This is a genomic window from Caulobacter sp. Root1455, assembly GCF_001426905.1.
Lineage (GTDB): Bacteria > Pseudomonadota > Alphaproteobacteria > Caulobacterales > Caulobacteraceae > Caulobacter.
Map to the genome: position 1 here is coordinate 1 of NZ_LMFQ01000026.1, position 112,497 is coordinate 112,497.

General features: G+C 68.6%; 102 protein-coding genes, 2 pseudogenes and 1 riboswitch (1 of these 105 only partly in view). Of the genes and pseudogenes, 49 read left to right on the forward strand and 55 right to left on the reverse strand.

The window, feature by feature from the left end; translation table 11 throughout:
• Window positions 1-1,340, reverse strand: a 1,340-nt coding sequence (locus ASD21_RS22300) for a hypothetical protein (RefSeq protein ID WP_056446847.1), incomplete at its 3' end; no start/stop codon positions are given.
• A 14-nt stretch (window positions 1,341-1,354) separates the two neighbouring features.
• On the reverse strand, window positions 1,355-2,107 hold the full coding sequence (locus ASD21_RS22305; protein WP_156398469.1) for an Ig-like domain-containing protein: 753 nt from the start codon (window positions 2,105-2,107) through the stop codon (window positions 1,355-1,357).
• Window positions 2,108-2,369: 262 nt separating this feature from the next.
• Here ASD21_RS22305 and ASD21_RS24205 point away from each other — a divergent pair, with 262 nt between their 5' ends.
• From ASD21_RS24205 to ASD21_RS22315, 4 genes are all read left to right on the forward strand, one after another.
• Window positions 2,370-2,939 carry a hypothetical protein gene (locus tag ASD21_RS24205; RefSeq protein ID WP_156398470.1) on the forward strand — a complete coding sequence of 190 codons (570 nt, stop codon included), beginning with the start codon at window positions 2,370-2,372 and terminating at the stop codon, window positions 2,937-2,939.
• A gap of 62 nt (window positions 2,940-3,001) precedes the next feature.
• Complete coding sequence (locus ASD21_RS25295) at window positions 3,002-3,319, forward strand: DUF2251 domain-containing protein (RefSeq protein ID WP_156398471.1); 318 nt, start codon at window positions 3,002-3,004, stop codon at window positions 3,317-3,319.
• Window positions 3,320-3,679: 360 nt separating this feature from the next.
• The gene (locus ASD21_RS22310; RefSeq protein ID WP_056446853.1) at window positions 3,680-4,327 is read left to right on the forward strand and encodes a DsbA family oxidoreductase; all 648 of its coding nucleotides are present in this window, start codon (window positions 3,680-3,682) and stop codon (window positions 4,325-4,327) included.
• Window positions 4,328-4,410: 83 nt separating this feature from the next.
• Window positions 4,411-5,001 carry a sigma-70 family RNA polymerase sigma factor gene (locus ASD21_RS22315; RefSeq protein WP_056446856.1) on the forward strand — a complete coding sequence of 197 codons (591 nt, stop codon included), beginning with the start codon at window positions 4,411-4,413 and terminating at the stop codon, window positions 4,999-5,001.
• 39 nt (window positions 5,002-5,040) lie between these two features.
• Here ASD21_RS22315 and ASD21_RS22320 read toward each other — a convergent pair whose 3' ends face one another.
• The 3 genes from ASD21_RS22320 to ASD21_RS22330 all read right to left on the reverse strand — a co-directional run bounded on the left by ASD21_RS22320 (window position 5,041) and on the right by ASD21_RS22330 (window position 6,480).
• The gene (locus tag ASD21_RS22320) at window positions 5,041-5,982 is read right to left on the reverse strand and encodes a DUF808 domain-containing protein (protein WP_056446858.1); all 942 of its coding nucleotides are present in this window, start codon (window positions 5,980-5,982) and stop codon (window positions 5,041-5,043) included.
• Between the two features lie 82 nt (window positions 5,983-6,064).
• Complete coding sequence (locus tag ASD21_RS22325; protein ID WP_056447265.1) at window positions 6,065-6,271, reverse strand: hypothetical protein; 207 nt, start codon at window positions 6,269-6,271, stop codon at window positions 6,065-6,067.
• A 5-nt stretch (window positions 6,272-6,276) separates the two neighbouring features.
• Window positions 6,277-6,480 carry a hypothetical protein gene (locus ASD21_RS22330; RefSeq protein ID WP_056446861.1) on the reverse strand — a complete coding sequence of 68 codons (204 nt, stop codon included), beginning with the start codon at window positions 6,478-6,480 and terminating at the stop codon, window positions 6,277-6,279.
• Window positions 6,481-6,657: 177 nt separating this feature from the next.
• On the opposite strand from ASD21_RS22330, the gene ASD21_RS22335 reads away from it, so the two are divergent.
• Together ASD21_RS22335 and ASD21_RS22340 are read left to right on the forward strand one after the other, a co-directional pair.
• Window positions 6,658-7,734: an alkene reductase gene (locus ASD21_RS22335; RefSeq protein WP_056447268.1), complete on the forward strand. Its 1,077-nt coding sequence runs from the start codon at window positions 6,658-6,660 to the stop codon at window positions 7,732-7,734.
• 106 nt (window positions 7,735-7,840) lie between these two features.
• Window positions 7,841-8,275 (forward strand): hypothetical protein, encoded by a 435-nt coding sequence (locus ASD21_RS22340; protein ID WP_056446864.1) that lies wholly within the window; start codon window positions 7,841-7,843, stop codon window positions 8,273-8,275.
• Between the two features lie 9 nt (window positions 8,276-8,284).
• Here the strand turns inward: ASD21_RS22340 and ASD21_RS22345 are convergent, their stop codons facing one another.
• The 4 genes from ASD21_RS22345 to ASD21_RS22360 all read right to left on the reverse strand — a co-directional run bounded on the left by ASD21_RS22345 (window position 8,285) and on the right by ASD21_RS22360 (window position 11,752).
• Window positions 8,285-8,722, reverse strand: coding sequence for a VOC family protein (locus ASD21_RS22345; protein ID WP_056446868.1), 438 nt, complete (start codon window positions 8,720-8,722; stop codon window positions 8,285-8,287).
• A gap of 95 nt (window positions 8,723-8,817) precedes the next feature.
• Window positions 8,818-9,000 (reverse strand): hypothetical protein, encoded by a 183-nt coding sequence (locus ASD21_RS22350; RefSeq protein ID WP_056446871.1) that lies wholly within the window; start codon window positions 8,998-9,000, stop codon window positions 8,818-8,820.
• 56 nt (window positions 9,001-9,056) lie between these two features.
• Entirely contained in the window at window positions 9,057-10,988 is a 1,932-nt protein-coding gene (locus tag ASD21_RS22355) for an ABCB family ABC transporter ATP-binding protein/permease (RefSeq protein WP_442856995.1), read from the reverse strand.
• Window positions 10,919-11,752, reverse strand: coding sequence for a hypothetical protein (locus ASD21_RS22360; protein ID WP_056446877.1), 834 nt, complete (start codon window positions 11,750-11,752; stop codon window positions 10,919-10,921). Before ASD21_RS22360 ends, ASD21_RS22355 begins: the two co-directional genes overlap by 70 nt.
• A gap of 116 nt (window positions 11,753-11,868) precedes the next feature.
• Between ASD21_RS22360 and ASD21_RS22365 the strand changes: the two genes are divergently transcribed.
• The 3 genes from ASD21_RS22365 to ASD21_RS22375 all read left to right on the forward strand — a co-directional run bounded on the left by ASD21_RS22365 (window position 11,869) and on the right by ASD21_RS22375 (window position 14,140).
• Window positions 11,869-12,498, forward strand: coding sequence for a TIGR00730 family Rossman fold protein (locus ASD21_RS22365; protein WP_056447271.1), 630 nt, complete (start codon window positions 11,869-11,871; stop codon window positions 12,496-12,498).
• Window positions 12,499-12,570: 72 nt separating this feature from the next.
• Window positions 12,571-12,885, forward strand: coding sequence for a CC_3452 family protein (locus tag ASD21_RS22370; RefSeq protein WP_056446880.1), 315 nt, complete (start codon window positions 12,571-12,573; stop codon window positions 12,883-12,885).
• Window positions 12,886-13,147: 262 nt separating this feature from the next.
• Window positions 13,148-14,140: a beta-1,6-N-acetylglucosaminyltransferase gene (locus ASD21_RS22375; RefSeq protein WP_442856996.1), complete on the forward strand. Its 993-nt coding sequence runs from the start codon at window positions 13,148-13,150 to the stop codon at window positions 14,138-14,140.
• A 40-nt stretch (window positions 14,141-14,180) separates the two neighbouring features.
• Here the strand turns inward: ASD21_RS22375 and ASD21_RS24950 are convergent.
• The 5 genes and pseudogenes from ASD21_RS24950 to ASD21_RS22395 all read right to left on the reverse strand — a co-directional run bounded on the left by ASD21_RS24950 (window position 14,181) and on the right by ASD21_RS22395 (window position 18,490).
• Window positions 14,181-14,319: pseudogene (locus tag ASD21_RS24950) on the reverse strand (hypothetical protein).
• A 282-nt stretch (window positions 14,320-14,601) separates the two neighbouring features.
• Complete coding sequence (locus ASD21_RS22380) at window positions 14,602-15,747, reverse strand: acyl-CoA dehydrogenase family protein (RefSeq protein WP_056446883.1); 1,146 nt, start codon at window positions 15,745-15,747, stop codon at window positions 14,602-14,604.
• A gap of 107 nt (window positions 15,748-15,854) precedes the next feature.
• Window positions 15,855-17,069 carry an acyl-CoA dehydrogenase family protein gene (locus tag ASD21_RS22385; protein WP_056446886.1) on the reverse strand — a complete coding sequence of 405 codons (1,215 nt, stop codon included), beginning with the start codon at window positions 17,067-17,069 and terminating at the stop codon, window positions 15,855-15,857.
• A gap of 134 nt (window positions 17,070-17,203) precedes the next feature.
• The gene (locus tag ASD21_RS22390) at window positions 17,204-18,097 is read right to left on the reverse strand and encodes a nicotinate-nucleotide--dimethylbenzimidazole phosphoribosyltransferase (RefSeq protein WP_056446889.1); all 894 of its coding nucleotides are present in this window, start codon (window positions 18,095-18,097) and stop codon (window positions 17,204-17,206) included.
• Window positions 18,098-18,148: 51 nt separating this feature from the next.
• On the reverse strand, window positions 18,149-18,490 hold the full coding sequence (locus tag ASD21_RS22395) for a hypothetical protein (RefSeq protein WP_056446892.1): 342 nt from the start codon (window positions 18,488-18,490) through the stop codon (window positions 18,149-18,151).
• Window positions 18,491-18,626: 136 nt separating this feature from the next.
• On the opposite strand from ASD21_RS22395, the gene ASD21_RS22400 reads away from it, so the two are divergent.
• A complete protein-coding gene (locus tag ASD21_RS22400; RefSeq protein WP_056446894.1) occupies window positions 18,627-18,842 on the forward strand; it encodes a DUF1289 domain-containing protein in 216 nt (71 codons plus the stop codon).
• Between the two features lie 3 nt (window positions 18,843-18,845).
• On the opposite strand, the gene ASD21_RS22405 is transcribed toward ASD21_RS22400, so the two are convergent.
• Complete coding sequence (locus ASD21_RS22405; protein WP_056446897.1) at window positions 18,846-19,169, reverse strand: hypothetical protein; 324 nt, start codon at window positions 19,167-19,169, stop codon at window positions 18,846-18,848.
• 279 nt (window positions 19,170-19,448) lie between these two features.
• On the opposite strand from ASD21_RS22405, the gene ASD21_RS22410 reads away from it, so the two are divergent.
• Complete coding sequence (locus tag ASD21_RS22410) at window positions 19,449-19,949, forward strand: TIGR02281 family clan AA aspartic protease (protein WP_056446900.1); 501 nt, start codon at window positions 19,449-19,451, stop codon at window positions 19,947-19,949.
• 3 nt (window positions 19,950-19,952) lie between these two features.
• Here the strand turns inward: ASD21_RS22410 and dusA are convergent, their stop codons facing one another.
• The 5 genes from dusA to ASD21_RS22435 form a co-directional block, all read right to left on the reverse strand.
• The gene (gene dusA, locus ASD21_RS22415) at window positions 19,953-20,972 is read right to left on the reverse strand and encodes a tRNA dihydrouridine(20/20a) synthase DusA (protein WP_056446903.1); all 1,020 of its coding nucleotides are present in this window, start codon (window positions 20,970-20,972) and stop codon (window positions 19,953-19,955) included.
• A 298-nt stretch (window positions 20,973-21,270) separates the two neighbouring features.
• The gene (locus ASD21_RS22420) at window positions 21,271-22,527 is read right to left on the reverse strand and encodes a TolC family outer membrane protein (RefSeq protein ID WP_156398473.1); all 1,257 of its coding nucleotides are present in this window, start codon (window positions 22,525-22,527) and stop codon (window positions 21,271-21,273) included.
• A 5-nt stretch (window positions 22,528-22,532) separates the two neighbouring features.
• Window positions 22,533-22,736 (reverse strand): YgaP family membrane protein, encoded by a 204-nt coding sequence (locus ASD21_RS22425; protein WP_056446908.1) that lies wholly within the window; start codon window positions 22,734-22,736, stop codon window positions 22,533-22,535.
• 20 nt (window positions 22,737-22,756) lie between these two features.
• On the reverse strand, window positions 22,757-23,200 hold the full coding sequence (locus ASD21_RS22430; RefSeq protein ID WP_056446910.1) for a thioredoxin domain-containing protein: 444 nt from the start codon (window positions 23,198-23,200) through the stop codon (window positions 22,757-22,759).
• Between the two features lie 17 nt (window positions 23,201-23,217).
• Entirely contained in the window at window positions 23,218-24,498 is a 1,281-nt protein-coding gene (locus ASD21_RS22435; RefSeq protein ID WP_056446912.1) for an NAD(P)/FAD-dependent oxidoreductase, read from the reverse strand.
• Window positions 24,499-24,652: 154 nt separating this feature from the next.
• Here ASD21_RS22435 and ASD21_RS22440 point away from each other — a divergent pair, with 154 nt between their 5' ends.
• The 5 genes from ASD21_RS22440 to ASD21_RS22460 all read left to right on the forward strand — a co-directional run bounded on the left by ASD21_RS22440 (window position 24,653) and on the right by ASD21_RS22460 (window position 30,117).
• Window positions 24,653-24,994, forward strand: coding sequence for an ArsR/SmtB family transcription factor (locus ASD21_RS22440; RefSeq protein ID WP_056446915.1), 342 nt, complete (start codon window positions 24,653-24,655; stop codon window positions 24,992-24,994).
• A 2-nt stretch (window positions 24,995-24,996) separates the two neighbouring features.
• Window positions 24,997-25,323, forward strand: coding sequence for a rhodanese-like domain-containing protein (locus ASD21_RS22445; RefSeq protein ID WP_056446918.1), 327 nt, complete (start codon window positions 24,997-24,999; stop codon window positions 25,321-25,323).
• Window positions 25,324-25,356: 33 nt separating this feature from the next.
• Window positions 25,357-26,391: an efflux RND transporter periplasmic adaptor subunit gene (locus ASD21_RS22450; RefSeq protein ID WP_056446922.1), complete on the forward strand. Its 1,035-nt coding sequence runs from the start codon at window positions 25,357-25,359 to the stop codon at window positions 26,389-26,391.
• Window positions 26,388-29,600 carry an efflux RND transporter permease subunit gene (locus ASD21_RS22455; protein ID WP_056446925.1) on the forward strand — a complete coding sequence of 1,071 codons (3,213 nt, stop codon included), beginning with the start codon at window positions 26,388-26,390 and terminating at the stop codon, window positions 29,598-29,600. The genes ASD21_RS22450 and ASD21_RS22455 overlap by 4 nt, the downstream gene beginning before the upstream one ends.
• A gap of 157 nt (window positions 29,601-29,757) precedes the next feature.
• Window positions 29,758-30,117: an ArsR/SmtB family transcription factor gene (locus ASD21_RS22460; RefSeq protein WP_082554908.1), complete on the forward strand. Its 360-nt coding sequence runs from the start codon at window positions 29,758-29,760 to the stop codon at window positions 30,115-30,117.
• A 15-nt stretch (window positions 30,118-30,132) separates the two neighbouring features.
• On the opposite strand, the gene ASD21_RS22465 is transcribed toward ASD21_RS22460, so the two are convergent.
• A complete protein-coding gene (locus ASD21_RS22465; protein WP_082554909.1) occupies window positions 30,133-30,906 on the reverse strand; it encodes a sulfite exporter TauE/SafE family protein in 774 nt (257 codons plus the stop codon).
• A 78-nt stretch (window positions 30,907-30,984) separates the two neighbouring features.
• Here ASD21_RS22465 and ASD21_RS22470 point away from each other — a divergent pair, with 78 nt between their 5' ends.
• Together ASD21_RS22470 and ASD21_RS22475 are read left to right on the forward strand one after the other, a co-directional pair.
• Complete coding sequence (locus tag ASD21_RS22470; protein WP_442856993.1) at window positions 30,985-31,932, forward strand: MBL fold metallo-hydrolase; 948 nt, start codon at window positions 30,985-30,987, stop codon at window positions 31,930-31,932.
• An 8-nt stretch (window positions 31,933-31,940) separates the two neighbouring features.
• Window positions 31,941-32,696 (forward strand): hypothetical protein, encoded by a 756-nt coding sequence (locus ASD21_RS22475; RefSeq protein ID WP_156390832.1) that lies wholly within the window; start codon window positions 31,941-31,943, stop codon window positions 32,694-32,696.
• A 12-nt stretch (window positions 32,697-32,708) separates the two neighbouring features.
• Here ASD21_RS22475 and pstB read toward each other — a convergent pair whose 3' ends face one another.
• The 6 genes from pstB to ASD21_RS22505 form a co-directional block, all read right to left on the reverse strand.
• Window positions 32,709-33,515, reverse strand: a complete 807-nt coding sequence (pstB, locus tag ASD21_RS22480) for a phosphate ABC transporter ATP-binding protein PstB (protein ID WP_056446935.1) — start codon at window positions 33,513-33,515, stop codon at window positions 32,709-32,711.
• Complete coding sequence (pstA, locus tag ASD21_RS22485; RefSeq protein ID WP_056446938.1) at window positions 33,512-34,360, reverse strand: phosphate ABC transporter permease PstA; 849 nt, start codon at window positions 34,358-34,360, stop codon at window positions 33,512-33,514. The genes pstB and pstA overlap by 4 nt, the downstream gene beginning before the upstream one ends.
• 7 nt (window positions 34,361-34,367) lie before the next feature.
• Window positions 34,368-35,330, reverse strand: a complete 963-nt coding sequence (gene pstC / locus ASD21_RS22490; RefSeq protein ID WP_056446942.1) for a phosphate ABC transporter permease subunit PstC — start codon at window positions 35,328-35,330, stop codon at window positions 34,368-34,370.
• A gap of 69 nt (window positions 35,331-35,399) precedes the next feature.
• Complete coding sequence (gene pstS / locus ASD21_RS22495; RefSeq protein WP_056446946.1) at window positions 35,400-36,440, reverse strand: phosphate ABC transporter substrate-binding protein PstS; 1,041 nt, start codon at window positions 36,438-36,440, stop codon at window positions 35,400-35,402.
• A gap of 100 nt (window positions 36,441-36,540) precedes the next feature.
• The gene (locus ASD21_RS22500) at window positions 36,541-37,428 is read right to left on the reverse strand and encodes a LysR family transcriptional regulator (protein ID WP_162250268.1); all 888 of its coding nucleotides are present in this window, start codon (window positions 37,426-37,428) and stop codon (window positions 36,541-36,543) included.
• A gap of 58 nt (window positions 37,429-37,486) precedes the next feature.
• On the reverse strand, window positions 37,487-38,473 hold the full coding sequence (locus ASD21_RS22505; RefSeq protein WP_156390833.1) for a DUF4118 domain-containing protein: 987 nt from the start codon (window positions 38,471-38,473) through the stop codon (window positions 37,487-37,489).
• A 154-nt stretch (window positions 38,474-38,627) separates the two neighbouring features.
• Here ASD21_RS22505 and ASD21_RS22510 point away from each other — a divergent pair, with 154 nt between their 5' ends.
• Window positions 38,628-39,221, forward strand: a complete 594-nt coding sequence (locus tag ASD21_RS22510) for a hypothetical protein (RefSeq protein WP_162250269.1) — start codon at window positions 38,628-38,630, stop codon at window positions 39,219-39,221.
• Window positions 39,222-39,311: 90 nt separating this feature from the next.
• Complete coding sequence (locus ASD21_RS22515) at window positions 39,312-40,655, forward strand: hypothetical protein (RefSeq protein ID WP_056446958.1); 1,344 nt, start codon at window positions 39,312-39,314, stop codon at window positions 40,653-40,655.
• A gap of 126 nt (window positions 40,656-40,781) precedes the next feature.
• Here ASD21_RS22515 and tpiA (ASD21_RS22520) read toward each other — a convergent pair whose 3' ends face one another.
• The 5 genes from tpiA (ASD21_RS22520) to ASD21_RS22540 form a co-directional block, all read right to left on the reverse strand.
• Complete coding sequence (tpiA, locus tag ASD21_RS22520) at window positions 40,782-41,546, reverse strand: triose-phosphate isomerase (protein ID WP_056446961.1); 765 nt, start codon at window positions 41,544-41,546, stop codon at window positions 40,782-40,784.
• A 78-nt stretch (window positions 41,547-41,624) separates the two neighbouring features.
• Complete coding sequence (locus ASD21_RS22525) at window positions 41,625-44,156, reverse strand: TonB-dependent receptor (protein ID WP_235524946.1); 2,532 nt, start codon at window positions 44,154-44,156, stop codon at window positions 41,625-41,627.
• Between the two features lie 166 nt (window positions 44,157-44,322).
• A complete protein-coding gene (locus ASD21_RS22530) occupies window positions 44,323-45,684 on the reverse strand; it encodes a sensor histidine kinase (protein ID WP_056446967.1) in 1,362 nt (453 codons plus the stop codon).
• A gap of 10 nt (window positions 45,685-45,694) precedes the next feature.
• Window positions 45,695-46,363, reverse strand: coding sequence for a response regulator transcription factor (locus tag ASD21_RS22535; protein WP_162250271.1), 669 nt, complete (start codon window positions 46,361-46,363; stop codon window positions 45,695-45,697).
• Window positions 46,360-46,680 carry a PepSY domain-containing protein gene (locus ASD21_RS22540; RefSeq protein ID WP_082554913.1) on the reverse strand — a complete coding sequence of 107 codons (321 nt, stop codon included), beginning with the start codon at window positions 46,678-46,680 and terminating at the stop codon, window positions 46,360-46,362. Before ASD21_RS22540 ends, ASD21_RS22535 begins: the two co-directional genes overlap by 4 nt.
• 121 nt (window positions 46,681-46,801) lie before the next feature.
• Between ASD21_RS22540 and ASD21_RS22545 the strand changes: the two genes are divergently transcribed.
• On the forward strand, window positions 46,802-48,823 hold the full coding sequence (locus ASD21_RS22545; protein ID WP_056446973.1) for a TonB-dependent receptor plug domain-containing protein: 2,022 nt from the start codon (window positions 46,802-46,804) through the stop codon (window positions 48,821-48,823).
• Here the strand turns inward: ASD21_RS22545 and ASD21_RS22550 are convergent.
• From ASD21_RS22550 to ASD21_RS22590, 9 genes are all read right to left on the reverse strand, one after another.
• A complete protein-coding gene (locus ASD21_RS22550; RefSeq protein ID WP_056446977.1) occupies window positions 48,820-49,041 on the reverse strand; it encodes a hypothetical protein in 222 nt (73 codons plus the stop codon). The genes ASD21_RS22545 and ASD21_RS22550 overlap by 4 nt on opposite strands.
• 85 nt (window positions 49,042-49,126) lie before the next feature.
• Window positions 49,127-49,930 carry an inositol monophosphatase family protein gene (locus tag ASD21_RS22555; RefSeq protein ID WP_082554914.1) on the reverse strand — a complete coding sequence of 268 codons (804 nt, stop codon included), beginning with the start codon at window positions 49,928-49,930 and terminating at the stop codon, window positions 49,127-49,129.
• 2 nt (window positions 49,931-49,932) lie between these two features.
• Entirely contained in the window at window positions 49,933-51,279 is a 1,347-nt protein-coding gene (locus tag ASD21_RS22560) for an MFS transporter (RefSeq protein WP_056446980.1), read from the reverse strand.
• Between the two features lie 215 nt (window positions 51,280-51,494).
• Window positions 51,495-52,991: a CoA-acylating methylmalonate-semialdehyde dehydrogenase gene (locus tag ASD21_RS22565; protein ID WP_056446983.1), complete on the reverse strand. Its 1,497-nt coding sequence runs from the start codon at window positions 52,989-52,991 to the stop codon at window positions 51,495-51,497.
• A 28-nt stretch (window positions 52,992-53,019) separates the two neighbouring features.
• Window positions 53,020-53,826, reverse strand: coding sequence for a 5-deoxy-glucuronate isomerase (gene iolB / locus ASD21_RS22570; protein ID WP_056446987.1), 807 nt, complete (start codon window positions 53,824-53,826; stop codon window positions 53,020-53,022).
• A gap of 4 nt (window positions 53,827-53,830) precedes the next feature.
• Window positions 53,831-54,730: a myo-inosose-2 dehydratase gene (gene iolE / locus ASD21_RS22575; protein WP_056446991.1), complete on the reverse strand. Its 900-nt coding sequence runs from the start codon at window positions 54,728-54,730 to the stop codon at window positions 53,831-53,833.
• Between the two features lie 4 nt (window positions 54,731-54,734).
• Window positions 54,735-56,582: a 3D-(3,5/4)-trihydroxycyclohexane-1,2-dione acylhydrolase (decyclizing) gene (iolD, locus tag ASD21_RS22580; RefSeq protein WP_056446994.1), complete on the reverse strand. Its 1,848-nt coding sequence runs from the start codon at window positions 56,580-56,582 to the stop codon at window positions 54,735-54,737.
• Complete coding sequence (locus tag ASD21_RS22585; protein ID WP_056446996.1) at window positions 56,582-58,507, reverse strand: bifunctional 5-dehydro-2-deoxygluconokinase/5-dehydro-2-deoxyphosphogluconate aldolase; 1,926 nt, start codon at window positions 58,505-58,507, stop codon at window positions 56,582-56,584. Before ASD21_RS22585 ends, iolD begins: the two co-directional genes overlap by 1 nt.
• Before the next feature lie 114 nt (window positions 58,508-58,621).
• On the reverse strand, window positions 58,622-59,509 hold the full coding sequence (locus tag ASD21_RS22590; protein ID WP_056446997.1) for a MurR/RpiR family transcriptional regulator: 888 nt from the start codon (window positions 59,507-59,509) through the stop codon (window positions 58,622-58,624).
• Between the two features lie 170 nt (window positions 59,510-59,679).
• Here ASD21_RS22590 and iolG (ASD21_RS22595) point away from each other — a divergent pair, with 170 nt between their 5' ends.
• Window positions 59,680-60,666 (forward strand): inositol 2-dehydrogenase, encoded by a 987-nt coding sequence (iolG, locus tag ASD21_RS22595; RefSeq protein ID WP_056446998.1) that lies wholly within the window; start codon window positions 59,680-59,682, stop codon window positions 60,664-60,666.
• A 17-nt stretch (window positions 60,667-60,683) separates the two neighbouring features.
• Window positions 60,684-61,670: an inositol 2-dehydrogenase gene (gene iolG, locus ASD21_RS22600; protein WP_056446999.1), complete on the forward strand. Its 987-nt coding sequence runs from the start codon at window positions 60,684-60,686 to the stop codon at window positions 61,668-61,670.
• Between the two features lie 178 nt (window positions 61,671-61,848).
• On the opposite strand, the gene ASD21_RS22605 is transcribed toward iolG (ASD21_RS22600), so the two are convergent.
• On the reverse strand, window positions 61,849-63,090 hold the full coding sequence (locus ASD21_RS22605; RefSeq protein WP_235524947.1) for a histidine-type phosphatase: 1,242 nt from the start codon (window positions 63,088-63,090) through the stop codon (window positions 61,849-61,851).
• A gap of 213 nt (window positions 63,091-63,303) precedes the next feature.
• Here ASD21_RS22605 and ASD21_RS22610 point away from each other — a divergent pair, with 213 nt between their 5' ends.
• The 5 genes from ASD21_RS22610 to ASD21_RS22630 all read left to right on the forward strand — a co-directional run bounded on the left by ASD21_RS22610 (window position 63,304) and on the right by ASD21_RS22630 (window position 68,315).
• On the forward strand, window positions 63,304-65,337 hold the full coding sequence (locus ASD21_RS22610) for a phytase (protein ID WP_056447003.1): 2,034 nt from the start codon (window positions 63,304-63,306) through the stop codon (window positions 65,335-65,337).
• A 119-nt stretch (window positions 65,338-65,456) separates the two neighbouring features.
• Window positions 65,457-66,155 (forward strand): NifU family protein, encoded by a 699-nt coding sequence (locus tag ASD21_RS22615; protein ID WP_082554915.1) that lies wholly within the window; start codon window positions 65,457-65,459, stop codon window positions 66,153-66,155.
• 146 nt (window positions 66,156-66,301) lie between these two features.
• The gene (locus ASD21_RS22620; protein WP_056447006.1) at window positions 66,302-66,559 is read left to right on the forward strand and encodes a MoaD/ThiS family protein; all 258 of its coding nucleotides are present in this window, start codon (window positions 66,302-66,304) and stop codon (window positions 66,557-66,559) included.
• 2 nt (window positions 66,560-66,561) lie between these two features.
• Window positions 66,562-67,131 carry a molybdenum cofactor biosynthesis protein B gene (gene moaB / locus ASD21_RS22625; RefSeq protein WP_056447010.1) on the forward strand — a complete coding sequence of 190 codons (570 nt, stop codon included), beginning with the start codon at window positions 66,562-66,564 and terminating at the stop codon, window positions 67,129-67,131.
• Window positions 67,128-68,315 (forward strand): molybdopterin molybdotransferase MoeA, encoded by a 1,188-nt coding sequence (locus ASD21_RS22630; RefSeq protein WP_056447013.1) that lies wholly within the window; start codon window positions 67,128-67,130, stop codon window positions 68,313-68,315. Before moaB ends, ASD21_RS22630 begins: the two co-directional genes overlap by 4 nt.
• An 8-nt stretch (window positions 68,316-68,323) precedes the next feature.
• Here the strand turns inward: ASD21_RS22630 and ASD21_RS22635 are convergent, their stop codons facing one another.
• Complete coding sequence (locus ASD21_RS22635; protein WP_056447016.1) at window positions 68,324-68,866, reverse strand: hemerythrin domain-containing protein; 543 nt, start codon at window positions 68,864-68,866, stop codon at window positions 68,324-68,326.
• A 185-nt stretch (window positions 68,867-69,051) separates the two neighbouring features.
• On the opposite strand from ASD21_RS22635, the gene ASD21_RS22640 reads away from it, so the two are divergent.
• From ASD21_RS22640 to moaA, 3 genes are all read left to right on the forward strand, one after another.
• Window positions 69,052-71,316, forward strand: a complete 2,265-nt coding sequence (locus ASD21_RS22640; protein WP_056447019.1) for an adenosylcobalamin-dependent ribonucleoside-diphosphate reductase — start codon at window positions 69,052-69,054, stop codon at window positions 71,314-71,316.
• A 52-nt stretch (window positions 71,317-71,368) separates the two neighbouring features.
• The gene (locus tag ASD21_RS22645; RefSeq protein WP_056447023.1) at window positions 71,369-72,544 is read left to right on the forward strand and encodes an NnrS family protein; all 1,176 of its coding nucleotides are present in this window, start codon (window positions 71,369-71,371) and stop codon (window positions 72,542-72,544) included.
• 57 nt (window positions 72,545-72,601) lie between these two features.
• A riboswitch (molybdenum cofactor riboswitch) is annotated at window positions 72,602-72,739 on the forward strand.
• A complete protein-coding gene (gene moaA / locus ASD21_RS22650) occupies window positions 72,729-73,706 on the forward strand; it encodes a GTP 3',8-cyclase MoaA (protein ID WP_056447028.1) in 978 nt (325 codons plus the stop codon). (Overlaps the previous riboswitch by 11 nt.)
• Window positions 73,707-73,715: 9 nt before the next feature.
• On the opposite strand, the gene ftrB is transcribed toward moaA, so the two are convergent.
• Window positions 73,716-74,486 (reverse strand): transcriptional activator FtrB, encoded by a 771-nt coding sequence (ftrB, locus tag ASD21_RS22655; RefSeq protein WP_056447284.1) that lies wholly within the window; start codon window positions 74,484-74,486, stop codon window positions 73,716-73,718.
• A gap of 270 nt (window positions 74,487-74,756) precedes the next feature.
• On the opposite strand from ftrB, the gene ASD21_RS24215 reads away from it, so the two are divergent.
• The 11 genes from ASD21_RS24215 to hemN all read left to right on the forward strand — a co-directional run bounded on the left by ASD21_RS24215 (window position 74,757) and on the right by hemN (window position 88,805).
• Window positions 74,757-76,115 (forward strand): MFS transporter, encoded by a 1,359-nt coding sequence (locus tag ASD21_RS24215; RefSeq protein ID WP_056447029.1) that lies wholly within the window; start codon window positions 74,757-74,759, stop codon window positions 76,113-76,115.
• A 17-nt stretch (window positions 76,116-76,132) separates the two neighbouring features.
• On the forward strand, window positions 76,133-77,548 hold the full coding sequence (locus ASD21_RS24220) for an MFS transporter (protein WP_056447033.1): 1,416 nt from the start codon (window positions 76,133-76,135) through the stop codon (window positions 77,546-77,548).
• The gene (locus ASD21_RS22670; protein WP_056447036.1) at window positions 77,545-81,276 is read left to right on the forward strand and encodes a nitrate reductase subunit alpha; all 3,732 of its coding nucleotides are present in this window, start codon (window positions 77,545-77,547) and stop codon (window positions 81,274-81,276) included. Before ASD21_RS24220 ends, ASD21_RS22670 begins: the two co-directional genes overlap by 4 nt.
• The gene (gene narH, locus ASD21_RS22675) at window positions 81,273-82,796 is read left to right on the forward strand and encodes a nitrate reductase subunit beta (protein WP_056447040.1); all 1,524 of its coding nucleotides are present in this window, start codon (window positions 81,273-81,275) and stop codon (window positions 82,794-82,796) included. The genes ASD21_RS22670 and narH overlap by 4 nt, the downstream gene beginning before the upstream one ends.
• Before the next feature lie 4 nt (window positions 82,797-82,800).
• Complete coding sequence (gene narJ, locus ASD21_RS22680) at window positions 82,801-83,520, forward strand: nitrate reductase molybdenum cofactor assembly chaperone (protein ID WP_056447042.1); 720 nt, start codon at window positions 82,801-82,803, stop codon at window positions 83,518-83,520.
• A gap of 2 nt (window positions 83,521-83,522) precedes the next feature.
• Window positions 83,523-84,302, forward strand: coding sequence for a respiratory nitrate reductase subunit gamma (narI, locus tag ASD21_RS22685; protein WP_056447046.1), 780 nt, complete (start codon window positions 83,523-83,525; stop codon window positions 84,300-84,302).
• 3 nt (window positions 84,303-84,305) lie between these two features.
• On the forward strand, window positions 84,306-85,412 hold the full coding sequence (locus ASD21_RS22690; protein ID WP_056447049.1) for a peptidylprolyl isomerase: 1,107 nt from the start codon (window positions 84,306-84,308) through the stop codon (window positions 85,410-85,412).
• Window positions 85,413-85,501: 89 nt separating this feature from the next.
• Window positions 85,502-86,059 carry a hemerythrin domain-containing protein gene (locus ASD21_RS22695; protein ID WP_056447051.1) on the forward strand — a complete coding sequence of 186 codons (558 nt, stop codon included), beginning with the start codon at window positions 85,502-85,504 and terminating at the stop codon, window positions 86,057-86,059.
• Window positions 86,056-86,718 (forward strand): carbonic anhydrase, encoded by a 663-nt coding sequence (locus tag ASD21_RS22700; protein WP_056447054.1) that lies wholly within the window; start codon window positions 86,056-86,058, stop codon window positions 86,716-86,718. The genes ASD21_RS22695 and ASD21_RS22700 overlap by 4 nt, the downstream gene beginning before the upstream one ends.
• 2 nt (window positions 86,719-86,720) lie before the next feature.
• Window positions 86,721-87,365 carry a molybdenum cofactor guanylyltransferase gene (locus tag ASD21_RS22705; protein ID WP_056447057.1) on the forward strand — a complete coding sequence of 215 codons (645 nt, stop codon included), beginning with the start codon at window positions 86,721-86,723 and terminating at the stop codon, window positions 87,363-87,365.
• A gap of 54 nt (window positions 87,366-87,419) precedes the next feature.
• On the forward strand, window positions 87,420-88,805 hold the full coding sequence (gene hemN / locus ASD21_RS22710; RefSeq protein WP_056447059.1) for an oxygen-independent coproporphyrinogen III oxidase: 1,386 nt from the start codon (window positions 87,420-87,422) through the stop codon (window positions 88,803-88,805).
• A gap of 184 nt (window positions 88,806-88,989) precedes the next feature.
• Here the strand turns inward: hemN and ASD21_RS22715 are convergent, their stop codons facing one another.
• The 7 genes and pseudogenes from ASD21_RS22715 to ASD21_RS22745 form a co-directional block, all read right to left on the reverse strand.
• Entirely contained in the window at window positions 88,990-90,141 is a 1,152-nt protein-coding gene (locus tag ASD21_RS22715; protein ID WP_082554917.1) for an NAD(P)/FAD-dependent oxidoreductase, read from the reverse strand.
• Window positions 90,123-91,028 carry a ubiquinone anaerobic biosynthesis protein UbiV gene (gene ubiV, locus ASD21_RS22720; protein WP_056447062.1) on the reverse strand — a complete coding sequence of 302 codons (906 nt, stop codon included), beginning with the start codon at window positions 91,026-91,028 and terminating at the stop codon, window positions 90,123-90,125. The genes ASD21_RS22715 and ubiV overlap by 19 nt, the downstream gene beginning before the upstream one ends.
• On the reverse strand, window positions 91,025-92,017 hold the full coding sequence (gene ubiU / locus ASD21_RS22725; RefSeq protein ID WP_056447064.1) for a ubiquinone anaerobic biosynthesis protein UbiU: 993 nt from the start codon (window positions 92,015-92,017) through the stop codon (window positions 91,025-91,027). The genes ubiV and ubiU overlap by 4 nt, the downstream gene beginning before the upstream one ends.
• Window positions 92,017-92,490 (reverse strand): ubiquinone anaerobic biosynthesis accessory factor UbiT, encoded by a 474-nt coding sequence (gene ubiT / locus ASD21_RS22730; protein ID WP_056447068.1) that lies wholly within the window; start codon window positions 92,488-92,490, stop codon window positions 92,017-92,019. Before ubiT ends, ubiU begins: the two co-directional genes overlap by 1 nt.
• 218 nt (window positions 92,491-92,708) lie before the next feature.
• A complete protein-coding gene (locus ASD21_RS24225) occupies window positions 92,709-94,259 on the reverse strand; it encodes an acetolactate synthase large subunit (protein WP_056447289.1) in 1,551 nt (516 codons plus the stop codon).
• Window positions 94,236-95,570, reverse strand: a pseudogene (locus tag ASD21_RS24955) (FAD-binding oxidoreductase); the annotation flags it as partial. The gene ASD21_RS24225 and the pseudogene ASD21_RS24955, both read right to left, overlap by 24 nt.
• 82 nt (window positions 95,571-95,652) lie before the next feature.
• A complete protein-coding gene (locus ASD21_RS22745) occupies window positions 95,653-96,825 on the reverse strand; it encodes an acyl-CoA dehydrogenase family protein (protein WP_235524948.1) in 1,173 nt (390 codons plus the stop codon).
• Between the two features lie 275 nt (window positions 96,826-97,100).
• Between ASD21_RS22745 and ASD21_RS22750 the strand changes: the two genes are divergently transcribed.
• The 3 genes from ASD21_RS22750 to tpiA (ASD21_RS22760) all read left to right on the forward strand — a co-directional run bounded on the left by ASD21_RS22750 (window position 97,101) and on the right by tpiA (ASD21_RS22760) (window position 100,481).
• Window positions 97,101-97,508, forward strand: coding sequence for a hypothetical protein (locus tag ASD21_RS22750; RefSeq protein WP_056447075.1), 408 nt, complete (start codon window positions 97,101-97,103; stop codon window positions 97,506-97,508).
• Between the two features lie 300 nt (window positions 97,509-97,808).
• Window positions 97,809-99,659 (forward strand): phosphoenolpyruvate carboxykinase (GTP), encoded by a 1,851-nt coding sequence (locus ASD21_RS22755; RefSeq protein WP_056447078.1) that lies wholly within the window; start codon window positions 97,809-97,811, stop codon window positions 99,657-99,659.
• 66 nt (window positions 99,660-99,725) lie between these two features.
• The gene (gene tpiA, locus ASD21_RS22760) at window positions 99,726-100,481 is read left to right on the forward strand and encodes a triose-phosphate isomerase (protein WP_200941470.1); all 756 of its coding nucleotides are present in this window, start codon (window positions 99,726-99,728) and stop codon (window positions 100,479-100,481) included.
• A gap of 9 nt (window positions 100,482-100,490) precedes the next feature.
• Here tpiA (ASD21_RS22760) and ASD21_RS22765 read toward each other — a convergent pair whose 3' ends face one another.
• The 4 genes from ASD21_RS22765 to ASD21_RS22780 form a co-directional block, all read right to left on the reverse strand.
• Entirely contained in the window at window positions 100,491-101,501 is a 1,011-nt protein-coding gene (locus ASD21_RS22765) for a cupin-like domain-containing protein (RefSeq protein WP_056447080.1), read from the reverse strand.
• Window positions 101,502-101,537: 36 nt separating this feature from the next.
• On the reverse strand, window positions 101,538-102,884 hold the full coding sequence (locus ASD21_RS22770; RefSeq protein ID WP_082554921.1) for an alpha/beta hydrolase family protein: 1,347 nt from the start codon (window positions 102,882-102,884) through the stop codon (window positions 101,538-101,540).
• On the reverse strand, window positions 102,881-104,014 hold the full coding sequence (locus ASD21_RS22775; RefSeq protein WP_442856994.1) for an endo-1,4-beta-xylanase: 1,134 nt from the start codon (window positions 104,012-104,014) through the stop codon (window positions 102,881-102,883). The genes ASD21_RS22770 and ASD21_RS22775 overlap by 4 nt, the downstream gene beginning before the upstream one ends.
• A 194-nt stretch (window positions 104,015-104,208) precedes the next feature.
• The gene (locus tag ASD21_RS22780) at window positions 104,209-107,469 is read right to left on the reverse strand and encodes a TonB-dependent receptor (RefSeq protein WP_056447087.1); all 3,261 of its coding nucleotides are present in this window, start codon (window positions 107,467-107,469) and stop codon (window positions 104,209-104,211) included.
• A 347-nt stretch (window positions 107,470-107,816) separates the two neighbouring features.
• Here ASD21_RS22780 and ASD21_RS22785 point away from each other — a divergent pair, with 347 nt between their 5' ends.
• The 4 genes in view from ASD21_RS22785 to ASD21_RS22800 are tightly spaced (each overlapping or abutting the next) and all read left to right on the forward strand, a layout consistent with a single transcriptional unit that may run on beyond the window.
• Window positions 107,817-109,349, forward strand: a complete 1,533-nt coding sequence (locus ASD21_RS22785) for a tryptophan halogenase family protein (protein ID WP_056447090.1) — start codon at window positions 107,817-107,819, stop codon at window positions 109,347-109,349.
• Complete coding sequence (locus ASD21_RS22790; protein WP_056447094.1) at window positions 109,346-110,803, forward strand: tryptophan halogenase family protein; 1,458 nt, start codon at window positions 109,346-109,348, stop codon at window positions 110,801-110,803. The genes ASD21_RS22785 and ASD21_RS22790 overlap by 4 nt, the downstream gene beginning before the upstream one ends.
• The gene (locus ASD21_RS22795) at window positions 110,800-112,359 is read left to right on the forward strand and encodes a tryptophan halogenase family protein (protein ID WP_056447099.1); all 1,560 of its coding nucleotides are present in this window, start codon (window positions 110,800-110,802) and stop codon (window positions 112,357-112,359) included. The genes ASD21_RS22790 and ASD21_RS22795 overlap by 4 nt, the downstream gene beginning before the upstream one ends.
• Window positions 112,356-112,497, forward strand: partial view of a tryptophan halogenase family protein gene (locus ASD21_RS22800; RefSeq protein ID WP_056447102.1) — the 5' portion only. 1,364 nt of this gene lie beyond the right edge of the window; the window shows 142 of its 1,506 coding nt (coding positions 1-142); the start codon lies at window positions 112,356-112,358; the stop codon falls past the right edge of the window. Before ASD21_RS22795 ends, ASD21_RS22800 begins: the two co-directional genes overlap by 4 nt.

Genomic DNA, 112,497 nt, shown 5'->3' on the forward strand with positions numbered 1-112,497 from the left:
TTGCCGCCGTCGCCATGCCCGTAGAGATGGCACCACGGATCATAGGTGAAGTCGGTCTGATTGCCGCGCTCGTCCTTGATCCAGTCGGGCCGGTTGCAGATCTGGACGCTGGTGCACAGCGTCATGTTGTAGGAGGCGCTCACCGACGTCGCCGTCAGGCCCGAACCCGGCTTGGGCTCGTTGCGCTTCTCGGTGACGTTGCTCATGTAGTCGTAGACGTAGCTGACGGCGTTGCCCTCGGGCGCGGTGATCTTCACCAGCCGGCCGATGCCAGGATGGGAACTGTCGCCGTAGTCGAAGGTCGTGGTCTGCCCGCCGGTGCCGTCGGGCCTGACGCCCACCGTATCGCTAAGGATCTTCTGGGTGCTGAACCGCGACTTGACGATCCGCTTGTTGCCGAGCGGATCGATTGCGGTCACGACCTGGATGTAGTCGGAGGGGTATAGCGTCTGATCCGGGATCGGGTCTTGGCTGTAACTATAGGTCCAAGTCGCGGCGCCGTCGTTGACCGAGGTCACGATATTCGGCGTCGAGGAGCTCCCGGTAAAGGTATAGGTCCTGGACGCTCCGCCGGCCGGATTGGTGATGATGATCGTCGTGTTCGGCGGGGCGAACTGCGTCTTGGTCAGCGATCGCCCGAGGGCCTGCTGATTGAGAAAGGTTGGGCACGCCGTGGCGCAGGCCGGGTCGGTCAGGTTAGTCGCCACCGCGCCCCATTCCTGCCCGGAATTGTCGCCCGACATGGCGTAGCCGAGGCTGCTCTCGACGGTCATCGGCCCGCCGTAGGCGCTACCGGCGACCGTCAGGATCTCGCCGAACGGATAGCGGACGCTTTGCAGCGCGCCGCGAACCGGCAATGGACGGTCGTAGTTGATCTGGACCTTCTGGAAGCGGGCCACCGTGCCGTCGGCCAGCGTATAGACGATGTTGCTGGCGTCCTGGCTGAGCGTATTGCCTTCGATGGTGGTCTCGACATCGGGCGTACCGGGATAGATCTGACTGCGCCCCATGAACGAGACGGTCGTCTGCATGCCGTCGGGGGCGAGGACGACGTAGGATTTTGTGGTCGGGATCGAAAACCCTGATCCGAACGAGAACGATTCCGACAAGCCGCCTGGGCCGCTAGGTCCGATGCTGTTGACCGCTTGGCTGACGCTCATGCTGCCGCTGATCAGGTCCACGCCGTTGGCGTCGACCGCGGAATGCTGGGGCGGTGGAATGGGGTCCTGCGCCAGGGCGGGGGCCACGCCGCCCAGCAGCGCCGCAGCGGCCAGGGCGAGGGCGGCCAGGCTTCCGCGCAGGGCCGCGCGAAACGACGGGAAGCTCATCGACTTGGTCATCACGCCACGCACGCCTAGAAGGTCACATTGATGGAGAGGGTGGCGGTGGCCGTGCCGCCTTTGCCGTCGGTGATCGTGTAGGTCAGGCTGTCGCTCCCTTTGGAGGACTTGGCCATGACCGTGATCGTGCCGCCGCTGAACGAATAGTCGGCCTTGGTCGAGGTGGTCTTGCTCAGCGAGACGATCGACAGCGTGTCGCCGTCGGGGTCGCTGTCATTGGCCGTGACGTTCACATTGACCGTGTCGCCCGCGCGGATCTGGACCGCGCCGTCGTTGACCGCGGTCGGCGGATTGTTGGGCGGCGGCGCGCCGACCGTCACCGACACCGTGGCCAGCGCGCTCGTGCCGCCAGGACCGGTGGCGGTGTAGGTGAAGCTGTCGGGACCGGAATACAGGCCGTTAGGCGTATAGGTCGCCGTCGTGCCAGTGACGACATAATAGCCGTGGGCTGGCGCGGTTACGATCGCAGCCCCTGTGACATAGCCGCCGACCGGGAGCGCCACCGTGGCGTCCGCGCCGTTGAAGGCCACCGACAACGAACTGTTGACAGCCGTCGGGGCGGGATAGCTCGCCCCCAGCGCGGTGCGGTTGCCCGCCGCGTCGTAGGTGTAGGCCACGGCGCCACTGGGCCGGGCGACGGCTTTGCCTTGCCCCTGGGGGTCATAGGTGTAGGTCGTGGTGACCTGGGCCGCCGACACGGACGCCGCGCTCGCGATCGCGAGCGAGACCAAGGCGATCGCCAGCCGCGACCGCACCAAAAGAGCCACCGAACGTCCCCACCCAAATCCCGACGAAGCTTGACCGTAGGGGCGTCCGTCGCGAGGCGCAACTGAGGCGAGTTGAAATTTATGCGATAGCCCTCAGTTCAGCGTCGCCTGGCCCAACTCGGTCAAGTTCCGGTTTCAGGCGCGGCACTCATTTCTGCACCCGACCCAAGTTGGACCTTCCCTGTCCCACGGGAGGGCCCCTTACGCACAGCAAAGCTAGGGGGTACAGGTGCGACTTAAGTTGGCTTAGCCAGGACGCACGATGGCGAAAGAAAATCCGCTGAAGTGGCAAGGCGTCGATGCCTTGACCGAACTTGGCCTCTTTAAATTCAAGTTGCCGGGCAAACTTGGTCGCGCCCCGGTATTTTTTAGCGCCAGCGTGGAAATCACGCCCTTTTTCGTTTTCACGCCTCACTTGAAGTGGGGAGCGGTCAGCACCTCCGGCCTCCTGGGTTTGAGCTTTTCCGGTATTGGTGATTTCGTGAATAGCTCGGGCAAAATCACCACGCCTCCTCCTTTCCTGATCCACACCGCCAACTTTCCCGGCGACCTCGCACGCTACATCTCTCCAGAGGAGGCTGAGGGCGGTGCATTCAGCGAATGGGCGGCCCTGATTAGCGACTGCCTTCGACGCTATCCGACCTCGTCTGAAGAGATGGATGCGCAAGTTCGAAGCGGGCGCCTTGGCGGGTTCGGCGCGGCTCAGCAGTTCAAAGCCAGCCCGCCGAGCGAGCCTCTGAAGGCTTGGCTTGCTGGGCGAGCGATTACCATCCCCACAAATGGAGACCTGCCGATACCGGCGGTGTCATCCCCATCGCATAGCATCCAGTAATCGGACACCTAGTCTGAAAACCACCCATTGCAGACCGAACCGGCTTCGGCTCTCATTGCGGTATGGACGAAGAGTTTAGCAGCGTTGTTAGGTCGGATGGGCGCTTCGGTGTTGTCTTCGAGGCAGATGGTGAGACCGCCTATCTGTACCTGCTCGACATGGCTGCGCCTGAGGGGCGGCAGATTGTCAGCTCTTTTAGGGTGCCGGACCGAGCACCAGGCGAGCCAAATGCCGAAGTCCGATGGTCACAGGATGGCACCATCGCCGCTGCCATGCGCGGCGGTAACGTCTTGGCACTAATGGACCTTCGGAACCCAGGAACTGATCTTAGGCATGTGGGACGTGCGCCGAAGGAAGGCGACAGCCACCTGTTCAATTAGGTCTGCTCACCACCCCGAGCAGACCTTCGCCTGGTCCGCTCACCGGCTGGCGCCCAGACCCGGACGATCGCCGCGCGCTAGATCGATGATCGGCTGGCGTTGAAGAGGCGGATTTTCTCGAACAGCACACCCAGATCCCGGTTAGGCGTGCGACACTGAGTTCGAAATGCGTCCACGAAGCGGAGCCACCTCCTCAAAGTCGCGACTTCGATTTCTCGAAGATCGCGCTTTGAACCCGCCGGAACTTCGATCCGCGACCCACTCCTCTTTTCCGCCTTCGACGCGATCCGTCCGATTGTTCGTCGTGCAATCCTCGGCGCGCGTCCTATATCTGCGATCTCGCCGCCACCGGACCGCGCCATGACCAAGCCTCTGAAGATCGACTTCGTCTCCGACGTCTCCTGCCCTTGGTGCATCGTCGGCCTGGGCGGGCTGGAGGCCGCGCTCGAGCGGGTCGGCGACCTGGTCGACGCCGAGATCCGTTTCCAGCCCTTCGAGCTCAATCCCAACATGCCGCCCGAGGGCCAGAACATCGTCGAGCACGTCGCCGAGAAGTACGGCGCGACCCGCGAGCAGTCGGCGGCCAACCGCCAGGCCATCCACGACCGGGCGGCCTCGGTGGGCTTTTCCATGGTCACCGACGAGAACAGCCGGATCTACAACACCTTCGACGCCCATCGCCTGTTGCACTGGGCCGGGTTGGTCGGCGACCAGAAGGCCCTGAAGCACGCCCTGTTCGACGCCTATTTCACCGACAACCAGGATCCGTCCGACCACGAGGTGCTGGTCGCCGCGGCCATGAAGGCGGGCCTGGATCCGCACGCCGCCCACAAGGTGCTGACCTCGGGCCAGTACGCCCAGGAGGTCCGCGACGCCGAACGCCGCTGGCAGGCGGCGGGGATCAATTCGGTGCCGGCCGTGGTGATCAACGACCGCTACCTGATCTCGGGCGGTCAGCCGCCGGAATATTTCGAACAGGCCCTGCGCCAGATCGCCGCCGAGGCCTGACCGGCGTTCGGTCAAATATATTTACCGAAAAGCGGAGCCTTAGTTGGTCGGGCGCGTTCATTCTCCGAACGGGGACTATCGCCATGACCAATCCGACTTCGGCCCAGACGACGTTCGAGCGCGAGCTCGTCAGCCTGATCCCGCACCTGCGCGCCTTCGGCCGCTCGCTGACCGGCAACGCCAGCCACGGCGACGACCTGGCCCAGGACGCCCTGACCAAGGCCCTGGCCTCTCGGAACTCCTATCAGCCGGGCACCAACATGAAGGCCTGGACCTTCATGATCCTGCGCAACGTCTTCTATTCGGAAAAGCGCCGCTCGTGGCGGTCCTGCGCCCTCGACCCGGAGGTCGCCGAACGGACCCTCGTGTCGGTGTCCAATCCGACCGCGGCCCTGGAGCTGGACGAAATGCGCCGGGCGCTGGACATGCTGCCGCCCGACCAGCGCGAGGCCCTGATCCTGATCGGCGCCGCCGGCATGTCGTATGAAGAAGTCGCCGAGATCACCGGCGCCGCCCTGGGCACCATAAAGAGCCGGGTGAGCCGGGCCCGCGACCGCCTGGCCCTGATCTTCGCCGAAGGTCACATCAACGAAGATCACCAGCCGGCGCACGCCGCCATGGCCTCGATCTTCCACCGGATCGACGGCTACCGCACGGCGCGCCAGGCCGCCTAGTCAGCGGGCCGCTCCGCGCGGGCAAACACAAGGCGGCGCCTAGTGCGCCGCCTTTTTGCGTGGGATCAGGTGGACGACGCCGACGATCGCGCCGCCAACGATCAGTCCCACCACCGCCGAGCAGGTCACCGTGGCCAGCCAGCCGGTCACCGCCCCGACGCCGGGGACCTGAGCCGCCCAATGCGAGGCGGCCTCGACCCAGTGCGGCACGGGGGTCAGGTTGAAATGTTCCAGGCCGTGGACGATGATGCCGCCGCCGACCCACAGCATGGCCGCCGTGCCGATCACGGTCAGGGCCTCCATGGTCACCGGCATGGCCTTGACCAGGCCGCGCCCCAGCCCTCGAAGCGCCCGCGAGCCGCCCTTGGCCAGATGCAGGCCGATGTCGTCCATCTTCACGATCATCCCGACCACGCCATAGACCGCGATGGTCAGCAACACGCCGACCAGCGCCAAGGCGGCGGCCTGGACGGCCAGCGGCTTGTCGGCCACGTCGGCCAGGGCGATGGCCATGATCTCGCCCGACAGGATCAGGTCGGTGCGGATCGCGCCGCCCACCTTCTCGGCTTCCAGTTCGGCGCTGCTCTGGGCCAGCTCCTCGACCTCCTCGCCGGCGATCTCGTGGTGCGCGAAGGCCTCGATGATCTTCTCGGTGGCCTCGAAGGCCAGATAGGCGCCGCCGACCATCAGGATCGGCGTCACCGCCCACGGCGCGAAGGCGCTGAGGATCAGCGCGCCCGGCAGCAGGAACAGCAGCTTGTTGCGGAACGAACCGACCGCGATCTTCCAGACGATCGGCAGTTCGCGGTCGGGCGTGAACCCCATCGCGTAGCCGGGGGTGACGGCGGTGTCGTCGACCACCACGCCGGCCGCCTTGACCCCGGCCTTGCCGGCGGCGCCGCTCACGTCGTCCAGCGAGGCGGCCGCCAGCTTGGTGATGCCGGCGATGTCGTCGAGAAGGGCGGCGAGGCCGGAGGGCATGGGCGGATTCTCTGTTCGCGTTGCGTCCTACGCGAATAGACCGGACCGCGCGCCGGGGTCGAGCCCTAACGCTTCTTCAGGCCTAGTCCTTCTTCAGGACCGCGTCGGCCTTCTTGTCGATCCGCTTTTCCTCGGCCTTGGACATCCGGCCGGCCTTCACGGCTTGGCTGGCGCGGGCCTTGGCGTTGCGGGCGTGGGCCTTGTCCTCGATCGGATAGGCGCGCTTCTCCGGCTCGGCGAACGCCTTGTCAGGCAGCTTGTCGCGTTTGTCGGCGTTGAGTTCGGCCATGACGATCATTCCTTGGGATGGGCGGCTCCCAGCGCCTCGGCGGGTTCGTCTTCCTCTTCGAGGGTGACGATCTCGGTCGGCTCTTCCTGTCGCGCCAGATCGCGGGCGCCGACTCCGCCGCCTTGCTGGATGTTGAGATTGGCCTCGACCGTCGAGGGATCGTAGGTGTCGTCCGGTTCGTCGCCGTTGGTCACGTCGGGTTCGGCCATGGGAGTTCTCCAGTCTGGTCCCAAGCCAACGACCGGCGCGGCCGAGACGTTCCCCCCAGATTCCCTGCGGCCCGCGTCAGAATAAAATCAGCCTCAGTGGCAGTTGCGATCGAGGCGCGAGACGCCAGATAAGCGGGGCGCCGGCGCGGGGTCGGCGAACCCTTGATGGACCGCTTCATGCCCACTCTGTTCGATCCGCTTCGCCTTGGCGACCTCGAGCTGCCCAACCGCGTCGTCATGGCGCCGCTGACCCGGCTGCGGGCCGGCCCGACCCAGATCCCCAACGCACTGATGGCCGAGTACTACGCCCAACGCGCTTCCGCCGGCCTGCTGATCACCGAGGGCGTGCCCGTCGTGCCGCAGGGCGTCGGCTATCAAGGCGTTCCCGGCATCTGGTCCCAAGAACAGGTCGAGGGCTGGAAGCAGGTCACCAAGGCCGTGCACGACAAGGGCGGCCGCATCTTCATGCAGATCTGGCACGTAGGCCGGATCTCCGACCCGTCGTTCCATGGCGGCGAGGCCCCGGTCGGCCCCAGCGCCATCGCGGCCAAGGGTCATGTCAGCCTGCTGCGTCCCGAACGCCCCTACCCCACGCCGCGCGCCCTGACGACCGAGGAAGTGGTCGGGGTGGTCGAGGCCTTCCGCAAGGGCGCCGAAAACGCCAAGGCCGCCGGCTTCGACGGCGTCGAGATCCACGGCGCCAACGGCTATCTGCTCGACCAATTCCTGCAGGACGGCTCCAACCAGCGCACCGACCGCTACGGCGGCTCGATCGAGAACCGCGCCCGCCTGATGCTGGAGGTCGCCGACGCCGCCGCCTCGGTGTTCGGCCCCGGCCGGGTCGGCATGCACCTGGCGCCGCGCGCCGACAGCCACTCGATGGGCGACAGCGACCTGGCCGCGACCTTCGGCTACGTGGCCAAGGCGCTGGGAGAGCGCGGCATCGCCTTCCTGTGCGCCCGCGAATACGAGGGCCCCGACAGCCTGGGCGCGGACCTGAAGAAGGCGTTCGGCGGCGTCTACATCGCCAACGAGCGGTTCACCGCCGCCACGGCCCAGGCCGCCCTGAACGCGGGCAAGGCCGACGCCGTGGCCTTCGGCAAGGCCTATATCGCCAATCCGGACCTGGTGGAGCGCCTGCGCCTCGGCGCGCCGCTCAATAATCCGGACCCGTCGACCTTCTATGGCGGCGACGGCCGGGGCTATGTCGACTACCCCGCCCTGAAGACGCTCGCCACGGCCGCGGCCGAGTAGCCGCAAAGCGTTCCGAGGGCGGGATTTCTCATCAAGCCTGTATCCGTTACGCCAATTGCCGCGTTGGGTCTTCACCGCGCGCCGCGTAGCGGATACAGGCTTAACCATGAGCAAGACCAACGATCACTGGAAGACCGTCCTGCAACGCGGCGCAAACGCCCTGGCCTTCCGGATCACCAGCCCGCACAACGCCGTCAAGCCGACCATGGTCGCCGAGCCGGCGCCCCAAAAGCGCGTCCTGCCCGTCATGGTCTATCATGCGGTGGCCGTGTGCGCCCTGGTCGACAGCTGGGTGGCGGGCGGCGAAGGCCAGGTGTTGATCGACCGCCCGGCCGTCCTGACCCGTCAGAAGCTGGCCAACGCCAAGGCCGCCGAGCCGCCGGGCAGCACCCAGTCGCCGTTCTCGACCGGCTACGCCGCCGACTATCGGCTGGAGCTGGCCCGCCTGGCCTGGCTGGCGATCATCGATGACCCGGCCGGCCGTCTCGAAGCCCTGGCCGCGATGTACACGCCGCCGGAGCCCTGGGTGAAGCTGGTCTAGGGCGCGCCCCTACCACGCGCCGGTGTTGGGCATCGAGGCCCAGGGCTCGGCCGGTTCCAGACTGCCGTCCTGCAGCAGTTCGATCGAGATGTTGTCGGGCGAGCGGACGAAAGCCATGTGGCCGTCGCGCGGCGGACGATTGATCGTCACGCCCATTTCCATCAGCCGCTGGCAGGTCTCGTAGATGTCGTCGACCCGGTAGGCCAGGTGGCCGAAGTTGCGGCCGCCCTGATAGTCCTCGGGGTCCCAGTTGTAGGTCAGCTCGACCAGGGGCGCCTTGCGCTCCTTGGCCAGTTCGACGTCCTCCGGCGCGGCCAGGAACACCAGGGTGAAGCGCCCCTTCTCGTTCTCCATCCGGTAAGCCTCGGTCAGTCCCAGGCCTTCGCAATAGAAGCGCAGCGAGGCGTCGAGGTTCTTCACGCGGACCATGGTGTGCAGATAGCGCATGGGCGGCTCCTGAGGTCGGATGGGCGTGGCGCAGGATACAGCGGCGGCCCGCCGCCCCGCACCCCACATTTCTCGCGAGGAACGGTTGTGAAGGCCTATTCGCCGGCGCGCGCGGCCTGGCCCTGCAGCACCTGTTGGGCCTGCTCCACCGCTTCCATCAGATTGCCCAAGGCCAGGCCCTCGGGGCTGTCGGCGCGGTAGATCTCGCGCAGGGCCGGAACCCGGTCCTTGCAGGCGGCCATCGCGTCCAGGGCCCGATCGATCTTTCGAGTCAGCATGACAGTAACCGCCGTTTTTTGTTCTATCTTTGTTCTAGCTTGGCGGATTTCGGAATTCAATCGTGAAGCTGTTCCGCCGCCACCGGTTTCTCCCGAGTCTGTCGCCGCCACAACGCCGCGTATTCCCCTCCGGCCTCCAAAAGCGCCGCATGGCCGCCACGCTCCACAACCTTTCCACGGCGCAGCACGATGATCTCGTCGGCGTCGGCGATGGTTGACAGGCGGTGGGCGACGACCAGGGTCGTGCGTCCGGCCCGCGCCTTGCGCAGGGTGGCCTGGATGGCGGCCTCGGTGCGGCTGTCCAAGGCGCTGGTCGCCTCGTCCAGGATCAGCACGCGCGGGTCGGCCAGCAGGGCCCGGGCGATGCCCACGCGCTGGCGCTCGCCGCCCGACAGCTTCAGCCCGCGCTCGCCGACCTTGGTGTCCATGCCCTCGGGCAGGTTGCGGATGAACTCGCCCAGCTCGGCCGCCTCGGCGGCGGCCCAGACGTCGGCCTCGGAAGCGTCCGGACGGGCGAAGGCGATGTTGGCGATCAGGGTGTCGTTGAACAGGGCCACGTCCTGCGGCACCAGGGCCACGGCCCGGCGCAGCGAGGCCTGTTTCAGGGCCTTCAGGTCATGGCCGTCCAGGGTGACACGCCCGCCCTGGGGATCGATCATCCGCAGGGCCAGGCGCACCAGGGTGGTCTTGCCGGCGCCGGACGGGCCGACGATGGCCACGGTGGTTCCCGGCTGGGCCGCGAAGGTCACGCCCTGCAGCCCCTCCGAACGCGCGCCGTGGCGGAACGACACCTCTTCGAAGGCCACGGCCCCGCCGCGCCGGTCGACGGGCGGCGGCAGGTCGACGGCGTCGGCCGCGTCGGCCACGTCCGGCTGGGCGCGACGCAGGTCGAGCATGGCCTCCATGTCGATGAACGACTGGCGGATCTCGCGATAGGCGAAGCCCAGGATGTTCAGCGGTCCATAGAGGTTGACCAGGATCAGCACGGCGGCGGTGACGTCGCCGGGCCCGATCCGGCCCGCGGCCGCCTCGCCCCCGGCCAGAATGGCCATCATGCCCAGGCCCAGGCTCATCACCGCCGACTGCACGGTGTTGAGCAGGGTCAGGGAGTTGGTCGCCTTGATATTGGCCGCGCCGTAGGCCGTCAGGGCGGTGTCGTAGCCGCCGACGGCCCGCGCCTCTGCCCCGAAGGCCTTGACCGTCTCGTAGTTCAAAAGCGCGTCCACGGCCCGGCCGGCGGCCTCGGCGTCGGCCTCGTTCATCACCCGCCGATGGCCGATCCGCCAGTCCGAGATCGTGAAGGTCACCACGCCGTAGATCACCACCGTGACCACCGCCGTCAGCGCGAAGCGCCAGTCATAGGCCTTGGCCAGCACGATGGCGGCCATGATCAGCTCGACCACCGTGGGCGCGATGTTGAACACCAGGCCGCGCAGCAGGAAGTCCATCGACCGCGCGCCGCGATCGATCACCCGCGACAGCGACCCGGTGCGCTTGGTCTGGTGGAAGTCGATCGACAGCGACAGGGCGTGGGCGAAGGTCTCGACCGCCGCGCGGGTCTGGGCCGCCTGGGCGACGGGGGTGAACACCGCGTCGCGCGCCTGGGGGGCGACGGCGGCGATGAAGCGGATCAGGGCCCAGCCGCCGGCCAGGGCCGCGAAGCTCAGACCGATCTGGACGCCCGCCTCCTGCCCCGCGCTGAGCGCGTTGACCGCCTTGCCCAGCAGCAGCGGCGCGATCACGCCCAGGAACTTGCCGGCGAAGGTGAACAGCAGGGCCAGGGTCACGCGCCAGCGCAGGCCGGGGGCCTTGGAGCGCATCACCAGGCTGAACAGGTCGGCCAGGGCCTTCCAGCCGTTGGCCTTGACTTCGGGGGACGCGACCGCGCCGGCCACGGCTCCGGACCGCGCCATGCCCCTCACTGGGCGCCGCCCAGCAGCTGGGTGGTCTGCAGGCCGCCGCCCGGCGTCATCCAGTCGACGCGCCAGCCCCCGGCCGAAAAAGTGGAGCGCACCGGTCCGCCGGTGGGCGGCAAGGGCGGGCTGACCTCGATGACCACCTGCTGTTCGCCGCCTTCGCCCGCCACCTGAATGGTATGGGTTCCCTCCATCAAGGGCTGGTCGAGGGAGATCGAGAAGCGGCCGTCCGCGCCGACCTTGCTTTCGCCGCGCGTGGTGCGGTCGACGCGCACGCCCAGGCCCGCGCCGGGGGTGGCGACGCCGGAGACCACGCCCCCGCCCCCGCGGTCATAGTCGATCGCCAGGATGCGGGGCGACAGAGAGCTCTGCCCCATCACCTCGGCCCCGGCCCCGGCGCGCAGCAGCACCGCCGCGCCGTTCGGGGCGACCATCAGATAGCCCTGGGCCTGCACGGTTCGTCCCTCCAGGGTCATCGACAGGCCATAGAGCCGGGGTTCGGCGGCCAGGGGCGCGATCAGCCGCCAGGCGCCGGCCGCGTCGGCCTTGCCGACCAGCGCCTCGCCGGTCGGCGCGCCCAGCCGCACGCTGGCCAGGGGCTCGGCCTCGCCCGACAGCGCCACGGCGTTTCCCTGGCGGATGGCCGACACCACGCGCGGCGGCTTCAGATAGCCGGCCTGGGGCGAGGGCTGCTCGGTCTTGGCCGCCGCCGGATCACGCCGCCAGCCCTTGTCCTCGCGGCCGCAAGCGCCGAGCGCCAGCGTGGCGAAGGCCGCGACGACGCAGGCGGACTTGAAGCTGGCCGACTTGAAACCGATCTCGCGAATCCTGATCATGGCGTATCCAACGGCCGACGACGCCCCGGCGACCTATTTCCTTGGGTGCTCACGTGCGGCGCGCCGACCTTGTCTACAAGGACCGGCGCGCTTTTATTTTCCTGGAGTGGACGACGATGCCCGACCTGTCCAGCGGCCAAGCCGTCACCGCGAGCGCCGCCCAGGCCGTCTGCGTCTATTGCGGCTCGTCGAACACGGCGGACCCGGCCTTCCTCGAGGCGGCGTTCGAGATCGGCGGCGATTTCGCCAAGGCCGGGTTGAAGCTGGTCTATGGCGGCGGCGGGGTCGGGCTGATGGGCGCGACGGCGCGGGGGGCCCATGCGGCCGGCGGCCAGGTGTTGGGCGTCATCCCCGATTTCCTGCGCGGTCGCGAGCAGCCGTTCGACGACGTCGAGACCGTGGTCGTCACCTCGATGCACGAGCGCAAGATGATGATGTTCGAGCGTTCGGACGCCTTCGTCGTCCTGCCCGGCGGCATCGGCACCCTGGAGGAGATCATCGAGCTGCTGTCGTGGCGGCGGCTGGATCTGCACCGCAAGCCGATCATCTTCCACAATCCCGACGGCTTCTGGGACCCGCTGTTCGCCCTGCTGCGGCACACCATCGACCAGGGCCTGACCCCGCCCTCGCTGGCGCAGTGCTGGCGGGTGGTGGAAAAAGCCGCCGACATAACGCCCGCCCTACTGGCGTGGCTGGCCGAAACAGGGCAAGAGGACGCCGCTTCAAACGTTCGTTTGTTGACTTAGTTGTGAAACGCAACGCATTATGCCCTCGGTCGACCTCCCCATGTCGGCCTTAGGGGATAATAGGAAACAAGCATGCGTATCTTCGTCACCGCGCTCGTCGCGGCGTCCGCCCTCTCCACTCTTGGTATGGCGACCAGCGCTTTCGCCGCCGAGGGCGCCGTTCTCAAGCTGAAGGCCCCCAGCAAGGCCCCCACCCTGATCCAGGACGGCGCCATGTGGCGCTGCAACGGCGACACCTGCGCCGCGCCCCAGGTCAAGTCGCTGCCGATCGGCCGCGCCTGCCGCAAGGTCGCCGCCGAACTCGGCGCCGTGGCCGCCTTCAACTATCGCGGCGAAGAGCTGGACGCCGCCGGCCTCGCCGACTGCAACACGGCCGCCAAGCCGTAAGACCCGGCGACCCGCACGCCGTGTCGAACCGACGCGGCGTGCGCTCCGGCCTTCGACCTTCCCGCTCTGGACCGCCGGCCAAGCGCGTCGATTTATCCGCGCCGCACCCCAGGACATGATAGGACCGCCGGCAAGGCGCGCAGACGCGCCATCGGCTCGTGCGCCCCTCAGGCGGAACGGCCCGCCACGCGCCGGACATACGGGCGCTCCTCCCCGACCCTCAGAACACGACGCCGACCGGTGAGCCTCGCCGGACGCGAACATTCGCCGCCGGGCCAGGCCCGCGCGCGACGGCTCGCGTCCCGTGGCTCGCCGCCCGCGTTCCCCAGATCATATCTTGGCGCGCACGGCGCCATTCAGGAGCGTCAGCTTGATCGCCTATCTCGTCCTTGTTCACCGCTATCCCGAGCAGTTCAAACGCCTCTTCAAGGCCATCCACGACCCGGACAACCACTACCTCGTGCATGTCGACAAGAATTCCGGCCCGGCCCTTGAGGCCGACGTCCGCGGCTTCCTGGCGGCCTATTCCAACGCCGCCGTGCTGGAGAGCAAGAAGGCCCTGTGGGGCGGTTACAGCCTGGTCGACGCCGAGCTGCGCGGCATGGCCAAGCTGCTGGAGATGGGCAAGGACTGGACCCACTTCATCAACCTCAGCGGCCAGGACTTCCCGTTGATGACCCAGAAGCGGATCAAGGGCTTCCTGACCCGCAATCGCGGCAAGGAATTCATCCGCGTGCTCGATCAGGCCAAGGTCCGGCCCGACACCATGGGCCGCGTGCTGCAATATGTGGAGGAGCTTGGCGGTCGGATCATCGACACCCTGGCCACCCGTCTCTTCCTCGACGGCGCCACGCCCTATATCGGCACCCAGTGGAAGATCGTCAGCCGCGCCTTCTGCGACTTCGTCTGCCACGACCCGTCGGTCGAGCGCTACAAGGCGTTCTATCGCAACACCTTCATCGCCGACGAGGGCTTCTTCCAGACCGTGATCATGAACACCGCCGCCCATGGCGAGGTGGTCAATGACGACAAGCGGATGATCGACTGGATCCCGGACGGCGACATCAAGCTGCGGCCCCGGACCTTCACGGCCGTCGACGCCGTGTCATTGACGACCAGTCCGGACCTCTTCGCCCGCAAGTTCGACGCGGAGCTCGACACCGAGATTCTCGACATCCTCGAGGCTCACCTGCGCACCCAGGACGTCGCCAACGTCGATCAGGCCCCGGTCGTGGGCGAGCTGCTGATCGCCTAGAGAGACTGGGCGGACGGGGACCCCCCGTCCGCCCTCTCGTCTACTTCTTCGAACCCTTCGACGGCTCCGCGATCGGCGGCTTGGGCGTCTGCCTGCCTCCGACCAGCATCCCGCCGATCAGGGCGAAGGACAGCATCGCGTGGTTCATTCTCGATACGTTCATTGGCGGCGTCTCCCAGACTCGCTTGAAAACCAACAGGCCGTTGGACCAGGAGACGCGCGCGGCTTACAGGGGCTTGCACCCTCTTAGTCGTCAGCGCGTCGTCGAGAATCATGCGCCAGAGCTTGCGAAACACAAGAAAAATCATCCGAACCCTGACGAATTCCGCCTACGGACAATCGGCGTTTTCCTTGCTGGGCAAGGCCTTGCGCCGCAAAGAAAAAACCGCCCGCGACGGCGTGTCGCGGGCGGTTTCGACTTCAATCGGCGGTTGTCCGTAAACGGCGCGGGCTTTCGACGCCTACGCCGCCTGGCCGAACGACAGCGATTCGTAGCGCTTCAGGTGGTGGTCGACCGAGCCGAACAGGCCCTCGATGATCGAGGCGCGCTTGAAATAGTGGCCGATGGCCAGCTCGTCGGTCATGCCCATGCCGCCGTGGATCTGGATGGCGTTCTGGCCGACGAACTTGCAGGCCCGGCCGATGCGGACCTTGGCGGCCGAGACGGCCTTGGCGCGCTCGGCGTCGCTCTCGTCCAGCTTGATGGTGGCCATGTAGGTCATCGACACGGCCTGCTCGACCTCGATGAACATGTCGACCATCCGGTGCTGCAGCACCTGGAAGTTGCTGATGGCGGTGCCGAACTGCTTGCGCTGCTTGGCGTAGTCCAGGGTGCCCTCGTGCAGCTTGCGCAGCACGCCCACGGCCTCGGCCCCAGCGGCGGCGGTGGCCTCGTCGATCACCTTGTTGACCAGGGGCAGACCGCCGCCCTCCTCGCCGATCAGGGCGTCGGCCGGGATCGAGACGTTCTCGAAATAGACTTCCGAGGCGCGGCCGCCGTCGACGGTGGGATAGTCGCGGGTGACGATGCCCGGCAGGCTCTTGTCGACCAGGAACACCGAGACGCCGCCGGTGTCGCGCTGGCCGCCGCCGGTGCGGGCTGTGACCACCAGGTGGCTGGCGAACGGCGCGCCGACCACCACGGCCTTGTGGCCGTTCAGGACGTAGCCGGAGCCTTCCTTCTTGGCCGTGGTCTTCAGGTCCTGCCAGGTGTAGCGACCCTGCGGCTCGGCATAGGCGAAGGCGATGGTGGTCGTGCCCGCCACGATGCCCTCGATCACGGAGGCCGCGCCGGCATAGCCCGAGTGTTTCATGAAGCCGCCGCCGATGACCACGGTGCCGAGATAGGGCTCGATGACCAGCGCTTTGCCGAGCTCCTCCATGATGATCATGTTGTCGATCGCGCCGCCGCCCAGGCCGCCCAGCTCTTCGCTGAAGGGGGCGCCCAGGATGCCCAGCTCCTCGGCGAAGGCCTTCCAGTAGTCGGCGCGCCAGCCGCTCTCCGACGCCACGATCTTGCGGCGGGTCTCGAAGTCGTACTTGTCCTGCAGGAAGCTCGCGACCGTGTCGCGGACCATCGACTGCTCTTCGGTGAAGTTGAAGTCCATCCCAGGTTTCCCGTCTTTATCTGCCCCGTGCGGCGCCGCCGGCTTCGGGGTTGCGGTGATCGTGTTGGAAATCGCGACGGGCGGCTCGGCCGCCCGCCGTCGGGTCGCTAGAGCCCCAGCACCATCTTGGCGATGATGTTGCGCTGGATCTCGTTGGAGCCGCCGTAGATCGACGTCTTGCGGACGTTGAAATAGGTCGGGGCGGCGCGGTGGGCGAAGTCGGGGCCGATCGGGTGGGCGTTGTCGCCGTCGTTCGGGAAGCCGCGGAAATACGGCGCGCCGTAGTGGCCGGCGGCTTCGAGCACCAGCTCGGTGATCCGTTGCTGGATCTCGGTGCCCTTGATCTTCAGGACCGAGGATTCCGGACCCGGGCCCTTGCCGGCCGCTTCACCGGCCAGGGTGCGCAGCTCGGTATATTCCAGGGCCGTCAGGTCGATCTCCAGGTCGGCGACCTTGCGCTTGAAGTCCGGGTCGGTCAGCAGCGGCCGGCCGTCGTCGCCCAACTCGACCTGGGCGATCTGGCGGATGCGCTCGATGCCGCGCTTGGAGCGCGCCACGCCGGCGATGCCCGAACGCTCGTGGGCCAGCAGGAACTTGGCGCAGGTCCAGCCCTTGTTCTCGTCATAGATGCGGTTCTCGACCGGCACCTTGACGTTCTCGAGCCAGACCTCGTTGACCTCGTGCTCGCCGCCCAGGGTGATGATCGGACGCACGGTCACGCCCGGCGACTTCATGTCGATCAGCAGGAACGAGATGCCCTCCTGGATCTTGGCGGTCGGGTCGGTGCGGACCAGGCAGAAGATCCAGTCGCCGTGCTGGGCCAGGGTGGTCCAGGTCTTCTGGCCGTTGACCAGGTAGTATTCCTTGCCGTCGTCGCCGGTGAAGCGCTCGGCCTTGGTCTTCAGGCTGGCCAGGTCTGAACCCGCGCCCGGCTCGGAATAGCCCTGGCTCCACCAGATGTCGCCCGACAGGGTCGGCGGCAGGAAGCGTTCCTTCTGTTCCGGCGTGCCGAAGGTGTAGATCACCGGCCCGACCATGTTGATGCCGAACGGCAGGATCGGCACGCAGTCGGCGCGGGCGGTCTCTTCCGACCAGATGTAGCGCTGGACCGAGGTCCAGCCCGGGCCGCCGTACTTCTCCGGCCAGGCCGGGGCCACCCAGCCCTTCTTGGCCAGGGTGCGATGCCACGACAGGAAGTCCTCCTTGGCCATCTCCTCGCCCTCCTCCTGCTTTTCGCGCAGGCCGGCGGGGTAGTTCTCGGCGATGAAGGCGCGGACCTCGTCGCGGAACGCGACGTCTTCGGGCGAGAAATCGAGGTTCATGGCGGACTCCCGGAAATCGGCCCTCTTCGGGGGCCGTCTTGGCTTTCGGGAGTCACCTTAGAGTTCGAACGAGCGTTTGGAAAGATGACCTTAGCGTCAACGTAAACATTGTTCAGGTTGCGCGTTTCGCGACCCTAGCGGACCTCGCAGGCCAGCCGCACCAGGGCCAGGGCGGTCACCCCGCCGACGCCCTCTTCGTCGGCGATATCCAGATTGATCAGCGGCCGCTTGCCCAGCGCTTCCAGCAGGCGGGCATGGCCCTTGGCGGTCCCGACGTGGCCGGCCTGGCAGTGGGCGATCAGGACCGGATCCAGGGCGTGCAGCACGGCGGCGGCGGCGCAGGCGGCGTAGCCGTCCAGCAGCACCGGGATCTTCTGGACCCGGGCGGCCAGGATCGCCCCGACCAGGGCGGCGGTCTCGCGCCCGCCCAGCTGGCGCAAGGCCTGCAGCGGATCGGACAGGTCGCCCTCGGCCGCGGCGCGGGCCACGGCGGCGACGATCGGCTCGGGCGCGTCGCTCCAGTCGGAGGCCTCGCCGCCGAACAGGACCAGGGCCAGCGCGCCGGCCGCGCGGTCGGTCTCGGCGGCGATCACGCCGGGGATCAGCAGGTCGGGCTGCTTGGCCAGAGCCTCCATGCCGAAGGCCATGGTCGCGGCGCATTCCTTCTCGCTCATCGAGGCCTTGGCGACCGCGTCGGGCGTCGGACGGTCGATGGCCAGGTCGAAGGCTTCCAGCCCCGCGCCCTGGACGCCGGCGATGCGGCAGACATTGGCCCCGCCGGCGGCCACGGCCTCCAGGCGCTCGCGGGCCCAGCCGCGCGGCCCCACGCCCTGGCGCGCGCCGGCGTAGAGGGCGACGACCGGGCGCAGCACCGCCGGCGGCGTCTTGCCAGTCCAGGCGGTCAGCCAGGCCGAGATCTCGGCCAGGCGGTCGCCGCCCTCGAAAGTCGAGGTCGGAGCGGCCGGCGCGTCGGCGGCCAGCTTGCGGATGTCGTCGAACGGGGAAGCGGCGGGCGAGGAGGATGTCATGGGCGCGGACTTAAGCCAGCCCGCGCTCCATGCAAAGGGACCTAGGGACGATCAGGCGCCGGTCGGGTTCTCGATCAGCGTCTTGCAGGCGCCGTCACGCTCGGCCCGCAGGGTCGCCTTGCGGTCGCCGCCGGCGCTGGACGCCTGGCTTCGCGCGGTCTTCTCGGCGTTGTCGGAGCGGTCGCGCAGACCCGGATCCCGGCCCTTTCGCTGCGCCCTGACGAAGCTTTCCAGCGCCGTCGCGTCGACGGCGCCCAGGCTCTCGGCCTTGGCCAGGCCCAGGCAGCGCGAGGCGCGCAGCAGGTCGGTGTCGCTGATGCGGTCGGCGGCGAAGGCCGGGGCGGCCGCCGAAGCGACCATGGCCGCGACGAGGGCGATCTTCAGGCTACGCATGACGGTTCTCTCCTAAGGACGGCGGGGGACGCAAACGCACTTGAAACCGACGCACGACGCCGCACCGCGAGCCCGCCCCCTTGCGCGGCACGCCTCCAGCGGCGAAGTTCGGGGCATGAGCTCACCCCTCGACACAGTGACTTCGGCGGCTCGTCCGCCCCGCGCCATCGCCACGCCTTGCGTAAAGGTCTGCGCGGTCGATGGCGCGACAGGCGTCTGCCTGGGCTGCCGGCGAACCCTGCCGGAGATCGCCGGCTGGGCGCGCTTGAGCGACGAGGAACGGGCGGCGATCATGGCCGCCCTGCCCCATCGCCCGGACCCGATGGCCAGCCTGATGGCCGGCCCGGGCTAGATCCTAGTTCAGCCAGGCGGCGCAGGCGCCCGAGCGCTCGGCCAGCAGCTTTTCCTTCTTGGCGGCGTCAGCGGCGTTGGCTTCCTTCTGAGCGGCCGTCATCTTGTTGACGATCGAGGTGCGGACGGCCAGTTCGCGGGCCGAGGACTCGGTCTTCAGCATCGCGTCGATCTTGGCGGTGTCCATCTTGCCAAGCGTATCCGAAGCGGCCAGGCCGCGGCAGCGCGCGGCTTGCAGCAGGTCGAAATTGCTGACGGCGGCGGAGGCCTGGGCGGCGAACGCCAGGGCTGAAACGGCGACAGCGGCGGCGACAGCGATCTTCTTCATGGCATATTCCCTCGACAAATCGGGTTTTCCCGTTGAGCAGCGGTATGTGCCGTTACAAGGTTCATTTGAAGTTAAATCGAAGTCATCTTGTACATTACACTGACGTAACATTGGTACTCGACAGTATTACAACTTTTTAACTTGCCATTATATTATTGTCGGATTAACCTTGTTCACTCGCGAGTTGCGCCGATTCACCGGTTGACAACCCATTCGCGGCTATTCTCCCCGCAACGGCCGTAAAAGCGGCCACAAAGCCTGTATGGCGGGGTGACTTCTATGCTCAAGTTCGCGACCATCGCGATCGTAGGCGCGCTCTCGGCGGTCGGGGCGGCGAAGGCCGTCGTGTCGCTGGACGACCTGCGCCAGCCGGACCTGCGCGGTCCCGCCCCCGCCGTGGCCGCCGTCGATGACGGCGCCGCCCAGATCGTCAAGGCCGCCGACGGCCACTTCTGGGCCGAGGCCAAGGTCGACGGCCGCGCCGTGCGCTTCCTGATCGACACCGGCGCCACCGCCGTCGCCCTCAGTCAGACCGACGCCAAGCGCCTGGGCATCGACACCAAGGCCCTCGACTACAGCTACAAGGTCATGACGGCCTCCGGCGAGACCCGCGCCGCTTCGGTCAAGCTGGCCAGCGTTTCGGTGGCCGGCGCCCAGGTGCGCGACGTCGAGGCCCTGGTCGTCGAGAAGGGCCTGGAGACCTCCCTGCTGGGCATGACCTATCTGGGCCGGCTGTCCAGCTTCCAGGCCACGCCCCGCGCCCTGGTCCTGCGCTCTTAGACCCTAGACCGCGACGGCCTCCAGCGACCGGGCTTGGCGCGCGTCCACGGCTTGGCGAACGGCCGCCAGGGCGCGGTCGACCACCTCCAGCCCCGCCCCGGCCGCCACGCCCTCGACGGTCAGGATCCGGCGCCAGGCGCGCGCGCCCGGCAGGCCGTGGAACAGGCCCAGCATGTGACGGCTCATCGCCGCCAGATGCACGCCCGCCGCCAACTGGCCAGCCATGTAGGGCTTGTAGAGTTCGACCGCCTCGAACGCGTCGACATCGGCGACCGCCTCGCCGAACACCCGACGGTCGATCTGTCCCAGCAGGCCCGGCTCGTGATAGGCCGCCCGCCCCAGCATCACGCCGTCGACGTGTTCCAGCTGCTCCAGCGCCACGTCCAGGTCCGGGATTCCGCCGTTGATGACGATGGTCAGGTCCGGGCGCTCGGCCTTCAGCCGGTGGACCAGCGGATAGTCCAGCGGCGGCACGTCGCGGTTTTCCTTCGGTGACAGCCCCTTCAGCCAGGCCTTGCGGGCGTGGACCACGAAGCTGGTGACCCCGGCCTGGGCCGACAGGTCGACCAGCTCGAACAGGCTCTGTTCCGGCTCCTGGTCGTCGACCCCGATCCGGCACTTGACCGTCACCGGCACGGACACCGCCGCGGCCATGGCCGCCATGCAGTCGGCCACCAGCTTCGGCTCGCGCATCAGGCAGGCTCCGAACCGGCCGCTCTGCACCCGGTCGGAGGGGCAGCCGACGTTCAGATTGATCTCGTCATAGCCGTAGTCCTCGCCAATCTTCGCGGCGGCGGCCAGGTCGGCGGGCTCGGACCCGCCCAGTTGCAGCGCCACCGGATGCTGGCCGGCGTCGAACCCCAGCAGCTTCTCGCGGTCGCCGTTCAGCACCGCGCCGCTGGTCACCATCTCCGAATACAGCAGCGCCCGGCGCGACAGCACCCGGTGCAGCGACCGGCAATGGCGATCGCTCCAGTCCATCATCGGGGCAATGGAAAATCTATGAGTTTGAAATTGCTGCATTTCTATTGTTTTCAACACGTTGAAACGTGTTCAAGTTCACCCTTCGCACGCTTCCCTACGACGCTTTTCGCTACGCTGCGACCGCTCACTGAACACAAGGCGCACACGCTTGGCGTCGATCCAAAAACTTCCGTCCGGCAATTGGCGGGCCCTCATACGCCGAAAAGGTCAATACGTCAGCGAGACCTTCATCCGGCGCAAGGACGCCGAGATGCGGGCTCGCCGCGTCGAGGGCGCTCAGGATTTCCAGGCGATGGATATTGACCCGCGCCCGCGGGACGTCGCCTGGGGCGCCGGGTCACTGGCCATGCAGCAGCGCGTTCAGCCGATAGGATGAGACCGTCGCTTCGCCGCGCGCGGCCACCAGGGCGCTTTGGGCGGCCAGGGCCTCACGTTCGGCGTCGAGCAGGGCCAGGACGGGCTTTTGCCCGACCCGCACCTCGTTGCGCACGCTGTTCAGCGCGCTGGCCGCGGCGCCGGCCTGGTCGGCGGCGGCGAGCATCACCGCGCGCGCCGTGACGACATCGCCCCAGGCGCCGATGACCGCCTCGCGCACCTGGACCCGCGCCGCGTCCAGGCGCGCTTGCGCGCCGCCAAGCGCCGCCCCGGCCTCGTCGATGCGCCCGCTCACCGCGCCCCCCGAGAACAGGGTCCATCGTCCCTGGACGCCGACCGTCACGCCATCGGCGCTGTAGCCGGGAAAGAACTGGTCGCGCACCGTGCTGGCGGTGGCGGTCAGCGCCAGGCTCGGCAGGCGTTCGGCGCGAGCGTAGCGCACGCCGGCCTGGGCCGCGCGTTCGCCGGCCTGGGCGGCCAGCAGCAGGGGGCTGGATTGGGACGCCGTCGCCACCGCCTCATCGAGGGTGGCGGGCGTCTCGGCCGGGGCGACCACCGCCTCCAGTCCGTCGGGCTGCGCCCCGACCACCGAAACGAAATGGGCCCGGCTCCCGGCCAGCCGACCTTCGGCCCGGGCCAGGCCCGCGCGGCTCTCCGCCTGGCGGGCCCTGGCCTGGTCAAGATCGGTGCGGGCGATCTCACCCCCCTTGAAGCGCAGTTGGGCCTGGTCGGTGATGACGTCCATCTGCCGGACCTGAGCTTGGCTCAGGGCCAGCATGTCCTGGGCGCTCAAGACGGCGACATAGGCAGCGGCGACCTCGGCGCTCAGCATGGCCGCCGCGCCGCCCACCCGCGCCACGGCCGCGGCCTTGCCCTCCCCCGCCTGTTCGATGGCGGCGCTGACGCCGCCGCCGGAGTACAGGGGCTGGCGCAGTTGCAGCGACGCCGCGCGGGGCGACACATCGCTCTGGCCAAAGCCGAAGAAGCCGCCAAGGTCGGTCGTTCCGCTGGCGCTTTCGGCCGACACGGTCAGGCTGGGCAGGCGGCCGGCGCGGGCCTGGGCCAGGCGCGCGCTCGCCGCGTCCGACTGGGCCTGGACCTGGGCCAGGTCCGGGTTGGCGCGCCGCGCCAGCGCGATGGCCTCGGGCAAGGTCATGGCCGACACCCCCCAGGGCGCGGCGGCGGCGGCCAGCAAGGTCAGGACCAGGACGGCGCGCACCGGGCTCACCGGAACGCGACGCCCGGCTTGACGCCGAGTTTCTTGAAGACCATCGCGGCCGGGCAAAAGCCGGTGAAGGCCGACTGGATCATGTTGAGCCCGGCGAAGATCGACAGGCCGATCCACCAGGGATGAACGAAATGAGCCAGGCCGACGCCCAGCAGGACGACAAGGCCGGCAAAGGCCAGAACCATACGGTCGACGGTCATGATCAACCTCCTCTAGCGGCTCAGGCGCTGACCTGGGCCAGGGCCTGGTGCGTCCAGGCGACGATCTGGGCCGCGCTCATCAGGCCGGCGGACCGGGCGATGACGGCGCCGTCCCGATAGAGCAGCAGGGCCGGAACGCCCGAGACGCCCAGCGCCCCGGCGGCGCGCGGTTCGGCTTCGGAATTGAGTTTCAGCAGCCGCACGTCCGGCTCCAGGCGCGCGGCCGCGGCGGCGAACTGGGGCGCCATCGACCGGCACGGTCCGCACCAGGGCGCCCAGACATCGACGAGCACGGCGACGCCTCGGGTCTTGCTGGTATGGGCGGCCAGTTGCGCGCCGCTCACCTCGGCCGGAACCCCTGAGAACAGACGCTCGCCGCAGCGGCCGCATTTGGCCGCCAGGGCGTTCCTGTCTTGCGGGGCGCGATTGGTCGCGCCGCAGGCGGGACAAACAAGCTGCCGCATCTTAGCGCCTTTCGCCCTCAGGGCTTGATCTTGTGGATGCCCATGACGTCCAGGGCGAGCTTCTCGTAGAAGGGCTCGCTCTCGCCCCGCCTGACCTTGGCCAGGAAGTATTTCTCGAACCCGACCTTGGCCAGGTGCACCCACTTGCCGCTGGCCGACCAGTTGACGTTCCGCGGCGGGATCTGGGGCTGGGCGACGAAGGCCACGCCGCCATCGCCGAAGTCGGCCAGGCAGATGGCGTTCCAGGTCGCCTCGTGGCTCGCGGGCTTGCCGTCCACGATGTCCTTGAGATTGTGGGCGATGGCCGTGACCATGCTCTCGATCATGAAACCGGTCTTGGGCACGCCGACGGGAACCGGCGTCTTGCCGGTCGGCGCGATCGCCACGCAGACCCCCAGGGCCATGACGTTCTGATAGGTCGGATTGCGCTGGTGCTTGTCGACCAGGATGAAGCCGCGCGGGTTGGTCAGGCCGCCGATCCCATGGACGGCGGCCACGCCGCGGAAGGCCGGCAGCATCATCGAATAGGCGAACGGCAGGTCGTGGGTCGCCTTGACCGCGCCGTCCTCGGCGATCTCCTCGACGTGCATCATCCCAGCCTCGACCGAGGCGACCTTGGCGTTGGTGACCCACTTGATGTGCCGCTGGCGCATCTCGCTTTCCAGCAGGCCCTTGGTGTCGCCCACCCCGTCCAGGCCCAGGTGGCCGACATAGGGCTCGGAGGTGACGAAGGTCATCGGCACCTTGTCGCGGATCTTGCGGCGCTTGAGCTCGGTGTCGAGAATCATCGCGAACTCGTAGGCGGGTCCAAAGCACGAGGCGCCCTGCACCGCGCCGACGATGATCGGCCCGGGGTTTTCGACGAAGCGGTCGAAGGCCGCGGCGGCGCTCTGCGCATGATCGACATGACAGATCGACTGGGTGAACCCGCCGTGCGGGCCAAGGCCCGGGACCTCGTCGAAGGCAAGGTCCGGCCCCGTGGCGATCACCAGGTAGTCGTAGTCGAGCAGCACGCCGTCGGTCAGTTCAAGCTGGTTGCGCTCGGGCATCACCTTGGCCGCGCCGACGCCCCGAAAGCCGATGCCCTTCTTCTTGAACACCGGCGGCAGCTCGACCTCGATGGCCTCGCGCTTGCGCCAATGGACGGCGACCCAGGGGTTTGACGGTACGAAGTGGAAGGTGTCGCCCTGCGACACCACCTCGACCTGGGCCTTTTCGCCGACGGCCTGCTTGATCTCGAAGGCGGCGATGGCGCCGCCCAGTCCGGCGCCCAGAATGACGATGCGCGGCTTAGCCATGGTCTCGCTCCCTATCACGCCGTGGTTCGCAGCCAGACTGGGCTCAATCCGCGCGGCTCACTTTGATCAGGATCACGTTTGAGCCCGAGCGTTCGGGATAGCGTCATCCTATCGACGCTTGACTGCATATTCGTAAAGTCGCATATACGCAACTATGAATTTTAACTCCACCACGCTCAAGGCTTCCGCGGACGACGCCTGCGCCCTGCTCAAGGCGCTGGCCAATCCGCATCGGCTGATGATCGTCTGCGCGCTGATCGACGGCGAGCAGTCGGTGGGCGCGCTCGCCCAGGCTCTGGGGGTTCGCGAGACCCTGGCCTCGCAACACCTGGGGCTCCTGCGCCGCGACGGCGTCGTCTCGGCCCGGCGCGAGGGCCAGACCATCTACTACGGCCTTCGCGGCGGTCAGGCCCGCGCCCTGGTCGAGACCCTGTCGCGTCTGTTCTGCGCGGTCCCTGAGGCCGCTCCCCACCCCGCCCCTTTGAAGGAGACCTAACGATGTTCGGATCGCCCAAGACCAAGGACCTCACCGCCCATCAGGTGAAGGCCGCGCTCGACGCCGAGAAGATCCTGCTGGTCGACGTGCGCGAACCGGCCGAGTTCGCCGCCGAGCGCATTCCCGGCGCGGTCAACTTCCCGATGTCCAGCTTCGACCCCAAGGCCCTGCCGGACGCCGGCGGCAAGGCGGTGGTGTTCAGCTGCGGCTCGGGCAAGCGCTCGGCCGCCGCGGTGGGTCATTGCCAGAAGGTGGGCCAAGCGCTCGACACCCACCTGACCGGCGGGATCATGGCCTGGAAGGCCGCCGGCCTGCCGACCGTCCGCTAGTCGACCATCACAAGACCACCTGGAGGGGACGCCATGACGGCGCGGCTACATCTGATCAGCGCCTTGGGAGCGGTCCTGCTGCTCAGCGCCTGCGGCGAGTCCAAGACGCCTCCGGCGCCGGCGGTCAAGGCGGCGCCGGAGGCCGGCCGGCTAACGATCCGCGCCCAGACCGTGGCCGACCTCAAGCCGGTTCCCGCGACCCTGACCACACGCGACATGGCCGAGGCCCGAGCGCGGATTTCCGGAACCCTGGTGGCGTTGAGCGTCAAGGAAGGCGATGTCGTCCGCCAGGGCCAGATGATCGGTCGGATCAAGGATGACCGACTGAGCCTGCAGACCGGGGCGTTCGACGCCCAGGTCGCCGCCGCCGCCGCCGAGGCCGCTCGCGCCCAGGCCGATCTTTCTCGCACCCGCGATCTCTTCTCGCACGGCGTCTATGCCCAGGCGCGCCTGGATCAGGTCGAGGCCCAGGCCAAGGCCGCCAACGCCAATCTGACGGCGGCCCGCGCCCAGCGCGGAGCCAGCGCCGAACTGAGCGCCCAGGGCGCGATCCTGGCCCCGGCCACCGGCCGGATCCTGGTCGCCGACGTGCCCGTCGGCTCGGTGGTGATGCCCGGCCAGTCGGTAGCCAGGATCACCGCCGGCCCGCTTGTCGTGCGCATCGAATTGCCGGAAGGCCAGGCGCGCGCCCTCAAGGTCGGCGACACGGTCGATCTCGCCGCCGAGGACCTGCGCGGCGTCGCCGCCCGCGGGACCATCGCCCAGATCTACCCCTCGATCACCGGCGGCCAGGTCACCGCCGACGTCACCGCGCCCAACCTGCCCGGCGACCTGATCGGCCAGCGCGTGCGCGCCGTCATCAAGATCGGCGAGCGCCAGGCGATCGTCATTCCCAGGCGCTATGTCGCCACGCGGTTTGGCGTCGACTACGCACGGCTGGTCGGCGCCGACGGCGCGATTTCGGAGTCTCCGATCCAGACCCGCGCCGGCCCCGCGGCCGACGCGGTCGAGGTCCTGTCGGGCCTGCGCCTCGGCGACGTCCTGACCCCGGCGGAGGCCGCCCGATGAACCTGGGCCTTTCGGGACGCCTGACCAAGGCGTCGATCAAGTCGCCTCTGACGCCGTTGATCCTGCTGGCGGCGATCGCCGTGGGCCTCTTGGCCCTGGTCTCGATCCCCCGCGAAGAGGAACCGCAGATCAGCGTGCCGATGGTCGACATCATGGTCTCGGCGCCCGGCTTGCGCGCCCCCGACGCCATCGAGCTGGTCGGCAAGCCGCTGGAGACGATCGTCAAGAGCGTCGCCGAGGTGGAGCACGTCTACACCTTCGCCGACGACAACCAGGTGATGGTCACCGCGCGATTCAAGGTCGGGGTCGATCCCGACGCCGCGGCCGTGCGCATCCACGAGAAGATCCGCGCCAACTATGATCGCATCCCGGCCGGGATCGCCGAGCCGCTGATCCAGACCCGCGGCATCAATGACGTGCCAAGCCTCGTCCTGACCCTGTCGCCCAAGCCCGGCGCCGCGGGTCAATGGAACGATCAGGCCCTGTATGAACTGGCCGGAAAGCTTCGGACCGAGGTCGCCAAGGTCGACGATGTCGGCCTGACCTTCATCGTCGGCGGACGGCCCGAGGAGATCCGCATCGCGCCCGACCCGGCCCGCCTGGCCCAGCATGGCGTGTCGCTCGCCGCCCTGATGGACACCGTGCGCCAAGCCACGCGCGCCTTTCCCGCCGGCCAGATCCGCGGCGGCGGCCAGGCGATCAACGTCACGGCGGGCCGCAACCTGACCAGCACCACCGATATCGGCCTTCTGGCCTTGCCCTCGGCCAGCGGCCAGGCGGTCTATGTCCGCGACGTCGCCGATGTGATCCAGGGCCCGCGCGAGGACCAGGCCCGCGCCTGGCGCTATGCCCGGATCGACGGCGCCTGGAGCCAGGCCCCCGCCGTCAGCCTGGCCATCGCCAAGCGCAAGGGGGCCAACGCCGTGGTTGTCTCCCAGGCCGTGCTGACCCGCGTCGAGGCGCTGAAGGGCTCGCTGCTGCCCGATAGCCTGGATGTGGCGGTGACCCGCGACTATGGCGCGACGGCCAACGAAAAGGCCAACGAGCTGCTGTTCCACCTGGGCCTGGCCACCTTGTCGATCGTGGTGCTGATCGGCCTGGCCATCGGCTGGCGCGAGGCGGCGGTGACCGCCGTGGTCATCCCCACGACCATCCTGCTGACCCTCTTCGCCTCCAATCTGATGGGCTACACGATCAACCGGGTCAGTCTGTTCGCTCTGATCTTCTCGATCGGCATCCTGGTCGACGACGCCATCGTCATGATCGAGAACATCGCCCGACATTGGGCCATGAACGACGGCCGAAACCGGATCGACGCGGCGGTCGACGCGGTGGCCGAGGTCGGCAATCCCACGGTGGTGGCCACCCTGACGGTGGTTTCGGCCCTGCTGCCGATGCTGTTCGTCTCGGGCCTGATGGGTCCCTACATGGCGCCGATCCCGGTCAACGCCTCGGCGGCCATGGTGTTTTCGTTCTTCGTCGCCGTGGTCATCGCGCCCTGGCTGATGGTTCGCTTCGCCCGCAAGACCCTGACGGCCGGCGGCCATGGTCATGACGGCGAGGGCAAGCTGGGCGCGCTCTACCGCCAGGTCGCCGGCCGGGTGATCGCCACGCGCGCTAGCGCCTGGACCTTCCTGATCGCCGTGGGTTTGGCCACCTTGCTGGCCTGCGCGATGTTCGCCACCAAGACCGTGACCGTCAAACTGCTGCCGTTCGACAACAAGTCCGAGCTGCAGGTTGTGCTGGACATGCCGGAGGGAACCTCGCTGGAGGCCACCGCCCGGGCCCTGTCCGACGCGGCGGTCATTACCCGGACACTGCCCGAGGTCACCGCGATCGACGCCTATGCGGGGACCGCCTCGCCGTTCAATTTCAACGGCCTGGTGCGCCATTACTATCTGCGCAATCGCCCAGACCAGGGCGATCTGTCGGTCGCCCTGGCCGAAAAGGGCGAGCGCAAGCGCTCCAGCCACATCGTGGCCCTGGACCTGCGCCAGCGGCTGGCCAAGGTCGCCCTGCCGGCCGGCGCGTCGATCAAGGTGGTCGAGGCCCCGCCCGGACCGCCGGTCATGGCCACCCTGCTGGCTGAGATCTACGGCCCCGACGCCAAGACCCGGCGCGCGGTGGCCGAGCGCGTCAAGGCCGCCTTCAAGTCCGTGCCCTATATCGTCGATGTCGACGACAGCTACGGCCAGGCCCGCCCCGGCCTGCGCCTGATCCCCGACCGCGATCGGCTCGAAGCTCTGAAGGTCGATGACCGGCAGGTGCTGGACTCGATCGGCGCGGCCTTCGGCGGTCAGGTGGTCGGCTACGCCCATCGCGGCGAAGGCCGCGACCCGCTGGAGATTTCGGTGCGCCTGCCGCAGTCGGCGCGCAGCTGGGGCGAAGGCCTGGCGGCCCTGCCCGTGGCCCAAAGCCAGGGCGGGAGACTGGTGGAGCTGGGCGAGGTGGTCGCCGCGACCCAGGAACCTGGATCGACCCACATCTTCCGCCGCGACGGGCGCGACGTCGACATGGTGATGGCCGAACTGGCCGGCGCCTATGAGGCGCCGATCTACGGCATGATGGCTGTCGACAAGGCGATCCGGACCGCCGACTGGGGCGACCTGCCCAAGCCCGATATCCGGATGAACGGCCAGCCGACGGACGAGAGCAAGCCGACCGTGCTGTGGGACGGCGAGTGGGAGATCACCTGGGTGACCTTCCGCGACATGGGCGCGGCCTTCGGGGTGGCGATCCTGGGCATCTACGTGCTGGTTGTCGCCCAGTTCAAAAGCTTCCGGCTGCCGCTGGTGATTCTGACGCCGATCCCCCTGACCCTGGTGGGCATCGTCATCGGCCACATCCTGTTCAAGGCGCCGTTCACCGCCACCTCGATGATCGGCTTCATCGCCCTGGCGGGGATCATCGTGCGCAACTCGATCCTCCTGGTGGACTTCATCCGCCACAGCCAGACGGGCGGGCGGCCGCTGCGCGAGGTGTTGCTCGAGGCCGGCGCGATCCGCTTCAAGCCGATCGTCCTGACCGCCCTGGCGGCGATGATCGGCGCGGCGGTGATCCTGTTCGACCCGATCTTCCAGGGTCTGGCGATCTCGCTGCTGTTTGGACTGGCCTCGTCGACGGTCCTGACCGTGCTGGTCATTCCCGCCCTCTACATCGTCCTGCGCGACGACCAGCGCCCCGCGACCCTGGCGCGCCCAAGACCTTGAAGCTGGACGTCGATATCGCCCCCCAGAACCTGAGCGACTGGTCATCGCCGACGGGCTCAGGGGTTTGGAGGTGTCGGAAAGGACTGGCTGGATGCTGCGCGAGCCTGCTCGCCTCGGCCTGGACGCGAAGCCCGGCGACGGCGTCGCTTGAACGTTCATGCGTATCTTCTACATTAGGCAGATGAACGAGGCAGCCCTCTCCCCCTTGGCCGACGATGTCGAGGATCTCGTCGCCAGCGCCCAGGCCGCGGCGCGCCTTCTCAAGCTGATGGCCAGCGAACAACGCCTGCTGATCCTGTGCCGCCTGATCGACGGAGAGACTTCGGTCGGCGATCTGTCGGCTCATGTGGGCCTGGCCCAGTCCGCCACGTCGCAGCACTTGGCCAAGATGCGCGCCGAGGGCCTGGTCGCCACGCGGCGTGACGCCCAGACCATCTTCTACAGGCTGGACGATCCGGCCGCGGTGCGCGTGCTTGAAACGCTGTGCGACGTTTATCGCGGCGCCGGGACGCGCTGATCCACGATCACGACGTCAAGCCGTCGTGGCCCTGAAGGCCACATAGGCGGCGACCATGAGGACCAGGCCGGCGAACAGCCTGCGCGCCAGAAGGGCACGTCCAGCCAGAAGAGCCGCGCCGCGCACCCCCAGGGCGCCTCCGCCCAGGCCGCCCAGGACAAACAGCCCCGCGACGGGCCAATCGATCAGACCCGAGGCGGCGTAGTTCAGCGAGGTCGCCGCGCCGAACAGCGACACCGACAGCAGGGATGACGCCGTGGCGTTGGCCAGCGTCATGCCGGTCGCCGCCATCAGTCCCGGCACGATCAGGAAGCCGCCGCCGATCCCGAAAAAGCCGGCGGCCAGGCCGGTCAGCACCCCCAGCGGCGCCAGCTTCAGCATCAGGCCCGGACTGATATGGACCAGGGGATCGCCCTGGGACTTCGGGCGACGCATCATCGACAGCGCGATGGCCGCCATCGCGAAGGCGAACCACAGCAGCAGGCGTTGTCCCTCGACCGCCTTGGCCAGGGTCGAGCCCAGGAACGAGCCGATCAGCCCCGCGCCGGCGAAGACGCTGGCGCAGGGCCATTTGACCCGCCCTCCCCGGCCGTGGCCCACCAGGTTGAGCCCGGCGTTGACCGCGACCGCCGCGGCCGATGTGCCGATGGCGACGTGCGGATCGCGCACGCCCACGACATAGAGCAGCAGCGGGGTGGCCAGAACCGACCCGCCGCCGCCGAACAGGCCCAGCAGCGCGCCGACAAGCGCTCCGCTCATCAAGGCCGAAACGATCATGAACCAGGACATGGGAGCCAACCGGAGGGGACTTGTATATTCATATATTCGCATATAAATAATTTGTCGACGCCGAAGTCCCGAGGGTCTGTGATGCCCGATCCGATCTCACCGCCCGACACCGCCTTGAACAGGGCGACATCGATCATCGACGAGGCGCTGCGTACGCCCGCCTCAAGGCCGCAGGTGGAGGCCTTCTTCGACGAGGCGACCTATACGGTCAGCTATGTTGTCCGCGATCCCGCCTCGTCGGCCTGCGCCATCATCGACAGCGTCCTGGACTATGACGCCGCCTCGGGCCGGACGAGCCGGCGGTCGGCCGACGCCGTCATCGCCCATGTCAGGGACCAGGGGCTGGAGGTCGTCTGGCAGCTGGAGACCCACGCCCACGCCGACCACCTTTCCGCCGCCCCCTATCTGCAGGCCGCCCTGGGCGGCCGCCTGGCGATCGGCGAGCATATCGTCGAGGTGCAAGAAACGTTCGGAAATCTCTTCAACGCCGGATCCGACTTTGCCCGCGACGGTCGGCAGTTCGACCATCTGTTCGCGGACGGCGAGGCGTTCTCCATCGGCGCGCTGAACGCCATCGCCCTGCATGCGCCTGGGCACACCCCCGCCTGCATGGCCTATGTGATCGGCGATGCGATCTTTGTCGGCGACACCCTGTTCATGCCCGACTACGGCACCGCGCGCTGCGACTTTCCGGGCGGCGATGCGGCGACCCTGTTCGCCTCGATCCAGCGCCTGCTGGCGCTTCCCGCCGAGGCTCGCGTCTTCCTTTGCCACGACTACAAGGCCCCCGGCCGCGACGCCTTCGCCTGGGAGACCACGATCGGCGCGCAGCGGCGAGACAACATCCACGTCCACGCGGGCGTCAGCCAGGCACAGTTCGTGGCGCTGCGCGAGGCTCGGGACAGAACCCTGGACATGCCCAGGCTGATCCTGCCATCGGTGCAGGTGAACATGCGCGGCGGTCGCCTTCCCGAGCCGGAGGACAATGGCGTGCGCTATCTGAAAATCCCCCTCGACGCCGTTTGATGAGCGCCATGACCAAGCTTCTCGCCCTCGCCGCGGCCGCCTTCGTCAGCGCCGCGCCCCTCGTCGCCCTAGCCGAACCGACCCACGTCATGGTTCGGGCCCAGGCTCTCGACGCCAAGTTCATCGGCGATCACATGGGCGGGGTCCGGATCAGGCTGAAGGACGCGCGAACCGGAGCGGTTCTGGCCGAAGGCCTGACCAAGGGCGGCACGGGCGACACCCAAAGGATCGTGCGCGCGCCTCGGGCGCGGGGCGACAGCGTGACAGACACCGCGACCGCCGGCTTCGAGGCGGTCCTGGACCTGAAACGGCCGACCCTTGTGCGAGCCGAGGCCACGGGGCCGATGGGCAAGCCGGGAGCTTCGATCGTTGTGACGTCCAGTCTCTGGATCGTTCCGGGCCGCGACATCCTGGGCGACGGCTGGACCCTCACCCTGCCGGGGTTGGTCGTCGAACCGAGCGCGGCCACGACATCGGACGGCGCGGTCGCCATCACGGCGAAAGTCGCCCCGATGTGCGGCTGCCCCATCGAGAAGGACGGCCTATGGGACGCGGCCAATTATCGTGTCGAGGCGCGACTGATGAAGGGGCGCGACCTTATCGCCAAGGCGCAGCTCACCTTCACGGGGCGAACCGGAGAGTACGCCGCGACCGTTCCGAAGGTCGCTCCGGGACGATACGCCCTGAGCGTGGTCGCGACGGACGCCAAGACCATCAATGCCGGTTTCGCCGAGCGGAAGATCACGCTGCGCGACCCGCGCTGACGCCCCGCGCCGCTAGCCGAACCGCCCGCTGATATAGTCCTGGGTCTGCTGGGCCTGGGGTTTCATGAACATGTCCGAAGTCGGGGTGAACTCGACCATTCGGCCCAGATACATGAAGCCGGTGTTGTCGGAGATGCGCGCCGCCTGGCCCAGATTGTGGGTGACGATGACGATGGTGAAGTCGCTTTTCAGCTCGCCGATCGTCTGTTCCAGCTTGGCGGTCGAGATCGGGTCAAGAGCCGAGGCCGGCTCGTCCAGCAGCAGGATTTCCGGTTCGACCGCGATGCCGCGCGCCACGCACAACCGCTGCTGCTGACCGCCAGAAAGGCTGAGACCAGAAGCCTGCAGCTTGTCCTTGACCTCGTCCCACAAGGCCGCCCGGCGAAGGGCCTTCTCGACCACCTCGTCCATATCCTTGCGGCTCTTGCTCTCGTAGAGCCGCACGCCGAAGGCGACGTTGTCGTAAATCGACATCGGGAACGGGGTGGGTTTTTGGAACACCATGCCGATGCGCGAGCGCAGCTTGGCGATGTCCTTGACCGCCAGCAGGTTCTCGCCCTCGTGGTCGATCGTTCCTGTCGCGCGCTGACCCGGATAGAGGTCGTACATCCGGTTGAAGGTGCGCAGCAGGGTGGACTTGCCGCAGCCCGACGGCCCGATCAGGGCGGTCACCTGATTGCGGACGATCGGCAGATCGACCCCGAACAAGGCCTGGGTCTTGCCATAAAAGAAGTCGAGCCCCTTGGCCCGCAGAGCGACGCTTTCGCCGACCGGTTCAAGGATGTGGGGCAGAAACTCGGTGGAGACAGGCTTGGTCATGGACGGGTGTTCCCCCGCGCGATGATCACGCGGCCGATGATGTTGATCGAAAGCACAGTGAGGGCGATGAGCAGCGCGCCGGCCCAGGCCAGGCCGCGCCAGTCGTCATAGGCGCTGAGCGCATATTGGAAGATCACCGCCGGCAGGCTAGCCGTCGGCTTGGTCAGGTCCAGGGCGAAGAACTGGTTGTTGAGGGCGGTGAAGAGCAGCGGCGCGGTCTCGCCGCTGATGCGGGCGAAGGCCAGCAGGCCGCCGGTCAACAGGCCGCCGCCGGCGCCGCGCCAGACGATCTTGCGGATCGTCACCCAGCGCGCGGCCCCCAGGGCCACGCCGGCCTCGCGCAAGGCGTTGGGCTGCAGGCGCAGAATGTCCTCGGTGGTGCGGGTGACCACGGGCGCGGCGATCAAGGCCAGGGCCACCCCGCCGGCCAGGCCCGAGAAACCGTGGAAAGGCCGCACCACCAGCTCGTAGACGAACAGTCCCACCAGGATAGAAGGCGCCGAGAGCAAGACGTCGTTGAGGAACCGCACCACGTGGCCATAGGCGCTGTCGCCGCCATATTCGGCCAACCAGGTGCCGGCCAGGATCCCGACGATCAGGGCGATGACCATGGCCACGCCGCACATCATCGCCGAGCCGACGATGGCGTTGCGCAGGCCGCCGATCGACCCGGGCGCGGGGGTGTCCCGGGTGAAGATGTTCAGGTTGATCCCGCCGAAGCCCTGTTTGAGCAGCGACCACATGATCAGCCCAAGCGCCGACAGGGCCAGCAGGGTGGCCAGGGCGCAGAGCCCGACGAAGAGGGTGTTGGCGGCCTTGCGGCGGAAGCGTCGGTCGAAGGTCATGGCCGCCTCAATCCTGACGCTGGCGCAGCAGCAGCGCGCGCGCCACGGCCAGGACGCTGAAGGTGATGACGAACAGCACCAGGCCCAGGGCCGTCAGGGCGGCGGTGTGCATTTCGCCCGTCGCTTCGGTGAATTCGTTGGCGATGGTCGAGGCCAGGGTCGAGCCGCTGTCGAACAGCGATTGGGGCAGGCCGTGGGCGTTGCCGATGATGAAGGTCACGGCCATGGTCTCGCCCAGCGCCCGCCCCAGGCCCAGCATGATCACCCCGACCATGCCGCTGCGGACATAGGGGATGGTCACCGACCGGACGACTTCGAACGGCGTGCAGCCGATGCCGTAGGCGCTCTCGCGCACCTGGGCCGGCACGGTGAGAAAGAGCTCGCGAAACACCGCGGCCATGTAGGGCAGGATCATCACCGCCAGGATCAGGGAGGCGGTGAAGATGTTGGCGCCGTTGGGCACGCCGTAGAACACCTTCTCCCAGACCGAACCGGCCGGGATGTTCATCATCAGCGGCAGTTGGACGTGCAGCGCGAACCAGGGCGCCAGCACGAACAGGCCCCACATGCCGTAGACGATCGACGGAATGCCGGCCAAGAGCTCCACGGCGATCGCGATCGGCTGGGCCGCGCGTCTGGGGCAGAACTCGACCAGGAACACCGAGACGCCCAGGGCGATCGGCAGGGCCAGGATCAGGGCCAGGGCCGAGGTGATCAGGGTGCCGGCGATCGGTCCGGCCGCGCCATAGACCTCGGTGACCGGGTTCCAGGTGGTGTCGGTGAAGAAGCCCAGGCCGAACTTGTGCAGGGCCGGCCAACCGCCGATGGCCAGGGACACGATGATGCCGCCAAGCGCCGCCAGCAGCAGGGTGGCGGCCGACAGACAGGCGAACTGGAAGATCGGGTCGAACCAGGCGCCCTTGGAGGCGGCCCTGGTCGGCCTTGGCGCGGTCAGGGGGATGTCGGCCATGGGTTCCGCTATAGGAAAATGGGCGGGAGCACAGGTCTCCCGCCCGGGCAGAAAGGTCGAGGTCGAAGCTTACTTGGAGACGTAGACGCTCTTGCCGTCGGGGCCCTTGATCATCGACACCCATTGCTTGCGCATCATGGTCTTCACCGAGGCGGGCATGGGCACGTAGTCCAGGGCGCCGGCCGCGCCGTCGCCGTTCTTGTAGGCCCAGTCGAAGAACTTCAGGACGTCGGCGCCTTGGGCGGCGTTGTCCTGCTTCTTGTAGACTAGGATGAAGGTCGCGCCGGTGATCGGCCAGGACTTGGCGCCCGGCTCGTCGAGCAGCAGCAGGTAGTTGCCCGGAGCCTTGGCCCAGTCGGCGCCGGCCGCGGCGGCCGCGAAGTTGGCGGCGGTCGGGGCCGGGAACTGGCCAGCCTTGTTCTGCACCAGGACGTAGGTGGCCTTGTTCTGCTTGGCGTAGGCGTATTCGACATAGCCGATCGAGCCGATCGTCTGCTTGACGAAGGCCGAAACGCCATCATTGCCCTTGCCGCCCAGGCCCACCGGCCATTGCACGGAGTCGCTGGCGCCGACCTTCGACTGCCAGGCCGGGCTCTTCATCGACAGGTAGGAGGTGAACAGGAACGAGGTGCCCGAGCCGTCCGAACGGTGGACGACGGTGATGGGCAGGTTGGGCAGCTTGACGCCCTTGTTGGCGCCGACGATGCGCGGGTCGTTCCACTTGGTGATCGCGCCCATGTAGATGTCGGCCAGCACGGAACCGCTCAGGTGCAGTTGGCCAGGATTGACGCCCGGCAGATTGACCACCGGCACAACGCCGCCCATCACGGTGGGGAACTGCATCAGGCCGGCGCCGTCCAGCTCTTCAGGCTTCAACGGCTTGTCCGAGGCGCCGAAGGCCACGGTCTTGGCCTTGATCTGCTTGATGCCGCCGCCCGAACCGATGGCCTGATAGTTCAGGCCAACGCCCGTCTGGGCCTTATAGGTCTCGGCCCACTTGGCGTAGACCGGTGCGGGGAAGGTGGCGCCGGCGCCCGAAATGTCACCGGCTTGGGCGGCCGTGCCGGCCAGAAGGGCCACACCCAGGGCGGCCGCGAGCTTCTTCAACATCCGTCATCTCCTCGGGCGCCAGCAGAAGGCCGCCCCCGAATTGGGACTTAGACGGAAAATATAACAGTGACATGACGGTTCGTAAGTTGATCTTACAACACTATTGCTCGTCGCGCGGCCCATGCCCCCGGGCCAGGGCCTGGCTGCGGCGCAGTTCCAGGCGCAGCCACATGACGAACCGCTCGGCCGCGTCGGCGGCCTCCGGCAAGGCCTGGACCCGCGCCGTCAGCCACTGGCCAGCCGAAACCTCGAAGCCCAGGGCCGCCAGCCGTCCCGAGGTCAGATAGGATTCGGCGGCGAACACATTGCTGAGCACGATGCCGCCGCCCTGGACGGCGGCGTCCAAGGCCATGGCCGCGTCATCCAGCAGGTGGGCGCGAGGCGGCTTGGCCCCCGGCGCCCAGCGCGCGGCCCACAGGCTCCAGCTGTCGGCCGCGTCGGCGATCAGGGGGGAGCGCAACAGCGCCTTGGGCTGGGCCGTGGCCAGCTTGGCGGCCAACTCCGGCGCGCACAGCGGCAGATAGGACAACTCGCACAGCGCGCCCTTGACCGCCCTCGGGCTCCAGGCCAGAGCGATATCGGCGCCTTCGGCGGCCTCGCGCGTCGAGATCTGCACCTCGACGTCGGGAAGGGCCTCGTTGAGACGGCCGATCTTGCCGGCGAACCACAGCCGACCGAACACCACCGGCATGGCGATCGTCAGGGCGGCGTCGGCCCGCGGGCCGAGCACTTCGCGCATGGCCCGGCTCAGTGATTCCTGAGCTTCCGAATAGGTCTGGGCCAGACGCAGGGCGGCCGAGGACGGCTCCATGGCCCCGCCCTTGCGTTCGAACAGGCGCGTGCCGAGATCCAGTTCGAGGCGGCGGATCGATTGGCTGACCGCGCTGTGGGTGATCTGCAACTCCCGCGCCGCCGAGGTGAAGCTGCGGTGGCGCGAGGCGGCTTCGACGGCGCGCAAAGCTGTAAAGGGCGGCGGTCTGTCTGACATGGCCATCGAGTCTAAACGAGGAAGTTGAACTTACAATGACCCGAACCGAAACGGCGCCTCAATGCACGGTCGAGGGCGCCTCGCGCAGGCCGTGGGCGCCGCCTTCCAGCGGGAAGGTCAATTCGGAGACCCGGCCCTCCGCGGCGCTGCGCGAGCTGAACCGCCCCCGCAATTGCTCGACCATGGCCTGGATCATGGCGGTGTCGCCGCCGATCACTTCGAGGGGATCGAGCGGCCGTTCGATTTCAGTGATCCGAAGCTTGCCCATGCCGCGGTCGCCGCGCAGGCTGATGCGCATCAGCCCCGGGTCCTCGGCGGCCAGGCGGACATTGAGGCATTCGAGCAAGACCAGGGCCACCGAGGTGGCCTGTTCGGTCGACAGCCACAGCCCGCCCCGCTCGAACTCGATGCGCACCGGCGGATGCTGCCGCGCCGACAGGGTGGCGTCGAGCAGTTGTCGGGCGAAAGCGTCGAAATCCAGCAACTCGCTAGGCTCCCCCGCGAAGCTGCGGTGGGTCTTGGAAATCAGCATCGTGCGGGCCGAGGCCTCCGCCAGCGCCCGGGCCACGGTCTTGTCGGGCTCGTCGCGCGCCTGAAGCTGCAGGATGGCGGCCACCAATTGCAGATGGTTGGTCACCCGTTCGTTCAGTTCGCCAAACAGCCCAGCATGGGCCTGGGCCAGGTCCTCGGCCTTAGCCTGGGCCACCTTGGTGGCGGCCACGGCGCGGGCCATGCCGGTGATGAAATAGATCGCCACCGCCGAGGTGGTGGCGAAGAACAGCAGCGAGGTCAGCGAATCCAGGTCCGACTTGATCTCGAATTCAGGCCGGGCGAAGCGGAAATAGCCGATCGCCGCCGACAGCACCGCGGCGACCATGGCCGGCCGCGCGCCCAGGACATAGGCGCTGATCAGCACGATGGGATAAAAGACCGTGTAGGCGTGGTTGGCGCCGAAGACCGGGTCGAGCGCCCAACGCGCCGCGAACCCCGCGGCCACCAGGCCCAGGTTCGCCGCGTGGACGCCCAGGCGCCCCAACCGGTTCACACGCAAGATCTTGCTCCGACGGCTCAGCTCGGACGGCTTTACGACAACGGCGCGACGGTTTCATGACGGTGGGGCGATGTCACGCGCCGCTCAAGAACCATTGTAAGTTAAACTTGACATACTCGGGCGTGACCTTCCACTTTCGGGCATGCGTTTGGCCTATGTACAGCTTGGCGGCGGCTTCCCGACCCTGGAAACCCAGGTGTTGCGGATCATGCCGTTGCGCCCGGACGACTATGCGATCGAGGAAACGCCGACCGACGCGGCGCGCCGCCGGATCAGCGAACGCCTGGAGGCCTTGGGGCCGGGAGACCAGCTGTGCGTCTGGTCGCTCGACGCCTTCAACGGCCCGGCCAAGGACATGAGCGCGCTGATCGCCGGCCTGCTGGACCGCGGGGTGGTGGTCGAGACCTTCGACGACGAGGGCGAAAGGATTGAAATCGGCCAGTCGAAGGCCGAAAAGCTGCTGATGTCGTGGCTGGGCCAGGTGTTCGCCGGCTGCGAAGCCGCGCCCAAGCGGCGCACCGCGCCGTCCAATCTGGAAGTGTTGTCGGACGATGAAGTCGCCGAGATCCAGCGCCTGGCGCGCGCCGGACTGACCGCGCGCCGCATCGGCTTGATCTTCCGCCGCTCGCCCAAGTGCATCGAGGGCGTTCTGGACTCCGCCGGCCTTCGGGCCGGCGTCCAGGATCTGAACGCCACCGGCCGCGTCCCCCAGGCCACACCGTCGCGTTATGCACGACGTTAAGTTCAACTTACATCGAACTGTCATCAAGCTGAACTAACACCCCCGTTCGACCACGCCCCAGCGAGGGGCGGGCAAACGAGGGGTTTTTCCATGAAGACCAAGATGTCGCTGCTTGCCGGCGCGGCTTTGGGCGCGATTGTCGCCACCAGCGCCGCCCTGCCCGCCAACGCCGCGCCGGCCAAGAAGCATCACGTGGCCACGCCGAGCGCCCAGGCCGCTGAATTGGCCGCCTTGAAGGCCCAGGTCCAGGCCCTGACCGAGCGCCTCAATGCTCAGGAAGCCGCCCAGGCTCAGACCCAGAGCCAGGCCCAGCAGGCGCAAGCCCAGGCCCAGGCCGCCACCATGCAGGTCCAGCAGGTGCAGACCCAGGCCGACGCCCAGATCAAGATGATCCCGACCCAAGTCAGCACGGCCGTGGCCGCCGCCGCGCCCAAGCCCAAGAAGTCCTGGGCCGACGACACCGTGGTGTCGGGCCGCATGTACTACGACCTGTCCAATATCAGCCAGGAGTCGAACGGCAAGAAGGTCGCGCCCAGCGGCACGGGCTTCGACATCAAGCGCTTCTATATTGGTGTCGATCACAAGTTCAATGACGTGTTTTCGGGCAACGTCACCACCGACTTCCAGTATTCGTCGGCGATTTCGGCGACCGAGCTCTACATCAAGAAGGCCTATCTGCAAGCCAAGATCTCTGACGCCCTGGTCATCAAGCTGGGTTCAACGGATCTGCCCTGGGTGCCCTTCGCCGAGGACATGTACGGCTATCGCTATGTGGAAAACACCCTGATCGACCGCACCAAGTTCGGCACCTCGGCCGATTGGGGCGTCCACGCTTCGGGCAAGTTCGCCGGCGGCAAGGTGAACTACGCCGTCTCGATCATCGACGGCGCCGGTTACAAGGCTCCGCTGCGCTCCAAGGGCATGGATATCGAAGGCCGCGTCAGCGTCACCCCGATCGACCACCTGACCCTGGCCGTCGGCGGCTATTCCGGCAAGCTGGGCAAGGACACCGAGGGCGCGACCAACATCCACCACACCGCTACCCGCTTCAACGCCCTGGCCGCCTACACCACCAAGCAGTACCGCGTGGGCGTGGAGTACTTCTCGGCCGAGGACTGGAACAACGTCACCACCACGACCTCGGACAAGTCCGACGGCTATTCGCTGTTCGGTTCCTACAGCTTCACCGACAGGATCAGCGCCTTCGGCCGCTACGACTACGTCAAACCCAACAAGGAGACGGCCGACAGCAAGAAGGACAATTATTACAACATCGGCCTGACTTACAGCCCGGCCAAGATCGTCGACTTCTCGCTGGTCTATAAGCGCGACAGCGTCGAGAACGGCACGCTGTCCACCTCGAACGGCACGATCGGCGGCTCCGACAAGGGGACCTATGATGAGATCGGCCTGTTCGGCCAATTCCGCTTCTAGAAGCGCGCGCATCAGCAGGAAATGGGGCGCCATGGGGCGCCCCATTTTTTTGAGCGCCATCAGGAAACAGTGAAGCGCAAGGTGTTCCCGGCTGACACGGCGCCGACGGCCAGGTCCGGCCGGGCGTCAGCGCTCGGCCGCCTCGATGATCGCCAGGAAGCTCTCGGCGCGCAGCGACGCGCCGCCAACCAGGACGCCGCCCACCTCGGGTGCGGCCAGGATCGCCGCCGCGCCGTCGGCCGTGACCGAGCCGCCATAGAGGATCGAGACACGCCCACCGTGGGAAGTCAGGTTCATCAACTCGGCGCGGATCGCCCGATGCATCTCGACGATGTCGTCCTCCGAGGCCCGCGCACCCGTGCCGATCGCCCAGACGGGCTCATAGGCGATCGCGAAGGCGCGCCCCGCCAAGCCGGGCGGCAGCGACCCGCGCAGTTGCCGGCGCACGACCTCCAAAGCCCGACCGCCTTCGCGCTCGATCAAGGTTTCTCCCACGCAGACGATCGGCTCCAGCCCGACATCCGAGGCCGCCTGGGCCTTCCGCGCCACCAGGGCGTCGCTTTCGCTGTGTCCTTGGCGACGTTCGGAGTGACCCAGGATCGCCAGCCGCGCTCCGGCCTCGACCAGCAGATCGGCCGAGATGTCGCCCGTGAACGCGCCCGCCGCCTCGACATGGCAGTCCTGGCCGCCCGTCAGGACCCCTGAACCCCGGAGCTGTTCGGAGAGCCTGTGCAGCAGGGTCGCGGGCGGACAGATCGCCACCCTCGGCCCGCCGATCTTGCCGGCCAGGGCGGCGGCCACCTTGGCGGCTTCCCGCAACTGGCCCGCACCGCCGTTCATCTTCCAATTGCCGGCGATCAGGCGCGCCGAGGCCGGCGTCGAATGCGCCATGGGTCGTCGTCTCGATTTTGGGGGAAAGCAGACAAGGCAAGGCCCGGACGTCGCTTAACGCCCGGGCCCGGCCTTGGACTAGAAGGTGTAGGACAGGCCGAACCGGTAGGAGCGGCCGTAGGTCTCGGACTCCGCGAAGCGGCTGCGGTTTTGATAATAGTAGTAGTCGGTCGCGTCGTTGAGGTTGTTGCCCTCGGCGAAGATCTCGACCTTGTTGATCCGATAGGCCACGCGGGCGCTGAGCGTGGTGACCTTGTCGAAATAGATGTCGCTCGCGCCGCTAGCGTCGCCCGTGTTCAGTTCGAACAGGTAGGCCGAGCGGTAGGTGTAGGCCAGCCGAGCCGAGAAATTGTACTTCTCATAGTACAGCTGGGCGCTGGCCAGCCGCTTGGACTGGTTGGGCAGTTTGATCTTCTCGGTCCGGCCAGGCACGTTCATCTTGCCGTCGACCAGGGTGGCGTTGAAGTTGACGCCCAGCCCGTCAAACGGCGAAGGCAGGAAGGTCAACGGCTTCTGGACGTTGAATTCCAGGCCGGTGACCTGTGCCTTGTCGCCGTTGGTCACCTGGGTGACGTCGGCGTTGACCAGGTTCACGCCGCCGAAATTGCCGCTTTGCCTGACCGTCGAGGTGAAGATCGGGTTCTCGATCCGCTTGTGGAAGAAGCCCAGCGAGATCCCGCCTTCACCCGAGAAGTAGTATTCCAGCGAAGCGTCGAAGTTGACGGCCTTCTGAGGCTGCAGGTCCGGATTGCCGAGCGTGACCTCGTTGTCGGCGGCGCTGACCGCCAGGGTCGGCGCCAGGTCCGCGTAGTTCGGGCGACCCAGGGCCGTCGTCACCGCGGCGCGCGTCAGCAAGCGCTCGGAGATGTTGTACTTCAGGTTCAGGCTGGGGAACCAGTCGGTGTAGTCGTAGGCGCCGAACTGGTTATAGGTGTCGTTGACCGTCGAGGTCGGCGTCACGGCGATGGCCGAGGTCTTGCCGTCGGTGTGCTCGACGCGCACGCCCGGGATGATGGTCAGATCGCCCCGCGTGACGCTGGCCATGCCGTAGCCGGCGGTGATCTTCTCCACGACCTTGAAGTCCGAGCCCAGGGTCTCGATGAGGCGATCGGTGGGCGAGTCGACGAACAGGCCCTTGTTGGCGTCGAAATAGGCGCGGGCCAAACCGTAGTCCACGGTCGGGCCGAACGTGTAGCGGCCCTTGTAGACCGTGGGAATGGTCGCGTCCGTTTCGCCCACCAGGGTCTCGCCGTTGCCGCGCGTATAGACGTGGCCAGTGGCGTCGGTGAACTTGTCCCGATCCAGATATTTGGCGCCGAACTTCAGGTAGCTGCCCTCGCCCCAGGCGTCCATCGGCAGCCTGTAGTCGACCCGCGCCTGGTTGAGGTTTTCCTCGGCATGGCGGCTGACTTGCTTGTACTGGCGCAGGTTATAGGTGCCGGCGGCCAAGGCCGAGGTTCCAGCGGTCAGGCTTTCCTGCATGCCCACCGTGCCGACGAAAGTCCCCGTCAGGGCGCCGGTCGAACGGTAGTCGAACTCGTCGCGGATCGGATCCTTCTTCTCCGACAGCGCATGGGTGCCCTGGACCGTCAGCACGCCCTTGCCGACATTGAAGTCGCCGCCGAAGGCCAGGGTGGTGGTGTCGGTGATCTCGTTGCGCAGACGCACCAGGTGCCGCGCGCTGGTCGAGGTGATCACGCCGCCGTTGGCGTCGAGCGTGGAGTAGTTGCCGGCCGACCCAGGGAAGAAGAAGCGGAAGCGGTCGCGCGTCTCGTTATCATCGAACTTGGAATACATCAGGCGGGCGTAGAGCTTCACGTCGTCGTTGGGACGCCAGTCAAAGTTGGCCACCGCGCCCGAGCGCTTGCGGATCGCCGGGCTGTAGGAACGCATGTCCAGTTCGGCGGGCAGGTCGATCCCGTTCACGACCTGGCGGCTGCCGGCCAGCACATCGTCGGACACCGACGGACGCTTGGAGTAGTTGCCGGCCAGGACCAGGCCGAACTGGCGATCCGCGCCGAACTTGCCGCCGACCGACACGTCGCCCTCGGTGGCCTTGGCGTCGGTGGCCTCGAACGTGCCGCGCACGACACGAGCGCTGAGGATGTTCTTGCTGCGGTCGAAGGCGGTCAGGGTGTTGATGTCGACCTGGCCGGCGATGGCGTTGGCGTCCAGGTCCGGCGTCAGCGACTTGATAACCGTGACCGAGCCGATCAGCGCCGAGGGAATGTCGTCGAGCTTGACGTTGCGAGATTCAGGCTCGGGGGCCGAGGCGGTCTGATTGTTGATCGTAACGTTGGCCAGGTTCGGCTCGATGCCGCGAATGATCAGGTAGCGGCCTTCGCCCTTGTCCGTGGCCACCGACACCCCCGACAGGCGACGGACGGCTTCGGCGACGTTCTGGTCGGGCAGCTTGCCCACGTCGTTGGCCGAAACGACTTCGACGGCGCTGACGGCGTCGCGCTTCTTCAGCAACGAGTCGCGGTCCGAGGCGCGCTGGCCGGTGACCACGACCTCCTCGACCTGAACGGCTTCCTGCGCGGCGGCCACGCACGGCGCCACGATGCAGGAGCTCAGCAGCAGAACGCCAATTAGATTCCTGGATGCCATGGACGTCACCCTCCCCTTCTGTTCGCCGACTCTCCGCGACGGCGCCATTGGGCGCTCTGGGCCGACGACCAGACATTACGAACAGATTTTCTATTTTGCAAGTCGAATGGAAAATTTCGTGCAGATTCCATTTCGACCATTCATTCCAGGCGGAGCCCCGGCATCCCTATACCATCTCAGCGCCCCGGCCCCGCCAAAGCAGGGCGACGGCCAGTCCTCCCAGGTTCGAACGGCCCAGGGTGAGCTCGCCCGCGGAAGCCTCGACCAGATCGCGAACGATCGCCAAGCCCAGGCCGTGGCCCGGCCCCGCCTCGTCCAGCCGCCCCCCGCGCATCAGGGCGGCCTCGGCCCGCCCCTCTTCCATGCCGGGCCCGTCGTCGTCGATCAACAGACGCACGCCGCCTTCCACCGCCACGCCCGTCACCAACACCCGCCGGCGGGCGAAACGGGCGGCGTTCTCGATCAGGGCGCCCAGCATCTCGGTCAGCACATCCTCGGCGAGCGGTGCACGCAGCCCCGAATCGATCGCGACGTCGAACATCAGCCGTTCACCCTCGGCCGTGCGCTCAACCACGGCCACCAGACGCTCGACCACCGGCAGGACTTCGGCCTGGGCGTGGACGGCCGTCTCGCGAGCGGCGGCGGCGCGGGCCCGCGCCAGTTCGGTCTCCAGAGCCGCGGCCATGGCCTCGATGGCCCGCTCCAGGCCGTCGGCGGCCTCGGCGGCGCCCGCCGCCCGGGCGCGCCGGCTCTGAGCCGACAAGGCGGCCAGCGGCGTCTTGAGGCTGTGGGCCAGGTCGCCGGCCCGGCGTCGCGCGCGGACCAGATCGGCCTCGCGCGCCTGAGCCAGGTCGTTGATGGCCGCGATCAGCGGCGCGATTTCGCTTGGATGGTCGTCCGCCATACGCGCCGAGGCGCTGCCGCGAAGCCGGGCCAGGTCGGCGCGAATCCGAGCCAGGGGCGATAGGCCCAGCACGACCTGAACGGTGGCCGCCGCCGACAGAACCACCCACAGCCCGCCCAGGAAGATGGCCAGGTCTCGGCCGAATTCGGCGCGGGCGGCGCGCAGGGCCTTTTCCTCGCTGGCCACCTGAACCAGCACGACGGGCCCGGCATGGTCGGGCCGCACGCGACGCTCGACCAGCAGGATGCGGTCGTCGAAGGGGCCGGCGGCGATCCGGGCGCGCCAAGCCTCGGCCGAAGCCTCGGCCGGCGGTTTCAGGGCCTGATCCCACAGCGAGCGCGACCGCACCGCCCCCGCCGTCGTCGACACCTGCCAGTAGAGCCCGCCGGCCGGAGTCTGCAGGCGCGGATCGGCGGGACTCGAAGCGACAACCGGTCGCGCCGTCGGGCCGACCGACAGTCCCGCCACCAGGTTCAACGCCACACGGGTCAGTTCATCGGTCTCGCGCCGCTCGATATGGCGCTCGAACAGCCAGGTCATGGCCAGCCACGAGACGACCAGCGCGAGCAGGACGGCCATGGCCCCGCCCAGGATCAGGCGCAGGCGGAGCGAACCAGCCTTCATGCGTGACACGTCATGATGGCGCGCCGCCCAACTGGTATCCGAAGCCCCGGCGGGTCTCGATCACCTCGGGTCCGACCTTGCGCCGCAGCCGCACGACCAGAGCCTCGATGGCGTTGGCGTCGCCACTGTCGGCCACGCCGTAGAGCTGCTCGGCCAGTTCGCCCGCCGACACCGCCCGCCCCGGCTGGTGGGCCAGGCAGTCGAGCAGGCGAAATTCCAGCGGCGACAGCCGCACAGGCGCGCCATCGATCGTCGCCGACATCCGCCGGGTGTCCAGCGCCAGACGTCCGATCTCGATCACCGGCGACACCCGGCCCGCCGCCCGACGCACCAGGCCGCGCAACCGAGCCAGCAATTCGCCCATCTCGAACGGCTTGGCCAGGTAATCGTCAGCCCCAGCCTCGATGCCCTCGACCTTCTCGGTCCAGTCGCCCCGCGCCGACAGGATCAGCACGGGAAAGGCCCGTGCGTCGGCCCGCCAGCGGCGCAGCACCGACAGGCCGTCCAAGCGCGGCAAACCCAGGTCCAGGACCACGACGGCGTAGTCCTCGACGCTGCCCTTGAACGAGGCGTCCTCGCCGTCACGGGCCAGGTCGACCACGAATCCGGCCGCGCCCAGCGCCTTGACCAGGTCGGGTCCGACGACCGGATCGTCTTCGACGACGAGCGCCCGCATCAATCGTTCTCGATCTTCAGCACCGCGCCCGTGCGGGCGTCGATGTCGAGTTCGCGGACCCGGCCGTTACGCCCGAGAACCTTCACTTCGTAGACCAGCTTGCCGTCGTCATCCTCGAGCTCGACCTTCAGCACGTCGCCTGGAGCGTGTTGCTCGGCGATCGCCAGGATGCGGGTCAGCGGCAGGACCTGTCCCTTGGCCAGGGCGGTTCGCGCGGCGTCATGGTCCTTGCTCTTGTGGTCGTCCGCCCAGGCGGGGGCCGCGGCGGCGAGCGACAGGACCAAGGCGGCGGCGAGGCGGGGGATGAGGTTCGGTTTCATGGGTCCCAGGATTTCACCGCCATCCTGACACCCCCCTGACGAACCGCAACGACCGGATGTCAGGCGCTCACAGGCAAAGCGTCTCCTAGGAACGCGGAAAGGCCGCGCGGGGAAGACCGACATGACCGCACGATGCTACGCCGCCGCGGCGGCGGGCCTGATTTCGGCGGGCGCCGTCACGCCGGCCCTGGCGGCCCAGGAGGCGGTCACGCCCTACCCCGCCGCCTTCTTCGCCGACACCCAGCCCTATTCGGCCTTCGACATGATCGGCCGCGTTCCTGGCTTCAGGTTCGACGGCGGCGATAGCGAAGTGCGGGGCTTTTCCGGTGCGACCGGCAATGTCCTGATCGACGGCCAACGGCCGACCAGCAAGTCCGAAAGTCTCGAGACCATCCTGCGGCGCATCCCGGCTCGAGCCGTCGTCCGCGTCGAGCTGATCCGCGCCGGCGCGGCGGGCGTCGACATGCAGGGCCGCGGCTTGATCGCCAACGTGGTGCGGGTGCGCGAGACGACGACGCGTGGGCGGCTCGAGGCGTCCAGCGCCTTTCACCCCGACGGCGTCACCGCCCCGCGCCTGGCCGGCGAACTGTCCCGGCGACGCGGCGACCGGCTGCTGGAGTTGTCGACCTCCATCGGCCGCACGGTCGATGACAAAAAGGGCGAAGGCCCGCTCATCTGGACGCGTCCGGACGGAACCCAACAACGCGACGCCCTCTATCGCGAGGACAAGGGCGCGCGCGCGGCCGAGACGGCGATCGGCTATGAACGCCGGGCGCTCGGCGGCAAGTTGCGCCTCGACGCCAATTTGAGGAACGAGAAGACCCGCGCCGACATCCTGGAAACCGAGCGCGCGCCCGACCCGTCGGTCGAAACGGTCGTCGAGCGCGAGCACGTCGAGGAGGTCGAGTTGGGAGGTCGCCTTGAGCGCCCCGTGTTTTCGTCCTGGTCGCTGGCGGCTCAAGCCTTGCGCCACGCCACCCGCACGCGAGGCGCCGACCAGTCGGCCGAGGGGACCGAGACCTCGGCGACCCGCCTGTCCTCGGAGGCCGCGGAAACCATCGTTCGCCTCCTGCTTCGCCATGACGCCGCGACGGTCACGGTGGAACTGGGCGGAGAAGCCGCGCTCAACATCCTGGACAGCCGCTCGGCGCTCGAGAAGAACGGCGAGGCGATCGCCTTGCCCTCCGCCAATGTCCGGGTCGAAGAGCGCCGGGGCGAGGCGTTCATCATGGCCACATGGCGGGCGCGTCCCAGCCTCACGGTCGAGGCCGGCGCCCGTCTGGAGGCTTCGCGCTTGAGCCAGAGCGGCGACAGCCAGCTGGAGAAGAGCTTCCTCTACCCCAAGCCCCGCCTGCTGCTGACCTGGGCTCGGGACGAGCGGCGCCAGCTGCGGCTGGAGCTGGAGCGGCAGGTGGGGCAGCTGGACTTCGAGGATTTCGTCAGCTCGACCTCCCTGACCTCCAACACCGTCACCGCCGGCAATCCGGATCTCGAGCCCGACAAGACCTGGCGGCTGGCGGCGAGCTGGGAACAGCGTTTCGGCCAGGCTGGAGCGATCGTGCTAACCGCGCGGCACGACGAAATCACCGACGCCATCGATCGCGTGCCGATCGTCGGTCCCGGCTACGCCTTCGACGCGCCGGGCAATATAGGCCACGCCACGCGCGACGAGATCGCGCTGAACTTCAGCCTACCGCTGGACACTCTGATCTCCGGCGGCCTGCTGAAGGCCGACATCGCCGCGCGCCGTAGCCGCGTCGTTGACCCGGCCACCGGCGCTCGGCGCGGCCTGTCGGACGAACCGGCGCTGGAAGGCGCCTTGCACTTAACCCGAGACCTGACCGTTCGCAGGATGCGGTGGGGCGTCGACGCGGTGTTGGCCGAGAAAAAGCAGGTGTATCGTTTCGACGAAGTGCGCACCGACAAGGTCGAGGCGCGCTGGTCGGCCTTCGTCGAGACGCGTCCAGCCTCCGCCTGGAACCTGCGCCTGGAGGTCGACAACCTGACCCGCGGCAAGGTCGATCGGCGGCGGGAGCGGTATGCGGGGCTGCGCGGCGCGGCGCGGCTGAAGCGCATCGAGGCCCGGAGCATGGATCACGGGGCGTTCGCGGGCGTGACCCTGCAACGATCGTTCGGCGGCTAGGCCGCCTTGCGCCCCGCCCCGCCCATGGCCCGCCAGCGCTCGCGCTTGGCCAAGGCCCGTTCCAGGGTCGAGCGCTTGACCGGAAGGCCCTTGCGCAGCTTCACCCAGGTGAACTCACTGATCCCGAACACGTCGAACAGGTAGCGATCGGTGATGGCCGGGAGGCTGGCGCGCAGGTCGGCGAACTCTTCGGACGTAACGGTGACGAGATCAAGCATGCGGCTTCGCGTCCTTCGGCGCGTGCGGAATCGCGAGCGCCCGGGTCAGCGCTCGGTACGGCGGTTTGACTACAGATGTTGAACGTCAGGCGGTCTCGACCGGCCGCAGTTCGTGCAGCAGGGCGGCGCTCAGCTGCGGCGTCACGGCCAGGACCGTACCGTTCATCAGGTCCAACGGCCGGCCCAAGGTGTCGGTGACCACGCCGCCAGCCTCGCGGACGATGACCGCGCCCGCCGCCATGTCCCAGGCGCTGACGCTCTGCTCCCAATAGGCGTCGAAGCGCCCGCAGGCGACATAGGCCATGTCGACCGCGCCCGCGCCCAGGCGACGCACGCCCGACACCCGATCCGTCAGCCGCTTCATCTCGGCGTGGAACTGTTCCTGCCGCGGCTTGCCCATGAAGGGGATGCCCACGCCCAGGATCGCCTGCTCAAGGCCCTGGCGGTTGGAGACCTTGATCGGCTTGTCGTTGAGCCAGGCGCCCTGCCCGACCTCGGCCCGGAACAGCTCGTCCAGCATCGGCACATAGGTCACCCCGGCGATCACCTCGCCGTCGCGCGCCAGGGCGATGTTCACCGCCCAGATCGGCAATCCGATCAGGAAGTTGGCGGTGCCGTCCAGCGGATCGCAGATCCAGGTGTGCGAGGCGTCGGCGCCCAGCACGACGCCGCCCTCTTCACCCAGAAAGCCATAGTCCGGATAGGCCTGCGCCAGGATCGCCTTCACGGTCTGCTCGGCGCGCACGTCGGCGATGGTGAAGGGATCGGCGGGGCCGTTCTTGTGCTTGATCTCCAGGGTGGCGATCTCGGCGAAGTCCTGCTTCAGGCGGTCGCCGGCGGCGCGGGCCGCGTCGATCATGGTCTGGATCAGGGGGGAAGGTTGGCTCACGATCAGTCTCTCAGCTTCGTGCGCCACAGGCTGGTGGCGAGGGTCAGGGACAGGGCCGAGGCGCCGATCCAGAACAGGACGGCCGGTCCGAAGTCGTAGTGGCGCACGCCGTCGACGACGCGCATGCCTTTGTCGATCAGGGCGCCGCTGATCTGCTCCTGGATCGCCGCGCCGAGATAGCTGAACACGCCGATCAGGCCCATGGCCGCGCCAGCCACCCGCTTGGGGCAGATGTCGGTGGCGAACAGCCCGCCCAGCGAGGTGACCAGGGCCGTCATGCCCAGGCCGAACAGGATCATGCCGGCGATCAGCACCGGGTAGGTGTTGGGGCCGTAGAAGATGATCCCCAGCCCCGCCAGCTCCATCAGGCCAAACAGCAGGTTGGCCGGCGGGCGGCGGGCGTTGAACAGCTTGTCGGAGATGAAGCCGTAGCCGATGGCCCCGAAAATCCCGGCCGCGGTGCTGATCATCAGCATGCCGCCCGCCTGGGCCAGGGAATAGCCCCGCGCCTCCTGCAGATAGAGCACGCCCCAGCTGTTGATCGCGTAGCGGGTCACGTAGATCAGGGCCGAGGACAGGGCCAGGGCCCAGACCGCCGGGATCTTGAGGATCTGAAGCTGGGTCTTGAAGGTGCTGCCGGCCGCCGACTTGGGCTTCTCGGCCTGCCAGTGGTCGTTGCGCCAGTCGGCGACGGTCGGCAGGCCCAGGGTCCGGGGCCGATCCTGGATCAGGAAATAGCTGCCGATCGCCACCAGGATCCCGCAGAAGGCCGGCGCCCAGAAGCCGTAGCGCCAACCCAGGGCGCCGACGACGCCGCCGACCGCCACGAAGGTCAGGCCCTCGCCGATCGAATGGGCGGTGCTCCATATGCCGTAGTAGCGGCCGCGCTCGCGGTTGGAGAACCACTGGGTCATCGACACCACGCCGGCCGGCGCGCCGAAGCTCTGGAACCAGCCGTTCAGGCCCCACAGCACCGCCGACAGGGCGACGGTGGTCGAGAAGCCCATGCCGATGTTGGCGATCGCCGAGATCAGCACGCTGAAGGCGAAGAACCGCTTCATGTTGGCGTGGTCGGCCAGGAAGCCGTTGGTCAGCTTGCCGAAGGCGTAGGTGTAGAACAGGGCCGAGCCGATCAGACCCAGCTCGGTTGGCGAGAAGATCCCCGCGTCGATCAGCGGCTTCTTGACCATGCCCAGGGCCAGGCGGCAGGTATAGGACAGGCCGTAGCCCAAGGTGATGGCCACCATGATCCGGAAGCGATGGCGCTTGTAGAGCGTGTCGATCGCGCCCTGGTCGCCAAGCAGCGGCGCGTCGGGCCCGGGCGCGAAGAACTTCAGCAAGGCGGTCATGATGCGGATCGTCTCCCCGGTTCCCGCGACGCTTCAAGCGGCGCCATCGTCGACCTCTGTCCGAACAGGCTATTTCATTTCGATTTAGAATGGAAGATTTTTTCTACTTCGAGAACGATCTGGAACGCCCTGAAAAGAAGGGCCCCAAACCCGGAGGTTCGAGGCCCAGTTCAGCGCACGCAGGAGCGCTCTCGTTCGGGGGGAGGAGCCCGAAGTCACATCGTCGGAATGACGAAACTCTGGTCCAGCACGGCCCCGCCCTTGGGCCAGCGTTGGGTGACGGTCTTGGTGCGGGTGTAGAACCGCACGCCATCCAGGCCGTACTGATTGAGGTCGCCGAAGCCCGAACGCTTCCAGCCGCCGAAGCTGTGATAGGCCACCGGCACGGGGATCGGCACGTTGATCCCGACCATGCCGATCTCGACCTGGTCGGCGAACTCGCGGGCGGCGTCGCCATTGCGCGTGAAGATCGCCACGCCGTTGCCGTACTGATGGCGCGAGGGCAGTTGGATGGCCTCGGCCAGGCTCTCGGCCCGGACGATCTGCAGCACCGGGCCGAAAATCTCGTCCTGGTAGGACCGCGTGCTCGGCTTGACGTGGTCGAACAGGGTCGGGCCGACGAAGAAGCCGTCCTCGTGACCTTGCAGAGTGAATCCGCGGCCGTCGACCACCAGCTCCGAGCCCTCGTCGACGCCCATCTGGATGTAGCTTTCGATCCGCGCCTTGTGGGCGGCGCTGACCACCGGGCCGTAGTGGGCGTCCTTGTCGGTGCTGATCCCGACGCGAAGTCCGCCGATCGCCGCGATCAGCCTCTCGCGCAAGGCGACGGCGGTCTTCTCGCCGACCGGCGTGACCACCGGCAGGGCCATGCAGCGCTCGCCGGCCGAGCCGTAGGCGGCGCCGATGATGTCGGCCACCGCCTGGTCAAGGTCGGCGTCGGGCAGGACGATCCCATGGTTCTTGGCGCCGCCCATGGCCTGCACCCGCTTGCCGTTGGCCCCGGCCCGCGAGAACACCGATTGGGCGATGTCGGACGAGCCGACGAAACTGACGGCCTTGATGGTCGGGTGGTCGAGGATCGCCTCGACGCAGTCCTTGTCGCCGTGCACGACGTTGAGGATCCCCGGCGGCAGACCGGCCTCGATCATCAACTCGGCCAGGCGCACCGGCACCGACGGATCGCGCTCCGACGGCTTGAGGATGAAGGCGTTGCCGCTGGCGATGGCCGGTCCCATCATCCACATCGGGATCATGGCCGGGAAGTTGAACGGGGTGACGCCCGCCACGACGCCCAGGGGCTGGCGCATCGAATAGACGTCGATCCCCGGGCCGGCGCCCTGCGTATATTCGCCCTTCAGCAGGTGCGGAATTCCGCAAGCAAATTCAATTACTTCCAGACCACGCATGATGTCACCCCTGGCGTCGGCGATGACCTTGCCGTGCTCGGACGACAGCAGGCGGGCCAGCTCGTCCATGTGCGCGTTGAGCAGCCGCACGAACTCGAACATCACCCGCGCGCGGCGCTGGGGATTGGTCGCGGCCCAGGCCGGCTGGGCGGCGGCGGCGTCGGCGATGGCCGCGTCCAGTTCGCTCTTGGTCGCCAGGGCGACGCGCGCCTGCACCTGGCCGGTGTTGGGATCGAAGACGTCGCCGAAGCGGCCGGACGTACCCTCGACGGCGCGACCGCCGACGAAGTGGGGAATGCTGCGCATGACGCGCTCCTTCTTTGTAGCTAGCCGATCAGGCCTTGCGGGCGATCCAGTCGTGGGCCGGGTCGTTGCGGAAGATCCACTTGCGGTGCGGACCGGCCATGACATTGAGGTAGTAGAGGTCGTAGCCGTGAGGGGCTCCGACCGGGTGATAGCCGCGCGGCACCATCACCACGTCGCCGTCCTGCACGCAGACGGTCTCGTCGAGGCTCCGGTCGTCGGTGTAGACGCGCTGGAAGGCGAAGCCCTGCGGCGGGTTCAGGCGGTGATAGTAGGTCTCCTCCAGCGCGGTCTCCTCGCCGTCGGTCGCGGTGTCGTGCTTGTGCGGCGGATAGCTGGACCAGTGGCCGCCGGGGGTGATGACCTCGACCACCAGCAAGCCTTCGGCCGGAGCGGTCTCGGGCAGGATGTTGCGGACGTGACGGACATTGGTCCCCCGCCCGCGCACCTCGCGCGGCATGTCGCCGGCCGCGATCAGCCGCGGCGGCAAACCGGGCTTGCCCGGCGCCGAGCACAGCGCCAGTTCGACCGGAGTGACCGCGATGACCGTGAAGGCCGCGCCGGCCGGGGCGTAGACCGCGCCGGGCGCCGCGTCCTCGAAGACGCTGCTCCGGCCGCCGATCGCGCCAAAATCCTGTCCGCCGACGGTGACGCTCGCCGTGCCGCTCATCACCACCAGGCAGGTCTCGCGATCAACATCGCCGCCGCCCAGCGACTGGCCCTGCGCCAACTTGACGACCTTGAAGCCGACATGGCTCCAGCCGGCGCTCTGGGGCGTGACTTCAAGCACCGAGCCCGAAGCGTCGGGCGCGTGGGGGCGGACGAGGAGATTGGTCATGACCTCACGCCGCCCTCAGGCCGGCCGCCGCGGCTTCCTTCTTGAGGGTCGCCAGGCCGATCTCGCCATATTCGCGGGGATTGGCGATGGCCGGATCCTGTTCGGCCTCGACGATGATCCAGCCCGAATAGCCGATCTCGGCCAGGGCCTGCATCACCGCTCCGTAGTCCAGGTAGCCGTCGCCGGGCACGGTGAACATGCCGGCCAACACGCCGTCCAGGAAGCTGCCGCCGCCGCGCGAGATCACCTTGCGGAACACCTCGCTGCGGATGTCCTTGCAATGCACGTGGGCGACGCGGTGCGGATAGCTGCGGATCATCGCCACCGGGTCCAGGCCGCCCAGCGCCGCGTGGCCGGTGTCGACGGTCAGGCCCACCGACGGACCGGTATTGGCCAGGAAGGCCTCCAGGTCCTCTGGCCGCTCGACCACTGTGCCCAGGTGGTGGTGGTAGGCGAACCTCAAGCCCTGGGCCTGGATGTAGTCGGCCACCTTGGTCAGGCGCGCGCCGAACTCCTTCCAGCCCTCGGCGTCCAGGCGCGGCGTAGCCGACAGGGCCTTGGACTTGTCGCCGTGGATGGCGTTGCTGGTCTCGGCGTGGACGAAGACCGTGCTCTCCATGGCCTTGAGCAGGGCCAGGTGCTTCTGCAGGGCGGCGATCTCGTCGTCGGCCGACTGGATCAGCAGGTTGCCGCTGTACCAGCCGCCGACCAGGGCCAGTCCGTAGCTGTCGAGCAGCGGCTTCAGCACCGCCGGATCACGGGGAAACACCCCGCCCAGCTCGACGCCCTCGAAGCCGATCGCCTGGCAGTCGGCCAGGACGCTGGCCAGCGGCGTGTCGCCGCCCAGCTCGGGCATGTCGTCGTTGATCCAGGCGATGGGGCTCACGCCGAAACGGATGGTCATGGCGTCAGTCTCCCGTACGCTGTTGCTTGATCTTGTTTTCGTAGTCTTCCCGGGCCGCCTTGACGGCGGGGCGCACCGAGACCTCGGGCACCGCCACGTCCCACCACGCGCCGCCGCCTTCGGTGGTCGGCATGGGGTCGGTGTCGATGACCACGACATAGGTCCGGTCGCTGGCCTTGGCGCGTTGCAGCGCCGTCTCCAGCTCCGTCAGATTGGCCACCTTCTCCGACCGTGCGCCCAGGCTCTTGGCATGGGCGGCGAAGTCGATGTCGGGCAGGGTCAGATGGTGGGTGTCGGCCAGCAGATTGTTGAACGGCGCCCCGCCGGTCGCGGCCTGCAGCCGGTTGATGCAGCCATAGCCTCGGTTGTCGAGGACCGTGACGATCAGCTTGGTCCCCAGCATCACCGAAGTGGCCAGCTCTGAATTGAGCATCAGGTAGCTGCCGTCGCCGACCATCACGTGGACCTCGCGGTCCGGCGCGGCCATCTTGACGCCCACGGCGCCGGCGATCTCGTAGCCCATGCACGAGAACCCGTACTCGACGTGGTAGCCGCCGGGCTGCTTGGTGCGCCACAGCTTGTGCAGTTCGCCCGGCAGACCGCCGGCCGCGCAGACCACCACCGCGTTGTCGGACGCCGCGCGCGACACCGCGCCCAGCACCTGGGCGTCGGTTGGCAGCGCGCGGTCGTCTGGCGCCGTGGCGGCGTCGAAGATGGCGTTCCAGCCGGCGATGCGGCCAGCGGTCTCGTCCGCCCAAGCGGCGGGGGCCTTCCAGCCGTCCAGCCGCTCGGCCAGGGCGGCGGTCACCGCGCCGGCGTCGCCAACCACGCTGAGCGCGCCGTGCTTGTGGGCGTCGTGCGGGGCGACATTGACCTGGACCAGCTTGCGGCCCGGCGCGCCGAACAGGGTCCGCGAGCCGGTGGTGAAGTCCTGCAGCCGCGTGCCGATCCCGACGATCAGGTCGGCGGCCTCGGCGGCGGCGTTGGCGGCCGACGAACCGGTGACGCCGATGCTGCCCAGATTGCGCGGATGATCCCAGACCAGAGCGCCCTTGCCGCCCTGCGTCTCGGCGACCGGCAGACCGGTGTCGTAGGCCAGGGCCGCCAGGGTCGCCTCGGCGCGGGCGTAGAGCACCCCGCCTCCAGCCACGATCAGCGGCGCCTTGGCGGCCTTGATCAGGCCGACCAGATCGTCCAGCTCGCGCGGATCGGGCCGCGGCGCGCGGATGCGCCAGACGCGCTTCTCGAAGAAAGCTTGCGGATAGTCGAAGGCCTCGGCCTGGACATCCTGGCAGAAGGCCAGGGTCGCCGGACCGCAGGTCGCCGGGTCCAGCATCGTGGCCAGCGCGCGTGGCAGGGCGTCCAGAATCTGCTCGGGCCGCACGATGCGGTCGAAATAGCGCGACACCGGCTTGAAGCAGTCATTGGCGCTGATCGTGCCGTCGCCGAAGTCCTCGACCTGTTGCAAGACGGGGTCCGGCCGGCGGCTGGCGTAGACGTCGCCGGGCAGGAACAGCACCGGCAGGCGGTTGACGTGGGCCAGGGCCGCGGCGGTGACCATGTTGGTCGCGCCAGGGCCGATCGAGGTGGTGCAGACCATGGCCCGCTCGCGCCGCGACTGCTTGGCGAAGGCGATGGCGGCATGGGCCATGCCCTGCTCGTTGTGGGCCCGCCAGGTCGGCAGCACGTCGCGGACGCCGTGCAAGGCTTCACCCAGGCCGGCGACATTGCCGTGGCCGAAGATCGCCCAGACCCCGGCGAAGTACGGGATGACGCCCTGGCGGGTCTCGACATGTTGCTGGCTCAGCCAGCGAACGGTCGCCTGAGCGGCGGTGAGACGAACAGTAGCCATTACGCGGCCTTCTCCACTGCGGCGCGGGCCCGCCGCCAGGCCTCGACCAGAACCGTAAGCTTGCCGGCCAACGCCTCGACGGCGGCGGCGTCGTCCAGGCGATCGCTCAGCCACTCGCGGGCGACATCGTAGAAGATGGTCCGCCCCACGGCGAAGCCCTTGATGATCGGGAAGCGGGCGGCGACTTCGAAGGAAGCCAGCAGTTCGGCCTCCGGCGCCGACAGGCCCAGCAGCACGACGCCCCGGCACAGGGGGTCGTTCTCGACGATCGCCTGCTCGATCTCCCGCCAGGCGGCCGGGTCGGCGACAGGCTCCAGCTTCCACCAGTCTGGCCGCACGCCGATGGCGTAGAGCCGGCGGATGGCCCGGGCGACGGTGTGGGAGTCGCCCTCCATGCCCTTGGGCAGGATCACCTCGACCAGCAGTTCGTGACGGGTCTTGCGGCTGGCGTCGAACAGGCGAAGCAGCTGACGCTCCTGGCGCTCGCGTAGCTCGATCTCGTCGTCGGGATGGTAGAAGACCAGGCACTTGACCACGTGGTTCAGCGGCCATTCGGCCAGTTCTGTGGCCACGTCGGCCGAGCTCTCGAACGCCAGCGGCCGAGACTTGGGCAGCTCGATCGGGCGACCGATCCAGTACGGACGGTCGGCGGCCAGGGCCAGGGCGTCGAAGCCGAAACGCCCGTCCAGCAGCACGCCGAACCGGTGGTCGCCGCCGGCCACGGCCTCGACGGCGCGCAGGGCCAGGGTCTTGAAATGCGGAATGCGCGCGACGTCGCCGCCGGTCTCGGCGATCAGGTCCTCGAACTGGCTGCGGTGGTCCATGGCCAGCACTGTCAACTCGTCATGGACGCCCTGGCGGGTAGTGGCCCAGTGTGTGTGCTCCAGGTCGGCGTCCTCGCGCAGGCGGAAGGGCCGTTCGCGCTCGCTCAGGAACTGCTCCAGCTCGATCCAGGTCGGCATGGCCGGGGCGCAGCCGTGGCGCGAAACGACGATGGCCCCGCAGGCGTTGCCCCACTCGCAGCAGGTCTCGAGGCTTTCATGGCGCAGCCAGCCGCGCAGGAAGCCGGCCATGAAGGCGTCCCCTGCCCCCAGCACGTTGAACACCTCGACCTTGAAGCCGCGAGCGCTGACGCCCTCGTTCAAGCTGTCGGGGATCGCGCCCGGGAAGGCGACGCAGCCTTCGGGACCACGCTTACAGACCAGCAAGGCGTCCGAGCCCTTCCGGATCTCGCGCAGGGCGGCGATGGTGTCGGTCGTGCCGCCCAGGATGTGGATTTCTTCCTCGGTGCCGACGATCAGGTCGCAGAGGGTCAGAACCTCCTGCAGCTTGCGGGTGACGTCCTGGTTCTCGACAAAGCGGTTCTCGCCGGCGTCCTTGCCGGTCAGGCCCCACAGCACCGGGCGGTAGTCGATGTCGAAGGCCACCCGGCCGCCGGCGGCCTTGACCGTCTTGGCCGCCTTCAGGCTGGCCGCGTAGACGTTGGGTTGGGACAGATGGGTGCCGTTGATCAGCACGGCCCCGGCCTGGGCGAACCAGGTCTCGTCGACGTCGCCCGCCTCCAACGCCATGTCGGCGCAGTTCTCCCGATAGAAGATCAGCGGGAAATTGACCCGGTCGCGGATGCCCAGGATGACCAGGGCGGTCAGACGCTCGGGGTCGGTCAGAACCCCGGACACGTCCACGCCCTCGCGGGCCAGCTGTTCGCGAATGAAACGGCCCATGTGGTCGGCGCCCACTCGGGTCAGCAGACCGGTCTTCAGACCCAGGCGCGCGCCGCCCGAGGCGGTGTTGGTCGGGCTGCCGCCCAGGTACTTGGCGAACGACGCCATGTCCTCCAGCCGGCCGCCGATCTGCTGGCCGTAGAGATCCACGCTGGACCGGCCCACGGCGATCAGATCGAGAATTTTAGCGTCCTGCGCCATGCCAGTTCCACGTCACTTGGAGCCGGCTGCTCACCGGCGATATGTAACGCATATTCTAACTCTGGAACGCTTGCAATATCCATTTCATTTTGACGGCAAAATGGAACAGGTCGTTCAACCCGGCTTGGCGGCCTTGGCCGAACGCCCCTTGACGCGCGAGCTCTCGAAGGCGAAGCCGATGACCAGGGCCTGGGCCAGGCAGATCGACGCGGCCAGCGAGCGGAAGGTCCGCACCTCCGATTCGCGCACGTGCAGCACCAGGCTGGCCGGCTTGGCGATCGGGCTGACCAGGCTGTCGCTGATCGACAGGATCGCCGCCCCGCGCGCCGCCGCCATCTCGACCGCCTGGATCGTCTCCTCGGCATAGGGGTGGTAGCTGACGGCGATCAGCACGTCCTTGGGGCCGATGGTCTGGACCTGCTGCTTGGTCAGGCCCGCCACGCCGTCGATGAACAGGGTGCGCTTGTTCACCTGTTGCAGCGAGTAGGCCAGATAGGAGGCCACCGGGAACGAGCGACGGAAGCCGACCACATAGACCGTCTCGGCCTTGTCGATCATCTTCACGGCCTGGGCCATGTCGTCTTCGCTGACCGTCTGGGCCAGGTTCTGCAGCGCCAGGGTGTTGCCCTCGACGAACTCGGCCAGCACGTCCGCCCCGCCCTCGGGCTTCTTAGCCACCGCCTCGTTGAAGTGACGCACCCGCTCGCCGTAGCCCAGGGCCGCATGCCCCGACAGCAGACCGTCGCGGAACAGCCGCTGCATCTGGCTGGCCCCGGGATAGCCGAAGCTCTTGGCGAAACGGACGATGGCAGAGGGCTGCACGCCGCAACGCTCGGAGATCACCGCCAGGGTCTCCAGCGCCATCTCGTTGGGCTCGTCCAGCACATAGCGAGCGATCTGCTGCAGGCGTTTGCTTAGCGAGTCGTAGCGCTCGAGAATCGCCGCGCGCAGCTCCTCGGCCGTCTTCGGCGCGGTTTCCAACGCCGGGGTCGCTTCGTCCATCGGTCCCTCGATATGATCGCTTTGAATTTAGAATATCCGTTCCGCACGCGAACACAAACGCACTAGATTCGCCCCGACATTCCACTTTCTATCTGGAAGGAATTTTTGTTCCATATTACAGCAGGGTGGACGGGGCCCGGAGAGCGCCGCCACGTCGGGGAGTGACGGACATGATCAAGGTGGCTCAACTGGGCGCGGGGCGGATGGGGGCGATCCATGCCCGCAACGCCGCCGCCAATCCCCGCCTGGATCTGGTCGCCCTGGTCGATCCCCGCCCCGACGTCGCCGGCCCGTTGGCCCAGGTGCTCGGCGCACGACTGGCCCGCTTCGAGGAGGTGCTGGCCGATCCGGACATCAAGGGGATCATCGTCGCCAGCTCGACCGACGCGCATCTGGACAATGCGCTGTCCGCCCTCCGGGCGGGCAAGATCGTGTTCTGCGAAAAGCCGTTGGACCTGGACCTGGCCCGTCTGCTGGCCGCCTCGGGCGAACTCGACAAGGCCGATGGCAAGCTGTTCGTGGCCTTCAACCGCCGCTTCGACCCGCACTACCAGACCCTGAAGGCCAAGATCGACAGCGGCGAGATCGGCAAGCTGGAAAGCCTGCACATCGTCAACCACGACCCGGCCGCCCCGCCTCCGGCCTTCATCCCGACCAGCGGCGGCCTGTTCAAGGACTTCACCATCCATGACTTCGACCTGGCCCCCTGGCTGATGGGCGAACGACCGGTCGAGGTGTTCGCCTGGGCCAGTTGCCTGATCGATCCGGAGATCGGCCGCCTGGGCGACGTCGACACCGCCAAGGTCGTGCTGACCACCGCCTCGGGCCGCCTGTGCATGATCAGCAACAGCCGCCGCAGCGGCTATGGCTACGACCAGCGCATCGAGGCCTTCGGCTCCAGGGGCGCGGCTCGGGTCGACAACCTGACCAACACCGCCGTGTCGGTGTGGGGCCAGACCGGCGCGCTGGCCGACAGGTTCCCCTACGCCTTCATCGACCGCTACGCCGGCGCCTACGCCGCCGAGATGGACCATTTCGCCGACATTCTGGAAGGCAAGGCCGCGCCCGAAACAGGCTTCGCCGCCAGCGTCGCCTCCCTGGAACTGGCCGAAGCCGCCGCCCGCTCGGCGACGACCGGCGCCCCCGTCCGACTTTAGAGAGTATCGAGGTTCCCATGCACGACATCGCCATCCTGGGCGCCGGCCGCATCGGCCGCATCCACGCCAAGAACGTCGGCGGCCAGCCCGGCCTGCGGCTCAAATACGTGGTCGATCCGGTCGCCGCGGCCGCCGACGGCCTGGCCGCCGAGACCGGCGCGACCGTCACGGACCTCGAGACCGCCCTGAACGATTCCGCGGTCGCCGGCGTGATCGTCGCCAGTTCAACCGACACCCACCTCGACTACTGCCTGAAGGCCGTGGCCGCGGGCAAGGCGGTGTTCTGCGAGAAGCCGATCGACCTGGATCTGGCCCGAGCCCGCTCGGCGCAAGGTCTGCTGGGCGGCAAGGACGTCAAGCTGTTCCTGGGCTTCAACCGCCGCTTCGACCCCAACTTCCAGGGCCTGAAGACGCGACTGACCAGCGGCGTCGTGGGCGCGCTGGAGACGGTGCATATCACCAGCCACGACCCGGCCCCACCGCCGGTGTCCTACGTCAAGGTTTCGGGCGGCCTGTTCAAGGACATGGCCATCCACGACTTCGACATGGCCCGCTGGCTGCTGGACGAGCCGGTGATCGAGGTGTTCGCCGCCGCCAGCTGCCTGGTCGATCCGGCCATCGGCGAGGCCGGCGACGTCGACACCGCCAAGATCCTGCTGCGCACCGCCTCGGGCAAGATCTGCGTGATCAGCAACAGCCGCCGCAGCGGCTACGGCTACGACCAGCGCATCGAGGCCTTCGGCGCCAAGGGCCTGGTGCGGGCCGACAACGTCATGGAAAGCACCGTCTCTGTGTGGGGCGAAGCCGGCGCGGCCAGCGACAGCTTCCAGAACTTCTTCCTGGATCGCTACGCCGAGGCCTATCGCCGCGAGATGGCGCATTTCGCGGGAATCCTGCGCGGGGATGAGCTGCCGTCGGTGGGCTATGCCGACGGCGTCGAGGCCCTGGCCTTGGCGGAGGCCGCGGGCCAGTCGGCGCGCACCGGCCAGGTCGTGAAGCTCTAGACGCCCTTCCCCCTCGCCAAACGCATGAGGGCCGCACGGCGAAAACCGTGCGGCCCCTTGTCGTTTTGCAGTCCGCGGCCCCCTCGCCCGCCCCGCCAAGCCCTCGACCCAGGACGCAAAAGGAACGGCGGCCTTCTCGCGAAGGCCGCCGCTTTCAGTTGCACCAAGATCGAGAGGTTCAGTTCTTCGCCGGGTTCGCCAGCTTGCCGCCGACGATCTTCTGGAAGGTCTCCAGCGGGCACACCGTGGCGTCGCCCTTCACGCCGCAGCCCGGGATCGGAAAGTAAGAGAAGGCCGGCGGGTTGCCGGCGGTCAGCGGCTGCAGCTCGCGCAGCTGGTCCATGCTCTGGGCCGTGTAGAAGGCTCGGACGAAAGCCTGGCCGCCCCCGTCCTTCAGCAGTTCGAAGCCCATGGCGCCGCCGGGCGGCGGATCGTCCCGAGGATAGTCGGCGGCGGTGAAGTGCGCGCCGAAGAAGGCGCGCAGGGCGGCGATGTTGGTGTCGTGGCCGACCAGCAGGGTCAGACGGCCCGTATCGGCCTCGCCGTTCAGCGCAGACAGCACGCGCTTGGCGATCGGGGCGGCGTAGCGCTCGGCGATATAGGGCGCGCCGACCTCGTAGTTGAACTTCACCGGATGGAAGCGGAGCATGGCCTGGATGTCCGCCTTGGAGGCGCGCCCCCAACCGACTTCGTTCATCGGCTTGCCCTCGACATATTCCAGCAGGACGGTCTGGCCGCCGGTCGAGGCGATCGACAGCGCGCCTTCCAGGTCCGGGCTGTCGCCTTTGTTGCCCTTCAGCGAAGACGGCCGCTTGGCGATGTCGCAGCCGGCCTTGGTGGCCAGGTCGCAGCCCAGCACCTTCTGCAGGACCGCGAAGTCCTCGGCATGGACGCGCGCTTCGGCCGCGACGCCGGGCTTTTGGCGCTGAGCGGCCTTCAGCGCGACGGCGCCGTCGATGCCCTCGGCCGGATGGAAGACCGGATCGTTGTCCTCGGTCACGGGATGATCGACCACGAGCCCGCAGCCGGCCTGCAGGCCGTCGACGAACGACTCGGCGGTCTTGATGGCGCGGGACTTGCCGCTGGCCCAGACCACGATCTCGCCCTTGGGCGCGCAGCCGGCGTTGGGGATCAGCCCCCGAGAGGCCAGGAAGGTGCGGTTGTAGGCGCCCATCAGCCGCGCGCCTTCGATCCCATGCGGGGTCAACTCGCCGAACGGCGTGGTCCAGGTCGACCAGGGCTGGGCGGTCGTGCCTTCCGGCGTGGCGGGCGATTTGGTCGGTGGACGGACGCTGTGGCGCATCAGCATGACCACGCGCTCAAGCTTCAGGTCGCCGGTCGGACCGCCGCTCGAAGCGGCGGCCGCCGGGCTGGCGATCCCAGTCGCGATCAGGGGCGCGGCGATCATCGCGGCCGTCATCAATGCGTTTCGAAGTCTCGCCATAACGCCTCCCTCGCCGCTCACCCTTGGCGACATGTTGTTGACCGGGTTGTACGAATGGATATTCTATTTGGCAACTAAATTGGAATTTTTAGTGCAATTTTTGACGCCCGGCCCGATTTCGTCAGCGGGGCGTCAGGGCGACCGCTCTAGCCAAGTCGCACGATTTGAGATGCGACATCAGGGGACCACATGATCCATCGCCGCGCCACCTTCGCCGCCGCCAGCGCCCTAGCCTTGCTGATCGCCGCCCCTGCTCTGGCCCAGACCGCTGGCGCCCAGACGGCCAGCGTCGCGCCGGTCGGCGCGACGGTCCCCACCGCGCAAGGCGGCGCCAACGCCTCGGCCCTGCTCTACAACGCGGCCGACCCGGCCAAAAGCGTCATCGCCGCCACCGGCGAGCTGGGCGGGCTGGAGTTCTACGGCCTTGACGGCCAGCACCGCTCGGCCCTGCCCGGCGGCGAAACCTACGGCGTCGATGTGCGCGGCGACCTGATCGCGGTGTTGGACCGCAAGGACGGCCGCCTGCGCCTGTCGCGCTACGACTTCGCCAGCGGCGCCGCCGCCGGCGTCGACGCCCGCCCCCTGACCCTGGGCTATGCCGGCGAAGGCCTGTGTCTGCACAAGAGCCCCCGCGACGGCGCGCTCTACGCTTTCACCCTGGGCGGCGAGGGCCAGTTGGACCAGTGGCTGCTGTTCCAGGCCGCCGACGGCAAGCTGGACGGCCGCATCGTTCGCCGCCTCCACCTGTCGTCCGAGGCCAAGTACTGCGTCGCCGACGACGCCAGCGGCGTGCTCTACATCGCCCAGCAGGCCGTCGGGATCTGGCGTTACGACGCCGACCCGGAAGCCGAGGCCGTGGCGACCGTGATCGACATCAACCGCCTGGGCCGCATCAAGGGCGAGGTCGGCGGCCTGGCTGTCCTGAACGGCGGCCCGCAGGGAAACTACCTGGTGGCGGCCAATGCCGACGCCGGCGATTACAACGTCTATGACCGCAACGCCGATGACCGGTTCCTGGGCGCGTTCCGCATCCAGGCCAATGGCGCGGACGTGCTGCAGGGGCCGTCGGGGTTGTTCGGTCTGCGCGCGCCCGTCGGCCCGGGCCTGCCGGCCGGCGCCCTGCTGGTCACCGACGACCGCAAGGCCGGGGCCAACACCCAGGTGCTGTCGTGGAAGGACGTCGCCGCCGCCCTGAACATCTCGCCCGGCGACGATGCGCCGGTCGTCGCCCCCAGCAAGCTGGCCCTCGTCACGGCGACGATGGAAACCCAGCCCGTCGACCACGGCGGCGACGCGGCCGACGATCCGGCCATCTACGTCCACCCGACCGATCCCGGCAAAAGCGCCATCATCGCCACCGACAAGAAAGGCGGCATGCTGGTCTACGACCTGGCGGGCAAGCCGCTGCAGTACCTGCCCGACGGCAAGATGAACAATGTCGACCTGCGCCAGGGCTTCAAGCTGGGCGGCAAGAGCGTCACCCTGGTCACGGCCAGCGACCGCACCCACAAGGCCATCGCGATCTACACGATCGATCCCGACACCCGACTGCTGACCAGCGTCGCCGACGGCGTCCAGGCCACGGGCCTGTCGGACCCCTATGGCCTGTGCATGTACCGCAACCGAAAGGGCGCGACCTTCGTGTTCATCAGCGATCCCGACGGCCTGGTCCGCCAGTGGAAGCTGGTCCCCACCCCGGCCGGCAAGGTCCGCGCCGAGGCTGTGCGCGACGTCAAGTTCGAAACCCAGACCGAGGGCTGCGTCGCGGACGACGAGACCGGCAAGCTCTATGTCGCCGAGGAAGACGTCGCGCTGTGGAAGCTGGGCGCCGAACCTTCGACCGGCGTGGCCCGGACCGCCGTCATCCATGTGAAGGACAACCCCGCCCTGAAGGACGATCTGGAAGGCGTGGGGCTCTACGCGCAAGTCGCGGGCAAGGGCTATCTGGTGGTCTCCAGCCAGGGCAACAACAGCTACGCTCTGTTCAAACGCGAGGGCGACAACGCCTATGTCGGCAGCTTCGCCGTGATCGCCGACGGCGCGAGCGGCGTCGACGGCATCTCCGAAACCGACGGCCTGGAGGTCACCAGCGCCTCGCTGGGCGCGGGTCTGGGGGGCGGAGCCTTCATCGCCCAGGACGGCCGCAACGTCTCACCGCCGGAGAACCAGAACTTCAAGCTGGTCCCATGGGCCGCGATCGCCCGGAAACTGGGCCTGGACTGAGGCGAGCGGGATTGAGTTATAATATGTATTTATGATACATGTTATAGCCTAACCGACCCGCCGTCGCGGCCGACGCCCGCCTTGGTTCCGGACGCCACGAACAGGGAAGCAAGGCCCGCATGTTCATCCTGACCGAACAGACGCCCAATCCCGCGGCCATGAAGTTCATTCCGCACTGCGTGGTGACGTCTGATCCGGCCCAGGCGTTTCGTCGCGTCGATCACCAGGCCGGCCGGTCGCCGCTCGCGGACCGTCTGTTCGAATTGCCCGCCGTCGACGGCGTCTTCATCGCCCACGACTTTGTCACCGTGACGCGAGCGCCGGACGGCCCGCCGTGGAGCGTCCTTCGTCTCGAGGCGATCGCCGCCCTGGCCGATCACCTCGCCAGCGGCGCGCCGGCCGTGATCGGATCGGCGCCGTCCACGGCGATCAGCGGCGGCGAAATCGAGGATGAGATCCTGGGCGTCCTGGGGCTCTATGTCCGTCCCGGCGTCGCCCGCGACGGCGGCGACGTGGTGTTTGATCGCTTCGATCCGGACACCGGCGTGCTGTGGATCGAGATGCGCGGCGCCTGCGGGGGCTGCCCTTCGTCGCAAATGACCCTGAAGACGAGCATCGAGACTATCGTGCGCCGCTACGTGCCCGAGGTGAAGCGGGTCGAGGCGACCGCGGCCGCCGAAGACGCGGCGCCCAGTCGCCTGCGAACCTGGATGGCCAAGCTGAAGGGCGTCAAATCCCAGGGCGCACGCCCTGTCTTCACCCACAACGGCGAGCCCGCGGCGTCGGACCTGGCGCCGCCGGCGACTTCATCGACCTAGTCCCCGCCGAAACGGCCCTGCGACATATCCGGCCGCTTGATATGGGACAATCGGCCCGCCTCGCGACCGGTGTAAATCCCATCCGCCAATCAGGCCGACAGCGATCGAGGTCTTTCGTGCTTCAAAACTTGACGTCGTCCCCCGGCTTGACCGGGTCCGTCCAGGTCCGCTTCTTCGGCAAGATCGCCGACCATTTCGGCCGCACGGCGACCGTGGAAATCCCCGCCGGCGGCTGTTCGCTGCCATGGTTCAAGGCCCGCCTCGCCGACCAGGTCGAAGGCGGCGCCGAAGCCCTGGCCGAGCGCGGCCTGCGGACGGCGATCGATCACATGGTCGTCGGCGGAGCAGCCTGGATCGGTTCCGGACAGGAAGTGGCCTTCCTGTCGATGTTCTCAGGAGGTTGACCATGGATGACGCCCCGCCGGCCGTGAAGAGTCGCAAGCCCGGCATCGACGAGCGCCTGCCCTTCTACCCGCTCAACATCGCCGTCCTGACCATTTCCGACACCCGCAACCTCGACACCGACACCTCGGGCGCCCTGCTGGCCGATCGCCTGACCGCCGCCGGTCACGGCCTGGTCGGACGGATCATCGTGCCCGACGAGGTGGAAGCCATCCGCCGCCAGGTCCGGGCCTGGGCCGACGACGAGGCGGTCGACGTCATCCTGACCACCGGCGGCACGGGCTTCGCGCCACGCGACGTCACGCCCGAGGCCCTGCAACCGCTGTTCCGTCGGACCATGGACGGCTTCTCGGTGGTGTTCCATCAGGCCAGCCAGGGCACGGTCGGGGTCGCGACCCTGCAGTCCCGCGCCCTGGCCGGCCAGATCGGCGAGACCTTCGTGTTCTGCGTGCCGGGCTCGACCGGCGCCTGCAAGGACGCCTGGGACCTGGTGCTGGGCCAGGAGCTGGACAGCCGCTTCAAGCCCTGTTCGCTGGTCGGCCAGATCCCCCGCTATCGGGGCCTTTGCAGTTGATCAGCTTCGAGCAAGCCTCGGCGCTCGTCGCCGATCTGGCGCAGGCCCTGCCCCACGAAACCGTCGGCCTGGCCCTGGCCGACGGCCGGATCCTGGCCAAGCCGATCGTCGCCCGCCGCACCTCGCCGGCCACCGACGTCTCGGCCATGGACGGCTACGCCGCGCGCGACGACGACTTGGTCGAGGCGCCCGTGCGTCTGGCCGTCATCGGTGAAGCCTATGCCGGCCAGGCCTTCGACGGCGTTCTGGCGCCCGGCTCCTGCGTGCGCATCTTCACCGGCGCGACCGCGCCGATCGGAACCGATCGGGTGGTCATCCAGGAAGAGGTCCGGCGTGAAGGGCCTCGGGCGGTGTTCCTGCAAACACCCCGGGGCGGCCGCAATCTGCGCGCGCCCGGCTCCGACTTCGCGGCGGGAGACGTTCTCGTCGAGCCCGGCGTTCGGCTCAACGCTCAGCGCATGGTGGCGGCCGCGGCGGCCGACCTGGCGCGGGTGTCGGTGATTTCTCGCCCCAGGGTCCTGATCATCAGCACCGGCGAGGAGCTCGACGAGCCGGGACGCCCCTCCAAGCTTCGGCCCGGGATCCCCGAGAGCGTGTCCTTCGGCGTCGCCTCGCTGGTTCGCGCTTGGGGGGGCAAGGTGGTCGATCGCTGGCGCCTGGGCGATGATCTGGCGGCGCTGGAGACGGCGGCCCGCTCGGCGGTCGGTCGGGCCGACGTGGTCGTCGTGACCGGCGGCGCCTCGGTGGGCGAACGCGACTTCGCCAAGGCGATGTTCGCGCCGCTGGATCTGCAACTGATCTTCTCGAAGGTGGCCATCAAGCCGGGGAAGCCGATCTGGATCGGGCGGGCGTCGGGCGCCCTGGTCGTCGGCCTGCCGGGCAATCCGACGTCGGCCCTGGTCACCGCGCGACTTTTCCTGGCCCCGCTGATCGCGGGCCTCGCCGGACTGGGATCGGCCGCGGCGACGGACTGGCGCTCCGTGGCTCTGACCGGCTCGCTGGGCCCCTGCGGTGATCGCGAGACCTTCGTCCGCGGACGACGAACCCAGGGCGGCGTCGAGCCGATCGGTGATCAGGACTCTTCGGCCCAAAAGGCCCTGGTCCTGAGCGATGTGCTGATCCGCCGCCGCCCGGGCGACGCGGCGAGCGAGACCGGGGCGTTGGTCGAGATCCTGGATTTCTGATCAGCGGCCTATGGCGCGCCGACGAAGTGCGGGAAGAGGACCGTGTCCTCCAGGTGCATGTGCTCGCGCAGCTCGTGATCCAGCTTGCGGCAAAGCTGGTCCAGGACCCGCCACGTTCCGCAGGCGCCTTCCGGCACGGAAAAGTTCCGGGTGATCTCCGTCAACCGCGTCAGTTGCCCGGTCAGGTCGCCATGCTCGACCTGCATGCGGGCGATGGCGACCCGCAGCATCGACCCGCGGCCGGCGCGCATCATCGGAAACAGGACCTCCTCCTCCTTCTGCTGATGGCCAACCAGGTCCTCGGCCATCATCTGGAGGTGATCGGCCAGGCCATGCGGACAGTCGGCGTCGCCGCCGTGCACCGCCTCGACCCTGCGCGCCAGGGCGATGGCCCGCGGAAAATCCTCCAGGTGGACGTCGTGGTAGCGCCGCATGATGTGGTCGATCAGCGGGCCGACCTGGCCGTCGGTCAGCGGTTCGCCCGGCGAATGCGGCGGGGCGCCGGCGTCCAAGGCGTGAGCAAGAGCGGCGGGGCTGGTGAGCGTGGTCATCTTTGGGTCTCCGCCCCGACCCCTAGGGGCTTCGCCGATCGATGACATTGAGCGAAACCGTCGCGCGCCTTGATGTTGCTCAAGGCCCGCCTTGGCGGATGTCGCAAGCTGCGCACCCCCGAGTCGCCTTCCGCGCGCCGCAGGGAATCGACCAGCCTTCACCTCCCCTTTCAGAGAGAGCGACCATGGCGTTCGACAATCCCTTCGCCGGCGAGATCTGGGCCAGCAAGTATCGTTTCGCGCCGCCCAGCGGCGGCGGCGGCGACGCCAGCGTCCTGGAGACCTGGAACCGTGTCGCCCACGCCGTGGCCCAGGCCGAGGCTCCCAAGCTTCGCAAGGGGTTCCACGCCGAGGTCATGGCGGCCCTCACCGATTTCCAGTTCCTGCCCGCCGGCCGCATCCTGGCGGGCGCGGGCACCGCCCGGGCCGTGACCCTGTTCAACTGCTTCGTGATGGGCCGGACCCCCGACGACCTGGGCGGCATTTTCGAGCACTTGCGCGAGGCGGCCATCACCCTGCAGCAGGGCGGCGGGGTCGGCATGGACTTCTCGTCGATCCGCCCGTCCGGGGCTCCGGTCGAGGGCGTGGGCGCCGACGCCTCGGGCCCCCTCAGCTTCATGGATGTCTGGGACTCGATGTGCCGCACCATCCTCTCGGCCGGTCAGAGACGCGGCGCGATGATGGGGTGCCTGCGCATCGACCACCCCGACATCGAGGCCTTCATCGACGCCAAGCGCGCGGCCGGCCGCTTCCGCAACTTCAACCTGTCGGTGCTGGTCACCGATCCGTTCATGGCCGCGCTCGAAGCCGACGCCGACTGGCCGCTGAGCTTCGGCGGCCGGGTCCATCGCACCGTTCGCGCCGCCGAGTTGTGGGCGCGACTGATGCGGGCCACCTATGACGCCGCCGAGCCGGGGGTGATCTTCATCGACCGCGTCGACGCCGCCAACAACCTGGCCTACTGCGAGCAGATCCTGGCCAGCAACCCTTGCGGCGAACAGATGCTGCCGCCCTACGGCGCCTGCCTGCTGGGTTCGCTCAACCTGGCCCGCCTGGTCGACCGGCCGTTCGAGGCCGACGCCGCCCTCGACGAGGCCAAGCTCGGCGAGCTGACCCGCACCGCCGTGCGGATGTTGGACAACGTCATCGACATCTCGCGCTTCCCGCTGGCGGCCCAGGAAACCGAGGCCAAGGCCAAGCGACGGCTGGGCATCGGCGTCACGGGCCTGGCCGACGCCCTGGTCTTCTGCGGCGCGCGCTATGGCGACAACCAGGCCGTGGCCCTCACCCAGCGCTGGCTGGGCGTCATCAAGCGGGAGGCCTATCGCGCCTCGGCCCTGCTGGCCGCCGAGAAGGGCGCCTTCCCGCTGTATGATCCGCGGATCCTGGACCGCCCCAACCTGACCAGCCTGGACCAGGAGACCCGCGCCCTGATCGCGGCCCATGGGCTGCGCAACGGCTGCCTGACCTCGATCGCCCCGACCGGCACCACCTCGCTGCTGGCGGGCAACGTCTCGTCGGGCATCGAGCCGGTCTTCGCCTACGCCTACACCCGCAAGGTGCGCCAGCCCGACGGAACCACCCGGGAGGAACAGGTCGAGGACTACGCCCTGGCGGTCTGGAAGCGGCTGCGCGGCGACGCCACGCCGCCGGCCGCCGTGTTCGTCAGCGCCCAGGACCTGACGCCCGCCGACCATCTGCGCATGCAGGCCGCCGCCCAGGGCCTGGTGGACAGCTCGATCTCCAAGACCGTCAACTGCCCGGAGACCATCGCTTTCGACGATTTCGCCGACATCTATCGCCAAGGCTATCGGCTGGGCTGCAAGGGCCTGACCACCTATCGTCCCAACGCCATCACCGGCTCGGTGCTGTCGGTTGCCCAGCCTCTGGAAAAGACCCCGGAAACCCCGGCGAACCCGCTGCCCGCGCCCGAGCCCGAGCCCAAGCTGGCCCCGCGCCCGGACGCCCTGGACGGAGCCACCTACAAGATCAAATGGCCCGACAGCGCCCACGCCGTCTATGTGACCATCAACGATGTGGAGACCGCCGACGGCGCTCGCCCCTTCGAGATCTTCGTCAACTCCAAGAACATGGAGCACTACGCCTGGACGCTGGGGCTGACGCGGATGATCTCGGCGGTGTTTCGCCGCGGCGGCGACGTGTCGTTCGTGGCCGAGGAACTGAAGGCCGTGTTCGACCCGCGCGGCGGCGGCTGGATCGACGGCCGCTACACCCCTTCCTTGCTGGCCGCGATCGGCGGGGTGATCGAGCGCCACCTGCGCGGCCAAACGCCGCACGAGCCCTCCGCCGACGCGCCGTCGCGGGCCGCGCCCTCGGCCAATCCGTTCGCCGCCAACAAGGTCGCGTGCCCACGTTGCGGCGGGTTCGAGATGGCCCGCAAGGAGGGCTGCGACACCTGCTTCGACTGCGGCTATTCCAAGTGCGGCTGAGCGGTTGACCGGCATCAAGGCGGCGGAGGGTCGTCCGACCTATACATCCGTCATGTCCACCGCAGCCGCCCGCCGCGCCTATCGCGGCCCCGCCTTCTTCAGCTTCGGCTTCCGGCCCTTCTATCTGATGGGCGCCCTTTGGTCGGCCCTGGTCGTCCCGCTCTGGCTCTGGAGCTATCTGGCGGGCGGCCCCGGCATGCTGACGCGCGACTGGCACGTGCACGAGATGCTGTTCGGCTTCCTGGCCGCCGTGATCGCGGGCTTCCTGACCACGGCGGTGCCCAACTGGACGGGGCGGATGCCGATCATCGGCGCCCCGCTTGCGCAACTGGCGGGCCTGTGGCTGGCCGGACGCGTGGCCATGCTGTTCCAGGCCAGCCTGGGCGCCGTCGCCACGGGGGTCATCGACAGCCTCTTCCTCGTGGTCTTCGCCGGCGTGATCTGGCGTGAGGTCCTGGCGGGCCGCAACTGGCGCAATCTGCCCGTCTGCGGCCTGGTGACCGCCCTGGCCCTGGGCAACATCGCCTTCCACGTGCACGGCGTCACCTGGGCGTCGGCGCTGGGCGAGCGGCTGGCCCTGGGGGTGGCGGCCTTGCTGATCGCCCTGATCGGCGGGCGCATCACGCCCAGTTTCACCCGCAACTGGCTGAAGGCCCGGGGCGCCGGCGCCCAGCCCGCCGTGTTCGACCGGATCGATCAAGCCGCCCTGGCCCTGACCGGCGTCGCCGCCGCGAGCTGGGCGGTTCTTCCCGACGCCCTGTTCAGCGGCGCTCTATTGGCCCTGGCCGGCCTGACCAACCTTGTCCGCCTGGCGCGCTGGAGCGGCTGGGCCACGCGATCAGAGCCCCTCGTCTGGGTCCTGCACCTTGGCTATGGCTGGCTTGGCCTGAGCCTGCTGCTCCTGGGCGCCTCGGTGCTCGATCCGGCCATTCCCCGCACCGCCGGGATCCACGCCCTGACCGCCGGCGCCGTGGGCGTCATGACCCTGGCTGTCATGACCCGCTCGAGCCGCGGGCACAGCGGGCGCGATCTGCACGCCGACGCGGCGACCACCGCCGTCTATGTGGCGATCAACGCCGCGGCCGTGGCCCGCGTCGCCGCCCCGTTCACCGGCCTCTGGCAGCAGAACCTGCTGATGGTTTCCGCCTTCCTTTGGATCCTGGCCTTCGCCGGTTTCGCGGCCAGCTATGGCCCGATGCTGGTGCTTCCGCGCCCGCTCAGGGCTTGACCGTTATCAAGTCCTGCGGCGCCCCGGGTCATGGCCCGCGGCGCCGTCCAGGCCTACCGATAGATCTCGCTCCGAGCGTCCAGGCCTAAAGCGCACCCGCGCCAAGGCCCGGCCGCCGCGCCGGTTCGCCGGCAAGGGTGACGGGGGAAACGCCGTCGCCTCCCTTGCTTGGAAAGGAGCCCGCATGGGACGTCTGGTTGACGGCTTTGGCCGTCGCTTCCGCTATCTGCGCCTCTCGGTCACCGAGGTGTGCAACTACCGCTGCACCTACTGCCTGCCCGACGGCTTCAAGAAGTCCGGGGCGATGAGCTTCCTGACCCCCGACGAGATCGATCGCGTGGTGCGCGCCTTCGCCGGCTTCGGCGTCGCCAAGTTGCGCCTGACCGGCGGCGAGCCCAGCGTGCGACGCGACCTGGTCGAGATCATCGCCCGCGCCGCGGCCACGCCGGGCATCGACAAGGTGGCCGTCACCACCAACGGCTGGAACCTTCGACGCAACGCCGCCGCCTGGCGCGACGCCGGCCTGACCAATCTCAATGTCAGCATCGACTCGCTGGATCCCGCCGCGTTCCACCGCATCACCGGCCATGATCAGCTGAAGGAGGTCGTCGCCGGGCTCGACCTGGCCCTGGCGCTGGGAACGCCCACGGTGAAGGTCAACGCCGTCCTGCTGCGCGACACCGTCGAGACGGGCTTCGACGCCTTCACCGACTTCGTCCGCGATCGGCCGATCTCCTTGCGCTTCATCGAATTGATGCGCACCGGCGACAACGCCGCCTATTTCGACGACCAGCACGTCTCCGGCGTCGACCTGCAGGGCTGGCTGGCGGCGCGCGGCTGGACGCCGGTGGCCAAGGCCTTCGACGATGGGCCCGCGACCGACTATGCGCACCCCGACCATGCCGGCCGCATCGGCCTGATCGCGCCCTACGCGCCGGGCTTCTGCGACAGCTGCAACCGCCTGCGCGTGACCTCCAGGGGCGCGCTGCGCCTGTGCCTGTTCGGCGAACTGGGCGTCAATCTGCGCGACCTTCTGGTCCCCGGCCAGGAAGAGGCTCTGCAGGCGCGCATCCAGGCGGCCCTGGTCGGCAAGCCGGCGGGCCATCGGCTGCACGAAAACAACAGCGGCGACACCCGCCAGCTCGCGCAGTTCGGCGGCTGATTACAAGTCCTAGGAGCCCGTGCGCTGGTGGCGGTCCGTGGGCCAGCGCTCGCGCTGGGCCTTGCCGATCGGCGCGTCGGTGGGCGGCGTGTGGTTGTCGATCAGGGGATCGGGCTTGGCCAGGCGCTCCAGCACCAAAGGTCGCGCGATCGTCACCTGCGGGCCGTTGATGACCACCCCGTAGTCGGCGATCGAGGCGAAGGCCCGCGACAGGTTTTCCGGGGTCATGCCCAGCACCGAGGCCAGGAGGCGCTTTTCGTGCGGCAGGGTGAAGGTGTCCGCGCCGCCCTGGCGGATCTTCTGGGTGATCAGGTAGTTGGCGAGGCGCTCGAGACCGCCGCGCAGCTTCTGGCTCTTGATGGCGCGAACCAGGCCGCGATAGCAGCCAGACAGCTCCTGGGCCACGGCGACCGAGAAGGCCGCGTCCTCCCTCATCGCCCGCCGCAGGGCCTCGCCCGACAGCATCAGGATGTCGGAGCGCTCGATGGTCTGGGCGCTCATCAGGGCGTCGGCGTCCAGCACCACGGCGGCCAGGATGAAGGTCGAGACCGGCCGCAGCACGGCCAGGGTGGTGTCCTTGTCGTTCCAGCTGGCCCCCAGCTCGACGCTGCCGTCGAGCAGCACATAGAGGAAATCGACGGTGTCGCCCTCGGTGAGCAGGGTGGTCCCGGCCGGGAACTTCTGCAGGAAGGCGCCGCCGGTGACGTCCCGAAACGCCGTGTCCGACATCACGCGAAACAGCGGCAAGCTTCTGACACGGTCCACATCGGCGCTTCTCATCATGCTCCACTCCTGAGCGCGCCAGGTGGCCGGGGCCTTGATGCAGATCAAACTCGCCCGTCACGATTGACATTTATCAAGCGTACGTTTGCGACACCAATAAAACCAAATTGACATTAGCAAACTGCGCTGTTTCGCCGCAGCGATGACTTGCGCGTTATCATCGGTTATTTGCCGGTGCTTGATATCCATCAAATACAGTGAAGACCTGCCCCCGCATTAGGTTGCACGCGGCAAACCATGTCGCGCGTTGCCTTTTCGAGGCCAGACATGAAGACGGCGATCCCATCGCAGCCGGGGGCCGGATCGGCCCTGACGATGAGCACCATCGCCTTCACCGCCTGTTTCGCGGTGTGGACGATCTTCTCGATCATCGGCGTTCGGATCAAACAGGACCTCGGCCTGACCGAGGCGCAGTTCGGCCTGCTGGCCGGCACGCCCATCCTCACCGGTTCGCTGACGCGCGTGTTCCTGGGCGTCTGGACCGAGCAGTACGGCGGGCGCCTGGTCAATCTGCTGGTCATGCTGTCGGCGGCGGCGGCGACCTACCTGCTCTCCCACGCCCACACCTATCCGCAGTTCCTGCTGGCGGCGCTGGGCGTCGGCATGGCCGGCGGCTCGTTCGCGGTCGGGGTGGCCTATGTCGCCAAGTTCTTCCCCAAGGAACGCCAGGGCGCGGCTCTGGGCATCTTCGGGGCCGGCAATGTCGGCGCGGCGGTCACCAAGTTCCTCGCGCCTTTCGTGATGCTGGCCCTGGGCTGGCAGGCCGTGGCGCAGATCTGGGCCGGGGCGCTGGCCCTGCTGGCGCTGGCCTTCTTCTTCTCGACCCGCGACGAGCCTGACCTGCAAGCCCGCCGGCGCACCGGCGCCAAGCCGCAGAACACCGCCGACCAGTTGGCGCCGCTGCGCAAGCTGCAGGTCTGGCGCTTCGCCCTCTACTACTTCTTCGTGTTCGGCGGCTTCGTGGCCCTGGCGCTGTGGCTGCCGCACTATCTGGTCGCGGTCTATCACCTCGACCTCATCACCGCCGGCATGCTGGCGGCCGCCTACTCCATCCCCGGCTCGCTGTTTCGAGTGTTCGGCGGCTACCTGTCGGACAAGATCGGCGCGCGCAAGGTCATGTATCTGACCTTCATCATCAGCGCGATCTGCGCGTTCCTGCTGTCCTATCCGGCCACCAGCTACGTGGTCGACGGCGTGCGCGGCCCGATCGCCTTCCGCCTGGCCACCGGTCTGGCGCCATTCGTGATCCTGCTGTTCGCGCTCGGCTTCGCCATGAGCCTGGGCAAGGCGGCGGTCTTCAAGCACATCCCGGTCTACTACCCCGACCACATCGGTTCGGTCGGCGGCCTCGTCGGCATGGTCGGCGGGCTGGGCGGCTTCGTGCTGCCCATCGCCTTCGGCGCGCTGAACGATCTCACCGGCGTCTGGACCAGCTGCTTCATGCTGCTGTTCGTCCTGGTCGCCGGGGCCCTGACCTGGATGCACCTGGCCATCGGCCGCATGGAGCGCGCCAACGCGCCCCAGCTGGCCGACCTGCCGCAACTTCCCGAAATGGCCGGCCTCAGCCGGGCCGCCTCGACCTCCACCGCGCCCGCCCGGCGCGTCGCCAACCCAACCGCCAGATAGCAAGTAAGGCGCAGTCCATGCCCACGACCAAACAAAGCCCGGTCCTGACCGACTGGCGTCCAGAGGACGCCGACTTCTGGCGCGCGAGCGGAAAAGCCGTCGCCCGTCGCAACCTGTGGATCTCGGTGCCCAACCTCCTGCTGGCCTTCTCGGTCTGGATGGTGTGGTCGATGGTCATCGCCAAGCTCAAGCTGGTCGGCTTCAAGTTCACCACCGAGCAGCTGTTCTGGCTGGCCGCCCTGCCCGCCCTGTCGGGCGCCACCTTGCGGGTGTTCTACAGCTTCATGGTGCCGATCGTCGGCGGCCGGCGCTGGACTGCGCTGACCACCTTGTCCCTGCTCATCCCGGCCATTGGCATCGGGGTGGTGGTGCAGGACCCGACCACGCCCTACGGCGTCTTCGTCGGCCTGGCCCTGGCCTGCGGCCTGGGCGGCGGGAACTTCGCCTCCTCCATGGCCAACATCTCGTTCTTCTTCCCCAAGAGCGAGAAGGGCGCGGCCCTGGGCGTCAACGCCGGGTTCGGCAACCTCGGCGTCAGCGTCATGCAGTTCCTGGTGCCGGTGGTGATCGGCCTGGCGCTGTTCGGCCCCCTGGCCGGCGCGCCCCAGATCATCGTCGATCACGGGGTGACCAAGCACATCTGGCTGCAGAACGCCGCCTATGTCTGGGTTCCGTTCATCATCGCCGCCGCCGTGGCGGCCTGGTTCGGCATGAACGACATCGCCTCGGCCAAGGCCTCCTTCGCGGACCAGGCGGTGATCTTCAGCCGCAAGCACAACTGGATCATGTGCTGGCTCTATCTGGGCACCTTCGGCTCGTTCCTCGGCTTCTCGGCCGCCTTCCCGCTGCTGACCAAGACCCTGTTCCCCGACATCAACGTCCTGCAGCTGGCCTTCCTGGGCCCGTTGATCGGCGCGGGCTCGCGCGCCCTGACGGGCGGCGTTTCCGACCGCTTCGGCGGCGACCGCGTCACCCACTGGTCCTTCCTGGCCATGGCCGCGGGCGTGATCGGCGTGCTGGCCGGGGTCGGCGCCTACGGCTCGGCGCCGTCCTTCCCGATCTTCTTCGCCAGCTTCCTGTGGCTGTTCTTCTGGACCGGCGTGGGCAACGCCTCGACCTTCCAGATGATCCCCACCATCGTTCGCGCCGACATGCCCCGGCTGATGCCGCGGGCGACCGCCGAGGCCAGCCAGCGGGCCGCGGAAATGGAGTCGGCGGCCATCGTCGGCTTCACCTCGGCCGTCGGCGCCTTTGGCGGCTTCTTCATCCCCAAGGCGTTCGGCGACTCGCTCAAGGCCACCGGCAACCCGCAGTTCGCCCTCTACATCTTCCTCGGCTTCTACGTCAGCTGCGTGCTCGTCAACTGGGCCTTCTACGCCCGCAAGACGTCGCTGCTGCGCGCGCCCGCCCTCATCAAGGTTCCCACCCAATGAGCCATACCCTGGATCGCCTCGCGTTCTTCACGCGCAAGACCGAACTGTTCTCCGACGGCCACGGCGTCATGAATGACGACGACCGCACCTGGGAGCAGGCCTATCGGAACCGCTGGCAGCACGACAAGATCGTCCGCTCCACCCACGGCGTGAACTGCACCGGCTCGTGCTCGTGGAAGATCTACGTCAAGGGCGGCATCGTCACCTGGGAAACCCAGCAGACGGACTATCCGCGCACCCGGCCCGATCTTCCCAACCACGAGCCGCGCGGCTGCGCCCGCGGCGCCAGCTACAGCTGGTACCTCTATTCAGCCAACCGGGTGAAATACCCGCTGATCCGCTCGCGGCTGCTGAAGCTGTGGCGAGCGGCGCGGGCCACCCGCACCCCGGTGGCCGCCTGGGCCTCGATCCAGAACGATCCCGCCCAACGCGCCGACTATGTGACGCGGCGCGGCGGCGGCGGCTTCATCCGCGCCACCTGGGACGAGGTCACCGAAATCATCGGCGCGGCCAACGCCTACACGGTCAAGACCTGGGGTCCCGACCGGGTGTTCGGCTTCTCGCCGATCCCGGCCATGTCCATGGTCTCCTACGCCGCCGGGGCGCGTTACCTGCAGCTGATCGGCGGCGTCTGCGGGTCGTTCTACGACTGGTATTGCGACCTGCCCCCCGCCTCTCCCCAGACCTGGGGCGAGCAGACCGACGTGGCCGAGAGCGCCGACTGGTTCAACTCCAGCTTCATGATCCTGTGGGGCTCCAACGTCCCGCAGACCCGCACGCCCGACGCCCACTTCTATACCGAGGCCCGTTATCGCGGCGCCAAGTCGGTGGTGATCTGCCCCGACTATTCGGAGGCCTCCAAGTTCTCCGACCTCTGGTTGGCCGTGAAGCAGGGCACCGACGCGGCCCTGGGCATGGCGTTCGGCCACGTGATCCTCAAGGAGTTCCACGTCGACCGCCAAGTCCCCTATTTCCGCGACTACCTGCGCAAGTATTCCGACCTGCCGATGCTGGTCCGCCTGGTTCCGCAGGACGGCGCCTATGTGCCCGAACGCCTGCTGCGCGCGGCCGAGTTCGACCAGGCCCTGGGCGAGACCAACAATCCCGACTGGAAGACCGTCGCCCTCGACGACGCCACCGGCCAGGTGGTGGTCCCCAACGGCTCGATCGGCTTCCGCTGGGGCGAGGACGGCAAGTGGAACCTGGAGGAAAAGGACGGCGCGGGACGTGAGACCACGCTGCGCCTGGGCCTGAAGGGCGTCCACGACGACGTCGCCGGCGTGCGCTTCCCCTATTTCGGCGGCGCGGCCACCAACGGCTTCGCCATGACCGACCATCCCGACGTCCTGGTGCGCAACGTGCCGGTCAAGCGGATGATGCTGCCCGAGGGCGAGACCCTGGTGGCCTGCGTCTACGACCTGTTCCTGGCCAACTACGGCGTCGATCAGGGTTTCGGCGGCGACCACATGCCGACCGACCATGACGACGTCCAGCCCTACTCGCCGGCCTGGGCCGAAGCCATCACCTCGGTGCCGCGCGAGCAGATCCTGGCCGTGGCCCGCGGCTTCGCCGACAACGCCGAAAAGACCAACGGCAAGTCGATGATCATCATCGGCGCGGCGATGAACCACTGGTACCACATGGACATGAACTACCGCGCCGCCATCAACATGCTGGTGATGTGCGGATGCGTGGGCCAGTCGGGCGGCGGCTGGTCGCACTATGTCGGCCAGGAAAAGCTGCGGCCGCAGACCGGCTGGGCGCCGCTGGCCTTCGCCACCGACTGGGTCAAGCCGCCTCGCCAGCAGAACTCCACCTCGTTCTTCTACGCCCACAGCAACCAGTGGCGTTACGAGACCGTCGGCATGGACGAGATCCTCTCGCCGACCGCGCCCGAGGGCGTGTGGAACGGTTCGATGATCGACTTCAACGCCAAGGCCGAACGCCTGGGCTGGCTGCCCTCGGCGCCCGCCCTGAAGACCAACCCGCTGGAGGTCGCCAAGGCCGCCGCCGCCGCGGGCCAGGACCCCAGGGCCTATGCCCTGGAGCAGCTCAAGGGCGGCAACCTGCAGATGTCCTGCATGGATCCCGACGATCCGGCCAACTGGCCGCGCAACATGTTCGTCTGGCGCTCCAATCTCCTGGGCTCCTCGGGCAAGGGCCACGAATACTTCCTCAAGCACCTGCTGGGCGCGTCGCACGGCGTGCAAGGCAAGGACCTGGGCCAGACCGGCGGGGTCAAGCCCACCGAGGTCGCGTGGCATGACAAGGCGCCGGAGGGAAAGCTCGACCTGCTGGTGACGCTCGACTTCCGGATGTCGACCACGGCGGTCTATTCCGACATCGTCCTGCCCACCGCCACCTGGTACGAGAAGAACGACCTCAACACGTCCGACATGCACCCCTTCATCCACCCGCTGAGCGCGGCCGTGGACCCGGCTTGGGAGTCGAAATCGGACTGGGAGATCTTCAAGGCCATCGCCAAGGCCTTCTCCAAGGTCGCCCCCGAGGTGTTGGGTGTCGAAAAGGACGTCGTCCTGACCCCGATCCAGCACGACAGCGCCGCCGAACTGGCCCAGCCGTTCGACGTCCGCGACTGGTCCAAGGGCGAGTGCGAGGCGATCCCCGGCAAGACCATGCCGCAGATCACCATCGTCGAGCGTGACTATCCCAACACCTACAAGCGCTTCACGGCGCTGGGTCCGCTGCTGGCCCAGAGCGGCAACGGCGGCAAGGGCATCGGCTGGAAGACCGACCACGAGGTCGATCTGCTCAAGGCGCTGAACAGCGTGGTCCTCGAAGAGGGCGCGACCCAGGGCCTGGCCCGCATCGACAGCGATATCGACGCCTGCGAGACCATCCTGATGCTGGCGCCGGAGACCAATGGCGAGGTGGCGGTCAAGGCCTGGGAAGCGCTCGAAAAGCAGACCGGCCGCGAACACGTCCACCTGGCCCTGCCCAAGGAAGACGAGAAGATCCGCTTCCGCGACCTCCTGGCCCAGCCGCGCAAGATCATCACCTCGCCGACCTGGTCGGGCATCGAGAGCGAGAAGGTCTGCTACACGGCCGGCTACACCAACGTCCACGAGCTGATCCCGTGGAGGACCCTGACCGGCCGTCAGCAGCTGTATCAGGACCACCTGTGGATGCGGGCGTTCGGCGAGGCCCTTTGCGTCTACCGCCCGCCCATCGACCTGAAGACCACCCACGTCATGGGCGCCAAGCCCAACGGCGAGAAGGAGATCGTCCTCAACTTCATCACGCCGCACCAGAAGTGGGGGATCCACTCCACCTACAGCGACAACCTGATGATGCTGACGCTCAACCGCGGGGGTCCCGTGGTCTGGGTGTCGGAGGTCGACGCCAAGAAGGCGGGTCTGGTCGACAACGACTGGATCGAGGTCTTCAACGCCAACGGCGCCCTGACCGCGCGGGTGGTGGTGTCCCAGCGGATCCGTGAGGGCACGACCTTCATGTATCACGCCCAGGAAAAGATCGTGAACACCCCCGGGTCTCAGATCACCGGCCTGCGCGGCGGCATCCACAACTCGTGCACCCGCACCGTGCTCAAGCCGACCCACATGATCGGCGGCTACGCCCAACTCGCCTACGGCTTCAACTACTACGGCACCGTCGGTTCCAACCGCGATGAATTCGTGGTCGTCCGCAAGATGACCAAGATCGATTGGCTGGAAGAACCGCTCGTTCAGAAGGATTTCGCCCAATGAAGGTGCGAGCGCAAATCGGCATGGTGCTGAACCTCGACAAGTGTATCGGGTGTCACACCTGCTCGGTCACCTGCAAGAACGTCTGGACCAACCGCGAAGGCGTCGAATACGCCTGGTTCAACAACGTCGAGACCAAGCCTGGCATCGGCTTTCCCAAGGATTGGGAGAACCAGAAGAAGTGGAACGGCGGCTGGATCCGCAAGGCCAACGGCAAGATCGAACCCAAGATGGGCGCCAAATGGCGCATCCTGGCCAAGATCTTCGCCAACCCCGATCTGCCGGAAATCGACGACTATTACGAGCCGTTCGATTTCGACTACGCCCATCTCCAGAACGCTCCGGAGATGAAGCACTTCCCGACCGCGCGGCCGCGCTCGAAGATCACCGGCCAGCGCATGGAGAAGATCGAATGGGGCCCCAACTGGGAGGAAATCCTGGGCGGGGAATTCTCCAAGCGCTCCGCCGACGCCAACTTCGAGGGCATCGAGAAGGAGATCTACGGGCAGTTTGAAAACACCTTCATGATGTACCTGCCCAGGCTGTGCGAGCACTGCCTGAACCCGGCCTGCGTGGCCGCCTGTCCCTCGGGCGCGATCTACAAGCGCGAAGAGGACGGCATCGTCCTGATCGACCAGGACAAGTGTCGCGGCTGGCGGATGTGCGTCTCGGCCTGTCCCTACAAGAAGATCTACTACAACTGGGAATCGGGAAAATCCGAGAAGTGCACCTTCTGCTTCCCGCGCATCGAGGTCGGTCTGCCGACCGTGTGTTCGGAGACCTGCGTGGGCCGCATCCGCTATCTGGGCGTGCTGCTCTATGACGCCGACCGCATCCAGGCCGCCGCCGCGACGCCCGACGAGAAGGACCTCTACCAGGCCCAGCTCGACATCTTCCTGGATCCCAACGATCCGGCGGTGATCGCCCAGGCGCGCGCCGACGGCGTTCCCGAGGCCTGGCTCGACTCGGCCCGCAAGAGCCCGGTCTACAAGATGGCCGTCGACTGGAAGATCGCCTTCCCGCTCCACCCCGAATACCGGACCCTGCCCATGGTCTGGTATGTGCCGCCGCTGTCGCCGATCCAGTCGGCCGCTTCGTCCGGCGCGCTGGAAATGGACGGCGACATGCCCGACGTCGCCTCGTTGCGCATTCCGGTCCGCTACCTGGCTAACCTGCTGACCGGCGGCAACGAGCCGCCGGTGGTCCAGGCGCTGGAACGCATGCTGGCCATGCGCGGCTACATGCGCGCCAAGACCGTGCACGGCCGCATCGACCACGCCATCGCCGGCAAGGTCGGGCTGACCGCCGCCCAGGTGGAGGACATGTATCGCTACATGGCCATCGCCAACTACGAGGACCGCTTCGTCATCCCCTCGGCCCACCGCGAAGCCGCCGAGGACGCCTACGACCTGCGCGGCTCCTGCGGCTTCACCTTCGGCAACGGCTGCTCGGGCGGCCGCACCGAACTGGGCCTGTTCGGCGCCAATCCGCGCTCGCGCGCCAAAAACCCGATGGAGGCCTAAGCCGATGGCCCGCACCTACAAGGCGCTTGCCCTGCTGCTGACCTATCCCACCCCGGAACTGCAGCAAACCGCCCCCTATGCGCTCGGGGAGATCATTCAAGAGAACCTGCTGACGCCGGCCCTGACCAAGGCGCTGGCGCGGCTGGTCTCGATCCTCGCCGACGGCGACATCTACGACCTGCAGGAGAGCTACACCGAGCTCTTCGACCGCACGCGTTCGCTGTCGCTGAACCTCTACGAGCACGTCCATGGCGAAAGCCGCGACCGCGGCGAGGCGATGGTGGCGCTCCTGGAGCTCTACCGCACCAAGGGCCTGGACCTGACGGCCAACGAACTGCCGGACTTCCTGCCGGTGTTCCTGGAGTTCCTGTCGATCCTGCCCGACGCCGAGGCCGCCTCGCTGCTGGGCGAAGCCACCCACGTGCTGGACGCGATGGGCGAGCGCCTGAAGAAGCGCGACAGCGCCTATCGCGCGGTGTTCGGGGCCCTGGCCAGCCTGGCCTCGCAAAAGGCCGATCCGGCCGTGCTCGCGGCCCTGCTGAGCGAGCCCGACGAGAATCCCGACGACCTCGAGGCCCTCGACAAGGCCTGGGCCGAAACCGCCGTCACCTTCGGTCCCTCCGACGTCGGCTGCCCCAAGGCCGGCGCCCTGGTCGAGGCCATGCAGGCCGAAACTGGCCGCGTCCCGCGTCGGCCCCGCGCCAGCGCCGCTCAAGGAGTCTAGTCATGGGCCTGCTCAACCAATTCCTGTTCGGGGTCTATCCCTACATCTGCCTGGCGGTGCTGGTGCTGGGCTGCGTGCTGCGCTTCGACCGCGAGCAGTACACTTGGCGGTCGGGCTCCTCGCAGTTGCTGCGCCGCCGCCAACTGGTGGCGGGATCGGTGATGTTCCACCTCGGCGTCCTGGTCATCTTCGGCGGCCACTTCGTCGGCCTGCTGACGCCGATCTGGGTGTTCGACGCCCTGGGCGTCCCGCACGGAGCCAAGCAGATCCTGGCCATGGTCGCCGGCGGCCTCGCCGGGATTCTATGCCTGGCCGGCGGCCTGCTGCTGCTGCATCGGCGGCTGTTCGACCCGCGCATCCGCAAGACCTCTAGCTTCAGCGACATCGCCATCCTGGTGATCCTGATGGTGCAGCTGATGCTGGGCCTGTCGACCATCGCGATCTCCGCCCATCACCTGGACGGACACGAGATGATCAAGTTCATGTTCTGGGCCCAGGGCGTCTTCACCTTCAAGCCGGGGGTGGCCGCCTACGTCGCCGACGTGCATCCGATCTTCAAGCTGCACCTGGTGCTGGGGATGACCATCCTGCTGTTGTTCCCGTTCACCCGCCTGGTCCACATGCTTTCGGCGCCGATCTGGTACCTGAACCGCCGCGGGTGGCAGCTGGTCCGGACCACCCGTCGCCTGCCGATCAAGCCGGAGGCCGCGGCCCCGACCTACCGCGACGCCGTCAGCCCGCCCTGGCCGAACGCCACCTCCGCCTTCAAGGCTCGGGAGTAGACGATGACCGCCACCACCGTTGTCGACGGCGTCGAGATCCCCGAATTCCTGATCGCCAAGGAAGCCCAGAACCATCCCAGCGCTTCGGCGGGCGAGGCCCGGCGGGCAGCCGGCAAGGCCCTGGCCGTACGCGCCCTGCTTCTGCATCGCGCCGACGAACTGGGACTGCGTCCCGAGCCGCAAATCGACGAGATGGGCCGCGAGGAGACGGACGAAGAGGCTCTGATCCGCGCCGTTCTCGACGAGGAAGTCGAGATCGAAACCCCGTCCGTCGCGCTTTGCCGTCACATCTACGACACCCAGCGCAACCGCTTCACCAGTCCGGCCCTCGTAGAGGCCGCCCACATCCTCATCGCGCCGGCCAGCCCGGACGATGCGGATTGGGAGGCCGCCCGCCGGGTCGCGCTGGACGCGGTGCAGACCCTGACCCGAACCCCGGGGCAGTTCGCCGCCCTGGCCAAGTCCCTGTCCGCCTGCCCTTCCGCCGAGGTCGGCGGCTCGCTGGGCCAGCTCGGTCCGGGCGACGTGGTCGGCGAGATCGAGCAGGCCCTGTCGGGGCTGCGGCCCGGGGAAATCCTGGACCGTCCGGTGCGGTCGCGGTTCGGGTGGCACGTGCTCAAGCTGGACCGCCGCATCGAGGGGCGCGAACTGCCCTTCGACTATGTCGAGGACAAGATCCGGCTGCATCTGGAAAGCCGGGCCTGGACGGCGGCGGCCACCCGCTACGTCTCGGATCTGGCCGAGCGGGCCCGCGACCGGGGCGTGGCCTTCAGCCTGACTCCCGACGGGCGCTTCGACACCGGCGCCCTGTCGCTGGGCCAGCTCCTGGCCGGCGCCTCGGCGGCCGGTTTGGAGGCCTGGCTCGACGCCTCCGATCCGGACTTGGCCGAACGGGTGCGCGCGGCGGCTCTCGCCGCCGGGATCGATCTGGAGGCTTTCGTCCAGCGCGCGGTCCACGACTTCGTCAACACCGCCGGCGACGAGTCCTGGACCCATCTGATCTCCGCCGCCCAAGGCGCCGAGGACCCGGCGGTGGCCGCCATCGCCTCGCTGCTCCGCACCAGGCTCACGCCCAAGGCGCGCGCCTACACGATCTTCCGGAAGGTCTAGGGCGCCATGCGGATTCACCGGTCGCGCAAAGTCGAGGCGACCGCCGGCCCGCGCGCTTTGGCGCGGGGCCCGGCCGAGGCGAGAAGGCCATGACGACGAGCACCATCGAGTCCATTCCTCCGCGCCTTCTGGCCGAACCCATCGAATGGTTCTTCGCCGAGCATTATCGCCACCGGCAGGCCTGCAAGATGATCGAGGAGGTCGCGGCCGCCATGGTGTTCGACCGGCCTCGGGTCATCGAACTGATCGTCTTCCTGGATCAGGACCTGCCCCTGCATGTGATCGACGAGGAAGAGGACTTCTTTCCGCTGCTGCGTCGTCGCTGCGAGCCCGGAGACGATGTCGAACGGGTGCTAGGCATGCTGTCGGCCGAGCATCGGGCCGACGTGGTCCAGGCCAGCGCCGTGCGGGATCATCTTCTGGCCTGTTTGGAGACCGAGCGCGCGCCCGGGCTGGACGCGACGCAGCGCAAGGCGATGATCGCCTTCGCCGCTCAGGAGCGCCGCCACCTGGGCCTGGAGAACGCCATCGTCCTGCCGATCGCGCGACTGCGATTGGCTCCCGAAGACCTCACGACCCTGGGCCGTCGGCTGGCGGCCCGCCGCGGGCGGTTGCTCGACGTCGCCGTCGGAGCTGACCAGGCATGAGCGAAGCCCTGCTGGCGGACAACCTCGCCTGGGCGGCGGGCCGCCACGGTGATCGCGACTTCTTCACGCGCCAGGCGGCTCCGCGACAGGCCGAGCACCTCTGGATCGGCTGCGCCTGCAGTCGGCTGTCGGGTCAGGACCTGACCGGCCTGCCGCCCGGCGCGATTTTCGCCCTCGCCAATCTGGGCAATCTCGCCCTGTCCCAGGACATCGGGTTCCTATCCGGCCTGCAGTACGCGCTGGAGGTGCTGAAGGTTCGCCACGTGGTGGTCTGCGGCCATTATGGCTGCGGCGCGATGGGCGCGGCGCTGTCGGACCCGGCGCCGGGCCTGGTCGATCACTGGCTGGCCCCGGTGCGGGCCTTGGCCTGGCGGCATGCCCAGGACCTGGAGACGATCCTCGATCCGGCCGCGCGGGCCAACCGGCTTTGCGAACTCAACGTGGCCGCCCAGCTGGCCCAACTGGCCGCCAATCCGCTGGTCCACGAGACCTGGCGGCGCGGCCAACCCCTCAGTCTGCACGGCTGGATCCACTCGGCGGCCGACGGCCTGCTGCGCGATCTGGAGACCTCGGTCAGCAGCCCGAGACAGGCGATGGCCCTGGTCGGCGGCCCGATGGATCAGGTCGGGCGGCGGCGCGGCAAGCGGAAGGCCTCCTGACCATGACCGAGCCTTGCGTGGCCGTGGTTCTGGCCGGCGGCGCCGGCCGGCGAATGGGCGGCGGCAAGCCCCTCCGCGCCTGGGGCGAGACCTCGCTGCTGGGCCGCGCCCTGGCCCTGGCGCGAAGCTATGCCGACGAGGTGGCCGTCGCCGTCCGGGACGCCGACCAGATCGGCGGCGACGTCGGCGCGCCGCTGCTGTTCGACGATCCCGACGTGCCGGGCCCCCTGGCCGGCCTCGCCTCGGCCCTTGCCTTCGCGCGCGTTCGCGGCGCGGCCAGGGTTCAGGTCCTGGCGTGCGACATGCCGCGCCTGCCGGCCGACCTGACCCCGCGCCTGGCCGCGGCCTTGCGCGCGGGCGCCAAGGTCGCCCTCCCCGCCAGCAACGGTCGCCTGCATCCGGTCTGCGGCCTATGGAGCATCGCGGTGGAACCGCTGTTGGCCGACTATCTGGCCCGGGACCGTTCATCGCTTCGGGGCCTGGCGGCGGTCAGCGGCCAGGCCGTGGTCGACTGGGGAACGATCCAGCCCGACCCGTTCGTCAACCTCAACACCCTGGCCGAACTCCAGGCCCAGCAACCGCCGCGGCAATCTGGCTTGCGGTGGATCAAGGTCCAGCGCGGCGCGGTCGATCAGACTGCGGTCTAGGAGACCACCGATGCCCGAACCCGCCGATCCGGTCATGGCCTGACCCGTCCAGCCATGCTCGCCACCCTCGTCGCCCCGCCCAGCGCCCGCCCGGTCGCCGACCTGATCGCCAGGTACGACGGCCGCGCGCCGCGCTACACCAGCTATCCGCCGGCCACCCAGTTCACCGCCGAGGTCACCGCCGACCGTTACCGCGACTGGCTGGCCGCCCTGCCGACCGACGAAGCGGTTTCGCTGTATCTGCACATCCCGTTCTGCGCCCGGCTCTGCTGGTACTGCGGCTGCAACACCCGGGCGGTGAACCGCCATGAACCGGTCGGCGACTATGTGCGGCTGCTGCTCGACGAGATCGACCTGCTGGGCGCCGCCCTGCCCGGCCGCCTGAGCGCCGGCGCGGTGCACTTCGGCGGTGGCACGCCCAACATGCTGTCGCTGGGCGAGATCGACGCGATCTTCGACCGCCTGGGCCAGGTCTTCGACCTGACGCCGGACATCGACGTGGCCATCGAAATGGACCCGGCCGTGCTGACCCGCGATTGGGTCCAGGCCGCCGCCGCCCGCGGCATGAGCCGCGCCAGCCTGGGGGTGCAGAACCTCACGCCCGAGGTTCAGGCCGCCGTCAATCGCCAGGACACCTTCGAGCACATCGCCGACTGCGTCGCCTGGCTGCGCGAGGCCAAGGTCGGCTCGATCAACCTGGACCTCATGTACGGCCTGCCCCATCAGACCACGGCCAACACCCTGTCGACGCTCGACCAACTTCTCAACCTGCGTCCCGAGCGGTTGGCCCTGTTCGGCTACGCTCATGTGCCCTGGATGAAGAGCCATCAGAAACTGATCGACGAGGCCGCCCTGCCGGGGCCCGAGGCGCGCCTTGATCAGAGCGAGAGCGCCGCCGAAAGGCTGGCCGCGGAGGGTTACGTGCGCATCGGGCTCGACCACTTCGCCCTGCCCGACGATCCGATGGCCAAGGCGCTGGCGGCCGGGACCTTGCGCCGAAACTTCCAGGGCTACACCACGGATCCGGCCGCCACCCTGCTGGGCATGGGAGCCTCGGCCATCGGCGGCCTGCCGCAGGGCTTCGTGCAGAACGCCACGCACGAACTGACCTGGCGCGCGGCGGTCAAGGAAGGCCGACTGCCCGTGGCGCGCGGCGTCGCCTTCAGCGACGAGGACCGCTTCCGGGCCGAGATCATCGAGCGGCTGATGTGCGATTTTTCCGTCGACCTAGCGGCCGTCTGCGCGCGGCACGGACGTCTTCCGCACAGCCTGGCGGCCGAACTGGCGCGCCTGGCGCCCTTCACGGCCGACGGTCTCGCCGAGGTCCGGGGATTCCGCGTCCAGGTCCTGCCGCCCGGCCGCCTGCTGGTGCGGTCGATCGCGGCGGTGTTCGACGCCTATTTCAACGCCGACGGCCAGCGCCACGCCAAGGCGATCTGAGGTCCTAGAGGGTTGATCGGCATTCGGCTTCGGAAGCGAAAACCTCGTCCTTCGACAAGCTCAGGATGAGGTTTTCTACTGCCCCGGGATGACGTCCTTCTATTGCCACGGCCTGTATAACGGTCCTCATCCTGAGCTTGTCGAAGGACGAGGACCAAGCACCGCGCTTGAATGCCGATCAGCCCTAACCCGCCGGCCTGAACCGCTCCGGCGCATAGGCCTCGACCCGCACGCCATGATCGACCAGATCGCTCGGGACCGGGCGCCCCTCGACCAGGGCCGCCGCCAGCCGGCCCATGGCCGGCGCGGTCTGGATGCCGAAACCGCCAAGGCCCGCCAGCCAGAAGAAGCCGGGGCGGCTCTTGGACCATCCGACCACCGGCGCGCGGTCGGGGGCGAAGGTGCGTAGGCCCGCCCACCGTCCGATCAGGTGGCGCACGGGATGATCGGCGGCGGCCTCGAACCGCGCCATGCCCACGGCGATGTCCATTTCGTCGGCGGCGGCGTCGCAGGGCGGGCTTGGCGTCTCGTCGGCCGGGGTGATCAACATCCGGCCGCCGCAGGGTCGGAAATAGAACCGCTCGTCGATGTCCTTGACCACGGGCCAGGCGGCGAACCCGGCCTGATCCGGCGCCCTGGCCAGCATCACCGTGCGGCGCAGCGGGGTCAGCCCCAGCGGCGCCAGGCCGGCCCCGATCACGACCTCGTCGGCCCAGGCCCCCGCGGCGTTGACCAGGATGGGCGCCGAGATGTCCAGGCTGGGCGTACGAACCCGCCATTCGGAACGCTGGAACGCGATCGCGCCGGCCCCGGCGCCGGTCAGCACCTCGGTCCCCGCCTGCTGGGCGCGGCTCAGATAGGCCGCGTGCAATCGGGCGACGTCGAGATCGCCGGCGTCGGCCTCGATCAGCGCCGCCGCCACCGCCCGGGCTCGGAGGATCGGCACGCGGACCCGCGCCGCACGGCCGTCGAGGACTTCGAACCCGCCCCGCATGGCGGCGAAGGCCTCGAGGCGATCGGTCCGGCCGGCGTCGGCGATGTGCATCACCGGCCTTGGCGTCAGCAGCGGCGGGCCGAAGCCGGCCGGCGGATCGAGGAAGAACGCCCGGCTGGCCAGGGTCAGTCCGGCGATCGCCGCCCCGCCGTATGAGGGGATGTACATCGCCGCCGACCGACCGGTGGTGTGGTACCCCGCCACCGGCTCGCGCTCGACCAGCGCCACCCGGGTTCGCGGGTCCAGATTGGCGGCCAGGGCGGCGCCGGCCATGCCGCCGCCCAGGATGATCACGTCGAAGGTCCGTTGGGAGGGCATGGCGTTCATGAACGCGCCGTCCATTGGGCCCCGGCTCCGCCTCGCGGATAGCCGTTGACCAGGGGACCGGGAGGATCGGTCGCGCGGATCGCCGCCGCCAGGTCGGCGGGAGCCAGGACACCGTCGGCATAGGCCCGGAAGCCGGCGATCACCTTGGCCATGTCGCCCGAATGGGGCGACAGGCGCAGGGCCGTGACGCCGGCGGCGCGCAACTCAGCCACCGGATTGTCGACGACCTGCACCCCATGGGACAAGGTCTGGACCCCGTTGACCGCCAGGAAGCCGACGCCGTCGAGAGTCTCGACCGTCAGGCCATCGGGGTCGCGATCGCAGACGAACTGGCAATTGTCCTTGTGCAGACCATGGCCGCGCGCGTGATAGCACCGGCCAGACAGGGCCAGCGGCAGCCTGCCGAAGGCGAAGATTTCGATCTCCAGGCCAGGGCACGGCGCCGTCAGCGCCGCCACGGCGGTCAGGGACATCTCGACATTGGCGCACAGCCGCACGCAGCCGCGGGCGATCAGCTCGCCGGCCGCCGCCTCGTTATAGACGTTGAGCAAGGGACCCGCGACGAAGGGCGCGCCCGGCGGGCGATGCGCCAGGGCCGAGATGTCGTTGATCTCGATCAGGGCCGGATCGGCCGCCAAGGCGGCGGTGACCTGTCGATCGCGCGGCAAGGCTGGGAGGGCCAGGGTCGACCAAACCACGGTCTTGCCGGCCGCTTGGAGGAGATCCGCCGCCTCGGCCAGGGCGTGGGCCAGCAGCGGACCGCGTTTGCCGCAGACCACCTCGCCCAGATAGACCCGGTCGACCGCCGGGTCGCGGGCGATCTGGCCGTAGAAGGCCGCGACGCGTTCCGGCGACCAGTTGAACAGCAGGGGGCCGATGGTCAGTTCCAGTCGCGGACTCATCGCCAGGTCTTCCGGTAGGCGCCCGCCGTCTCGCGACCGCCCTCGGCCAGGCTCGACAGCAGACGTTCATAGGGCTGCGTGGACTCGCCGCGATCCAGGGCGTCGAGGGCGGCGCGGAACGCCGCGGCGACCCGCGCGACATAGGCCTTGCCGCGCTGGCGGCCCTCGATCTTCACCGCGGTGACGCCGGCCTTGGCCAGATCGGCCAGCAGCTCCATGGCGTTGAGGCTGGTGGGCTCCTCGAACAGATAGGACGCCTCGCCGCCGGCCTGGAAGCGTCCCTTGCACAGGGTCGGATAACCCGCGGCCTCGCCGGCCTCGAAGCGATCCAGGGTGAAGCCGGCCAGCCGGGAGGTCAGCTGGCCTTGATGATCCTCGAACGCCACCGCCTCGGGCGGCGAGCAGACGCCCGACAGATTGGGCGAACGGCCCGTGGCGTAGGACGACAGGGCGCAGCGGCCCTCGGCCATCACGCACAGCCCGCCAAAGACGAAGGCCTCGGTCTCGACGCTGATCTGGCGATTCAGCGCGGCGATCTCGGGGGCCGACAGCACCCGCGGCAGCACCACGCGGCGCACGCCATAGGTCTTGGCGTAATAGTCGATCGAGTCGACCGAGCCGGCCGCCGCCTGCACCGACAGATGCAGACGAAGATCGGGATGGGCGTCCCGCGCATAGGCCAGGATTCCGAGGTCGGCGACGATGACCGCGTCCGCGCCCGCCCGGGCCGCCGCGTCGACCGAGGCGCGCCAGATGTCGACCGCGCCGACCCGCGCGAAGGTGTTGATCGCCACCAGGACCTTGGCGCCGCGCCCGTGGGCCCAGTCGGCCGCATCCTTGAGTTCCTGGGGCGAGAAGTTGAGGCCCGGGAAGTTGCGGGCGTTGGTTTCGTCGCGCAGGCCGCAATAGACGCTGTCGGCGCCGGCTTCGATGGCGGCGCGCAGCATGGCCGGCGATCCGGCCGGGCAGACCAGTTCGATGCTGGCCATCAGGCGCTCGCCCGAGCGTCGCGCGCGGCCAGGCCGCGCAGCAGCATGGACAGGCTGGCGTTGGCCACGCCGCTCGCGGGGGCGGGCAAGCCCAGGAGATCGGCCACGGTCAGCTCGGCCGCCTCGAGGGCGTTGTGCAGGGCCATCACCGCCTGAACGTCCCCTTCCACCCGGATGCTGCGCGAAAAGAAGGCCGCATCGGCGTCGATCGAGCCGTCGAACAATCCCAGCAGCGCGGTCAGCGGGCCTCGGATACGGGCCGTGCCCGCCATCGGCGCCGTCGCGCGCACAACCCGCACGACGCCCCGGCCGGCGCAAGGCCGCAACTCGAACACCACCGGCCAGTCGTCGGGGGCGAGAACGAACAGGGCGTCCTGGAATCCGTCGAGGCGGTCGAAGATCTCCGGCCGCCGCCGCGCCGCCCGCCGCAGTCCGGCGGTCAGGAGATGCTCGACCGGCCCCCGCAGGGCCATCAACACATCGGCCGCGTGACGATCGAGCGGCGGTGTCGACCGCCGCGATGAAGCCGCATGGCGGCGAAATCCCTTGGGCATGAAAGGTCCTCTCACCGGGGGGTATGCCTCGCCGCCCGCGGCGCGCGATAGCGGGTCCAGGGCGTCGCGTTCGCGCGCTTTGCTCAAGCCGGGGCTTGCTGATCGTCAAGCCGGTCGTCGATGTCACGCCTGCAAGCTTACAGCGCGGCCTCGATGAAGGCCGGCCCCGGGCGCGCCATGGCCCACGCCATGGCTTCGTCAAAGGCTTGGGCGGTGTCGGCCCGCGTCGCGGGAAGCCCCAGCGCTCTGGCCAGGTTCAGCCAGTCGATGCGCGGCGCGCCCAGGTCCAGCAGTTCCCGCGCCGCGGGGCCCGCCGGACCGCCGCTGGTGCGGTACATCTCGATGTCGAGGATGCGGTAGGCGTGGTTGGCGAACACCACCACGGTGACGTCGAGCTGCTCCCGAACGATGGTCCACAGGCCCTGGACGGTGTACATCGCCGCCCCGTCGCCGCTCAGGGCCACCACCTTGCGGTCGGGACAGGCCACGGCCGCGCCGATCGCCAAGGGAATCCCCTGGCCGATGGCGCCGCCGGTCAGCATCAGCCAGTCATGAGGCGCCGCCGTCTGGGTGGCCTGGAAGATCGGCAGGCCGCAAGTGACCGCGTCGTCGCTGACGATGGTCCGCGCCGGCAGATGGCGGGCGACCGACTGGCCGATGGCGGCGGGGGTCAAGGGCCCTTGCGGCGCCGAGGGACGAACCAGCGACTCGACCGGTCCCTCGGCCGGCGCGTCGAGGGCGTCGGCCAGAGCCCGCAGGGCGGCCGTCCCGTCCGTCCCACGACCGCCCAGAACGACGGTGTCGCAGCCGTCCGGGACCAGCACGCTGGGCCGCTCGGGATAGGCGAAGAAGGCGACCGGCCGCGTCGTGCCGACCAGGGCCATCAGGTCGACGCCCTCCAGGTCGCCAAGGGCCATTTCGCCGAAATAGTGCATGCGGTCGGGCGCGAACCGGCCCGCGCCGCGCGCTTGCCGCGCCACGAAGGTGTCGGTGAGCACGCGCACGCCGGCGGCGGCGATCCGGCCGGCCGCCGCCAGCCCCGCCTCGCCGCAGGCCGCGCCGCCGATCAGCAGCACCGGTTTGCGGGCGGCCTTCAGACGCGCCGCCAAGGCTTCGACCTCGTCGAGGTCCGGCTCGACCCTCGGCGGCGCCGTCACCACCGGCCCGATCACCGTCGTGGCGCTCCAGGCGCTGTCGGCGGGCAGGATCAAGCAGGCGTTGCCACCCGGCGGCCCGAGACTGGCGGCCACGGCCTCGGCGGCCAGCGGTCCGACGGCGTCGGCCGTCTCCGCCGATTTGATCCACAGCGAGTTGGGCGCGGCCAGGGCGGCGATGTCGGAGTTCAGGGGCGCGTCGTGGCCGCGGTGAAAGGTGGCGTGGTCGCCGATGATGTTGACCACCGGGGTGAAGGCGCGGCGGGCGTTGTGCAGGTTGGCCGCGCCGTTGGCGTAGCCTGGCCCCAGGTGCAGCAGGGTGCAGGCCGGCGTCCCGGTCATCCGGCCGTAGCCGTCGGCGGCCCCGGTCGCCACGCCCTCGAACAGGCACAGCACGCCGCGCATCCGCGGCTCGCGGTCCAGAGCCGCGACGAACTGCATCTCGCTGGTGCCGGGATTGGCGAAACAGGCGGTGACGCCGTTGTCGGCCAGGGTGGCGCCGTCCGGATCAAGGGCGTGCTTGAGCCGCCGCATCAGGTCGATCTCGGCCGGGCCGCGCGACAGGTGCAGGAACGCGCGCTTTTGCAGGCCCACGCCGTGTTCGGCCGAGATCGATCCGCCCACCGTCTGAAGGGGTCCGTAGACGATGTCCTCGACCGCCCGGCGACCGGCTGGCGTGACCTCGGCCAGGCGGACGATCAGATGCAGATTGCCGTCGCCCAGGTGGCCGAAGACGGCCGGAGGTCCCAGATCCGGCCAACGCGCCGCCAGTTGCGCCTGCACCGTCGCGACATAGGCTTCCATCGCCGCGATCGGCAGGCTGACGTCGAAGGCGATGATCGGCCCGTCGCGCGCCGTCTGGGCGACGTCGTCGCGCAGGGCCCACATCGCCTCGCGCTGGGCCTTGGAGCTGGCGACAGCGGCGTCGGCGATCTCGCCGGCCTCGAGGGCCTTGGCCAGGGCGGCTTCGAACCGGGCCGCGTCGCCGGCGACATCGCCGCCCAGGCTCTCGACCAGAACATAGAACGGGTAGCGCCCGTCGAGCGGCGGGCGGCCCCGGGCCGGCGGGCTCGTGACCAGGTCGTGGAAACCGGACCACATCACCTCGAAGGCCGACAGCAGGCCGCCGAGATCTCGCTCCAGACGCCGCAACAGCTGCGGCAACGCCGAAAAGCGCTCGACGCCGACGATGGCGGTGTCCTGGCTGACCGGCGCGGGGCGCAGGCGCAGCACCGCGCGGGTGACCACCCCCAAGGTGCCTTCCGAGCCGATGAACAGCTGCTTGAGGTCGTAGCCGGCGTTGTTCTTGATCAGCGGGCTCATGGCCTGGATCACCGTCCCGTCGGCGAGCACGGCCTCCAGGCCCAGGACCATGTCGCGCATCATGCCGTAGCGCAGGACGCGGTTGCCGCCCGCGTTGGTGGCGATCGTGCCGCCGATCGTGGCCGAACCACGCGAGCCGAGATCCAGCGGCAGCAGCAGGCCTTCGGCGGACGCGGCCTCGCAGGCGGTTTGCAGGACGCAGCCGGCCTGGACGGTCATGGTTCCGGCGACCGGGTCTATCGCCTCTATGGCGGCCATGCGGTCCAGGGACAGGGCCAGGGCGCCGTCGGCCAGGCAGCCGTCGACCAGACCGGTGCGCCCGCCCCACGGAACCACCGCGGCGCCCGCCGCCGACGCCAGACGAAGAATCTCGGCCACGGCCTGGGTCGACGCGGGCCGCAACACCGCCAGGGGCGCGCCCAGCCGGGTCCAGGGACTCTGGTAGCGCTCCTCCAGCGCGGCGCCCGTCAGGACCCCATCGGCCCCCAGGGCCGCGCGTAGAGCGTCGATCAGCAGGTCCATGCGTCTCCCCTTTTGTTGAGCGACGCTAGCGCTGCGCCGGGAAAGCTGAATTGACCCAGGCCAAACCGGGTCTGGTCTATTGTCAGGTCGCGCCCAACAGGTGACGGGCGATGACGTCGCGCTGCATTTCGCTGGCGCCGGAATAGATCGTGGCCGCGCGCAGGCTCAGGCGTCGGGCCATGGCCAGCGCCCCGGCGTCCAGAGCCTCGCCCCCGGCCAGACCGCCGGCGACGCCCACGGCGCCCAGCGCGGCCGCCGCCGGATTCCCGACGATCTCCATCGCCAGCTCGGCGACCTGCTGGTGCAACTGCGTGCCGACCAGCTTGAGCATGGACGGCGCGATCGGGTCGTGCGGCCCTGGCCGGCCCGAGGGCAAGACGGCCAGTTCCAGTTGCTCGAAGGCGTCCAGGTCGACGGACAGGCCGGCCAGGCGGGTGCGCAGGCCCGGCTCGACATCCGGCCCGGCCTGGTTCAACGCCTCGGTGGCGCGGCGAAGAGCACGACGCACCAGGGCGGCCGGGGTGTTGTTGGCGCGCGCTAGCTGCATCAGGCGCTTGGCCATCGACCAGCCGTCGTTCTCGGCCCCCACGCGGTCGGCGACCGCGACCGGCACATCGTCGAAGAACACCTGGTTGAAGTCGTGCTGTCTCGCCAGGTCCAGGATCGGCGAGACCGTCAGGCCAGGGCTGTTCATGTCGACCAGCAGGAAGGTCAGCCCCTGCTGGCGGCGCGCGCCGTCGGCGGTGCGGAAGATGCCGAACATCCGATTGGCCAGATGGGCGCCGGTGGTCCAGATCTTCGTGCCGGTGATGCGATAGACATCGCCATGGCGCACCGCGCGGCAGGACACGGCCGCCAGGTCCGATCCCGCGCCGGGTTCCGAAAATCCTTGGCACCAAAGATCCTGGCCCGACAGGATCGGCGGCAGATAGCGCGCCCGCTGCGCGTCGTCGCCCTGCTCGATCAGCAACGGGCCCAGGCTGCGCAGGCCCGCGGCGAACAGCACGGGCGCGTCGTTCAGGGCGCATTCGCGGTCGAACAGGAAGCGCTGGCGAGGGCTCCAGCCGGTTCCGCCCCAGGCCTCGGGCCAGGCCGGGGCGATCCAGCCTCGGGCGAACAGCTTGGCGTGCCAAACCCGGCAGGCCTCGATGTCGGAATGGACGCCCAGGGTTCGTCGCCCGGCGGCCCGCAAGTCTGGCGTGAGCGCCTTCGCCAGGAAGGCGCTCACCAAGGCCAGGAAGGCCTCGTCCGACATGGACCGCACCGAAGCTGGACTCGGAAAGGGGATCGATTGACGAACCACGAAGCCGGCCCTTGAAACCGCGCGACCCGCGGCCCCTGGACCCTAGGTCAGGCGTCGGGCGAAAACCTTGACCAAGCGCAAGCCCCGAAACCTAGATCACCGTTCGTCGACTTGACCCGCGGCAAGTCGGGACCGTGGACGGCGCCCTAGCCGTCGATGAACCCGGCGATCGGGCGATTTGATCTGACGCAAGGCCCGGACGCCAAAATCCGCCTAGCTGCCGCACCATGACCGAAGACTCCCATTTTCAACAGCTTCTGAGCACCGCGGCCGCCCAGGCCCAGCCGCATCGCCTGCTGTTCGTGTTCGCCGCCGCCGAACTGCCCGATCACCCCACCCCGGCGCAGCGCGAGGCTTTTCTGGCCGGTCGCGGCGGGGCTCTGGCCCCGCTGATGTGCGTCGACAAGGGGGCGGGCGAACTGGCGGACTTCGCCGGACTGGCCGCGGAATCGAAGACCGCCGGACCGCCCTGGCAGGTGGTGTTCGCCGCCGCTCTGCCGGGTCGCGACGGCCTTGCGCCTTCCAAGGCGGAGATCGACGCGGCGATCAAGACGATGGTCGAGGCCGTCCGCCTGGGCGGCGTCGACAAGTACGCGGCCTTTGATCAGGACGGCGAGCCTCTGCGCCTAAGCTGAACCGCCGCCGCCCTAGCAGGCCTTCCCAGGGTCGCCTAGGCGCCAGGCGACAAGGTTCTTGATTCGCTCAAACGACCCGCCCGAGGCGAGGCCCATCGACGCGGCGACGCCCGCGCCCAGGATCGACTTCCTCATAATCAGGCGCCGGGCGCGAAAACATGCCGCCGGCGGAGCACCTGGCGCGCCGATTTTTGACGACAACGTTGTCATTGAAAACATTGGCCTTTTCCCGACGGTTCGTCACGCTATGGTGCGCGCCAAGGCGAGCAATAGTTTCGCCAACATGCAGCAGGACGTGAAATGCAGAACCAAGGGCCGGGCGCTGAAGCGCCCCCGACGAAACACGCGCGTCTATTGGCCTGGGTGGACGAGGTCGCCGCGCTGACCAAGCCGAAGGCCGTTCACTGGTGCGACGGCTCCGACGCGGAATGGACCGCCCTGACCGACGAACTGGTCGCCCTGGGCACGCTGAAGCGCCTCAACCCCGACCTCCGCCCTAACTCGTTCTACGCCGCCTCCGATCCGCGCGACGTCGCCCGGGTCGAGAGCCGCACCTTCATCTGTTCGCGGGATCAGGCCGACGCCGGCCCGACCAACAACTGGCGCGATCCGGACGAAATGCGCGGGCTGCTGAACGGTCTGTTCGACGGCTGCATGCGGGGACGGACGATGTATGTCGTGCCGTTCTCGATGGGTCCGGTCGGCTCGCCGATCAGCGCCCTGGGCGTGGAGATCACCGACAGCGCCTATGTCGCCGTCTCGATGCGGGTGATGACCCGCATGGGCCAGGCCGCGCTCGACGCCCTGGGCGAGGACGGCTTCTTCGTGCCTGCCCTGCACACCCTGGGCGCGCCCCTGGCGGAGGGCGAGGCCGACGTGGCCTGGCCGTGCAATGACGACAAGTACATCGTCCACTTCCCCGAAAGCCGCGAGATCTGGTCTTACGGCTCGGGCTACGGCGGTAACGCCCTGCTGGGCAAGAAGTGCTACGCCCTGCGCATCGCCTCGGTGATGGCCCGCGACGAGGGCTGGCTGGCCGAGCACATGCTGATCCTCAAGCTGACCTCGCCGGCCGGCAAGGTGCGTTACGTGGCCGCCGCCTTCCCCAGCGCCTGCGGTAAGACCAACATGGCCATGCTGCAGCCCACCCTGCCGGGCTGGAAGGCCGAGACGATCGGTGACGACATCTGCTGGATGCGCTTCGGCGCCGACGGCCGCCTCTACGCGATCAATCCCGAGGCCGGCTTCTTCGGCGTCGCGCCCGGCACGGGCGTGAAGACCAACCGCAACGCGGTCGACACCCTGCATTCCAACTGCGTCTACACCAACGTGGCCCTGACCGCCGACGGCGACGTCTGGTGGGAGGGCCTCACCGACGTCCCGCCCGAGGGCCTGACCGACTGGAAGGGCCGGGCCTGGACCCCGGCGTCCGGCGAGCCCGCCGCCCATCCCAACGCCCGCTTCGCCGTGCCGGCCGGCCAGTGCCCGGTGATCGCCGACGAGTGGGAGGATCCCGCCGGCGTGCCGATCTCGGCCATCCTGTTCGGCGGCCGCCGCGCCTCGGCCGTGCCGCTGGTCACCGAGGCCTTCGACTGGGAGCACGGGGTGTTCCTGGCCTCCAACGTCGCCTCGGAAGGCACGGCGGCGGCCGAGAACAGCATCGGCGAGCTGCGTCGCGATCCTTTCGCCATGCTGCCGTTCTGCGGCTACAACATGGGCGACTATTTCGATCATTGGCTGAAGGTCGGAGCCGCGGCCGATCCGGCCAAGCTGCCCCGCATTTACTTCGTCAACTGGTTCCGCAAGGACGAGCGCGGCAAGTTCGTCTGGCCCGGCTACGGCGAAAACAGCCGGGTGCTGAAGTGGATCGTCGACCGCCTGGAGGGCCAGGTCGAGGCGGTGGACAGTCCGATCGGCCGCCTGCCCACGCGCGACGGTCTGGACCTGACGGGCCTGGACCTGACCGACGCCCAGCTGGACCTGCTGCTGACCGTCGATCCGGCCATCTGGCGCGCCGAGGCCGCCTTGATCCCCGAGGCCTATGAGAAGTTCGGCGCGCGCCTGCCGCCGGCCCTGTGGGAACAGCTGGCCGCGCTCGGCGGGCGGCTGGCCCGCCTGGATCATCCCGCCAGGATGCTGGAGCAGGCCTGATCACCGGCCTTCTCCCCTCCCCCTTCAAGACGCGAGCGCCGGACAGGATCGGCGCATGGAGACCGAATGCACGTCGCTATGGATAAGCCCGCCCGGAAGTTCGTGGTCGGCAATTGGAAGATGCACGGCAACCTGGCGGCCCTGCCGGTCCTGGGCGCCATCGACGCGGCGGCGCGCGAGGCGCCCGCCGTGGACGTCGGGGTGGCGGTCCCGGCGACCCTGATCACCGCCGCCGGGCACGCCGCCGGCGCGATCCATGTCGGCGCCCAGGACATCCACGCCGCCGACAAGGGCGCGCACACCGGCTGCCTCTCCGCGCCGATGGTCAAGGACGCCGGCGCGGTCTTCACGATCGTCGGTCACAGCGAATGCCGGGCGGGCCGCCAGGAGACCGACGCCGAGGTGCGCGGCAAGGCGCAGGCCGCCAGGCGGCACGGCCTGTCGGTGATCCTCTGCGTCGGCGAGGCGCTGAACATCCGCGAGGCCGGCCAGGCCGAGGCGGTCGTTCGCGCCCAGCTGGAGAACTGCCTGCCCGACGACGCCGACGGCGACTGGCTGTCGGTGGCCTACGAGCCGATCTGGGCGATCGGCACGGGCCGCTCGGCCACGGGGGACGACATCGCCGCCATGCACGCCGTGCTGCGCGAGACCTGCCGCGCGGTCCTGGGCCCGGCCGGCGACCGCGTCCGGCTGCTGTACGGCGGTTCGGTGACCCCGGCCAACGCCGCCGAGATCCTGGCGACGCCGAACGTCGACGGCGTGCTGGTCGGCGGCGCCAGCCTGACGGCCGAGACCTTCCTGCCGATCATCGCCCACGCCTGAGGCGAGAGGTCAGCCGAAGGCGCGCTTGAGGAAGCCGCGGATGTTCTGCGCCAGGCGCGGCGTCAGGGGCCCCAGCACGCCCTTGCGCTCGTCTGGCAGATGGGCCGCGGGGTCGCCGTTGGTCTCGAACAGGTAGTGGTCGAAGATCGCCCGCCAGGCGTCGCGCTGCGGCTTCGGCAAGTGACGCACCGCCAGCAGGCCGTGGACCAGCACGTCGAACGGCGTACCGGCCTCGGGCGGCAGGTCGCGCCACCAGTAGTTGACCAGCACGTTCAGGCTGTCGAGCGACTGGACGTGATGCCACCAGGCGGTGGGGATGTAGATGGCGTCTCCGGGCCCGAGTTCGGCGGTCAGGCCATGCTTGGCCGCCTCGGCGAAACGCGGATAGCGGTCCAGGTCGGGCGACTCCAGCTGGACCATGCTGATCGGCTGGCCGGCCAGGGTGAAGTCCAGCGGCCCGACATAGAGGTTGGTCGTCTGCTCGGGCGGAAACAGGGTGAAGCGCCGGCGCCCGGCCACCACCACGGCGATGTTGTCGGCCATGTCGTAGTGGGTCTGCACCCGCACCGCGTTGCCGAACCAGATGCGCGGCTCGACCGGCACGGCCAGCATGTCGTGGCTGTTGGCCTCGGCGAAACCCGGCAGCACCTGCGGCGCGAGGGCCGAGCCGACATAGACCGACGGCGGCCGAGCCTCGGCGCCCAGGGCCAGGATGTCGTCGAGGATGGCCGAGATCCCGCCCGGCCGCCGCTCGAAGTTCACCGCCCGCTCGGCGTCGCTGTAGAAGAAGCGGCCGCCGATTTCCGGCGGACCGACGAAGGCCTCGACCGGCGCGCCCTTGTCGAAGCGCTTGATATAGGCCGCCGTCGCGTCCGCCCCCTCGAGACCGGCGCGCGCCGCCGGCCAATCCGCCGCGAAGCCGCGGAACACCACGGGCCGGTAGGCCGGGACGATCTCGGCCCGCAGGATCTCCCGCGTGACGTTCGAACGCTCTTCGAGGGGGGAAAAGGACTGGCTCATGTTACGCTCGAACGGAAACTCGGCGGATGACGACCGCTACGGGCGCTCAAGATAGCGCGAAGCGAAGTCCAGAAAGTAGGGCCAGTTCGGTCCGGGCGTGTGACCGCCCTCGTGCTGGCGGAACGCCAGCTCGCCGTCGGCCACCAGGGTCAGGGGTTCCGGAAAAGCGGTGACGCCCAGGTCGCGGGCTCCCAGCAGCCGATAGACCGGACCGGCGGCGACCGCGGCCATGAACATGCCGCGCGAGTCCACCCAGCCGTCGGCCTGGTCATTGCCGACGCTGATGAACAGCGGCCGGGGCGCGCACAAGGCGATCAGTTCGTGGGCGTCGACCGGCAGGTCGTCGACGGTCAGCGGCCCGGCGTAGCGCAGGAAGTTGCCGGCCATCCAATGATACTCGCCGCTGGCCGCCAGGTTCTCCAGCTGCTCGCCGCGCTTGCGCCGGTGCAGCTTGGCCCCGCCCTCGCCGGACGAGGCGACCAGTCCGGCGGCGAAGCGCTGGTCGTAGGCCATGGTCACCAGCGCCGCCTTGCCGTAGCGCGAGAGGCCTTCGATCGCCACGCGACGGTCGTCCACGGCCGGATCGGTCGCCAGGAAGTCCAGCACCCGGCCGGCGCCCCAGGCCCAGGCCCGCAGAGCGCCCCAGTCGTCCGGCGCGCGCGGACGGCCGTGATTGACCAGGCCGATCACGCCTCGGCTCAGGCCCGCGCCGTTGTCGGGCTGGACGCTGGTGGGATCGAGAATCGCATAGCCCCAGCCCCGGGCCAGGACCAGGTCGCGCCAATCAGGTCCGGGCGGCGCCGGCCGGCCCTTCATCCAGGGCGCGCCGTCGGGAAAGCCGAACTCCAGCATCAGGGGCCGCCGGCCCTTCCCTTCCGGCGTCACCAGCAGCAGGTCGAGGCTGACCGAGACCGCGGGATAGGCGCGGTTGTCCAGATCGCCGGCCAGCCGCCGTTCGAGCACCGCCACGCCGTTACGGACGTCATGCTTCTCGCTGACGATCCGCCAGCGGACCGCCGGCGTATGCTTGGGCACACGGCCGTGCTCCTCGCGCGAGAACAGCTCGACCAGCTCCGGGCGGCGGCGCTTCCACCAGTCGTCCGGCGTCGCGACCGGACGACCGTCCGGGAACGCCAGCGGATCGGGCAGCAGGCTGAACGGTCCGGCCTTGGCCTCGTCCTGGTTGACGAAGTTGGGCGCGGCGGAATTGTAGCCGTCGACGCCCGGCCGCAGGGCCTTGATCTTCAGGCGGTCGAGCATCAGTTGGTGGTCTTGCTCGGCGGTCAGGGCCGAGGCGGGCGTCGTCTGGGCCTGCGATGGGGCCAGGCCGCCGGCGAGGGCGACCAGCACCGCGCCGACCAGCGCCGACGCCCAGCGGGTCATGTCCGCACCGGCGCGGCCCGGAAGGCCGCCGCCACCGCCTCGCGCATCGGCTTGGGCTTGTAGGCGTCGTCATAGAGCGTCGCGCGCTTGGGCAGGCCGTCCTTGCGCGGCGTGAAATTCTGCAGCCAGGAATATTTGTCGACCATGCCCCAGGCCAGGACCTCCTTGGTCTGACGATAGTCCAGCATCAGGTCGAGATAGGCCTTGGCGACCGACGCCCCCGCCGTGTCGCGGGTCGCGACGTCGCCCGGCAGGTCCCGGTCGTTGACGTCGAATTCGGTGATCAGCAGGTCGTAGCCCATGCCGGTCGCCTCATCGAGGAAGGCGCGCCACGGCTTGTCCTGGGGCCGCCCCAGACTGCCGGGCGCGGCGGGATCCTCGGTGCCCAGGTGGCTCTGCACGCCCAGGGCGTCGACCGGCGTTCCGCGCTTGCGGAAGCCTTCCAGAAGCTTCAGCACTCCGGCGCGGTGCGCCTCGTTGCCGGCCTCCCAGCCCATGTAGTCATTATAGACCAGCCGGGCCTTGGGCGCGAAGGCGCGGGCCGTCTGGAAGGCCACGTCCAGGGTCGCCTCCTGGCCCATCACGTCCGACAGGACGGTCCGGCGGATCGAACCGTCCTGGGGATCGATCGTCTCGTTGACCACGTCCCAGGAGTCGATTTGCGGATAGTGTTTGATGACCTTGGCGATGTGGCTGACCAGCATCGCCTGGGCTTCGGCCTTACCGGCCGGGCCCGAACCGAAATCGTAGTGGTTCAGCCAGGCGGGAAACCACTTGGGGTGATGCCACAGCAGGGTGTGGCCGCGCAGGGCGATGTCGTTGGCCTTGGCGAAGGCGGCGATGCGGTCGGCCCGCTCGAAGGCGAAGGTCTTGGCGTCGGGTCGCAGGGCGTACCACTTCAGCTCGTTCTCGGGGACCAGCACGCCGCATTCGTCGATCAGGACCTGACGATAGCGGGGATCTTCCAGCGAGCCGGTCAGCGAGCCGGGCTTGCCCGCGCCGACGGCGCTGCCGAACCGCACGCCCTTGGCCTTGGCGAGGGCGGAGAGCGACGGCCCAAGAGGCCGCTCCCCGGCCTGGGCGAGGGCCGGAACCGCGCCGGCGGCCGCCGCGGCGGCGCCCAGCCCCATGAAGCCTCGCCTCGAAAAGGGAGAAAGGCGGAACGTCATGATGAAGCCCTCTCAACAACACAAGAACACCGCGCGACGTCGGAAGACGGCGCGCGGTGAGTTTGGGGTAGAAGAGCCCTCGCCCACGGAAGGTCGAAGGGTATGCGCCCAGGATGACCCGACCGGACGACGTCCGGCCGGGCCCGCCTTGGGATCTAGAAGCTGGCGCGCAGCACGAAGGTGTAGCGCCGGTCGTTCATGAACCACGACCGTCCAGCCTTGAGCAGCTGGTCGTTCAGGACCTGCGTGGTCTTGGTGATCTCGTTGGTCAGGTTCACGCCCTGCACGCCGACCTTCACCTTGTCGTTGATGGTGTAGAAGATCGAGCCGTCCAGCTGGCCGGTGGCCTCGTTCATGATCGGCGCATAAGGCACGATCACGTCGCGGACCGTCAGCAGGAAGTCCGAACGCCAGTTGTAGGCCAGGCGAGCCGAGATCGCGCCCTTCTCGTAGATGGCCGCCAGGTTGGCGTTGTGCTTGGACAGACCCTGCAGCGGCAGCAGGCCGGTGTTGACCGTCGAGACGCGGCCGGCGGCCACGTCGGGATCGGTCGCCGACAACGTGCTTTGCGGCACGCCCTTGCTGTCGATGTAGCTGTAGTTGGCGTTGATCCCGAAGCCGTCGAAGGGCGCGGGCAGGAAGTCATAGAACTGCTGGTAGGCGACTTCGAAGCCCTTCACGTGGGCCTTGACGTCGGAGTTGCCCGGCGTGGTGACCGCGACGTTGAAGGTCGCGCCGTTGTTGGTGAACGGAACGCGCTCGGTGGTGTTGGTCGCGACGTCCTTCAACTCTTTCCAGAACAGCGCGAAGGTCAGCGAGCCCACCGGCGCGAAGTACCACTCCGCCGAACCGTCGAAGTTGATCGACTGCGTCGGCTTCAGGAGCGGATTGCCGACGGTGACGGTGCCCGTGAGGCTGTCGGCCGTCACGGGAGGGCCGGCGATCCCCGCATCCGTCGTGTCCAGAGCGATGTTGTAGTAGTTGCGGGTCAGGCCGATATCCGGCGGGGTGATGGTCTTGGATGCGCCGAAGCGCAGCTGCACCTTGTTCGGCAGCGCCACCTTCACGTTCAGGCTGGGCAGCCAGTAGTCGTAGCTGATGTGCGCGGTGTTCGGGACCGTCGCGCCATTGGAGAACGCCACGGCCGCCTGCTGCACCGACACCGGAAGTTGGCAGTAGTCGGAAGGCACGAACGGCGGCTTGGGATCAGGCAACGCCTGCCAGTTGGCCAGGGAGGTGGCGCAGCTCTGCGGGTTCGTCGCGGTCGGCGAGGGATAAGCCAGGAAGCCGGAGGCCTCGCGCTTGGTCTTGGTGTAGCGCAGGCCGAAATTGCCGGTGACCCGGACGTCGCCCTCGAAGTCGTGCTTGAACCGCAGCATGCCGTAGGCCGACTGGGTCTGCTCGTTGACCGGATTGATTTCAGCCGGCCGGAACGGCGTTCCGGCGGTCACGCCGCAGCGCTGGGCCAGCGGCACCCAGTTCTGCGGGCAGCTGCCCGAGAGGCGGGCCCGCCATTCGTCGCCGATAGCCAGGGCCGTGGCCGACATCGCGGCGTAGTCCTGGGCGGGATTGCCCTTGTAGAACGGCCGGGCTTCCAGACCGGTCGGGGCCGGAACCTCGCCGCGCATGAAGTCGGTGAACGGATAGAGTTCGGTGAAGGCCGCGCTACTCGAACCGCCCGCCGTGGCCGGGTTGCTGTTGATCGGCTCGTCGAACCACACCGGTCCGCCGCCGCCCCAGATTTCGCTCAGGACGCCCCAGTTGTAGGACGTGAAGCGCGTGGTCTGGTCACGTTCGGACCAGCGAACACCGACCCGCGCGGAGTCCAGCCAGCTGTTCTCGGCGAAGCGGTAGTCGACGTCGAGCTTGACGGCGTCTTCCTTGCCTTCGCTCTGCTCGATGTGGTCCATCGCCGAGCGCCAGAAGCTGTTGTAGGGGTCCTGGAAGTTGTTGTGCCCGCCGCGATAGTAGGACGAGCAGCTGCTGTTGAACGGCGTACAGTTCGACGGCGCCGCGCCGCTGGCCGGCGGGATGAACGTGAAGACCGGCATGTCGGAGCCGTTCAGCTTCAGGTCCAGGTTCTGGAAGGTCGAGGCCCAAACGCCGACGTCCAGATTATCGACGGACGAGTCGACGTGCTGGACGTCGAGGGCGACGCCCCAGGTCTCGTTCGGCGTCCACTTGAAATTGAAGCCGTAGTCCGAGGTCAGGTACTTCTGCTCGACACTGCGCGTGATGTTGTTGCTCTGCAGGCCGTTGGCGGGCGTGCGCGGATTGGAACCGTTCTGGTCATCGCGCCAGCCCTGCGAGCCGGTGATGATGCCGTTGGTGAAGATGCCGTCGCTGTCGACGCCGAACGTGGTGCCGTCGATCGGACGCGAGTCCCCGTTCGAGGTCACGTTGTCGGTGGCGATTTCCATCGCGTGCTCGGTCCAGGACTGCGTCGATTCCGAGCGCAGGTACTGGAGGGTGGCCAGCATGGTGTCGTCGTTGCTGCGCCATTGACCGGCCGCCGCGTAGCCCGTGCGGTCACGCTCGGTCTCGGTGCTGCGGAAGGCCGCGCCGCGCGGGAACCACACGCCCTTGCCGGTATTGTTGGGGCAGTCGACGGCCTGCGGATTGGCGGTCTGAGCGGCGGTGAAGTTGGTGCGGCAGCCGAAGTTCGACACCTGGGTGCCGTCCGAACGGGTCCACAGCTTGGAATCGACGGCGCTCAGCAGCAGGCCGAACGTACCGGCCTCGGTGTCCCATTGATCGCTGTAGAGGGCCGAGAAGGTCGGAGCCCACTTCTTGACGAAGTCGCCGTAGCTGGCTTCGGCCGAGAGCGACAGCAGACGCTTGGTGCTGTCGAACGGCAGGCGGGTGCGCAGGTTCACCGTGCCCGAGATGCCGCCTTCGATCATGTCGGCCGAGGGGCTCTTGAACACGTCGACGCCGCCCATCAGCTCGGCCGGTACGTCCGCGAAGCTCAGGGCGCGGCCGTTGTTGGCCGAGAAGGTGTCGCGGCCGTTCAGTTCCGAACGGACGAAGTTCAGGCCGCGCACGACGACGCCGCTGCCTTCGGTCGAGAAGTGGTCCGGGTCGACGCCGGCGGCGAAGCGGTTGATGGCCACGCCCGGGATGCGCTGCAGCGCTTCGGTGACCGAGCGGTCCGGCAGGGCGCCGATGTCCTCGGCGGTGATCGAGTCGCTGATGATGTCGGAGCTCTGCTTGAGCTGCTGCGAGCTCTTCAGGCTTTGGCGAATGCTGGTGACGACGACTTCTTCGACCGTCTCCACGTCACTGGCCGGCTTGGTCTGGGCCATGGCCGGCGCGGCGACCAGCATGGCGCCGAGCGCCAGGGCGGATACGCCGTACTTGAGTTTTGAAGTTGAAATCGCACCCGCGCATGCGGGCGCACGTTGGACGTTGTCCATATTAGTCTGCCTCCCCAGTTATTCTTTATGGCAGCTCGTTACCGCTACCATTGGTCGATTGAATCGACCATTATGGTCAGATGATATGGCAAAGCCCGCTCACGTCAAGGTACCGGTACCTTGGGTTAACGGAAAAGAAGGTTGATCCCACCCAACTTTCTGTTTTGTCATAACAATTGGGAAGCGGGCCAATCCGCTCCACAACGAGATCTAGGGTACAGACCGCGCTTTCCCTCGCAAGGGGAAAAGTACGTCGTCTGACCAATCCGCCTGGACACCACCGTCCGTCGGGTCACACAGAACGACCGCCCATAGAAGGCGGAGTACGGTCGCAAGAGGGGGAACGCATGACGGATCAGGCCGTCCGTAACATTCTAATCGTCGGCGGCGGCACCGCTGGCTGGATGACCGCCGCGGCCCTGTCGGCCAAGCTGGCCGGCCTGCCCATCGCCATCCGCCTGGTGGAATCGGCCGAGATCGGCACCGTGGGCGTGGGCGAGGCCACAGTGCCGCACATCAGGCATTTCAACGCCGCCTTGGGCCTCGACGAGGCCGATTTCATGCGCAAGACCCAGGCGACCTACAAGCTGGGCATCGAGTTTCGCGACTGGGGCAAGCTGGGCGACAGCTACGTCCACCCGTTCGGCGCCTACGGCGCGGCGATCGGCGGCGTGGGCTTTCACCATCACTGGCTGCGGGCCCGCCAGGGCGGCGACCCCACGCCGCTGGAGGCCTATTCCCTGCCGATCCAGGCCGCGCGCCTGGGACGATTTGTCCCACCCTCCTCCGACCCGCGTTCCCTGGCCTCGACCTATTCCTACGCCTACCAGTTCGACGCGGGGCTCTACGCGCTCTATCTGCGCGCCTATGCCGAGGCGCGCGGCGTGGTCCGCACCGAGGGCAAGGTCGCCGACGTCGTCCTGCGCGGCGAGGACGGCTTCATCGAGGCGATCACGATGGAGAACGGCGAGCGCGTCGAGGCCGACCTGTTCATCGACTGCTCGGGCTTCCGGGGCCTGCTGATCGAACAGACCTTGAAGGCCGGCTACGAGGACTGGACGCGCTGGCTGCCCTGCGACCGGGCCGCCGCCGTGCCGTGCGACACGGTCGAGCCGTCGGCCCCCTACACCCGCTCCATCGCCGACAAGGCCGGCTGGCGCTGGCGCATCCCGCTGCAGCACCGGGTCGGCAACGGTTACGTCTATTGCAGCGACCATATCAGCGACGACGAGGCCGCCGCCGCCCTGCTGGCGGGGCTGGAGGGCAAGGCCCTGGCCGAGCCGCGCTTCCTGCGGTTCGTCACCGGCCGGCGCAAGAAGCAATGGAGCAAGAACTGCGTGGCCGTGGGCCTGTCGTCCGGCTTCCTGGAGCCGCTGGAGAGCACCAGCATCCACCTGATCCAGGTGGCGGTCACCACCCTGCTGGAGCTGTTCCCCGATCGAGGCTGCGACCAGGCCGACCAGGACGAATACAACCGCGTCATGGATCTGGAGTTCGAGCGCATCCGCGACTTCCTGGTGCTGCACTACCACGCCACCCAGCGCACCGACGCGCCGTTCTGGAACGAGCGCCGCACGATGAGCATCCCCGACAGCCTGGCTTACAAGATGGATCTGTTCCGCGAGCGCGGGGTGGTCGTGAAGTACAAGGACGGCTTCTTCCTCGAGCCCAGCTGGCTGGCGGTCTATCTGGGCCAGAACGTCGTGCCGCGGGCCTACGACCCGGTCAGCGACAGCGTGCCCGACGCCGTCCTGACCCAGCGGTTGAAGGCGATCCGCGACTCCGTCGCCGACACCACGCGCTCCATGCCCAGCCACGCCGACTGGATCGCCCGGTTCTGCGCCGCCGCGCCCCCAAGTGCGTCTGGAGAGGCCGCATGAGCCTCGCCGCCTTGAACAGCGTCGCCATCCTGGGCGGCGGCGTCGCCGGCTGGATGACCGCCGGCGCCCTGGCGCGGGCCCTGCCCGCCGATTGCACGATCCAGGTGGTCGAGACGGCGGACTCCGCGCCGCGTGGAGCCCTGTCCACCCTGCCCGCCCTGCGCACCTTCCATGGCCTGCTCGGCCTGGACGAGGCCGTCCTGATGCGCGCCGCGCGCGGGACCTTCAAGCTGGGCGCGCGATACAGCGGCTGGACCGGCTCCGGCCAGAATGGGGACCATGTCGAGGGCTTCAGCGACGCCGGCGCCAATCTCGACGGCGTGGCCTTCCACCATCACTGGCTGCGGGCCCGCGAACGCGGCGACGTCGGGCGCTACGAGGACTACAGCCTGGCCGCCGTGGCCGGGCGGCTGGGCCGGTTCGCGCCGCCCAGCGAGGATCCCAGGTCGGTGCTGTCGACCCTGTCCTACGGCCTGCATCTGGACGCCGCCGGCTATGTCGCGGCGCTGCGGTCGACGGCGGGCCGCGCGGAGGCGCGGAGCGGAGAGATCGCCGAGGTCGCCCTGGCGCCGGACGGTCGGATCGCCGCGGTGACCCTGGCCGACGGCGAACGGATCGTCGCCGACCTGTTCATCGACGCCACGCCGGACGGCCGCCTGATCGCCGCCATGCCCGACGGCGCCTGGATCGACGAGTCCGCCGCCCTGGCTTGCGACCGCCTCGCCCTGCGGGAAGTCGCCCCCCGCGCCAACCCGCCGCCCCTGACCGAATTCGAGGCCGTCGCCGAGGGCTGGCTGCGGCGCGTTCCCCTGCGCGGCGGCGACGCGGTGACCCTGGCCTACGCCAGTGGTCAGACCTCCGACGACGCGGCGCGCGACATTCTGGGCGGAGAAGCGACGATCGTCTCACTGCGCAACGGCCGTCGCCGGCGGGTCTGGTCCGGCAATTGCCTGGCCATCGGCCCGGCGGCGAGCCAGCTGGAGCCGCTGAACGGCGACGACGCGCGAGCGATCCAGAGCGGCGTCGGCCGGCTGATCGCCCTGCTGCCCACCGCCGAAGGCTCGCCCCTGGCCGCGATGGAATACAACCGCCTGATGGCCGAGGAACAGGAGCGGGCCCGCGACATGGCCGTGTTCCGCTACGCCGCCGCCGCGCGGACCGACCCGTTGTGGGTCCAGGCCCGGCGCGCCCCGCCTTCCGCGGCCCTGGCCTATAAGCAAGCCCAGTTCGAGAGCCGGGGCCGCGTGGTGCTGTACGACGAGGAAAGCTTCGTGGAGGGGGCCTGGGTCGGGGCCTTCCTGGGCCACGGGATCACGCCGCGGCGTCACGACCGGCTGGCCGACCGTCTGCCCGCCGACCAGGCCGACGCGGCCCTGGCCCGACTGCGCGGCTTGATCCGCCAGGCCGCACAGGCCATGCCGCTTCACGCCGACGCCCTGAAGGATCGCCCATGACGCCCTCTCCCATTGGCGCTCCCATCCGCCCATCCCCCATCCGCAAGGTGCTGGTCCTGGGCGGCGGAACGGCCGGCTGGATGACCGCCGCGGCCCTGTCCAAGGTGCTGGGCGGCCAGGTCGAGGTCGTGCTGATCGAGTCCGAGCAGATCGGCACGATCGGGGTCGGCGAAGCCACCATCCCGCCGATCCTGACCTTCAACGCCATGCTCGGCATCGACGAGCGCGAGTTCATGCGGGCCACCCGCGCGACCTTCAAGCTGGGCATCGAGTTCCGCGACTGGACCCGTATCGGCGACCGCTACATCCATCCGTTCGGGAGCTTCGGCCTGGATATCGAGGCCCTCAAGTTCCACCAGGTCTGGCGCAAGGTGCGCGACCAGGTCGGGCCGATCGAGGACTTCAACCTGGCCGCCGTCGCGGCGCGTCAGAACCGCTTCGCCATGCCCGACCCCGATCCGGCCAAGGTGCTGTCGAGCCTCAAATACGCCTTCCATTTCGACGCCGGCCTCTATGCCCGCTTCCTGCGCGGCTTCGCCGAGGCGCGGGGCGCGACGCGGGTCGAGGGCAAGGTCAGGGACGTCGCCCTGCGCGGCGAGGACGGCTTCATCCAGTCGGTCACCCTGGAGGACGGCCGCGTCTTCGAGGCCGACCTGTTCATCGACTGCACGGGCTTCCGCGCCCTGCTGATCGGCCAGACCCTGGGCGGGACTTATGTCGACTGGAGCCACTGGCTGCCCAACGACCGGGCCGTGGCCCTGCCCTGCGACACCGGCGGCGACGGCCTGACCCCCTACACGCGCGCCACCGCCGACAAGGCCGGCTGGCGCTGGCGCATCCCGCTCCAGCACCGCACCGGCAACGGCTATGTCTATTCCAGCGCCCACATCGGCGACGACCAGGCCCTGGATTCGCTGTTGGCCGGGTTGGACGGACCGGCCCAGGCCGATCCCAACTTCCTGCGCTTCCAGCCCGGCCGCCGCGACCGGGCCTGGATCAAGAACTGCGTCGCCATCGGCCTGTCGTCCGGCTTCCTGGAGCCGCTGGAGAGCACCAGCATCCACCTGATCCAGGCCGCGATCACCAAGCTCCTGGCGCTGTTCCCGGACACCAGCTTCGATCCGCTGGAGATCGACGAGTACAACCGCCTGACCGCCCAGCAGGTCGAGCTGGTCCGCGACTTCATCATCCTGCACTTCAAGGCCACGGAGCGGTCGGACACGCCCTATTGGGACTATCTGCGGACCATGGAGATCCCCGAGAGTCTGGCGCGCAAGATCGACCTGTTCGCCGGGCGCGGGCGGTTGTTCCAGTCCGACTACGACCTGTTCGCCGAGCCCAGCTGGATCGCCGTGCTGATGGGCCAGGGGATCGTGCCCCGCCAGTACGACGCCCTGGTCGACAGCCTGCCGCAGGCCGCCCTCGTTCAGCGCCTGCAACGGATGTCGGCCCTGATCGGCCAGACCGCCCAGGCGATGCCGAGCCACCAGGTCTTCATCGCCCGTTATTGCGCCGCCGAGGCGGCCGCCAACACTCCTGTATCGAGGCCCGCATGACCGACCAACGCCTGCGCAAGATCGTCATCGTCGGCGGCGGCACCGCCGGCTGGATGACGGCCGCGGCGCTCGGCCGCTTCCTGAAGGACGGCCACACCCAGGTGACCCTGGTGGAGTCCGAGGAGATCGGCACGATCG

Bases quoted from the DNA above. Each gene is read 5' to 3' on its own strand.
- ASD21_RS24205 (WP_156398470.1), top strand. From the start codon at position 2,370: ATGGCGAAAGAAAATCCGCTGAAGTGGCAAGGCGTCGATGCCTTGACC.
- ASD21_RS25295 (WP_156398471.1), top strand. From the start codon at position 3,002: ATGGACGAAGAGTTTAGCAGCGTTGTTAGGTCGGATGGGCGCTTCGGT.
- ASD21_RS22310 (WP_056446853.1), top strand. From the start codon at position 3,680: ATGACCAAGCCTCTGAAGATCGACTTCGTCTCCGACGTCTCCTGCCCT.
- ASD21_RS22315 (WP_056446856.1), top strand. From the start codon at position 4,411: ATGACCAATCCGACTTCGGCCCAGACGACGTTCGAGCGCGAGCTCGTC.
- ASD21_RS22320 (WP_056446858.1), bottom strand. From the start codon at position 5,982: ATGCCCTCCGGCCTCGCCGCCCTTCTCGACGACATCGCCGGCATCACC.
- ASD21_RS22325 (WP_056447265.1), bottom strand. From the start codon at position 6,271: ATGGCCGAACTCAACGCCGACAAACGCGACAAGCTGCCTGACAAGGCG.
- ASD21_RS22330 (WP_056446861.1), bottom strand. From the start codon at position 6,480: ATGGCCGAACCCGACGTGACCAACGGCGACGAACCGGACGACACCTAC.
- ASD21_RS22335 (WP_056447268.1), top strand. From the start codon at position 6,658: ATGCCCACTCTGTTCGATCCGCTTCGCCTTGGCGACCTCGAGCTGCCC.
- ASD21_RS22340 (WP_056446864.1), top strand. From the start codon at position 7,841: ATGAGCAAGACCAACGATCACTGGAAGACCGTCCTGCAACGCGGCGCA.
- ASD21_RS22345 (WP_056446868.1), bottom strand. From the start codon at position 8,722: ATGCGCTATCTGCACACCATGGTCCGCGTGAAGAACCTCGACGCCTCG.
- ASD21_RS22350 (WP_056446871.1), bottom strand. From the start codon at position 9,000: ATGCTGACTCGAAAGATCGATCGGGCCCTGGACGCGATGGCCGCCTGC.
- ASD21_RS22360 (WP_056446877.1), bottom strand. From the start codon at position 11,752: ATGATCAGGATTCGCGAGATCGGTTTCAAGTCGGCCAGCTTCAAGTCC.
- ASD21_RS22365 (WP_056447271.1), top strand. From the start codon at position 11,869: ATGCCCGACCTGTCCAGCGGCCAAGCCGTCACCGCGAGCGCCGCCCAG.
- ASD21_RS22370 (WP_056446880.1), top strand. From the start codon at position 12,571: ATGCGTATCTTCGTCACCGCGCTCGTCGCGGCGTCCGCCCTCTCCACT.
- ASD21_RS22380 (WP_056446883.1), bottom strand. From the start codon at position 15,747: ATGGACTTCAACTTCACCGAAGAGCAGTCGATGGTCCGCGACACGGTC.
- ASD21_RS22385 (WP_056446886.1), bottom strand. From the start codon at position 17,069: ATGAACCTCGATTTCTCGCCCGAAGACGTCGCGTTCCGCGACGAGGTC.
- ASD21_RS22390 (WP_056446889.1), bottom strand. From the start codon at position 18,097: ATGACATCCTCCTCGCCCGCCGCTTCCCCGTTCGACGACATCCGCAAG.
- ASD21_RS22395 (WP_056446892.1), bottom strand. From the start codon at position 18,490: ATGCGTAGCCTGAAGATCGCCCTCGTCGCGGCCATGGTCGCTTCGGCG.
- ASD21_RS22405 (WP_056446897.1), bottom strand. From the start codon at position 19,169: ATGAAGAAGATCGCTGTCGCCGCCGCTGTCGCCGTTTCAGCCCTGGCG.
- ASD21_RS22410 (WP_056446900.1), top strand. From the start codon at position 19,449: ATGCTCAAGTTCGCGACCATCGCGATCGTAGGCGCGCTCTCGGCGGTC.
- dusA (WP_056446903.1), bottom strand. From the start codon at position 20,972: ATGCAGCAATTTCAAACTCATAGATTTTCCATTGCCCCGATGATGGAC.
- ASD21_RS22425 (WP_056446908.1), bottom strand. From the start codon at position 22,736: ATGACCGTCGACCGTATGGTTCTGGCCTTTGCCGGCCTTGTCGTCCTG.
- ASD21_RS22430 (WP_056446910.1), bottom strand. From the start codon at position 23,200: ATGCGGCAGCTTGTTTGTCCCGCCTGCGGCGCGACCAATCGCGCCCCG.
- ASD21_RS22435 (WP_056446912.1), bottom strand. From the start codon at position 24,498: ATGGCTAAGCCGCGCATCGTCATTCTGGGCGCCGGACTGGGCGGCGCC.
- ASD21_RS22440 (WP_056446915.1), top strand. From the start codon at position 24,653: ATGAATTTTAACTCCACCACGCTCAAGGCTTCCGCGGACGACGCCTGC.
- ASD21_RS22445 (WP_056446918.1), top strand. From the start codon at position 24,997: ATGTTCGGATCGCCCAAGACCAAGGACCTCACCGCCCATCAGGTGAAG.
- ASD21_RS22450 (WP_056446922.1), top strand. From the start codon at position 25,357: ATGACGGCGCGGCTACATCTGATCAGCGCCTTGGGAGCGGTCCTGCTG.
- ASD21_RS22455 (WP_056446925.1), top strand. From the start codon at position 26,388: ATGAACCTGGGCCTTTCGGGACGCCTGACCAAGGCGTCGATCAAGTCG.
- ASD21_RS22460 (WP_082554908.1), top strand. From the start codon at position 29,758: ATGCGTATCTTCTACATTAGGCAGATGAACGAGGCAGCCCTCTCCCCC.
- ASD21_RS22465 (WP_082554909.1), bottom strand. From the start codon at position 30,906: ATGTCCTGGTTCATGATCGTTTCGGCCTTGATGAGCGGAGCGCTTGTC.
- ASD21_RS22475 (WP_156390832.1), top strand. From the start codon at position 31,941: ATGACCAAGCTTCTCGCCCTCGCCGCGGCCGCCTTCGTCAGCGCCGCG.
- pstB (WP_056446935.1), bottom strand. From the start codon at position 33,515: ATGACCAAGCCTGTCTCCACCGAGTTTCTGCCCCACATCCTTGAACCG.
- pstA (WP_056446938.1), bottom strand. From the start codon at position 34,360: ATGACCTTCGACCGACGCTTCCGCCGCAAGGCCGCCAACACCCTCTTC.
- pstC (WP_056446942.1), bottom strand. From the start codon at position 35,330: ATGGCCGACATCCCCCTGACCGCGCCAAGGCCGACCAGGGCCGCCTCC.
- pstS (WP_056446946.1), bottom strand. From the start codon at position 36,440: ATGTTGAAGAAGCTCGCGGCCGCCCTGGGTGTGGCCCTTCTGGCCGGC.
- ASD21_RS22500 (WP_162250268.1), bottom strand. From the start codon at position 37,428: ATGTCAGACAGACCGCCGCCCTTTACAGCTTTGCGCGCCGTCGAAGCC.
- ASD21_RS22515 (WP_056446958.1), top strand. From the start codon at position 39,312: ATGAAGACCAAGATGTCGCTGCTTGCCGGCGCGGCTTTGGGCGCGATT.
- tpiA (WP_056446961.1), bottom strand. From the start codon at position 41,546: ATGGCGCATTCGACGCCGGCCTCGGCGCGCCTGATCGCCGGCAATTGG.
- ASD21_RS22525 (WP_235524946.1), bottom strand. From the start codon at position 44,156: ATGGCATCCAGGAATCTAATTGGCGTTCTGCTGCTGAGCTCCTGCATC.
- ASD21_RS22530 (WP_056446967.1), bottom strand. From the start codon at position 45,684: ATGAAGGCTGGTTCGCTCCGCCTGCGCCTGATCCTGGGCGGGGCCATG.
- ASD21_RS22540 (WP_082554913.1), bottom strand. From the start codon at position 46,680: ATGAAACCGAACCTCATCCCCCGCCTCGCCGCCGCCTTGGTCCTGTCG.
- ASD21_RS22545 (WP_056446973.1), top strand. From the start codon at position 46,802: ATGACCGCACGATGCTACGCCGCCGCGGCGGCGGGCCTGATTTCGGCG.
- ASD21_RS22550 (WP_056446977.1), bottom strand. From the start codon at position 49,041: ATGCTTGATCTCGTCACCGTTACGTCCGAAGAGTTCGCCGACCTGCGC.
- ASD21_RS22560 (WP_056446980.1), bottom strand. From the start codon at position 51,279: ATGACCGCCTTGCTGAAGTTCTTCGCGCCCGGGCCCGACGCGCCGCTG.
- ASD21_RS22565 (WP_056446983.1), bottom strand. From the start codon at position 52,991: ATGCGCAGCATTCCCCACTTCGTCGGCGGTCGCGCCGTCGAGGGTACG.
- iolB (WP_056446987.1), bottom strand. From the start codon at position 53,826: ATGACCAATCTCCTCGTCCGCCCCCACGCGCCCGACGCTTCGGGCTCG.
- iolE (WP_056446991.1), bottom strand. From the start codon at position 54,730: ATGACCATCCGTTTCGGCGTGAGCCCCATCGCCTGGATCAACGACGAC.
- iolD (WP_056446994.1), bottom strand. From the start codon at position 56,582: ATGGCTACTGTTCGTCTCACCGCCGCTCAGGCGACCGTTCGCTGGCTG.
- ASD21_RS22585 (WP_056446996.1), bottom strand. From the start codon at position 58,507: ATGGCGCAGGACGCTAAAATTCTCGATCTGATCGCCGTGGGCCGGTCC.
- ASD21_RS22590 (WP_056446997.1), bottom strand. From the start codon at position 59,509: ATGGACGAAGCGACCCCGGCGTTGGAAACCGCGCCGAAGACGGCCGAG.
- iolG (WP_056446998.1), top strand. From the start codon at position 59,680: ATGATCAAGGTGGCTCAACTGGGCGCGGGGCGGATGGGGGCGATCCAT.
- iolG (WP_056446999.1), top strand. From the start codon at position 60,684: ATGCACGACATCGCCATCCTGGGCGCCGGCCGCATCGGCCGCATCCAC.
- ASD21_RS22605 (WP_235524947.1), bottom strand. From the start codon at position 63,090: ATGACGGCCGCGATGATCGCCGCGCCCCTGATCGCGACTGGGATCGCC.
- ASD21_RS22610 (WP_056447003.1), top strand. From the start codon at position 63,304: ATGATCCATCGCCGCGCCACCTTCGCCGCCGCCAGCGCCCTAGCCTTG.
- ASD21_RS22615 (WP_082554915.1), top strand. From the start codon at position 65,457: ATGTTCATCCTGACCGAACAGACGCCCAATCCCGCGGCCATGAAGTTC.
- moaB (WP_056447010.1), top strand. From the start codon at position 66,562: ATGGATGACGCCCCGCCGGCCGTGAAGAGTCGCAAGCCCGGCATCGAC.
- ASD21_RS22635 (WP_056447016.1), bottom strand. From the start codon at position 68,866: ATGACCACGCTCACCAGCCCCGCCGCTCTTGCTCACGCCTTGGACGCC.
- ASD21_RS22640 (WP_056447019.1), top strand. From the start codon at position 69,052: ATGGCGTTCGACAATCCCTTCGCCGGCGAGATCTGGGCCAGCAAGTAT.
- ASD21_RS22645 (WP_056447023.1), top strand. From the start codon at position 71,369: ATGTCCACCGCAGCCGCCCGCCGCGCCTATCGCGGCCCCGCCTTCTTC.
- moaA (WP_056447028.1), top strand. From the start codon at position 72,729: ATGGGACGTCTGGTTGACGGCTTTGGCCGTCGCTTCCGCTATCTGCGC.
- ftrB (WP_056447284.1), bottom strand. From the start codon at position 74,486: ATGAGAAGCGCCGATGTGGACCGTGTCAGAAGCTTGCCGCTGTTTCGC.
- ASD21_RS24215 (WP_056447029.1), top strand. From the start codon at position 74,757: ATGAAGACGGCGATCCCATCGCAGCCGGGGGCCGGATCGGCCCTGACG.
- ASD21_RS24220 (WP_056447033.1), top strand. From the start codon at position 76,133: ATGCCCACGACCAAACAAAGCCCGGTCCTGACCGACTGGCGTCCAGAG.
- ASD21_RS22670 (WP_056447036.1), top strand. From the start codon at position 77,545: ATGAGCCATACCCTGGATCGCCTCGCGTTCTTCACGCGCAAGACCGAA.
- narH (WP_056447040.1), top strand. From the start codon at position 81,273: ATGAAGGTGCGAGCGCAAATCGGCATGGTGCTGAACCTCGACAAGTGT.
- narJ (WP_056447042.1), top strand. From the start codon at position 82,801: ATGGCCCGCACCTACAAGGCGCTTGCCCTGCTGCTGACCTATCCCACC.
- narI (WP_056447046.1), top strand. From the start codon at position 83,523: ATGGGCCTGCTCAACCAATTCCTGTTCGGGGTCTATCCCTACATCTGC.
- ASD21_RS22690 (WP_056447049.1), top strand. From the start codon at position 84,306: ATGACCGCCACCACCGTTGTCGACGGCGTCGAGATCCCCGAATTCCTG.
- ASD21_RS22695 (WP_056447051.1), top strand. From the start codon at position 85,502: ATGACGACGAGCACCATCGAGTCCATTCCTCCGCGCCTTCTGGCCGAA.
- ASD21_RS22700 (WP_056447054.1), top strand. From the start codon at position 86,056: ATGAGCGAAGCCCTGCTGGCGGACAACCTCGCCTGGGCGGCGGGCCGC.
- ASD21_RS22705 (WP_056447057.1), top strand. From the start codon at position 86,721: ATGACCGAGCCTTGCGTGGCCGTGGTTCTGGCCGGCGGCGCCGGCCGG.
- hemN (WP_056447059.1), top strand. From the start codon at position 87,420: ATGCTCGCCACCCTCGTCGCCCCGCCCAGCGCCCGCCCGGTCGCCGAC.
- ASD21_RS22715 (WP_082554917.1), bottom strand. From the start codon at position 90,141: ATGGACGGCGCGTTCATGAACGCCATGCCCTCCCAACGGACCTTCGAC.
- ubiV (WP_056447062.1), bottom strand. From the start codon at position 91,028: ATGAGTCCGCGACTGGAACTGACCATCGGCCCCCTGCTGTTCAACTGG.
- ubiU (WP_056447064.1), bottom strand. From the start codon at position 92,017: ATGGCCAGCATCGAACTGGTCTGCCCGGCCGGATCGCCGGCCATGCTG.
- ubiT (WP_056447068.1), bottom strand. From the start codon at position 92,490: ATGGCCCTGCGGGGGCCGGTCGAGCATCTCCTGACCGCCGGACTGCGG.
- ASD21_RS24225 (WP_056447289.1), bottom strand. From the start codon at position 94,259: ATGCGGCGGCTCAAGCACGCCCTTGATCCGGACGGCGCCACCCTGGCC.
- ASD21_RS22745 (WP_235524948.1), bottom strand. From the start codon at position 96,825: ATGTCGGACGAGGCCTTCCTGGCCTTGGTGAGCGCCTTCCTGGCGAAG.
- ASD21_RS22750 (WP_056447075.1), top strand. From the start codon at position 97,101: ATGACCGAAGACTCCCATTTTCAACAGCTTCTGAGCACCGCGGCCGCC.
- ASD21_RS22755 (WP_056447078.1), top strand. From the start codon at position 97,809: ATGCAGAACCAAGGGCCGGGCGCTGAAGCGCCCCCGACGAAACACGCG.
- tpiA (WP_200941470.1), top strand. From the start codon at position 99,726: ATGCACGTCGCTATGGATAAGCCCGCCCGGAAGTTCGTGGTCGGCAAT.
- ASD21_RS22765 (WP_056447080.1), bottom strand. From the start codon at position 101,501: ATGAGCCAGTCCTTTTCCCCCCTCGAAGAGCGTTCGAACGTCACGCGG.
- ASD21_RS22770 (WP_082554921.1), bottom strand. From the start codon at position 102,884: ATGACCCGCTGGGCGTCGGCGCTGGTCGGCGCGGTGCTGGTCGCCCTC.
- ASD21_RS22775 (WP_442856994.1), bottom strand. From the start codon at position 104,014: ATGGGGCTGGGCGCCGCCGCGGCGGCCGCCGGCGCGGTTCCGGCCCTC.
- ASD21_RS22780 (WP_056447087.1), bottom strand. From the start codon at position 107,469: ATGGACAACGTCCAACGTGCGCCCGCATGCGCGGGTGCGATTTCAACT.
- ASD21_RS22785 (WP_056447090.1), top strand. From the start codon at position 107,817: ATGACGGATCAGGCCGTCCGTAACATTCTAATCGTCGGCGGCGGCACC.
- ASD21_RS22790 (WP_056447094.1), top strand. From the start codon at position 109,346: ATGAGCCTCGCCGCCTTGAACAGCGTCGCCATCCTGGGCGGCGGCGTC.
- ASD21_RS22795 (WP_056447099.1), top strand. From the start codon at position 110,800: ATGACGCCCTCTCCCATTGGCGCTCCCATCCGCCCATCCCCCATCCGC.